General features: G+C 47.0%; 102 protein-coding genes, 6 tRNA genes, 1 other RNA gene and 2 riboswitches (2 of these 111 cut by a window edge). Of the genes, 28 read left to right on the top strand and 81 right to left on the bottom strand.

Annotated elements, in window-relative coordinates:
- The 22 genes from carA to hisS form a co-directional block, all read right to left on the bottom strand.
- Nucleotides 1–873 carry the 5' portion of a glutamine-hydrolyzing carbamoyl-phosphate synthase small subunit gene (gene carA, locus ACN08X_RS03160; protein WP_419101673.1) on the bottom strand. The gene continues 288 nt to the left of window position 1, outside the view, so only the first 873 of its 1161 coding nucleotides appear in the window; its start codon is at nt 871–873; its stop codon lies beyond the left edge, outside the window.
- 43 nt (nt 874–916) lie between these two features.
- Nucleotides 917–1447 carry a hypothetical protein gene (locus tag ACN08X_RS03155; protein ID WP_419107865.1) on the bottom strand — a complete coding sequence of 177 codons (531 nt, stop codon included), beginning with the start codon at nt 1445–1447 and terminating at the stop codon, nt 917–919.
- Nucleotides 1448–1450: 3 nt separating this feature from the next.
- A complete protein-coding gene (locus ACN08X_RS03150) occupies nt 1451–2776 on the bottom strand; it encodes a dihydroorotase (RefSeq protein WP_419107864.1) in 1326 nt (441 codons plus the stop codon).
- 9 nt (nt 2777–2785) lie between these two features.
- The gene (locus ACN08X_RS03145; protein WP_419107863.1) at nt 2786–3787 is read right to left on the bottom strand and encodes an aspartate carbamoyltransferase catalytic subunit; all 1002 of its coding nucleotides are present in this window, start codon (nt 3785–3787) and stop codon (nt 2786–2788) included.
- Between the two features lie 6 nt (nt 3788–3793).
- A complete protein-coding gene (gene pyrR, locus ACN08X_RS03140) occupies nt 3794–4369 on the bottom strand; it encodes a bifunctional pyr operon transcriptional regulator/uracil phosphoribosyltransferase PyrR (RefSeq protein WP_419107862.1) in 576 nt (191 codons plus the stop codon).
- A 217-nt stretch (nt 4370–4586) separates the two neighbouring features.
- Nucleotides 4587–4997, bottom strand: a complete 411-nt coding sequence (nusB, locus tag ACN08X_RS03135; RefSeq protein ID WP_419101668.1) for a transcription antitermination factor NusB — start codon at nt 4995–4997, stop codon at nt 4587–4589.
- Between the two features lie 20 nt (nt 4998–5017).
- A complete protein-coding gene (gene efp / locus ACN08X_RS03130; protein ID WP_419101667.1) occupies nt 5018–5581 on the bottom strand; it encodes an elongation factor P in 564 nt (187 codons plus the stop codon).
- A 167-nt stretch (nt 5582–5748) separates the two neighbouring features.
- Complete coding sequence (gene aroB / locus ACN08X_RS03125) at nt 5749–6852, bottom strand: 3-dehydroquinate synthase (RefSeq protein WP_419101666.1); 1104 nt, start codon at nt 6850–6852, stop codon at nt 5749–5751.
- The gene (locus tag ACN08X_RS03120) at nt 6849–7472 is read right to left on the bottom strand and encodes a shikimate kinase (RefSeq protein WP_419107861.1); all 624 of its coding nucleotides are present in this window, start codon (nt 7470–7472) and stop codon (nt 6849–6851) included. Before ACN08X_RS03120 ends, aroB begins: the two co-directional genes overlap by 4 nt.
- Before the next feature lie 6 nt (nt 7473–7478).
- Entirely contained in the window at nt 7479–8693 is a 1215-nt protein-coding gene (aroC, locus tag ACN08X_RS03115; protein ID WP_419101664.1) for a chorismate synthase, read from the bottom strand.
- Between the two features lie 114 nt (nt 8694–8807).
- Nucleotides 8808–9725, bottom strand: coding sequence for a shikimate dehydrogenase family protein (locus ACN08X_RS03110; protein WP_419107860.1), 918 nt, complete (start codon nt 9723–9725; stop codon nt 8808–8810).
- Between the two features lie 13 nt (nt 9726–9738).
- On the bottom strand, nt 9739–10962 hold the full coding sequence (gene mltG, locus ACN08X_RS03105) for an endolytic transglycosylase MltG (protein WP_419101662.1): 1224 nt from the start codon (nt 10960–10962) through the stop codon (nt 9739–9741).
- Entirely contained in the window at nt 10952–11506 is a 555-nt protein-coding gene (ruvX, locus tag ACN08X_RS03100) for a Holliday junction resolvase RuvX (RefSeq protein ID WP_419106532.1), read from the bottom strand. The genes mltG and ruvX overlap by 11 nt, the downstream gene beginning before the upstream one ends.
- A gap of 3 nt (nt 11507–11509) precedes the next feature.
- Nucleotides 11510–14194, bottom strand: coding sequence for an alanine--tRNA ligase (gene alaS / locus ACN08X_RS03095; protein ID WP_419107859.1), 2685 nt, complete (start codon nt 14192–14194; stop codon nt 11510–11512).
- 75 nt (nt 14195–14269) lie between these two features.
- The gene (locus ACN08X_RS03090; protein WP_419107858.1) at nt 14270–14731 is read right to left on the bottom strand and encodes a peptide chain release factor 4; all 462 of its coding nucleotides are present in this window, start codon (nt 14729–14731) and stop codon (nt 14270–14272) included.
- The gene (locus tag ACN08X_RS03085) at nt 14731–15114 is read right to left on the bottom strand and encodes a DUF948 domain-containing protein (protein ID WP_419101658.1); all 384 of its coding nucleotides are present in this window, start codon (nt 15112–15114) and stop codon (nt 14731–14733) included. Before ACN08X_RS03085 ends, ACN08X_RS03090 begins: the two co-directional genes overlap by 1 nt.
- 251 nt (nt 15115–15365) lie before the next feature.
- Entirely contained in the window at nt 15366–15998 is a 633-nt protein-coding gene (rpsD, locus tag ACN08X_RS03080; protein WP_419107857.1) for a 30S ribosomal protein S4, read from the bottom strand.
- Nucleotides 15999–16251: 253 nt separating this feature from the next.
- Nucleotides 16252–17694 (bottom strand): replication-associated recombination protein A, encoded by a 1443-nt coding sequence (locus tag ACN08X_RS03075; RefSeq protein WP_419107856.1) that lies wholly within the window; start codon nt 17692–17694, stop codon nt 16252–16254.
- Nucleotides 17695–17733: 39 nt separating this feature from the next.
- Complete coding sequence (dtd, locus tag ACN08X_RS03070; protein WP_419107855.1) at nt 17734–18168, bottom strand: D-aminoacyl-tRNA deacylase; 435 nt, start codon at nt 18166–18168, stop codon at nt 17734–17736.
- Between the two features lie 92 nt (nt 18169–18260).
- Nucleotides 18261–19022: a siderophore-interacting protein gene (locus ACN08X_RS03065; protein WP_419101654.1), complete on the bottom strand. Its 762-nt coding sequence runs from the start codon at nt 19020–19022 to the stop codon at nt 18261–18263.
- Between the two features lie 179 nt (nt 19023–19201).
- Nucleotides 19202–20971: an aspartate--tRNA ligase gene (aspS, locus tag ACN08X_RS03060; protein ID WP_419107930.1), complete on the bottom strand. Its 1770-nt coding sequence runs from the start codon at nt 20969–20971 to the stop codon at nt 19202–19204.
- Between the two features lie 158 nt (nt 20972–21129).
- Nucleotides 21130–22494, bottom strand: coding sequence for a histidine--tRNA ligase (gene hisS, locus ACN08X_RS03055; RefSeq protein ID WP_419101308.1), 1365 nt, complete (start codon nt 22492–22494; stop codon nt 21130–21132).
- A gap of 303 nt (nt 22495–22797) precedes the next feature.
- Here hisS and ACN08X_RS03050 point away from each other — a divergent pair, with 303 nt between their 5' ends.
- Both ACN08X_RS03050 and ACN08X_RS03045 read left to right on the top strand, forming a co-directional pair.
- Nucleotides 22798–24084, top strand: coding sequence for a DUF349 domain-containing protein (locus tag ACN08X_RS03050; RefSeq protein WP_419101309.1), 1287 nt, complete (start codon nt 22798–22800; stop codon nt 24082–24084).
- Nucleotides 24085–24769: 685 nt separating this feature from the next.
- A complete protein-coding gene (locus ACN08X_RS03045) occupies nt 24770–25144 on the top strand; it encodes a hypothetical protein (protein ID WP_419107854.1) in 375 nt (124 codons plus the stop codon).
- Here the strand turns inward: ACN08X_RS03045 and ACN08X_RS03040 are convergent.
- The 3 genes from ACN08X_RS03040 to secD all read right to left on the bottom strand — a co-directional run bounded on the left by ACN08X_RS03040 (nt 25141) and on the right by secD (nt 30470).
- Nucleotides 25141–27462 carry a RelA/SpoT family protein gene (locus ACN08X_RS03040; protein WP_419101635.1) on the bottom strand — a complete coding sequence of 774 codons (2322 nt, stop codon included), beginning with the start codon at nt 27460–27462 and terminating at the stop codon, nt 25141–25143. The genes ACN08X_RS03045 and ACN08X_RS03040 overlap by 4 nt on opposite strands.
- Before the next feature lie 231 nt (nt 27463–27693).
- Nucleotides 27694–28770 carry a protein translocase subunit SecF gene (gene secF, locus ACN08X_RS03035; protein WP_419101311.1) on the bottom strand — a complete coding sequence of 359 codons (1077 nt, stop codon included), beginning with the start codon at nt 28768–28770 and terminating at the stop codon, nt 27694–27696.
- 2 nt (nt 28771–28772) lie between these two features.
- A complete protein-coding gene (gene secD, locus ACN08X_RS03030) occupies nt 28773–30470 on the bottom strand; it encodes a protein translocase subunit SecD (protein ID WP_419101312.1) in 1698 nt (565 codons plus the stop codon).
- Between the two features lie 458 nt (nt 30471–30928).
- On the opposite strand from secD, the gene ACN08X_RS03025 reads away from it, so the two are divergent.
- On the top strand, nt 30929–31144 hold the full coding sequence (locus ACN08X_RS03025; RefSeq protein WP_419107853.1) for a hypothetical protein: 216 nt from the start codon (nt 30929–30931) through the stop codon (nt 31142–31144).
- Between the two features lie 137 nt (nt 31145–31281).
- The gene (locus ACN08X_RS03020) at nt 31282–31428 is read left to right on the top strand and encodes a hypothetical protein (protein WP_419103735.1); all 147 of its coding nucleotides are present in this window, start codon (nt 31282–31284) and stop codon (nt 31426–31428) included.
- 55 nt (nt 31429–31483) lie between these two features.
- Here the strand turns inward: ACN08X_RS03020 and ACN08X_RS03015 are convergent, their stop codons facing one another.
- From ACN08X_RS03015 to thiO, 11 genes are all read right to left on the bottom strand, one after another.
- Nucleotides 31484–31576, bottom strand: a complete 93-nt coding sequence (locus ACN08X_RS03015) for a LysM peptidoglycan-binding domain-containing protein (RefSeq protein ID WP_419105888.1) — start codon at nt 31574–31576, stop codon at nt 31484–31486.
- A gap of 9 nt (nt 31577–31585) precedes the next feature.
- A complete protein-coding gene (gene ruvB / locus ACN08X_RS03010) occupies nt 31586–32548 on the bottom strand; it encodes a Holliday junction branch migration DNA helicase RuvB (RefSeq protein WP_419107929.1) in 963 nt (320 codons plus the stop codon).
- Nucleotides 32549–32668: 120 nt separating this feature from the next.
- Nucleotides 32669–33289: a Holliday junction branch migration protein RuvA gene (gene ruvA / locus ACN08X_RS03005; protein WP_419101316.1), complete on the bottom strand. Its 621-nt coding sequence runs from the start codon at nt 33287–33289 to the stop codon at nt 32669–32671.
- A 27-nt stretch (nt 33290–33316) separates the two neighbouring features.
- Nucleotides 33317–34000, bottom strand: coding sequence for a crossover junction endodeoxyribonuclease RuvC (gene ruvC, locus ACN08X_RS03000; protein WP_419107852.1), 684 nt, complete (start codon nt 33998–34000; stop codon nt 33317–33319).
- 16 nt (nt 34001–34016) lie between these two features.
- The gene (locus ACN08X_RS02995; RefSeq protein ID WP_419101318.1) at nt 34017–34775 is read right to left on the bottom strand and encodes a YebC/PmpR family DNA-binding transcriptional regulator; all 759 of its coding nucleotides are present in this window, start codon (nt 34773–34775) and stop codon (nt 34017–34019) included.
- Between the two features lie 98 nt (nt 34776–34873).
- Nucleotides 34874–35596, bottom strand: a complete 723-nt coding sequence (locus ACN08X_RS02990; RefSeq protein WP_419107851.1) for a type 1 glutamine amidotransferase — start codon at nt 35594–35596, stop codon at nt 34874–34876.
- Nucleotides 35596–36885, bottom strand: coding sequence for a MurT ligase domain-containing protein (locus ACN08X_RS02985; RefSeq protein WP_419106032.1), 1290 nt, complete (start codon nt 36883–36885; stop codon nt 35596–35598). Before ACN08X_RS02985 ends, ACN08X_RS02990 begins: the two co-directional genes overlap by 1 nt.
- On the bottom strand, nt 36882–38195 hold the full coding sequence (locus ACN08X_RS02980) for a ThiF family adenylyltransferase (RefSeq protein ID WP_419107850.1): 1314 nt from the start codon (nt 38193–38195) through the stop codon (nt 36882–36884). Before ACN08X_RS02980 ends, ACN08X_RS02985 begins: the two co-directional genes overlap by 4 nt.
- A complete protein-coding gene (locus ACN08X_RS02975; RefSeq protein ID WP_419101321.1) occupies nt 38095–38907 on the bottom strand; it encodes a thiazole synthase in 813 nt (270 codons plus the stop codon). The genes ACN08X_RS02980 and ACN08X_RS02975 overlap by 101 nt, the downstream gene beginning before the upstream one ends.
- A 39-nt stretch (nt 38908–38946) precedes the next feature.
- A complete protein-coding gene (gene thiS / locus ACN08X_RS02970) occupies nt 38947–39189 on the bottom strand; it encodes a sulfur carrier protein ThiS (protein WP_419101322.1) in 243 nt (80 codons plus the stop codon).
- A 31-nt stretch (nt 39190–39220) separates the two neighbouring features.
- Entirely contained in the window at nt 39221–40480 is a 1260-nt protein-coding gene (gene thiO, locus ACN08X_RS02965) for a glycine oxidase ThiO (RefSeq protein ID WP_419107849.1), read from the bottom strand.
- A riboswitch (TPP riboswitch) is annotated at nt 40474–40611 on the bottom strand. (Overlaps the previous gene by 7 nt.)
- A 44-nt stretch (nt 40612–40655) precedes the next feature.
- Between thiO and thiE the strand changes: the two genes are divergently transcribed.
- The gene (gene thiE / locus ACN08X_RS02960) at nt 40656–41360 is read left to right on the top strand and encodes a thiamine phosphate synthase (protein ID WP_419107848.1); all 705 of its coding nucleotides are present in this window, start codon (nt 40656–40658) and stop codon (nt 41358–41360) included.
- 6 nt (nt 41361–41366) lie between these two features.
- Here thiE and ACN08X_RS02955 read toward each other — a convergent pair whose 3' ends face one another.
- The 3 genes from ACN08X_RS02955 to thrS all read right to left on the bottom strand — a co-directional run bounded on the left by ACN08X_RS02955 (nt 41367) and on the right by thrS (nt 46307).
- Nucleotides 41367–41930, bottom strand: a complete 564-nt coding sequence (locus tag ACN08X_RS02955) for an HIT family protein (RefSeq protein WP_419101325.1) — start codon at nt 41928–41930, stop codon at nt 41367–41369.
- 140 nt (nt 41931–42070) lie between these two features.
- Nucleotides 42071–44128, bottom strand: a complete 2058-nt coding sequence (locus ACN08X_RS02950; protein ID WP_419107847.1) for a M3 family metallopeptidase — start codon at nt 44126–44128, stop codon at nt 42071–42073.
- 148 nt (nt 44129–44276) lie between these two features.
- The gene (thrS, locus tag ACN08X_RS02945) at nt 44277–46307 is read right to left on the bottom strand and encodes a threonine--tRNA ligase (RefSeq protein ID WP_419107846.1); all 2031 of its coding nucleotides are present in this window, start codon (nt 46305–46307) and stop codon (nt 44277–44279) included.
- A gap of 239 nt (nt 46308–46546) precedes the next feature.
- Here thrS and ACN08X_RS02940 point away from each other — a divergent pair, with 239 nt between their 5' ends.
- The 3 genes from ACN08X_RS02940 (at nt 46547) to ACN08X_RS02930 (ending at nt 47864) form a co-directional block, all read left to right on the top strand.
- Complete coding sequence (locus ACN08X_RS02940; RefSeq protein WP_419101328.1) at nt 46547–46852, top strand: ArsR/SmtB family transcription factor; 306 nt, start codon at nt 46547–46549, stop codon at nt 46850–46852.
- Nucleotides 46849–47172, top strand: coding sequence for a hypothetical protein (locus ACN08X_RS02935; RefSeq protein ID WP_419107845.1), 324 nt, complete (start codon nt 46849–46851; stop codon nt 47170–47172). Before ACN08X_RS02940 ends, ACN08X_RS02935 begins: the two co-directional genes overlap by 4 nt.
- A gap of 170 nt (nt 47173–47342) precedes the next feature.
- Nucleotides 47343–47864, top strand: coding sequence for a GNAT family N-acetyltransferase (locus tag ACN08X_RS02930; RefSeq protein WP_419107844.1), 522 nt, complete (start codon nt 47343–47345; stop codon nt 47862–47864).
- A gap of 32 nt (nt 47865–47896) precedes the next feature.
- Here ACN08X_RS02930 and ACN08X_RS02925 read toward each other — a convergent pair whose 3' ends face one another.
- The 18 genes from ACN08X_RS02925 to ACN08X_RS02840 all read right to left on the bottom strand — a co-directional run bounded on the left by ACN08X_RS02925 (nt 47897) and on the right by ACN08X_RS02840 (nt 67591).
- Nucleotides 47897–48607, bottom strand: coding sequence for a lipoyl protein ligase domain-containing protein (locus ACN08X_RS02925; RefSeq protein WP_419107843.1), 711 nt, complete (start codon nt 48605–48607; stop codon nt 47897–47899).
- Nucleotides 48608–48791: 184 nt separating this feature from the next.
- Entirely contained in the window at nt 48792–49790 is a 999-nt protein-coding gene (nrdF, locus tag ACN08X_RS02920) for a class 1b ribonucleoside-diphosphate reductase subunit beta (RefSeq protein WP_419101638.1), read from the bottom strand.
- Nucleotides 49791–49896: 106 nt separating this feature from the next.
- Entirely contained in the window at nt 49897–52050 is a 2154-nt protein-coding gene (nrdE, locus tag ACN08X_RS02915; protein ID WP_419101639.1) for a class 1b ribonucleoside-diphosphate reductase subunit alpha, read from the bottom strand.
- Entirely contained in the window at nt 52047–52514 is a 468-nt protein-coding gene (gene nrdI / locus ACN08X_RS02910) for a class Ib ribonucleoside-diphosphate reductase assembly flavoprotein NrdI (protein ID WP_419101332.1), read from the bottom strand. Before nrdI ends, nrdE begins: the two co-directional genes overlap by 4 nt.
- Nucleotides 52515–52585: 71 nt before the next feature.
- Nucleotides 52586–52810, bottom strand: a complete 225-nt coding sequence (gene nrdH / locus ACN08X_RS02905) for a glutaredoxin-like protein NrdH (protein WP_419101333.1) — start codon at nt 52808–52810, stop codon at nt 52586–52588.
- A 550-nt stretch (nt 52811–53360) separates the two neighbouring features.
- Nucleotides 53361–54449 carry an App1 family protein gene (locus ACN08X_RS02900; RefSeq protein WP_419107842.1) on the bottom strand — a complete coding sequence of 363 codons (1089 nt, stop codon included), beginning with the start codon at nt 54447–54449 and terminating at the stop codon, nt 53361–53363.
- Nucleotides 54450–54532: 83 nt separating this feature from the next.
- The gene (locus ACN08X_RS02895) at nt 54533–54979 is read right to left on the bottom strand and encodes a hypothetical protein (protein ID WP_419107841.1); all 447 of its coding nucleotides are present in this window, start codon (nt 54977–54979) and stop codon (nt 54533–54535) included.
- A gap of 128 nt (nt 54980–55107) precedes the next feature.
- The gene (locus ACN08X_RS02890) at nt 55108–56421 is read right to left on the bottom strand and encodes a hypothetical protein (RefSeq protein WP_419107840.1); all 1314 of its coding nucleotides are present in this window, start codon (nt 56419–56421) and stop codon (nt 55108–55110) included.
- Between the two features lie 322 nt (nt 56422–56743).
- Nucleotides 56744–56816 (bottom strand) — tRNA-Ala (locus ACN08X_RS02885).
- A 185-nt stretch (nt 56817–57001) separates the two neighbouring features.
- Nucleotides 57002–57433 (bottom strand): ribosome silencing factor, encoded by a 432-nt coding sequence (gene rsfS, locus ACN08X_RS02880; RefSeq protein ID WP_419107839.1) that lies wholly within the window; start codon nt 57431–57433, stop codon nt 57002–57004.
- Nucleotides 57434–57497: 64 nt separating this feature from the next.
- Nucleotides 57498–58733: a hypothetical protein gene (locus tag ACN08X_RS02875; protein ID WP_419107838.1), complete on the bottom strand. Its 1236-nt coding sequence runs from the start codon at nt 58731–58733 to the stop codon at nt 57498–57500.
- Nucleotides 58734–58973: 240 nt separating this feature from the next.
- On the bottom strand, nt 58974–59612 hold the full coding sequence (gene nadD, locus ACN08X_RS02870; RefSeq protein ID WP_419101640.1) for a nicotinate-nucleotide adenylyltransferase: 639 nt from the start codon (nt 59610–59612) through the stop codon (nt 58974–58976).
- Nucleotides 59613–59732: 120 nt separating this feature from the next.
- Nucleotides 59733–59966, bottom strand: coding sequence for a hypothetical protein (locus tag ACN08X_RS02865; protein ID WP_419101338.1), 234 nt, complete (start codon nt 59964–59966; stop codon nt 59733–59735).
- Nucleotides 59967–60136: 170 nt separating this feature from the next.
- Entirely contained in the window at nt 60137–61690 is a 1554-nt protein-coding gene (obgE, locus tag ACN08X_RS02860; RefSeq protein ID WP_419107837.1) for a GTPase ObgE, read from the bottom strand.
- Nucleotides 61691–61861: 171 nt separating this feature from the next.
- Complete coding sequence (gene rpmA, locus ACN08X_RS02855) at nt 61862–62119, bottom strand: 50S ribosomal protein L27 (protein ID WP_419101340.1); 258 nt, start codon at nt 62117–62119, stop codon at nt 61862–61864.
- Nucleotides 62120–62170: 51 nt separating this feature from the next.
- Nucleotides 62171–62482 carry a 50S ribosomal protein L21 gene (gene rplU, locus ACN08X_RS02850; protein ID WP_419101641.1) on the bottom strand — a complete coding sequence of 104 codons (312 nt, stop codon included), beginning with the start codon at nt 62480–62482 and terminating at the stop codon, nt 62171–62173.
- A 236-nt stretch (nt 62483–62718) separates the two neighbouring features.
- Entirely contained in the window at nt 62719–64320 is a 1602-nt protein-coding gene (locus tag ACN08X_RS02845) for a bifunctional hydroxymethylpyrimidine kinase/phosphomethylpyrimidine kinase (RefSeq protein ID WP_419107836.1), read from the bottom strand.
- A riboswitch (TPP riboswitch) is annotated at nt 64314–64408 on the bottom strand. Its footprint overlaps the gene before it by 7 nt.
- A gap of 171 nt (nt 64409–64579) precedes the next feature.
- Nucleotides 64580–67591, bottom strand: coding sequence for an Rne/Rng family ribonuclease (locus ACN08X_RS02840; protein WP_419107835.1), 3012 nt, complete (start codon nt 67589–67591; stop codon nt 64580–64582).
- A 462-nt stretch (nt 67592–68053) separates the two neighbouring features.
- Between ACN08X_RS02840 and ACN08X_RS02835 the strand changes: the two genes are divergently transcribed.
- Nucleotides 68054–68698 carry a vitamin K epoxide reductase family protein gene (locus ACN08X_RS02835; protein WP_419107834.1) on the top strand — a complete coding sequence of 215 codons (645 nt, stop codon included), beginning with the start codon at nt 68054–68056 and terminating at the stop codon, nt 68696–68698.
- 92 nt (nt 68699–68790) lie between these two features.
- Here the strand turns inward: ACN08X_RS02835 and ndk are convergent, their stop codons facing one another.
- The 5 genes from ndk to ACN08X_RS02810 all read right to left on the bottom strand — a co-directional run bounded on the left by ndk (nt 68791) and on the right by ACN08X_RS02810 (nt 75778).
- A complete protein-coding gene (ndk, locus tag ACN08X_RS02830; protein WP_419107832.1) occupies nt 68791–69207 on the bottom strand; it encodes a nucleoside-diphosphate kinase in 417 nt (138 codons plus the stop codon).
- Between the two features lie 51 nt (nt 69208–69258).
- Nucleotides 69259–69699, bottom strand: coding sequence for a DUF4233 domain-containing protein (locus tag ACN08X_RS02825; RefSeq protein ID WP_419107831.1), 441 nt, complete (start codon nt 69697–69699; stop codon nt 69259–69261).
- Nucleotides 69699–71123, bottom strand: a complete 1425-nt coding sequence (locus ACN08X_RS02820) for a bifunctional folylpolyglutamate synthase/dihydrofolate synthase (RefSeq protein WP_419107928.1) — start codon at nt 71121–71123, stop codon at nt 69699–69701. Before ACN08X_RS02820 ends, ACN08X_RS02825 begins: the two co-directional genes overlap by 1 nt.
- A 13-nt stretch (nt 71124–71136) precedes the next feature.
- Nucleotides 71137–74427, bottom strand: a complete 3291-nt coding sequence (gene ileS / locus ACN08X_RS02815) for an isoleucine--tRNA ligase (protein ID WP_419107830.1) — start codon at nt 74425–74427, stop codon at nt 71137–71139.
- A gap of 550 nt (nt 74428–74977) precedes the next feature.
- Nucleotides 74978–75778, bottom strand: coding sequence for an SDR family oxidoreductase (locus ACN08X_RS02810; RefSeq protein ID WP_419107829.1), 801 nt, complete (start codon nt 75776–75778; stop codon nt 74978–74980).
- 145 nt (nt 75779–75923) lie between these two features.
- On the opposite strand from ACN08X_RS02810, the gene valS reads away from it, so the two are divergent.
- Nucleotides 75924–78551 carry a valine--tRNA ligase gene (valS, locus tag ACN08X_RS02805; RefSeq protein ID WP_419107828.1) on the top strand — a complete coding sequence of 876 codons (2628 nt, stop codon included), beginning with the start codon at nt 75924–75926 and terminating at the stop codon, nt 78549–78551.
- A gap of 123 nt (nt 78552–78674) precedes the next feature.
- Nucleotides 78675–80078, top strand: a complete 1404-nt coding sequence (locus ACN08X_RS02800; protein ID WP_419107827.1) for an LssY C-terminal domain-containing protein — start codon at nt 78675–78677, stop codon at nt 80076–80078.
- Nucleotides 80079–80145: 67 nt separating this feature from the next.
- On the opposite strand, the gene ACN08X_RS02795 is transcribed toward ACN08X_RS02800, so the two are convergent.
- The 6 genes from ACN08X_RS02795 to ACN08X_RS02770 all read right to left on the bottom strand — a co-directional run bounded on the left by ACN08X_RS02795 (nt 80146) and on the right by ACN08X_RS02770 (nt 85461).
- Entirely contained in the window at nt 80146–80772 is a 627-nt protein-coding gene (locus tag ACN08X_RS02795; protein WP_419101350.1) for a DsbA family protein, read from the bottom strand.
- An 81-nt stretch (nt 80773–80853) separates the two neighbouring features.
- The gene (gene clpX / locus ACN08X_RS02790; RefSeq protein ID WP_419101351.1) at nt 80854–82143 is read right to left on the bottom strand and encodes an ATP-dependent Clp protease ATP-binding subunit ClpX; all 1290 of its coding nucleotides are present in this window, start codon (nt 82141–82143) and stop codon (nt 80854–80856) included.
- Between the two features lie 245 nt (nt 82144–82388).
- The gene (locus tag ACN08X_RS02785; RefSeq protein WP_419101352.1) at nt 82389–83066 is read right to left on the bottom strand and encodes an ATP-dependent Clp protease proteolytic subunit; all 678 of its coding nucleotides are present in this window, start codon (nt 83064–83066) and stop codon (nt 82389–82391) included.
- A 32-nt stretch (nt 83067–83098) separates the two neighbouring features.
- Nucleotides 83099–83731: an ATP-dependent Clp protease proteolytic subunit gene (locus tag ACN08X_RS02780; RefSeq protein WP_419101353.1), complete on the bottom strand. Its 633-nt coding sequence runs from the start codon at nt 83729–83731 to the stop codon at nt 83099–83101.
- A gap of 228 nt (nt 83732–83959) precedes the next feature.
- Nucleotides 83960–85258: a trigger factor gene (tig, locus tag ACN08X_RS02775; protein ID WP_419105909.1), complete on the bottom strand. Its 1299-nt coding sequence runs from the start codon at nt 85256–85258 to the stop codon at nt 83960–83962.
- 128 nt (nt 85259–85386) lie between these two features.
- Nucleotides 85387–85461 (bottom strand) — tRNA-Pro (locus tag ACN08X_RS02770).
- A 274-nt stretch (nt 85462–85735) separates the two neighbouring features.
- On the opposite strand from ACN08X_RS02770, the gene ACN08X_RS02765 reads away from it, so the two are divergent.
- Nucleotides 85736–85809 (top strand) — tRNA-Gly (locus ACN08X_RS02765).
- A gap of 134 nt (nt 85810–85943) precedes the next feature.
- Here ACN08X_RS02765 and ACN08X_RS02760 read toward each other — a convergent pair.
- The 3 genes from ACN08X_RS02760 to ACN08X_RS02750 all read right to left on the bottom strand — a co-directional run bounded on the left by ACN08X_RS02760 (nt 85944) and on the right by ACN08X_RS02750 (nt 88129).
- Nucleotides 85944–86621, bottom strand: coding sequence for a TenA family protein (locus ACN08X_RS02760; RefSeq protein ID WP_419101355.1), 678 nt, complete (start codon nt 86619–86621; stop codon nt 85944–85946).
- A 102-nt stretch (nt 86622–86723) separates the two neighbouring features.
- Nucleotides 86724–87614, bottom strand: coding sequence for an Fpg/Nei family DNA glycosylase (locus ACN08X_RS02755; protein ID WP_419105911.1), 891 nt, complete (start codon nt 87612–87614; stop codon nt 86724–86726).
- Between the two features lie 26 nt (nt 87615–87640).
- Nucleotides 87641–88129 carry a ribose-5-phosphate isomerase gene (locus ACN08X_RS02750; protein WP_419101357.1) on the bottom strand — a complete coding sequence of 163 codons (489 nt, stop codon included), beginning with the start codon at nt 88127–88129 and terminating at the stop codon, nt 87641–87643.
- A 237-nt stretch (nt 88130–88366) separates the two neighbouring features.
- Here ACN08X_RS02750 and pepN point away from each other — a divergent pair, with 237 nt between their 5' ends.
- Together pepN and ACN08X_RS02740 are read left to right on the top strand one after the other, a co-directional pair.
- Complete coding sequence (pepN, locus tag ACN08X_RS02745; protein ID WP_419107826.1) at nt 88367–90913, top strand: aminopeptidase N; 2547 nt, start codon at nt 88367–88369, stop codon at nt 90911–90913.
- Between the two features lie 138 nt (nt 90914–91051).
- Nucleotides 91052–91450, top strand: coding sequence for a globin (locus tag ACN08X_RS02740; protein ID WP_419107825.1), 399 nt, complete (start codon nt 91052–91054; stop codon nt 91448–91450).
- Nucleotides 91451–91642: 192 nt separating this feature from the next.
- Here ACN08X_RS02740 and ACN08X_RS02735 read toward each other — a convergent pair whose 3' ends face one another.
- The 3 genes from ACN08X_RS02735 to ACN08X_RS02725 all read right to left on the bottom strand — a co-directional run bounded on the left by ACN08X_RS02735 (nt 91643) and on the right by ACN08X_RS02725 (nt 94779).
- Entirely contained in the window at nt 91643–92365 is a 723-nt protein-coding gene (locus tag ACN08X_RS02735; protein WP_419107824.1) for a transcriptional regulator, read from the bottom strand.
- 251 nt (nt 92366–92616) lie between these two features.
- Nucleotides 92617–94296, bottom strand: a complete 1680-nt coding sequence (gene ettA / locus ACN08X_RS02730; protein WP_419107823.1) for an energy-dependent translational throttle protein EttA — start codon at nt 94294–94296, stop codon at nt 92617–92619.
- Nucleotides 94297–94470: 174 nt separating this feature from the next.
- A complete protein-coding gene (locus tag ACN08X_RS02725) occupies nt 94471–94779 on the bottom strand; it encodes an antibiotic biosynthesis monooxygenase family protein (RefSeq protein ID WP_419101362.1) in 309 nt (102 codons plus the stop codon).
- Between the two features lie 148 nt (nt 94780–94927).
- Here ACN08X_RS02725 and ACN08X_RS02720 point away from each other — a divergent pair.
- Nucleotides 94928–95000: transfer RNA gene (locus ACN08X_RS02720), tRNA-Arg, on the top strand.
- Nucleotides 95001–95070: 70 nt separating this feature from the next.
- On the opposite strand, the gene mptB is transcribed toward ACN08X_RS02720, so the two are convergent.
- Nucleotides 95071–96636 carry a polyprenol phosphomannose-dependent alpha 1,6 mannosyltransferase MptB gene (mptB, locus tag ACN08X_RS02715; RefSeq protein WP_419101363.1) on the bottom strand — a complete coding sequence of 522 codons (1566 nt, stop codon included), beginning with the start codon at nt 96634–96636 and terminating at the stop codon, nt 95071–95073.
- A gap of 152 nt (nt 96637–96788) precedes the next feature.
- Here mptB and orn point away from each other — a divergent pair, with 152 nt between their 5' ends.
- From orn to def, 3 genes are all read left to right on the top strand, one after another.
- Nucleotides 96789–97409 (top strand): oligoribonuclease, encoded by a 621-nt coding sequence (gene orn, locus ACN08X_RS02710; RefSeq protein WP_419107822.1) that lies wholly within the window; start codon nt 96789–96791, stop codon nt 97407–97409.
- A gap of 102 nt (nt 97410–97511) precedes the next feature.
- Nucleotides 97512–97587, top strand: a tRNA-His gene (locus ACN08X_RS02705).
- 84 nt (nt 97588–97671) lie between these two features.
- Nucleotides 97672–98244, top strand: a complete 573-nt coding sequence (def, locus tag ACN08X_RS02700) for a peptide deformylase (RefSeq protein ID WP_419107821.1) — start codon at nt 97672–97674, stop codon at nt 98242–98244.
- A 30-nt stretch (nt 98245–98274) separates the two neighbouring features.
- On the opposite strand, the gene rnpB is transcribed toward def, so the two are convergent.
- Nucleotides 98275–98634, bottom strand: an RNA gene (rnpB, locus tag ACN08X_RS02695) — RNase P RNA component class A.
- Between the two features lie 30 nt (nt 98635–98664).
- Here rnpB and ACN08X_RS02690 point away from each other — a divergent pair.
- Both ACN08X_RS02690 and ACN08X_RS02685 read left to right on the top strand, forming a co-directional pair.
- Complete coding sequence (locus ACN08X_RS02690; protein ID WP_419107820.1) at nt 98665–99429, top strand: YaaA family protein; 765 nt, start codon at nt 98665–98667, stop codon at nt 99427–99429.
- Nucleotides 99430–99568: 139 nt separating this feature from the next.
- Entirely contained in the window at nt 99569–101833 is a 2265-nt protein-coding gene (locus ACN08X_RS02685) for an HtaA domain-containing protein (RefSeq protein ID WP_419107819.1), read from the top strand.
- Between the two features lie 93 nt (nt 101834–101926).
- On the opposite strand, the gene ACN08X_RS02680 is transcribed toward ACN08X_RS02685, so the two are convergent.
- Nucleotides 101927–102823 (bottom strand): Nif3-like dinuclear metal center hexameric protein, encoded by an 897-nt coding sequence (locus ACN08X_RS02680; protein ID WP_419107818.1) that lies wholly within the window; start codon nt 102821–102823, stop codon nt 101927–101929.
- A 134-nt stretch (nt 102824–102957) separates the two neighbouring features.
- Between ACN08X_RS02680 and msrA the strand changes: the two genes are divergently transcribed.
- The 3 genes from msrA to epsC all read left to right on the top strand — a co-directional run bounded on the left by msrA (nt 102958) and on the right by epsC (nt 105279).
- Nucleotides 102958–103485 (top strand): peptide-methionine (S)-S-oxide reductase MsrA, encoded by a 528-nt coding sequence (gene msrA, locus ACN08X_RS02675; RefSeq protein WP_419105920.1) that lies wholly within the window; start codon nt 102958–102960, stop codon nt 103483–103485.
- A gap of 100 nt (nt 103486–103585) precedes the next feature.
- Entirely contained in the window at nt 103586–104521 is a 936-nt protein-coding gene (gene cysK / locus ACN08X_RS02670; protein WP_419105921.1) for a cysteine synthase A, read from the top strand.
- Nucleotides 104522–104694: 173 nt separating this feature from the next.
- A complete protein-coding gene (epsC, locus tag ACN08X_RS02665; RefSeq protein WP_419101371.1) occupies nt 104695–105279 on the top strand; it encodes a serine O-acetyltransferase EpsC in 585 nt (194 codons plus the stop codon).
- Nucleotides 105280–105404: 125 nt separating this feature from the next.
- Here epsC and gndA read toward each other — a convergent pair whose 3' ends face one another.
- The 3 genes from gndA to ACN08X_RS02650 all read right to left on the bottom strand — a co-directional run bounded on the left by gndA (nt 105405) and on the right by ACN08X_RS02650 (nt 107933).
- Nucleotides 105405–106886, bottom strand: coding sequence for an NADP-dependent phosphogluconate dehydrogenase (gene gndA / locus ACN08X_RS02660; protein ID WP_419101372.1), 1482 nt, complete (start codon nt 106884–106886; stop codon nt 105405–105407).
- A gap of 351 nt (nt 106887–107237) precedes the next feature.
- Nucleotides 107238–107310, bottom strand: a tRNA-Val gene (locus ACN08X_RS02655).
- 206 nt (nt 107311–107516) lie between these two features.
- On the bottom strand, nt 107517–107933 hold the full coding sequence (locus ACN08X_RS02650; RefSeq protein WP_419101373.1) for a DUF3052 domain-containing protein: 417 nt from the start codon (nt 107931–107933) through the stop codon (nt 107517–107519).
- 366 nt (nt 107934–108299) lie between these two features.
- Between ACN08X_RS02650 and aceE the strand changes: the two genes are divergently transcribed.
- From aceE to fabF, 5 genes are all read left to right on the top strand, one after another.
- Nucleotides 108300–111032 carry a pyruvate dehydrogenase (acetyl-transferring), homodimeric type gene (gene aceE, locus ACN08X_RS02645; RefSeq protein WP_419107817.1) on the top strand — a complete coding sequence of 911 codons (2733 nt, stop codon included), beginning with the start codon at nt 108300–108302 and terminating at the stop codon, nt 111030–111032.
- Nucleotides 111033–111361: 329 nt separating this feature from the next.
- Entirely contained in the window at nt 111362–112279 is a 918-nt protein-coding gene (locus ACN08X_RS02640; RefSeq protein WP_419105923.1) for an ACP S-malonyltransferase, read from the top strand.
- A 24-nt stretch (nt 112280–112303) separates the two neighbouring features.
- Complete coding sequence (locus ACN08X_RS02635; protein WP_419107816.1) at nt 112304–113329, top strand: beta-ketoacyl-ACP synthase III; 1026 nt, start codon at nt 112304–112306, stop codon at nt 113327–113329.
- Between the two features lie 117 nt (nt 113330–113446).
- Nucleotides 113447–113689 carry an acyl carrier protein gene (locus ACN08X_RS02630; RefSeq protein WP_419107815.1) on the top strand — a complete coding sequence of 81 codons (243 nt, stop codon included), beginning with the start codon at nt 113447–113449 and terminating at the stop codon, nt 113687–113689.
- A 97-nt stretch (nt 113690–113786) separates the two neighbouring features.
- Entirely contained in the window at nt 113787–115058 is a 1272-nt protein-coding gene (gene fabF, locus ACN08X_RS02625; RefSeq protein ID WP_419107927.1) for a beta-ketoacyl-ACP synthase II, read from the top strand.
- Nucleotides 115059–115146: 88 nt separating this feature from the next.
- Here the strand turns inward: fabF and ACN08X_RS02620 are convergent, their stop codons facing one another.
- Nucleotides 115147–115343 carry the final stretch of a DUF3145 family protein gene (locus tag ACN08X_RS02620; RefSeq protein WP_419105925.1) on the bottom strand. It continues 307 nt past the right edge of the window, so 197 of the gene's 504 nt are visible here — the last part of the coding sequence; its start codon lies beyond the right edge, outside the window; the stop codon is at nt 115147–115149.

Here is a 115343-nt window from a genome sequence, read left to right as displayed (position 1 = left end):
AATCCCACGATGCCCAAAAGGCAACTTATATGTACCAAAACCTAAGGCACGACCTAACAATTGGTTACCAAAGCAAATACCAAAGAACGGAATAGAAGAACGAAGAACCTGTTGTAGAAGTTCAACCTGCTGGTTGGCAGTAGCGGGGTCTCCTGGGCCATTTGAGAAGAACACGCCGTCAGGTTTGACCGCCTGAATATCCTCAAAACTTGATGCGGCAGGTAAAACATGAACACGAACACCACGACGTGCGAACTGTTCGGGAGTCATCGATTTAATACCTAAGTCAAGAGCTGCTAACACCCCTTGAATGGGGCCGTCCCACCCGAAGTCTTGTGGCTCAACGGTATACGCCTGTTCAGAAGAAACGCTTTCAGCAAGCTGTCGTCCCTGCATCGGCTCAGACTCTTGCACCATCGTCAACAGCTCAGATACCGGACGTTGTGCGTACTCCCCCGAAAAAATACCAGCACGCATTGCCCCAGCAGAACGTAAATGACGGGTGAGGGCACGAGTATCAATACCTTCAATGCCGACAATTCCCTGCGCTGAAAGGTAATCGTCAAGAGAACCTTCACTACGCCAATTTGAAGGACGTCGAGCAGCATCTCGTACAACGTATCCGGCAACCCAAACCTGACGCGATTCCGCATCCACAGCGTTAACACCAGTATTTCCAATATGAGGAGCAGTCTGCACCACAATTTGACCAGCGTAAGAAGGGTCAGTGAGAGTTTCTTGATAACCGGTCATACCGGTAGAAAAGACGGCCTCACCGAGAGTCTTCCCAACCGTTCCATACGCCTGTCCACGGTAAACATTGCCATCTTCTAATACGAGAAGAGCCGGTTGGTGATGAGTTAGATTAGACATCAACTAACTTCCTTATATAGTGTTTTGCGATAATTCGCATCAATCATTGAGGGCTAAGAGCTGGAAGAGAATCCTTCGCCTGAGGTGCTCTTAGAAGAATTTCTTTTTGAATACTTTCTTGTTCTTGCGGGTGCAATAGCCTAAACCCCGTATCGACAGCAGTGCTATTGAACATCCACGAGATGATGAGAAGACCATCTTTTTCCACAAACTTTCCGTTAATGCCTGACTCTTGGCGTACTGCAATAACATCGCGATAAGGAATCCATAGGTGTTGTGCACCTTCTCGGGATAAGACAAGTCCTTCATCAAAAATGAATAACTCAGCTCGGGATTTAACACCTAAAGTGTGCACTGCAACGCGGGCTAACCAATCCCCTAATAGCGTTGTAACAATATACGTCCCAGAAACAACCGCATCAGGCGGTAACTCATCATAGCGTTCTGGTACCGGCGCTAAAGGGCCTAGCTCACCTTGACGTCTTTTACGTGCCGACCAGCCACGCCACATCAAAAGGCAAGCTAAGACAACAACACCGATACATACGAGCGTGGGGAAAAAATATTTTGACATTGTTTAGAGGCTATTCCCCTCGGCCGGTTGCACACGAGGTGTTGCTAATGCTCCGTCCAAAACCGTAGGGTGACCGGCAAAGAAGGTTGCACGAACAGCGCCGGGCAGTTCTAAGCCTCTATACGGGTTATTTTTGCCCCGTGTTGCTTGCTCTGCCGGATTAATCACGCGTGTTGCTTGAGGATCGTAGAGCACAATATGCGCCGGTTCACCTACCGCGATAGGCCGCCCCTGCTCTACTGCGCGACCAATATGTGCCGGACGGAAACTCATAATTTCTGCAACACGTTCCCAGTCAATAAGACCAGTATCAACAAGCGTTTTCTGAACAATTGACAATGCTTGTTCTAAGCCCGTCATACCATTGGCAGCACAAGCCCATTCGCAATCTTTAGACTCTATTGGGTGTGGTGCATGATCTGTGCCAATAATATCAATCGTTCCATCTGCAACCGCCTGACGAAGAGCCATAACGTCTTCTTCGGTTCGCAAAGGAGGATTCACTTTATACACGGGGTCATAGCTCCGAACAAGTTCTTCTGTCAAAAGCAAATGATGAGGTGTCGCTTCAGCCGTCACCTGAACACCGCGAGATTTAGCCCAACGTACAATTTCTACTGCACCGCGTGTTGAAAGGTGACAGATATGAACACGAGAGTTCACGTGTTCAGCTAGAAGAACATCCCGCGCGATAATGGATTCTTCAGCTACAGCAGGCCATCCTGCTAAACCAAGTTCTGCTGAAACTTTGCCCTCATTCATTTGTGCGCCTTCAGTTAGTCGAGGCTCCTGAGCATGTTGGGCAATGACACCATCGAAAGTTTTGACATATTCTAATGCTCGACGCATCAGTGCAGGATCCCAAACGCACATCCCATCGTCTGAGAAAACTCGAACTTGTGCACGAGAATCTGCCATCGCGCCAATAGCGGAAAGACGCTCCCCTTGGAGCCCTATAGTTACAGCGCCAACAGGGTAAACCTGCGCCCAACCTGCTTTTTTACCAAGCTCATATACTTGTTCAACGACTCCTGCAGTATCGGCTACTGGTTGTGAATTTGCCATAGCAAAAACCGCTGTATAACCGCCTAAAGCTGCCGCTTGAGTTCCAGACTCAACCGTTTCAGAATCTTCTTGTCCAGGTTCTCTCAAATGGGTGTGCAAATCGACAAGACCAGGCAAAGCAATGAGACCTTGTGCCTTAATTATTTGAGCGTCATCAGCGGTTAAAGCTGTGCCTATCTGCACAATTTTTCCTGCGTCAATGAGGATATCTGCTGTATCTTGACCAAGAATAGAAACATTTTTAATGAGATATTTTTCTGTCATGTTCTCTCGCTATGGGTGAATCTGTGTGTTATTTGAAGAGTAAAGTTCGCTGCCGTCTTGGCCAGTCATTAGCATATAGAGCACCGCCATGCGCACAGAGACTCCGTTATTGACCTGGCGAAGAACCCACGATTGTGAAGAATCTGCTGCAAGAGAACTAATCTCAAGCCCGCGGTTCATTGGGCCCGGATGTAGAACGGCTGTCTGTTCTCCCGAACGTTCTAAAGCTTTGAAACGTTCAGGGGTAAGCCCCCATAATCGGGCGTATTCTTCAACGCTAGGGAAGAACGCAGCATTCATACGTTCTTTTTGAATACGAAGTAGCATTACCGCATCAACACCATGCGCTAAGGCCTGATCAAAGTTGTAGTACACCTGAACTGGCCAATGATCAATATCATGAGGTAAAAGAGTAGGCGGTGCTATAAAAATAACCTCTGCTCCTAATGTGTGTAGAAGCCAGAGGTTTGAACGAGCAACACGAGAGTGAAGGATATCGCCAACAATAGCGACACGCATTCCCTCAAGTGCAGCACCTCGAGTGGGGATACCTGATAGCTGATACTGAAACTGTCGAAGTGTCATCGCATCAAGAAGGGCTTGTGTTGGGTGAGCGTGTGTGCCGTCGCCAGCGTTGAGAACTGGTACATCTGTCCAACCTGCTTCCGCCAAACGCTGAGGTGCCCCTGATGCGCTATGACGAATCACAAACGCATCAGCATTAATTGCGGCTAATGTCTGAGCAGTGTCTTTAAGGGATTCACCTTTAGAGACAGAAGAACCTTTAGCAGCAAAATTAATGATGTCTGCGCCGAGACGTTTTTCGGCTGTTTCGAAAGAAAGCCGAGTGCGAGTAGAGTCCTCAAAAAAGAGGTTCACCACAGTACGTCCTTGTAAAACAGGAAATTTTTTCACCTCCTGACGACCAATTTCTGCCATATAATCGGCGGTATCGAGAATACTAATCGCCTCTTCGCGAGTTAATTCTTTGGTGTCTAATAAATGACGCATGGTTTCTTATTCTCCGCTGTTAGGGTGCAAAATCTCAACACGGTCGGTGCAACCATCAATTTCTTCGAGATACACACGAACGACTTCTTCAGACGAGGTTGGTAAATTTTTGCCAACATGATCTGCACGAATAGGTAGCTCACGGTGTCCCCTATCCACCAGAACAGCTAGACGCACACATGCCGGACGCCCGTAGTCTTTGAGAGCGTCTAGACCTGCTCGAATAGTTCTACCGGAGTATAAGACGTCGTCAACTAGGACAAGATTCTTTCCATCAATACCAGATTCGGGTAGGACCGTCGGTAAAGGAGTCTTCTCAGGTTTTGAATTGAGATCATCTCGGTATTTTGTAATATCTAATTGACCGAGGCATAGCTGAGGATTAAAAGACGAATCAGTGCGCGCAATCTTTTCTGCTAAGCGTTGCGCTAATGGTGCGCCCTTGCGCTGAATCCCCACAAGGACAAGATTTTCTGCACCACGATTTCCTTCAAGGATTTCGTGAGCAATACGTGTCAAGGCACGGTTAATATCGGCTTCGTTAAGAATGGTACGACCCATCACTGGGTAGAATTCACTCATCTGCCGGCCTCCTTCCCCGCCTCACGGGACGGACTTAAAGGTTGCTTGCTTTATGGAGCAATCTATCATGTTTTATCTTGGCAAAGCTGCAAGAAGAGATGTTTTGAGAAAAGTTTTTGAGAAAAACGATGAAGTTATCCGGTAAATCAGCACGTCACCACGCATAAAACGGTGGGGTGGCCACATAGTGTAGCCACCCCACCGTTGAAAGATACTTTTATGCAAGAAGCGTAGGTTTAACTTGACGCAACCGCTCCAAAAGACCATTGATGAATTTAGGTGAATCGTTAGTCGAAAGCACCCGAGCCAGTCCCGTTGCTTCTGAAATAGCAACAAGATCTGGAACCTCATCATTATAGATAAGTTCCCATGCGCCGATACGCAAAAGAATACGATCTACGCTAGGCATACGGTCCATGGTCCAGTCCTGAGAGTACGTTTCGATATACTCACGAATCTCTTCGTCATGTTCTTGTACACCGCGCACAATCTGCTCAGAGTACGTAGAAATCTGCGCGGAAGTATGTAAACGACGACGAGTCAATACGTCTAGAATCTCATCATCTCGTTGCTCAGCTTCAAAAAGAACTTCAACTGCTCTCAATCGAGCTTTAGTTCGTGAATTCACGTATTTTATGCCCTGTTCTTCTAGTCGTTTACACGACCAAGATACTCACCAGTACGAGTATCAACCTTAACTTTAGTACCAGTCTCTAAGAAGAGTGGAACCTGAATCTGAGCACCAGTCTCAACTGTTGCAGGTTTCGTTCCACCTGTAGAACGGTCACCTTGAAGGCCCGGCTCAGTGTACGTAATCTCAAGAACAACAGATGCAGGAAGCTCAATGTATAGTGGCTCACCCTCATGCATCGCGATAGTAGCAACCTGAGACTCAAGAAGATAATTTGCTGCGTCACCAACAACAACCTGAGGAACGTTAATCTGATCGTAAGTTTTTACGTCCATGAAAACGTAATCATCACCGTCTTGATAGAGATACTGATAATCAGAACGATCAACAGTAGCAGTATCGACCTTTGCGCCAGCGTTAAACGTACGATCGACAACTTTGCCGGAGGTTACATTACGCAACTTGGTACGAACGAACGCTCCACCTTTTCCTGGCTTGACGTGCTGGAATTCGATAACCGACCAGAGGTTACCATCAATCTTGAGTACAACGCCGTTCTTAATGTCAGCGGTAGTAGCCAACCGACTCTCCTTCAAATATATGGGAATTATCAATAATCAAACGATTCTTAGCCATTGTAACGCTTCAACGAGATAAAGACAGCTGTATTGGACGAAGAAACATAAAATAGATGCTCCCCTGTGCCAGAACACACAGCCTTCATCATATAGATGAGGGTCCATAAAGCCTACGAGGTAGAAGAAATCTCTTGATACGTCGCAAACAATAATGAATCGTCAGGAACCTCATAAATACGAGGTGAACCATACCCCTCAAGAAGGACGAAACGAAGCAAATTTCCGCGCGCCTTTTTGTCACGACGCATCGACTCAATCAGCTGTTGCCAACGGTCCCCACGATAACTCACCGGAAGACCCACCGACTGACAAATGCGACGAGTACGCTCTACCACTGACTCATCAACATACCCTGCAGCCAAAGATAACTCAGCAGCAAAAACCATGCCTACCGCAACTGCCGCACCATGACGCCACTGATAACGTTCAACCCGCTCAATAGCATGCCCAAAAGTATGCCCATAATTCAGGAATTCTCGAAGACCAGACTCCTTTAAATCCTCAGAAACAATACGAGCTTTGACACGAATAGAACGTTCAATAAGATCACGAATCACTACAGACTGAGAATCCCGTAAAGCATCAGGATTGCCTTCAACAATATCGAGAATCTCAGGATCAGCAATAAACCCACATTTAATGACCTCTGCTAAACCCGTCAATAATTCGTGAACGGGCAAAGTCCGTAACGTTCCTAACTCGCATAAAACAGCTGCCGGAGGATAGAACGTACCGACCAGATTTTTTCCCTCAGCCGTGTTAATAGCTGTTTTTCCCCCGATGGCAGCATCTACCATACCTAATAAAGTCGTAGGGATATGAACAACCTTCACACCACGCAACCAAGTGGAGGCCACAAAACCTGCCACATCGCTGACTGCTCCGCCACCAATAGAGATAATTGCATCAGAACGAGTAAAATCATTCTTCCCTAGCACCTGCCAGCAGAAACCTGCTACTTGAAGATGTTTTCCCTCTTCTGCATCAGGAATCTCCGCACTAAAAGAGTCGTAACCAGCTGAACGTAAATCTTCCATGACCAGTTCACCGGTAGAACGCAAAGCCCTCGGATAAATCATCAACACACGACGAGTTTGAGCACCTAGAATAGTAGGAAGCTGGGATAAAAGGTGATGTCCTACAAAAACATCATAGTTTTCTTGCGGGCTATCTCCCGTCACCGAAATAACGGTTGGTTCCATATTATTGCTCATGCTGTTGCTCCCCCACGAGTACATAAAATAAATTGTTGGACTTCTGCAGCAATCTCTGAAGCAGGACGAGACCCCCGAACATCTAACGTATAGCTTGCTAACTGCTCATAACGTTCTTTACGTAATTGAAAAATCTCATTCCACCGCTGGATAGGATCCCCCTGTAAAAGAGGTCGTGTCTTATTCCCTAAGATTCGTGGGCGAACAGTGTCAGCATCGACTTTCAGATAAATGACACATTCATTTTTGAGTTTCTGTGCAACCTGATCACTCATTGGAGCGCCCCCGCCTAACGAAAAAATACTATTGCGATATTGCGGAGACTCAAGAACCTGAAAAATTGTTTCACTCTCAACTTTACGAAAATATTCTTCACCCAAAGTGTCAAATATCTCTGGTATTGAACCATATTGTTCCGTAATTAGCTGATCGGCATCCAAAAACTGATACCCATAAAAACGGGCGCAATGCATCCCTATATAAGACTTGCCAGCAGCCATCGGTCCAATAAAAACCACCGGACGACGACGATCTAAGAACTCTTCTTGAACTTCACGTACATGCTGAGGATCTGGCGATGAAATACTTACACGTTCTCGAGGAAGATGCTGAGATGACATGAGCGTCTAGCTATCCCAACCAGCAACATTAGACTCCCAGCTCAAAGACTCCGGAATAGCAGCAAGATAAGCATCCATATTCCGTCGAGTCTCAGGAACAGAGTCCCCACCAAATTTCTCTAAAGCAGCTTCAGCAAGAACTAGCGCAACCATCGCCTCCGCAACAACACCAGCGGCGGGTACCGCACATACATCTGAGCGTTGATGATGAGCTTTGGCCACTTCACCAGTAGAAGTATCAATAGTTTTCAAAGCCTTAGGCACGGTGGCAATTGGCTTCATTGCAGCACGAACTCGCAGAAGATCTCCGATGCTCATGCCCCCTTCAATACCTCCGGCACGATTCGAATCACGAGTAACACCATGAGTGTTCACACTTATCTCGTCATGTGCTCGAGTTCCTGGACGAGAAGCAGTTAAGAACCCATCTCCCACTTCAACACCCTTAATGGCTTGAATACCCATTAACGCTGCAGCAAGACGCGCATCAAGACGACGATCCCAATGAACATAAGAACCAAGCCCTGGAGGAAGACCATACGCAAGCACCTCAACGACACCGCCAAGAGTCTCACCATCTTTATGAGCGGTATCGACGGCCTGAACCATTGCCACAGAAGTGGCTGAATCAAAGCAACGTAATGGGTCAGCGTCAAGTGTCGCGACATCAGATGGACGCGGACGAGGTGCTTCCTCCGGAGTGCACACATCAGCAATTGCCGTCGTATGGCTTACGAGCTGTATGCCTAAAGCTTTAAGAAGCTGAGAAGCAACAACACCAAGAGCAACACGTGTTGCGGTTTCACGTGCAGAAGCCCTTTCTAAAACAGGGCGTGCTTCGTCAAAATGATATTTCTGCATCCCCGTAAAATCGGCATGCCCAGGTCGAGGGCGAGTCAACGGTGCGTTGCGGGCACGCCCTTCAAGTACCTCAGGATTTACGGGGTCAGCGCTCATGACATCAACCCATTTGGGCCATTCTGTATTCGCAATTTCTAAGGCAACAGGACCACCCAGTGTTTTACCATGACGGACACCGCCTAAAATGCGAACCTGATCCTCTTCAAACTTCATACGTGCCCCACGCCCATAACCTAGACGACGTCGAGCTAAAGCATCACGTACCATCTGCGAGGTAAGTTCTACACCTGCGGGCACGCCCTCAATAATACCGACAAGAGCTTCACCGTGAGATTCACCGGCTGTGAGCCAACGCAACATGCTCTGACTTCCTTTACATATGTAGTGTGATAACCAAAAGTTCTTCTCTAGACACTAGAGTACCCAGAAAATAAACCGAATAAAATTTTTGATGTCTTCACATGAAAAATTGTGTTAACGGCACGAGCCAAGATGTTCAATAGAATAAACGTTCACGGGTAACTGTTTTCGCGGTAACAAACCAATAGCAGCACACATTGCATTCATCATCTCAAGCTGTTCAGGCAACGTGTCTTCTAAAGAATGTCCCGTAAAAAGCTTCACTTGGTCGATGGCCTGATACATCAGCATATCTAAACCAGAGACGATGACGCCACCAGCTTTCTCCCAATACGAAGCAATAGTAGAAGGCCACGGATTGTAACTGACGTCTAAAAGAACACCGCTAAGAGAAGACTTCAAGGCGGGGGCAAATTGGTCGGCCACACCAGCAGGCAAAGTAGAGATAACAGCCTCATACATCGGATGCCGTGAAGCAAAATCCTCAAAATGGCAAACGTTAAGACGTATTCCCAGCTTCTGCGCTAAACGAAGGACTGTCGAGGCTCTCTGCACAGAACGTACATAAAGATCTACGTCAATAGAACCTAAAAATGCTAATGCCATCAGCGCAGAAGTAGCGGTTCCTCCCCCACCAAGAATAGCTCTGGGCGAGTTCGTTGATTCACGAACACCAGCATAATCAAGCGCATTGACGATTCCAGAAACATCCGTATTATGACCAATAGACTGTCGAGAAGAGCCCTCACCGTGCCAATACACAGTATTAACAACGCCGAGAATCTTCGCAAAATCAGTAAGCTCATGAAGACTTTCAACGACAGCATTCTTAAGTGGCATTGTCACAGAATAGCCAACCACATTTTCGGTTAGATCAGGTAAAAACCGTTCTGGAAGTTCTTCAATGGATGTTCTCCAACGAAAATAATCAATCTCATATCCCAGATGCTCATATGCAACCTGATGAAGGCTCGGAGAAAGCGAATGTTCAATAGGATCACCTAAAACAAAAGCTTTCTTCCGAGCATTCATTAAACCACCTATCTTAGGTGCATTTACCAGCATGATTACGACACCATCTATCGTATTCTTCAACGTTCTTAAGATGTTCACTGTAGGTCTTAGCAAACTTCGTTTCACCAGTATCAAGATTGACAGTCACCCAGAAATAGTAGTCATTCTTGTCGGGGTTTGCGGCGGCGTCGATAGCGTTAGTGCCTGGTGAACCAATAGGTCCCGCAGGAAGTCCCTTATAATAGAACGTATTATATTTATTTGACGGATCTTGCTTCTGCTCATTTGTAATATGAACGGTCTTCTTTCCTAAACCATAAGCAACTGTAGCGTCAGACTGAATGTACCCGCTAGTTTCCCCATCAGGGTGGTTAATACGGTTTTCAATCGCCCCAGCAATAGCTTTGTAATCGGGGGTAACACCTTCAGCCTCAACAATAGAAGCTACCGTCAAAACATAGAAGGCTTTCTCATCGCTCTTAACACCAGCATCAGATAACGCTTTCTTCGTCTCATTGACAATACTCTGCATAATATCTTTGATATCTGTTCCCTGATCAAAACGATATTCACCAGGATGCATCCAACCTTCTAGAGAAGGGAAATTAGCAGGAACACCAAGACTTTGAGGATTCTTATTAAATTTGTCGAGCTCATCTCGAGAAACACCAGTAGCTTGAGCAATGATATCCAGAGACTCTCCAATACGAAGAGTCTGAGCTAAAGCAATATACACCTGATTTGTCTCATGCAAACGTAAAAGAATGTCTAGCGCAGATTGGCTACTCATCTCTTCTTGAAGGTTATACTCACCAGGCTGAATATACTTCTTCTCCCCCATATCGCTATAGACGGAAAGGAAACGATCTGCATCCGCAATAACGCCCATCTTTTCTAGCTGGTTTGCAACACCAATGGTGGAAGCACCCGGAGCAACTGTGAAGCTCACGCTTGTCCCATTACCACTACCACTAAAATCTTTGCGTTTAAACCACCCTAGCTGAGGGCTAATAATTGCAATAATCATGACTACCGCAATAGTAAAAACAAGCCCCGCGCTGAGCATAGTATTACGCCTACGGAGACGAATTTTACGTCGTTGTTCAGGAGTGAGCAGATCATGCTCAACAACTAAACCGAGGATACCCTCACGTTCATCTTCTTCAGAGGGACTCAAAATCATCTTGAGGTTCTCTGGCTCATCACGGTGAACTGAACGTTTCGGCGATCGGCTCGAGTTCGTTTTATTGCTCACTCAAGTTCTCCATATCGTTTTTCGTCTGTGCTATTGAGGAAATTTCCTTAACACATTCTATTGTCTGAGGCTCCACTAAAAAACCAGCAACATGGTTGCCTGCTTTTAGCGTGTCTAGGCAATACTGCAAAATATTGACTGCAGCTACCTGATCCACCATTGTCTTAAAATCTCGTGAAGATACTCCAGCCTCATGCAAAGTACGATGAGCACTAACCGTCGTTAAACGCTCATCCACTAACCATACGGGGATGGAGTACCCTTCTGCTATAAGCTCAGTGACCAAATCTTGAGCATAAGAACGAGCCATAAGCGTTGACGATGATTCTCCACCGCTCATGGTCTTAGGTAAACCCACGAAAATTTCTGTTACTTCGTGGACTTTCACCAGGGTGCGCAGGACTCTACGATCAGAGTTCTTTTTAAGGTCTCGACGTAAAGTCTTGAGCGGTGTCGCTAGAATTCCATCTCTATCGCAGAGGGAGAGTCCGACGCGAGCATTACCCACGTCGACTCCCATGCGCACTCCTGGTGTAAAAGTCATATGTTAAGCACTGACTTTCGCAAGTTCAGAACGAATAGCTGTGAGTGCATCATCAACCTTAGTTGGGTCTTGTCCGCCACCTTGAGCCATGTCGTCTTTACCGCCACCGCCACCGCCGAGGACACCTGCAGCAACACGAACCAAAGCTCCAGCTTTAACGCCGTGTTCACGAGCACCTTCGTTAGTTGCTACGAGAACAACCGGGCGACCATTATTAACAGCTGTTACTGCAACAACAGCAGGCTCTGAGCCTAGACGTTGACGCAAATCCATTGCAAGATTACGTAACTCATTTACTGATAGTTCACCAGCATTATGAACAAGAGCTCGGACTTGTCCGATGAGTTCTGCTGAGGCAACAAGTTTTCCGGCTTCAGCTTGAAGTTTTTCAATACGAAGTTTCTCGAGCTCTTTTTCCACGTTCTTAAGCTTTGTCAGGGTCTGAGAAAGACGTTCTGGAAGTTCAGCAGAAGATTGTACTTTCATCATGCCTGTCAGCTGGTTAACAAGAGTACGTTCTGTTGCCAAATGGTTAAAGGAGCTATATCCGACAAGCGCTTCAACACGACGGTTACCAGAACCAACAGACTGTTCTGAAAGCAATGTCAAAGAACCAATCTCTGCAGAGGATGATACGTGGGTTCCTCCACAAAGTTCACGGGAGAAATCTCCACCAATTTCAACAACACGTACGGTGTCACCGTATTTTTCTCCAAAGAGACTCATCGCACCGAGTTTCTTTGCCTCATCTAGCGGCATCTCTTGTGTAACAGTCTGCAAATTATCACGAATTGCGGTGTTAGCAACTTCTTCAATTTCACGTTGTACAGATTCGGAGAGCCCTTCGCCCCATGCGAAATCAAAACGCAAATAGTCTTCTTTATTGAACGATCCACGTTGAGTTGCTTCATGACCTAATACTTGGTGTAGCGCTGCATGCACAATATGCGTACCAGAGTGAGCTTTTTCGCCATCACGACGACGACGTTCGTTAACCTGTGCAACTACTTCAGCACCGGCAAGAGCCTCTCCCTCGCGGACTACGCCGCGGTGCACACTCAAACCTTTAACAGGTTGTTGCACGTCTTCAACGTCAATCACAAAACCGTTACCGCTGATATATCCAGTATCAGCCGCCTGACCACCAGCTTCAGCGTAGAAAGGAGTTTCGTCCAAAACAACTTCTATACGGTCCCCTGCATGAGCAACCGGAACAGTCATGCCATTGACCAAAATAGCACGTAGAACAGTTGGTGTTTTAAGTTCTTCATAACCAGTGAAGACAGAGCCACGTTCATTAGCAAGCTCACGCAATGCAGAAAGATCTGCGAAAGCGCCTTTTTTCGCTTTCGCGTCTTTTTGTGCACGAGTACGTTGCTCTTCCATGAGCTCGCGGAAAGCTTTTTCGTCGACTTTCACGCCGGCTTCTTCAGCCATCTCCAACGTCAAGTCAATGGGGAAACCATAGGTATCGTGCAAAGTGAAAGCTTCAGTACCAGAGACGATAGAGCTACCTTTTTTAGCTTCCTTAACGGCTTCTTCGAGGCGCTCAGTACCGGATTCGATAGTTCTTAAGAATGCCTTTTCTTCTGCATACGCAATACGTGAAATACGTTCGAAGTCTTCAACAACAATCGGGAACGCTCCACCCATGGCATCACGAGAAGCAGGGAACAATACGGGCAGGCATGGCTCAGTTACCCCTAACAATCGCATCGCTCGAATAGCGCGACGCATCAGACGGCGAAGAATGTATCCGCGACCTTCGTTAGAGGGGGTCACACCGTCAGCAATGAGCATCAGTGAAGAACGGATATGGTCTGCGACAACACGCATACGTACATCGTCTTCGTAGCCTTCATCTTGAGCTGTTTCAGAGCCGTGATAAGTCTTACCAGATAGTTTTGCAGCTGCATCAAGTACGGGACGAACCTGATCTGTCTCATAGAAGTTTTCAACACCCTGCAATAGCATTGCAAGACGCTCTACGCCTAGTCCGGTATCGATATTCTTCTCAGGCAAGTCTCCAAGAATCTCAAAGCTATCTTTTCCGGTACCTTCACCACGCTGGTATTGCATGAACACAAGGTTCCAGATTTCAATATAGCGGTCATCATCAACAGCTGGACCGCCATCTTTACCATAGGCAGGTCCACGATCATAGAAAATCTCAGAGTCAGGGCCCGCAGGACCAGGCTGACCAGTAGACCAATAGTTTTCTTTCATGCCCATGCGCTGAACACGTTCAGCAGGTAAACCGACGGTCTTCGTCCATAGCTCGTAGGCTTCATCATCGCCTTCGTAAACGGTGACCCAAAGACGTTCTGGCTCAAGTCCAAAACCGCCCTGATCAACAGATGTTGTCAGTAGCTCCCATGCCCAAGGGATTACCTCTTTTTTGAAGTAATCACCGAAAGAAAAGTTGCCAGCCATCTGGAAGAACGTTCCGTGGCGAGCTGTTTTACCTACTTCTTCGATGTCAAGGGTGCGAATACATTTCTGCACGGAAGTTGCTCGGCGATAAGGAGGAACTTCACGGCCCAAGAAATAAGGAATAAAAGGAACCATACCGGCGATGGTAAACATTGCACCTGGCTCGTTGGAAACAAGCGAGGCGGAGGGAACGACTGTGTGACCGCGTTCTTTAAAGAATTCAAGCCATCGCTTTGATATTTCCTGTGAAAGCATGAAGCTATATTCCTAACCTATGATGATGAATAAATGTTCTAAAAATATATAAAAGGCTACTACACCCAATATGCTCTAAGTCTCGCTAGAAGAATGACCTTCGAAAAAATCTTCACCTAACTGACGGTCACGGTAGACCCTGCGTTCCGTGCCGGAGAATGAAGAACTCGTAGAATGTGGTATTAGTTCAGTGTTATCAGAATTCTCTGCTACCGCCCAAGAATCTAAGGAGCCTGGACGAGCCTCATTCTTTTGTTCCTGAAACTTTTGTTTCAGCTGAGCTTCGTGCTCTTCCATCCCACTTTTTACTTGAGCAGCAAATTGAGTTGCTTTTAGGGCGACTTTTTGAAGAGGCTGACCCCACGGAGAATCAAAGAATCGGGCCACTTGAGCTTTCCGTCCAGAAACTGAAGATAACTCTGATGAAGTTCGGCGAATCAACGCTTGGCTCACATCTGTTGTTTGATTAATACGTTGTGCCAGATACCCAGCAACTGCACCACCAGCTAGTAGAGCTGCACTCTTCCAGAACCCCATTATGGACGCTCCTTAGGTGTTGCAGATGCGGTACCTTGCTTATCTGCTCGCATAGCTTTACGTACACCGTAGGAAAAGGAAGCAACCTTAATAAGAGGTTGCCCAACAGTTGAGGTAACTAATGAGGAAAGAGCAGATACGTTTGCTGAGGCATCAGAAACGTTATTCGTAATATCGTCCACTTTTTCTAATTGGGTATTGGTGGTTGTAACAGTTTTTGTCACTTCTCTAATTAAGGGGGTTGTTTCCCCGTTGAGAGAACGAATCGTTACTACCAGTTCGTCAAACACTTTTCCCAATTTAATAATAGGTAAGGCTAGAAGCGCTACAAGTATTGCAAATACTGCCGCAGCAATAAGCCCGGCAATGTCTCCACCGCTCATAGATCCTTCTTTCCTAGTGTGTACAGTCTGCGCCTCAATATCAGAAATTAAGAACACGAATTGATAACAATACTACTGCATGGAATAAGATACAGACGATTTATTTTCAGGTTATCGTGTTTTCTCATCTTTTTAGGAGCACACGTTAACTTCAGAAAACGACGATTACATCAAAAACTGACGTATTTAAAACGGACAACCCGTGCCCTCTTCCAATGATGGAAGAAGCACGGGCTGAACGAACGTATGTTCTATGCCAAACGTGAGTAGTATTCAACGACAAGCTGCTCTTCGCAGATAACCGGAATCTCTTCGCGCTTAGGCAAACGATCGAGTTTAGCGTGGAGCTTCTCAATCTCAACGTTGAGGTACGCCGGAGTATCAGGCAGAACATCTTTATGTGCACCGGTAGCAGCTACCTGGAAAGGAGCCATCTTCTCAGATTTAGGGTGAACGTGGATGAGCTGACCTGGCTTCACGCGGAAGGAAGGACGGTCAACACGAACGCCGTCAACCATAATGTGACGGTGAACAACAAGCTGACGTGCCTGAGCAATGGTGCGTGCAAAACCGGAACGCAAAACAAGTGCGTCAAGGCGAGTTTCAAGAATCTCAACCATGTTCTTACCGGTCTGACCTTCAACGCGCTTAGCTTCGAGGTATACGCGACGCATCTGAGCTTCGCGGATGTTGTACTGAGCGCGTAGACGCTGCTTCTCGCGAAGGTGGATTGCATAGTTGGAGTCAGCCTTACGACGGTTACGACCATGCTGACCAGGGCTGTAAGGACGACGTTCGAAGTACTTTTCTGCCTTAGGAGTCAGCGCAATACCAAGAGCACGAGAATGACGCACGGTACGGCGGGTGCGGTTATTTTTAGCCACAATTTACCTTTCATAGCGGTTGGTAGCACACAAAACAGCTAGTGTGCCGACCATTTATTCTGATGGATTGGCCTCCAAAATATCCGCACACGATTTTGTGCGGTGGAGAGTGTGAAGCAGCCGCACTTCAGACACTGCAACCTATTTGGTGATCACATCGAAATGTGCGTTTTAGATAGGCTTGCCAACCACGGTTCTACCTTACCGTACATGTCTATGAACGCCTACACATCTTAGGTGTATTTTCTCACACCTATTTTTCATGGTTTTTTCGTGAGGATTCACGAACTGAAGACCCCCGCAAAATTTTTGCAATAGCTCTCAAACGACTAGCAATATTCTTTTCTGCGCCGTACTCTGTGGGGTGATAATATTTTCTGCCTAATAAATCATCCGGTAAATATTGTTGTTCAGCCACACCAAAAGGAACATGATGGGGATAAATATAATCACGACCGTGCCCCATTTGAGCTGCACCAGGATAATGACTATCACGAAGATGTAAAGGAACAGCACCACCTTTACCAGCTTTTACATCTGTTAAGGCTTGAGAAATACTCGCAATGACAGCATTAGATTTAGGCGCCGTTGCAAGGTGAATGGTTGCTTGAGCAAGGTTAAGACGAGCCTCTGGCATACCCACAAGCTGAACAGCTTGCGCAGCATTAATAGCTGTTGTTAGCGCTGTCGGGTCAGCCATACCGATATCTTCACTAGCATGCACAACTAAACGGCGAGCAATAAAACGAGGGTCTTCCCCAGCGGTGAGCATCCTTGCAAGATAATGTAATGCAGCATCAACGTCTGAACCGCGAATAGACTTGATAAAAGCGCTAATAACGTCATAGTGCTGGTCACCGTTACGGTCATATCGGATAGAGGCTTGATTCAGTGCTTCTTCAGCGTGTTCTAAAGAAACGACGAGAAGGCCCAAGTTTTCAGATTCTTCTATAGATTCTTGTTTCGGTAGTTTTTCTTGCCCATAGGCAGCCGCTACAGCTGCTTCTAAAGCGGTTAACGCTTTACGAGCATCACCTTTTGATAAGGCCACAAAATGTTCTAGTGCAGGTTCTGATATATGGACTTTCCCACCAAAACCACGAGAATCTTCAACTGCTCGAACTAATAGCTGACGAATATCCTCATCCTGTAAAGACTCTAAAGTTAGCACTAAAGATCGTGACACTAATGGAGAAATAATAGAAAAGGAAGGGTTCTCTGTTGTTGCCGCAACAAGAACAACCCAACGGTTTTCAACTCCGGGAAGTAAAGCATCCTGTTGCGCTTTAGAGAAACGATGAATCTCGTCTAAGAACAATACAGTAGTTGTTCCATACATATCACGATCGAGTAAGGCCTGTTCCATCACCTGACGGACATCTTTAACTCCAGCCGTTATCGCAGAAAGTTCTACGAATTTTCGTCCACTACCACCAGCAATAACATGCGCTAAAGTAGTTTTTCCTGTGCCTGGAGGACCCCATAAAATCACGGATTGTGGGCCAGCTGGACCAGCCGATTCTCCAGCTAAAATTCTTAAAGGAGCACCCTGATGAAGAAGCTGTTTCTGCCCGATGACTTCATCTAAGGTGCGCGGACGCATCCGCACCGCTAAAGGAGCCTGAGTAAAAGATCGAATTGGTTCAGAGGACGGTTCTTCGTTATCGTTATCAAGGGTAAAAAGAGAATCTGTCACGTTGCTATCCTACCCTTGTCCTTCGTCGCACAAAGAATTTTATAGCTCATCACTATCAAGAATGATTGTTACTGGCCCATTGTTAATGAGACTAACTTGCATATCAGCACCAAAAATTCCTTCAGAGACTTCCGCTCCTAAATCTTTGAGATGTTGGACGTAGCTATTAAATAGAGGTTCTGCAATTTCTTGACCAGCAGCAGCTGACCAAGAGGGACGTCGCCCACGACGAGAATCCGCATATAAGGTAAATTGGGACACCGCTAAAATGGGTGCACCGATATCTGAGCAGCTTTTCTCACCCTCAAGAAGACGCAATTTCCATGTTTTCTCCGCAAGTTTTTTGACAATCTCAGGGGTATCCGTGTGTGTTATGCCAACTAACGCTAATAGTCCAGGACGGCTAATAGCACCAACTTGTTCTCCACCTACACAGACCTTAGCTTGTTGTACCCGTTGAATAACGACTTTCATAAAAACCTATTTCTTCTAGCGCCTAATATTGAACAGCGCATTTTCCGTTCTCTTTTCTTGAGGCTACCGCTTTTTTAAAAACATCTTAAACATTAGTTTTCTACTTCTCGAATATCTCGAGTAGTGCCCATCGCACGACCTTTAACCCAATAGGCGTGAGAATGCATAAAAGTTTTAGAAACAGAAGCCTCTTTAAGAAGATATCTTCGGGTGGGCAAAAGAACTTTAGCCTCACAAACAAGATGAGGGAACCAACCTTGCCAATCCCAGCTTTTCGTCTTCTCCAGCATTGCCTCTGGAGTAGGTTCAATCCAATGTACCGTGATATTTTCTCCGGAGCATAACGGGATACTTTCATCACTTTCATGCCAGCGAGATAACCAAATCTGTATGGGGAAACGTCCCTCTAAACGTTCAACTACAGCATTGATATAAGGGATACCTGCAGCGTCAGCGATAAACACAAAACCTTGAGGCGTCTCAGAGGGTACCTCAAAAGGATGAGAACCATAATAAGAGAACTCAAAAGTATCCCCAACTTGTGCGTGAGTAGCCCAATAACTACCTGGGCCATACGGAGTGTGTAAAAGGAAAAAGAGGGTGAACTCCCCTGTTTGCTCATCAACGTTAGTAACCGTGTACCCGCGCATCTCTTCTTTATGGGGATTCTCTAAAGAAGGAAACCAACAGCGAAGGTACTCCCCCTGTGCAGGACGGACTTCATGAACAAAATCTGGAGAGCTCACTCTTAGAGCGAGCATACTAGGGCTATGCTGCCAGATACGACGTACCGTACATGAATAATCTCCTGCACGTAGAACTTTTAGAAGTACACCACATATACCGCGCCCCATGAGATACCCCTTCTTCTCATCATCAACGAAAGCTAATGAGTCCAGTATGCCAGAGAACAAGAATAAAAGTTAGGTCAACCTTATTTTGTGTACGAGACACAAAAACATGAGGGGGGTGGGGCACACCATAGTTTGGTGTGCCCCACCCCCCCCTCATAAAGATGAAAAATGCTTAAAGACTATTTTTCATCTTTTTTAGGTTTTGCATCAACACCAGCTTCTTTACGTTGCTGTGCAGTAATTGGTGCAGGAGCCGCTGTTAGCGGGTCAAAACCGTTACCAGTCTTCGGGAAAGCAATAACATCACGAATAGAATCGGTACCACCCAAAAGCTGCAGCACACGATCCCAACCGAAAGCGATACCACCCATCGGAGGCGCACCGAATGAGAACGCATCAAGAAGGAATCCAAACTTTTCGCGAGCTTCTTCTTCCCCAATGCCCATCACAGCGAAGACACGTTCTTGAACGTCGCGCTGGTGAATACGGATAGATCCACCACCAATTTCATTACCGTTACATACGATGTCGTATGCGTACGCGAGAGCTTCACCAGGATTTTGGTCAAAGTTCTCTAAGAACTCCGGTTTAGGTGAAGTAAACGCGTGGTGTACTGCAGTCCATGAGGAGTTCCCCAGCGCTACGTCACCGGAGGCGGTAGCATCAGCTGCTGATTCAAACATGGGTGCATCAACAACCCAGACAAAAGACCATTCTCCGTCTTTAATAAGGCCGGTCCGATGCCCAATTTCGACACGTGCCGCGCCAAGCAGAGCACGAGAGGCTTTAGCTTCACCTGCAGCGAAGAAGATACAATCGCCAGGTTTCGCGCCAGTAGCTTCTGCTAGACCAGCACGCTCCACTTCAGTGATGTTCTTTGCAACAGGGCCCGTAAGTTCACCGTCTTCTTGAATTAGGACATAAGCTAGTCCCTTTGCGCCACGTTGTTTAGCCCACTCTTGCCATGCGTCAAGAGTGCGGCGAGGCTGAGAGGCACCACCAGGCATAACAACAGCACCAACATAAGGAGCTTTAAAGACTCGGAAAGTCGTGTCTTTAAAGTAGTCTGTTAGTTCTGTTAGTTCCAGACCGAAACGTAAGTCGGGTTTATCTGAACCGTATTTTTCCATAGCGTCTTTGAACGTAATACGTTCAATAGGACGTGGAACTTTGACGTCAATGAGGTTCCATACGGCTTCAACGATGCGTTCACCAAGATCAATAATATCTTCTTGGTCAACGAAAGATGCCTCAATATCAAGCTGAGTGAACTCCGGCTGACGGTCTGCACGGAAATCCTCGTCACGGTAACAACGAGCAATTTGGTAGTACTTTTCAATACCGCCGACTTGCAAGAGCTGCTTAAAAAGTTGGGGAGATTGGGGAAGCGCATACCAAGATCCAGGTGCTAGGCGGGCTGGAACGAGGAAGTCTCGGGCACCTTCTGGTGTGGAACGAGTCAGAGTGGGAGTCTCAACTTCAGTGAATCCATCTTCTGCAAGAACATTACGTGCAACACGGTTTGCTTCAGAGCGTAGGCGCATCAAGCGTGCTGGCTCGGGGCGACGCAGGTCAAGATAACGGTATTTAAGGCGAGCTTCTTCACCAACTTCTACGTGTTCGTCGATTTGGAAGGGTAACGGCGCAGCAGTATTGAGAACTTCGGTTTCTTTAACTTCAACTTCAATCTCGCCGGTAGTTAGCTGAGGGTTCTCGTTACCTTCTGGACGTCGGGTTACTTCGCCAACAACTTTAAGAACATACTCGTTACGGAGGTGTTCAAAGTCCTGTTCATCGTGGAAAACGCACTGTGTAACGCCCTCACGGTCGCGTAAATCAACGAATGCGACACCGCCGTGGTCGCGACGGCGTGCTACCCATCCGGTTAGGGTGACGGTTTGTCCAATGTGTTCGGCGGTTAACTCGCCGAGAGTATGTGTGCGTAGCACTCGATTCCTTTCCACGGGGTATCACCTAATATTCAGGTGATATGTTCACGAAGATGTGATAGTCATTCTAGTCGTAATCTTAATATTCCTCAGCGAATGAAGAACTGAAAAATATTCAAAAAGTTATTTCTATAGAAAACTTATAGGACGTACTGTATTTAAGCGTTTTCTGTGGCAATTACGCGTACTTTAAGGTCTTCATCCGCAGGGCTCCATTGCAGGGGATCTGCTGAAACTTGTTCTCCAGAGCGAATATCTTTCACTTCATGAGTCAGTTCACCATGTTCGGATTCATATGTGAACCAGACGAACGGGATGCCACGTTTTTCTGCGTATTTAATCTGTTTACCAAATTTGGTTGCTTGTGCAGAAACTTCGCAAGCAATGCCTCTTGAGCGTAGCGCCACAGCAACATCTTGAGCTTCAGACCACATCTCTTCATGGGTGAGAGCAACGAACACAGCAGAAGGAACTTTACGGGTTGGTTCTGCCATTTTCTCTGCGATGATACGTGAGACAAGGCGTGTAACACCAATAGAAAGTCCTACTCCAGGGAAGGTTCTCTTGCCGTTAGAAGCTAGCGATTCGTAACGCCCTCCAGAACAAATTGAACCGAGCTTTTCGTGCCCAACAAGAACTGTCTCATAAACAGTTCCGGTGTAATAGTCCAGACCGCGAGCAATCGATAAGTCTGCTATCACGCGGCCAGGGGCACGTTTTGTCGCTTCTCCAACAACTTGCGCTAATTCAGTAAGACCTTCTTCGAGAAGCTCATGGTCGACACCTAAAGCGCGCACTTGTTCAACGAATGATGTGTCTTCTGCGCTGATTTGAGCTAATGCTAAGGCAGCTTGTGCTTGTTCGTCGCTAGCGCCAAGCTCATCTTTGAGCAGCTGCGCTACTGCATCTGCACCAATTTTTTCGAGCTTGTCGATAGAGCGGAGCACCCCTGCTGTGTCGTCAAGTCCGATACCACGATAGAAGCCTTCAGATAGTTTTCGGTTGTTGACTCTGAGCTTAAAGTCTCCGATATTCAGCTGCGATAGGGCGTCAACGACGACTAAAGCGAGTTCTACGTCGTAGCGGAAAGGTAGGGTACCGTCGCCTACAACGTCTACGTCAGCTTGGGTGAATTCACGGAAACGACCGTCTTGTGGTCGTTCTCCTCGCCATACTTTCTGCATCTGGTAGCGCATAAAAGGAAAGTTGAGGTATCCGGCGTTCTCTACAACGTAACGAGCAAAAGGAACGGTGAGGTCAAAGTGAAGAGCTAGTTTCTCTTTATCTTTTTTTGTGCCGTTATTTGAAGCGTCATCTTCAAGAAGTCGAGAGATACCATAAACTTCTTTGTCGATTTCACCTTTACGTAGTAGCTGCTCCACGGTTTCTACCGAACGAGTTTCAATAGGCGAGAATCCATGAAGCTCGAAAGTGGCACGGAGAGTATCCAATACGTGATTCTCTACCAGGCGTTCTTCCGGAAGAAATTCGGGAAAACCAGATAGCGAAGCCTTGCGAGCCATGTGTTACTCCTATATATACGAGAAGATGAAGTCGGTGGTATTTGTTAGTTCTTCATTCTAGGGTACTCGGTTGTTTGCTATCCCCCAACATCAACAGGAGCCATCTGCCTAAAATGTAGTTTGAAACTCATTCTCATAGAGGTTTTTTCACGTGTTGCGTTGCTAGTTTTTAAAGCTGAAGGTATTCTAGAGAGGTACGCATTCGCGGTGATGTGCGCCTCTGATACGCAGAGGAACTAGCCGGAGAATGCGGCTTTTGTTTGTTTAACGCGCTTGTGCGCCTCATGTGAAAGAGTTATAGCGGTGACCACACAATCCGACGACAACACCCCAGTAGACCTCGATAAAGCACGCCAGTTTGGCCGAGTATCCGATGATGGACACGTTTTTGTCATTGTCGAGGGAGAAGAATACGCTGTCGGCCAGCTTCCAGAAGCTACCCCCGACGAAGCCCTCGCATACTTTGCTCGCAAGTTTGAAAATATCCAAGCTCAGATTTCACTTCTTGAAGCACGTGTTGAGCATGGTGCGGCTGTTTCTGATTTGCAGAAATCTGTAGAGCAGCTCGGCGCTCAGGTTGCTGTTCGCAACATGGTTGGCGATTATGCAGACTTGCAGCAGCGCCTTATTGCTATTACCGGAAAAATTGCTGAACGTGCAGTTATTGAAAAAGAAGAACAGGCAGCGGCACGCGAAGCTGCTCTTCAGGCTCGTGAAGAAATTGTGAGCGAAGCAGAGTCTATTGCTTCTCAAGATATTGAGAAGACCCATTGGAAGAACTCTCATGCTCGCATGAACGAACTATTTGATGCGTGGAAAACTACTCAGCGCACTCACCATCTACCCAAGAGTGTAGAAGATAGCTTGTGGACTCGTTTCCGTTCTGCTCGTACAACTTTTGACAAGCATCGTCGCGCACATTTTTCCTCTCTCGATGAGGCGAATGCTAAAGCTAAACGTATTAAAGAAGCGCTCATCGCAGAGGCAGAAGAACTTTCTACTTCTACCGATTGGGCAGCTACTGCAACAAAGTACCGTGACCTCATGGACCGTTGGAAGAGCTCCCCGCGTGCTTCTCGCCGTGAAGATGACGCTCTTTGGACTCGTTTCCGTGCCGCACAAGATCGTTTCTTTGAAGCTCGTAAAGTAGCTCATGCAGAACTAGATAAAGAGTTTGAAGCTAACCTTGAAGTCAAGGAGAAACTTCTAGAAGAAGCACGAGCCATTTTACCAGTCACTGATGTGAAAGCTGCAAAAGCTCAGTTCGAAGCTATTGCAGACCGTTGGGATGCAGCTGGTCGTGTGCCTCGCCATGCAGTACGTCGCATTGAAGGTGAACTTAAAAAGGTTCAGGACGCTATCTACAATGCGGAACATGCTAAGTGGTCTAAGAGCGACCCTGAGAAGAAAGCCCGTGCAAACTCCATGCTTGCTCAGCTAGAGGATTCTATCGCAGGTCTTGAAGAAGATCTTAAGAAAGCAGAAGCAACGGGTAATGCTCAGAAGATTAAGAAAGCTCAAGAAGCTCTCGACGCGCGTCGTACATGGTTGAGCACGTTACAGGCATCTTCTGCAGATTTTAACGCCTAAAAAATAGTTTTCTGTACGAGAGTAACGGGCACACAACACCTCCGAAAACCCATACCGAAAACATGCACCGAAAAGGCTCCCCAGTAAACATACAAGGGGAGCCTTTTCGCGCGTGTTATCAAATGACACTATTAAATATCATTTATATGGTCTTATGGGCGATGGTGGGGTCTAGTCGTCACGTGTAGGCCCCACCATTACCCATAGGTAGAAAAGAAGATATCCACAGATCTTTTTCTACTCATAGTTTCGCTCAGAACCACCACATAATAAGTGTATGAGCAAATCACCGACCTCTTCTCAATCTTCTGTTTCCCTTCTTCAATCATTGCCCTGCCCCTTGTTCGTCGAGAAACACCCACGACATGTTTTAGGAATAGAACATCAACAAGGTCTTAGATCTCCAACAACACCTATAGTTTGTTCTTCGCTAAGTTCTGAGCAACAAATGAAATTATATTGTTCTCAACTTCTCAATAAAGATACGTTTAACGGCACTCTGCAAGAGCTAAGGGTTTTCGCTCAGGAACATCGCTATCAGGAATTACTCCCCCATATTTACGCTCCTTCAGCTTTACGTCTCACCCCTTTATTGAGAGTTAGCGCGCTGAGCTTAAAAATCCCCCATCGATATTTTGCAAGAGGCAGAATATCTCGTTATAGTGCAGCTTGGGTATGGGGTTGTGTGACCTCTCCTTGTCATGATATCTATATAGATTTTGATTGTCGTTCAAGAATCAATACTCGTAAAGCTCAAGAAGAGAACATTATCACTCATCAAAACCAGTTCTCGACCACCGACTACTTGGCTTTAGGACAAGTGCATGTCACTACCCCACTACGAACTGCACTAGATTTAACGATTCATCACCACGACGAGCCCATTGCCCGTCGCAGCGTTGAACAATTCTTATCTGCACCATCTTTTTCAGGGTGCACAGTCGAAGCCATGCACACGTACCTTGAGCATAAGAAATATCTTCCTCACCGTCGAAAAGCTCAACAGGCTCTTCAACAAATATCCCAGAACATCCCGACCTCACATCCTATGAAAGTTTAACTGGTAGAAGATTTTTCGTGTACGGGCTTTGCTCCTGTGAGACGATACACCTTATAGACTCCTTCAACATTCTTAAGAACATTAAGAACATGATCCAACATATACCGGTCACGTACTTCCACCGAAAAACGGTTAATAGCGAAGCGATCTTCACTTGTCATCACTCGAGCATGACAAATATTAATATGGTTCTCACCGATGGCTCTGGTCAGATCCATCAACAAGGATTTACGGTCTATCGATTCAACCTGAATATTGACCCGATAGACAGCCTGAGAACTTGACGCCCACTGAACCTCAGTTACTCGTGGTTCGTCCCCCATATTGCGCATATTAGGGCAGTCTGTTCGGTGAACCGATATTCCGCTAGTACGCGTGACGACACCAAGAATTTCATCCGGTGGGACAGGGTTACAGCACTTAGAAATTTTCGTCAAAATACCATCTGCACCGGGAACAACGATTCCGTTATCGCTGACTGTGCGACGAGAAGAGAACATATCTTCATCAAAATCGGATGGCAATACCTCAAGGTTATCGTCCTCATCGCCATAGTAGATATTTACGAGGTTTGAGATGACATCTTGAGCTTTGATATTTCCTTCGCCAATGGCATGGTACAAAGAAGCACCATCATTTTGGTGGAAAGTATGGGCTACTTGCATCAATAAATCTGCAGTCAGCATCTTTTGCAGAGGCAACTCATGCTGACGCATTGCCTTAGTTAATGCGTCGCGGCCTTTATCAATAGCTTCTAATCGACGACCTTTAGCAAAATACTGACGAATTTTTTGGCGAGCTTTAGAAGAACGCACAAATTTTAGCCAGTCTTCACTGGGTTCTTGCTGAGGGCTCTTTGACGTACGAATCTCGACAACATCGCCAGAGTTTAATCCCGTATATAAGGAAGCTATCTTTCCGTTCACGATAGCGCCAACAGTTTTCTCGCCAACCTCAGAATGGATAGCATAGGCGAAATCTACCGGTGTGGCTCCAACAGGTAAGATAATGCCGTCACCATTAGGGGTCATCACCACAATCTCGTCAGTCTCTAAGTGATAAGCTAACTCTTCAAAGAACGCTACAGGCTCTGGTGTTGAATTCGATATCTCTGCGATATTTTGTAAAATTCCAGCATTAAAAGTAGAAGATTTATTCTCTGATTTTTTACGACCAGAAGCATCAATTTTTCCAAGATCTTCACCACGAGAAGCAGCCTTATATCTCCAGTGTGCAGCAACACCATACTCTGCTTCTTCATGCATCTTATAGGTTCGTATTTGAACCTCGAGAGGAAGATTTCCTGGACCAACAAATGTTAGATGTATCGATTGATAATGATTATTTTTAGGAGATTTAATATAGTCCTTAAAGCGTCCCTGATCCGAGGTCCATAAGGACATTACGTGCCCTAATACGCCATAACAAGTGTCTTCATCATCGACAAGGATACGAACAGCTAAGATGTCATGAATTTCGTCAAAACTCTTATTCTTCGACTTCATTTTCTGATGAATAGAATAATAATGCTTAGGACGCCCATGAACAGTAGCTTTAATACCAACTTTGGCAAGACGCTGTTCAATCGTCGTTTTGGCTTCATCCAAATATTTTTCGAGTCTAGGTGTACGGTCCCCCACCATGCGCACAATTTCACGATAAATCTCTGGAGACATCGCAGCAAAAGAAAGATCTTCTAGCTCCCATTTAAGAGCACTCAAACCAAGCCGGTGCGCTAAAGGAGCATAGATTTTTAGAGTCTCTTCAGCTTTTTTAGCTGCAGAGCCAGAAGGAACAAAACGCCACGTACGAGCATTATGCAACCTATCAGCAAGTTTGATCAATAAGACGCGAATATCTTTACTCATAGAAAGCACTAATTTACGAATCGTCTCTATCGAGGCGTATTCCCCGTAAGTTACTTTGTCTAATTTCGTGACGCCATCAACAAGATAAGCAACTTCTTCCCCAAAGTCTTCGATGAGTTGTTCTTGCGTATACGGAGTATCTTCTACGGTGTCGTGTAGTAGCCCAGCCACAAGAACAGGACCAGTGGCTCCCATCTCAGCAAGAATTGTGGTGACGGCAACAGGGTGAGTAATGTAGGGGTCACCGCTTTTACGTTTTTGCCCTTGGTGATATTTATCGGCAACGGTAAAGGCCCGTTGTATTACATCAAGATCCTCTTCGGGATGAAATTTTTTAACAGTGCGAATCACTGGAGCAAGTACTGGTGAATAACGTGTAGGACTTGTTCGTGAAGTCTGAACAGAACGTCCGAAAACATGACGAGTAGGAATACGCTCTGAGGCAGACATCACCCGATGTGATCCTCCAAGAGTCGTAGGAAGAAGGTTACCAACAACCTTTTGTGAAACAATATCTTGTGCTGTGTGTGCTGAATCCGCCATAGTGTTCATCCTTCCAAGGCTAGTATGGCTATTTTAGCCTTATATTGTTCGCACTATAACAAAAATAAAAAATCGGTAGCTATTTCTTTTCATAGCTACCGATTTTTAACAAAAATTATAGTTATTGTCTAATCAACGTTAACGATCCAATGAAATCGTGTTGACTTCAATGCGTATTTCGTTGAGAGAACTCTGCTCAGAAGTCTCAGAAGCATCTTCTGGTTCAATAACTTTTCCAGAACGAATATCTTCTACCATCTGTGTATGCTCACGAATTTCTTTCTCACCTAGACGCAACGCCGCATACATTGGTGCAGAAACATAGAGTGTTCCAATCGTTCCCACAATAATGCCGACGAATAAAGCTAACGAGAGGTCTTGCAGAGTTCCAGCACCAAGCATGAACGCACCAATGAAAAGAATTGCACCAACGGGTAATGCGCCCACAACAGAAGTATTAATGGAACGAACGAGAGTTTGGTTCGTTGCAAGGTTAATCTGTTCACCGTAGGTGAGGTCACGGCGTTTTTCAATGCCTTCGGTATTCTCACGAATCTTATCGAAAACTACCACAGAGTCATAGAGTGAGTAGCTCAAAATGGTTAAGAAACCGATGATTGCGCTAGGAGTCACTTCAAAGCCTACTAAAGCGTAAATTCCGATTGTCACGATTACGGTGAAAAGCAATCCCGCAATAGCAGATAGAGACATCTTCCACGTACGGAAGTATAAAGCCATACCGATAAGAGCAAGAAGGACGAACGCGACAAGTCCGTAAAGTGCTTGTCTGGTCACATCGGCGCCCCACCTTGGCCCGACAAAGGACGAGGTGACGTCGTCTGCAGAAACACCGTACCCCTCTTGAAGGGCAGTTTTTACCGCAAGAGTCTCTTCATCGTTAAGCTGGCTCATTTGCGCCCTGATAGTTTTCGCAGCGATATGAGTCACTCGAACGTCAGAGGCTTCAGGGGCGTGCTCTGCAATAATTTTTTGCCCTACCGAAATATCGGTATTTGAAGTATCAGAAATCGTAAACTCTGAACCGCCTCGGAACTCAATACCTAGATTGAACCCTCCTTTGACGACGGGAATGAGAAGGGACAAAACAACGAGAACCATTGCAATGCTTAACCACAATCTACGTTTTCCAACAAACTGGTATGAACGCTGTCCAGAATGTAAATCGTTACCAAAACGAGCAAGTGCGTTAGCCACAATTACCCCTCCTTCTGTGTGCTCTGAGAAGCCTCTACTTCTTGAGCGTTTTCTTGGGCGCGAGCAGCAGCTCGACGACGTTCAGCGATACTCATATGCTCAGATTCTTCTGCAGTGCGCAAACGACCAGCGCCTCGATATAACGGTGTAGCACCAAGGGCAACAGGATCTAGGCCAGAGAATCGTCCGCCCTCACCAAAGTATCTGGTGCGAGCAAGAAGCGTCAGAACAGGATGTGTAAAGAGGAACACAACGATGAGGTCGGCGATAGCGGTCAAACCTAAGGTGAAAGCAAATCCACGAACCGAGCCGACGGAGAAGATGTACAACACTACTGCTGCAAGGAGGTTGACTGCTTTAGAAGCAAGAATCGTGTGTTGAGCACGACGCCAGCCATGATCTACTGCAGCGGGGATAGTGCGACCCCCACGAATTTCATCACGGATACGTTCAAAGTACACGATGAAGGAGTCAGCAGTCTGCCCAACAGCGACGATTAAACCAGCAATACCGGCAAGGGAAAGACGATAGTTAATAGACCACCCAAGCAAAATAATTGCCAGATAAGAGATAACACCAGCAACAATCAGCGATGCAATTGTGACAAATCCTAGTAAGCGGTATTGGAAAAGTGAATAGACGAAGACCAATAGCAAACCGATGACACCAGCAAGTAGTCCCATCTTGAGCTGGTCAGAACCTAATGTTGCAGAAATCTGCTGTTCGGATTGAATGGTAAAGCTAATAGGTAGAGCCCCGTATTTGAGCTGCTGGGCAAGAGACTGTGCACTTTCTTCTGTGAAGTTACCGGTGATTTGCGGGTTACCGTCGGCAATCACTGCTTGAGCTACTGGTGAAGAAAGAACTGCGCCGTCGAGCATAATCGCAAAACGGGCACGTGGGTCTTGCTGGTTTTTTCCGTAGATTCCATAAAGACGAGTAGTGATGTCTTTAAACTTTTCGCGGGCCTTTTCATCAAAGTTGATGTTAACGCCCCATTGTCCCGTTGATACACCATTACTATTGGTCACTTGAGATGCTGTCGCATTCGCAATATCTGAACCGCTCAATTCGACAGGTCCAAGAATATATTTTTCATGCCCAGATACTGCACAAGCCACAATAGCTTGGTGAGGGTCTTGGTGTTCGGCGTTAGGACTTTTCCCGCTTGTGCAGTCAGTTGCTTCATATTCACGCCAGAGTTCTGGGGTGACCCACCGTATATCGGAACCGTCTGTTGCTTCGCCTTCGGGGTGGGGAAGTTTATCGTCAGCGAGTTTCTTCTCGTCTGTAACAGGCTCTGGAGAAGTCGAGTAAATTACTGCACGAAAATCCATTTGTGCAGAGGCTTGGATGAGCTCACGTGTTTTCTGATCAATGGTTCCTGGTACTGAAACAACAACATTACGCCCAGATTGGGTCGTCACTTCTGCTTCGGACACACCGGATCCGTCAACACGTTGACGGATAATTTCAACAGCTTGTTCTAGTTGTTCAGCAGAAACTGTTTGGTCTTGTGCCCCGTTGACTTTAGGCGCAAGAATCATTTGTGTTCCACCAGAGAGGTCTAAAGCAAATTTAGCTCGCCATGACCCTCCGTAGGATGTGCTAGCAAAGATTCCAGCACATAAAGCCACGACTATCACAGCCATGGCAATCAGCGCTCTACTCGCTTTAGCTCGTTGGCTTCGCTTAGCCATACCGCCCCTTTACTCTCCCGACCTACATGCGTTAACTTCTTGATACTCAGCAAACGATGTGCTCAACATATTTATTCGTATTTGGTAGAACTTTTCTTCTGATGGTGAGTATCTACAATGTTCGATAACTGTGCATGTCATCACTGAAACCAAGAGGTATTTATCAGAAAATACTTCTTGGCAGAAAAGTTTCCACGCTCTATCGTAGTTCACGAACGAATAATCCGCATAGGTTGATGAGTCTACAGGGCATAAATTCAGACATATTTATGAAGATATGGCACCATTCATCATTTGTAACTACTGGTGGATACAAACATATAGGAGCAAGGATGACAATATATCAACGCTTACCACAGTAGAGTGATGACTACATGATGACCACTACGACAGTGATCAAGGCACCCATACTCGTAGAAAATCAGCCATACTGTAGCTCATGATATTTTGGAGGAATCATGGAAAATCACGAAGGTAATAACATACCAGTTCTGTGGCAAATGTCCGATATTGCTGATTATGCAGGTTTTACTCGTAAGAATGTGAGTGTTCATATGAAGGCTCGCCCGTTAAAAGCTGATTTCGTGTTACCTAACGGTAAAGCACTTTATTTGCCTGAAAATGCGAAAGAGTGGATTGATTCTCAGCCAAAACGTGGGAGCTATCGGCGATAATATTTTTTATTGTCCCTTTTACCATCAAGAAGACTAAATAGAAAAGTAGGTAACAAAAACCCTCCCGCTCCTGAATAACCGAACTAATCAGGGGCGGGAGGGCGTTACCCCCGACTCTATCACAAAGGAAAAACATCATGACAGATAAACAAAAAATTGCATTATTTGCAACCATCGGCGCAGTAGCATTTCTCATCCCAGCCGTACTAGGTCACCCCTGGTATTTCCTCCTATCAGCCGTCATGGGAGGGGTCGCCTACACCGCCCTAAAAACCAACAAATAAAAAAGAGGCGGGGCTGAGCACCACACAAAAGTGATGCTCAGCCCCGCCTTATATATTAGCCAAGCTGAATAACAATAACCTGACCAACATCAATAACATCAGGATTAGCAATACCGTTAAGCTCAGTAAGGCAATTGGGTAAAACCACATATTTATCTTATGAGAGTTGTTCTGGAGGTTCTATCCCCAGATGCTCCCAAGCAGCTGAAAGCGCTACTCTGCCTCGGGGTGTACGACCAATCATCCCCTCACGGACAAGATAAGGTTCTGCGACCGTCTCTACTGTTTCAACTTCTTCGCCTACGGCAATAGCAAGAGTTGACAGCCCAACAGGACCACCACCAAACTTATGAATAAGAGATTCAAGGACGGAACGATCTAAGCGGTCAAGCCCCCGCGAGTCTACTTCATACATGTCAAGAGCTCGTCCAGCTTCTACGGCGCTGATATGAGGGATGTCGTGCACTAATGCCCAGTCTCGTACACGACGCAAAAGACGATTAGCGATACGAGGAGTGCCACGAGAACGTCCTGCAATTTCCGCAAAACCTTCAGCGCTAATATTCATATCCATAAGTCCAGCGGAACGGCGCAACACTTTTTCCAGTTCTTCTGTTGAGTAATACTCTAAGTGTCCGGTAAAACCGAATCTGTCTCGTAGAGGCCCCGGCAAAAGACCAGCCCGAGTAGTTGCCCCCACTAACGTAAACGGTGGAAGTTCCAGAGGAATAGACGTAGCGCCAGCACCTTTCCCGACCACAATATCCACACGAAAATCTTCCATCGCCATATACAGCATTTCTTCTGCTGGACGAGACATACGGTGTATCTCATCTAAGAATAAAACTTCACCGGGAGTCAAAGAAGAAAGAATAGCAGCCAAATCTCCGGAATGTTGGATGGCTGGCCCTGAGGTAATACGCAAGGGCGCGTCCATTTCTGCGGCAATAATCATCGACAAGGTTGTCTTTCCTAAACCGGGAGGTCCAGATAACAGCACATGGTCTGCTGACTTACCGCGCAGTTTTGATGCTTTGAGAAGTAGTGAGAGCTGCTGTCGGACACGTTGCTGACCTACAAAATCATCTAATGATTGGGGACGCAAAGCGGCTTCAATCATTTTTTCTTCAGGTTCTTCTTCTAACCCGACGAGCCGTTGCTCTCGATATTCAGGTTCTGTTGCGCGATGGTTCACCAAAGTATCCGTTCTTCATTCTTGAGGCGATAATGTTCGTGAGTGCTAATGACGGGTGCTGTGTTGTTGCCCTAATGTTGCGAGGACTTCTTTGAGGGCTTGTGGCACAGATAGCTTCTCAGGATGTGCACTCTTTTTTAGATACGACTCCACCGAACGTTCTGCGTCTTTTTCGCTCCACCCTAATCCTATGAGCGCTTCGAGAACGGGAGATTTCCATGCTATGCCAGTGTTAAGCGGTAGCTGATCGGTGTCGGAGTTCGCGTTGAGAATCAGCTTTCCGGCAAGTTCTAAAACAATTCTTCGAGCAGTTTTAGGGCCGACACCAGGAACTTTAGTGAACGCTTTATCGTCTCCTGTGGCAATAGCTCGTTCAATATCTTGGGCCGTATGCACCGACAATGCTGCTAAGGCGATACGCGGACCGATACCAGAAACTGATAGTAAAAGGTCAAAGGCTTCACGCTCAGCCGGTTCTAAGAAGCCGTAAAGAGTCATGGAATCTTCACGAACGATAAAGCTTGTTAAAAGAGTAGTTGTCTCCCCTTGCGAAAGCTGAGAGAGTGTTCGAGCTGGGGTATGTACCATCAGCCCCCAACCATTGACGTCAAGGATGAGGCTATTGAGGGAAATCTGAGTCACGGTTCCCGTGAGGGTGCTAATCATAATCTCTATCTTATTCGAATATATGTACTATTTCCATTGTCCTCGCCCACGACGAGCACTTTGAGCTTCTGCCGCTTTCCACGCTCTTTGGGCTGGGGTTAGCGTACCCATCTGAGGGCGAGGCCGCGAACCTTGATGAGTTTGCACACCAGCGCTCATATCAATACCAGAGCCGACCGTTGCACCACGCCACCCATGACAAATAGCAATAGCTAAAGCATCTGCGGCATCAGCAGGTTGAGGTAGCCTCTCTAATTTAAGGATACGCGTGACCATTCTTCCTACAGAAGCTTTATCTGCTTTACCGGAACCAGTTACAGCAGCTTTAACTTCTGAAGGAGTATGAAAATATACGGGAATGGAACGTGCAGCAGCGGCAGCAATCACAGCACCAGAAGCATGAGCCGTGCCAATCACCGTATTGACTTGCTCTTGCGCGAATACTCGTTCAATGGCTAAAGCATCTGGCTGATACACCTCTAGCCATTCTTCTGCTGCCTGAAAAACAGTGAAAATACGTTGGTCAAGTTTCTGGGCGGGGGCGCTTCCTGCCACACCAACTTTCACATAGCGGGCTTGGCGGTTAGCGGTCATGTCGATAACACCAAAACCGCACCGTGTCAGCCCTGGGTCTACTCCAAGAATACGGGCAGCGCCCGGAACTCGCGGAATATTCGCAAGTTTCGGGCGCTGTGTTGTGGATAGGGGCATTGTGCCTACTATCTCCTTAGTCTGCGTTAAGTTCTTCCATAACAGCTTCGTTAATATCGGCGTTAGAATAAACGTTCTGAACGTCGTCAAGTTCTTCAATAGCATCTGCTAGTTTAAGGAATTTGCGAGCACCTTCAGCGTCAATTTCGACATTCATGGTAGGACGGAAAACAGGGTCGTCATTGTTATATTCAAGTTCTGCTTCAGTCAGTGCTTGGCGGATGGCTGGAAGATCAGTTGCTTCTGATACGACAGTAAAAATATCGCCTTCATCAATAACTTCTTCAGCTCCAGCATCAAGTACTGCCATGAGGACGTCGTCTTCGGTAAGACCTTCGGTTTTGGTCACTTCGGCAACGCCTTTGCGTTCAAAGAGGAACGCTACAGATCCCTGATCGGCCATAGTGCCACCGTTGCGAGTAACGGCAGTACGAACTTCTGCTGCTGCACGGTTACGGTTATCGGTCAAACATTCAATATAAAGAGCTGTTCCTTGAGGTCCGCGGGCTTCATACATGATTTCGGTGTAGTCGATGGTTTCACCGGTGAGACCAGCACCACGTTTGATAGCACGGTCAATGTTGTCGTTAGGGACAGAGTTTTTCTTAGCTTTAGAAACAGCGAGGTCTAGTGCAGGGTTACCGGATACGTCTGCTCCACCCATACGAGCTGCAACTTCAATAGCTTTGATAAATTTGGCAAATGCTTTTGCACGTTTAGCGTCGATAGCTGCTTTTTTGTGCTTGGTTGTTGCCCATTTGGAGTGACCTGACATACGTTGTCTCCTTTTGTTGCTGTGCGCTGATGTGGCTCATCAGCGCAGGTTCTCTTTAGATACTAGGTTCTATTGTAAACAGTTTCAATGACACCGCATTAACGGGGTCGATTCATGGCGCTTTCACGTGCACGGTCAATAGTCGTGTCATCTATTGTTTGAGGAATAAATTCCCCATATTTTTTCTTGGCAGCTTCTGCAATTAAGAAGTCAGAGACGGCAGGGTTCTTCGGCAAGAGTGAGCCGTGTAGATAGGTGCCGATGACATTGTATTTGCGAGCGCCTTCGGTGGTGTCGGTGGTGTTGTTTCCTTCGCCTTTGGTGACGGTGGCTAGGGGGCGGGTGCCGTCGGAGAGTGTGGTGATTCCGGAGTGGTTTTCGTATCCGATGAGTGTTCCGAATTCTTCGGATTCTTCGACGATATTTCCAATCAGTCGTTCTTCTCCGCCGATTGTGATGGCGTCAAAGATGCCGATGCCTTGGAGTGTTTCTCCTTGGTTGGTGCGGAATTCTTGTCCGAAGAGTTGGTAGAGTCCGCAGATGACGAGCATGGGTTTGCCGTTTTCTGCGAGTTCTTTGAGTTTGGGGGCGATGGCGTGAAGGTCCTCTTGGATGATGCTTTGTCCGGAGTCTTGTCCGCCTCCGCCGAGGATGATGTCGGGGTTTTCGGGGAAGGTGTCGGAGGGGTTGTAGTCGATGATTTCGGGGGTGTATCCGTGGGCTTTTGCTCTACGTGCTAGGGCGAGGGTGTTGCCCCAGTCTCCATAGATGTTCATATCTTGTGGGTAGAGTTGGACGATGGTGAGTGTTTTGTTGCTCATTAGGAGATGTCCTCTACGTTGGTGATTTTGGAGAGTTCTTTGCGGATGGCAAGCATTGCGGTGTAGGTGCAGAAGATGCGCATGGGTTTGCCGTGGGAGTTTTTGATGAAGTGTTCTAGTGCTTCGGTGAGGTTTTCTTCGACGTGTTCGGTGGTGATTTCGTCGTGTTCTAGGCGTAGTGCCATATCCCATGCGCGGGTTCCGGAGACGGTATTGACTCCAGTTTTTTGTAAAGTATGGAAGTCTACGTCCCAGAGCCATGAGACGTCTCTGCCGTCTGCGTATTGGTCGTTGATGGTAATCATGGTTGCGTAGTCTTGTGCGTCTGCGCTGGCGAGGGAGAGTCTAAATCCTGAGGGGTTTTTGACGAGTAGTAGTTGTAGTGTTTGGCCGTTGATGGTGAGGGTTTCGCCTCGTCCAAAAGCGGGTGTGATGTGTTGGAGTTCTTCGATGAGTTTTTCTTCGTTGAGGTTTTCTCCCATGACCGCTTGGGTGAGTGCCATTGCTGCGGCGGCGTTGTAGATGTTGTAGACGCCGTAGAGGTTGATTTTTCCTTGTGCGGTGTGTCCGTTGAGGGTGAATGTTGCGTTGGTTCCGTTGAAGTCGTTGAGGGTGACGGTGGCTTCTGGGAGGTTTTCTTTAGTGCTGGTGCGTTGTTGCGAGCGCATTTCGTCGTCGGAGGGGAACATGGTTCGGAGTTTTTGGCTGAGTCCGAAATAGTTGGTGTGTGTTCCTGTTTTAATGTGTTCTGCGATGCTGAGGATGCGTGGGTCTTCTCGGTTGAGTACGACGGTGTTGGTGGTTGCTTCTGCTACGGTGGTGAGCATTTTTCGGGTGGTGTCGATTTCACCGAAGCGGTCGAGTTGGTCGCGTAGGACGTTGAGTAGTAGTGCGTAGTGTGGTTTGACTTTTTTGACGAAGTGTACGGCGTGGGCTTCGTCGAGTTCGAGGACGGCGATGTCTGCGTCGAGTTTTCCGGTGAGGCTCATTTCTGCGAGGAGTGAGGCGGCAACTCCTCGAACGAAGTTTGATCCTGTTTTGTTGGTGAAGACTTTGAGCCCTTGGGCTTGGAGTAGTTGGACCACCATTTTTGTGGTGGTGGTTTTTCCGTTGGTTCCAGAGACGACGACTACGCCGTGAGGTAGTTTTGCGAGTTCTTCGGGGACGAAGTTGGGGTGTAGTTTTTCCATGACGAGTCCGGGGAATGCGGATCCGCCTCCGCGGAGTTTGGTGGCGTAGCGTACGCCTTGGCCGATGAGTCGTGTTATGGGTCTAGACATGTTTTTTATTTTATAGGTGTTTGGTTGAATCCTCCGGTAAGGGATAGGGCTGTTATGTGTGGTTGTTGTTTTTTGAGGGTGTGGACGATGAGTGCTGAGCGTTTTCCGCTGGCGCAGTAGAACACTGGTGTGGTGTTGTTTTTGAGGTGTTTGGTGAGGGTGTTGTTGATGTTTTCTAGGGGGTTTGGAGTGTTGTTGATGAGGGTGAGGAGTTCTTGGTGTGGGATGTGTGCGTGGTCTTGGTAGTGTCCGTTGTTACGTTCGTGGTGTTCGCGTACGTCGATGAGTGTGTAGTGTTCGGGGTGTTGGTTGATTTCGTGGAGTGTGATTTCGGGGACGTTGAGGGGTTGTGGTGTTGATTGTTGTATTTGTTGGAGTGTTTCGGTCAGTGGTGTGGGTGTGCGGTGTGGGTCGGGTGTGATGTTGAGGGTTTTGGTGGTGTGTGTTCGGCTGTTGTACATCCAGAGTTTTCCTAGGAGTGGTTCGGGTACTCCGGTAATGAGTTTGATGGCTTCGGTGGCCATGATGGAGCCGATGGTTCCGCAGAGGGATCCGAGTACTCCTGATTGTGCGCAGGTAGGGATGGAGTCTGCTGCTGGTATTTGTGGGTAGAGGTCTCGGAGGGTGGTTCCTTGGGTGTGTTGGGTGGTGTTGAGGTGTTTGGGGTGTGCCCAGAAGAGTGAGATTTGTGCGGTGTATTGGGAGATACTCCCCCAAATGAGTGGTTTGTTGAGGTGTTCGCAGATGTCGTTGGTGAGGTATTTGGTGGCAAAGTTGTCGGATCCGTCGATGATGAGGTCGTAGTTTTTGATGATGTATTCGGCGTTGTCTGCGTTGAGTTTTTCGTGGTAGGTGTGGACGTTGGTGTGTGGGTTGAGTTCGTGGATGCGTTGTTGTGCGGAGTGTGTTTTGGGCGTGTTGATGGTGTTGTTGTTGTGGATGATTTGGCGTTGGAGGTTGCTGTATTCGACGGTGTCGTGGTCGATGATGCCGAGGGTTCCGACTCCTGCTGCGCTGAGGTAGAGCAGTAGGGGTGAGCCGAGTCCTCCGGCTCCGATGCTGAGGACTTTTGCGTTGGCGAGTCGTCGTTGTCCTTCTTCTCCGATACCGGGCAGGGTGAAGTGTCGCCCGTAGCGGAGTTGTTCTTGTGTGCTGAGTTGTTTTTTTGGTGTGGTCAGTGGTGCCAGTGGCATGGTTGGGGTGCTTTCTTCGTTGAGGTTAGGTGGTGAGGTCTTCTTGGGTGGGTGCTCCGGTGAGGATTCGTCCTTCGGTTGGTGATGAGGCCTGCGCGTGGGTTCGGGTGGGGATGCGTCCAGCATGGTAGGCGTGGTATCCGGCGTGTACTGCGTATTTCATGGCTTCTGCCATTGCTACGGGGTTTTGGGCTCGGGTGACGGCTGAGGCGAGGAGGACAGCATCGCAGCCTAGTTCCATTGCTTGTGTTGCTTGGCTGGCTGTTCCGATGCCGGCGTCGATGATGACGGGAACGTCTAGTTCGCTGGTGATGAGTTGGATGTTGTGTGGGTTGAGTATTCCTAGTCCTGTGCCGATGGGTGCGCCGAGGGGCATGACGGCGCTGGCGCCTGCATTTTGTAGGTGTCGTGCGGTGATGGGGTCGTCGTTGGTGTAGGCGAATACGGTAAAGCCTCGTTCGGCGAGTGTTTCGGTGGCTTCGATGAGTTCGTAGGTGTCGGGTAGGAGTGTTGTTTCGTCTGCGATGACTTCTAACTTAATCCAGTGTGTTTGGAGTGCTTCTCGGGCAAGTTCTGCGGTTAGTAGTGCGTCTTTTGCGGTGTAGCAGCCTGCGGTGTTCGGCAGAATTTTGATGTTGTTGCGTTTCAGAATGGAGTAGAGAGATTCTTTTCCGCTGGGGTTGTATCGTCGCATGGCGACGGTGGTCAGTTCTGTTCCTGAGCTGAGGAGTGCTTCTTCGAGGTGTTGTAGTGAGGTGATTCCTCCGGTGCCCATGATGAGTCGTGAGTTGAGGTCTACTCCGTCGATGTTCAGTGGTGGAATGTTTGTTGGTGTCATGTTCTTTTTATCTCGAGTTTGTTGTTTGTGCTGGTGGTGTTATCCGCCTTGTACGGCGGTGATGATTTCTAGCCTGTCATGGTGGTTTGCGGTGGTGTGTGCCCATTGGTTGCGTGGTAGTACGGTGTCGTTGAGTGCTACGGCGATGCCAAGGGGTGTTCCGTCTTGGGCGTTTCCTTGGTCGTTGAGGGCGGTGTTGATGGTGTCTTCGACGAGTTTTTTGATGGTTTGTGGTGTCGTATAGGTGTGTTCTGCACCGTTAATTGTGAGGGTGATGTTCATTGGGGTTTTCCTCTGTTGGTTTAGGGTTTTGTTAGGTTGGCGTGAAGCGTTGTGGACGGCAAGCGTAGAGGTCTTTTCTGTCGTCTTCGGTGAGGGTTTCGGTGATGAGGTGTTCTACGAGTTCTGCTGCTCGTGTTGAAAGCAGTATTCCGTGACGGAAGTAGCCGTTTGAGAGGATGAGGTTTTTGAGTGCTTTACCGTGGTGTTCGATTGTGCCGATGAGGGGCAGGTCGTCGGGTGTTCCGGGGCGTGCTCGTGAGATTATTTCGTAGAGTTCGAGTTCTGTGATGGCGGGGATAAGTTCTCTTGCATCACGTAGTAGTTGGTATATTCCGCCAGCGTTGATACCGGGCATATGGTCTTCACGTGATGTTGCACCGATAACGACGGTGTTGTCTTCACGGGGAACGATGTAAACAGGTTGGGAACGGACGATACCGCGAATTGTTGAGGTGATGAAGGGGCGCTGGTTTTCAGGTACGCGGAGACGAAGCACATCACCGTAGACGGGCCGTAAAGGGAGTTCTTTGAGCGCCGGTATGCCTTGAAGTTCTAAGGTTCCGAGGCCGTTAGCGACGATGATATATGTTGCGTGGAGTTCTCCGGTGTGCTGTTGCCCTGTCGTGGGGTTTTGGTATTCCCAGTAGATGCTGCGGGCGTGTGTTTGGTCTGCGTCGAGAAGAATTTTTTGGGCTCTCACAGGGTAGAGCTGTTCGTGTAAGAGGTGTATGAGCCCTTGGCAGTACCAGCGCGGGTTAATCTGGTGGTCGCCGGCTATTTCCACGACTCCTGCAAGACGCGATGAGAGGCTTGGTTCTTGAGAACGAGCTTTTCGGATGGATATTTTTTGGGTTTCTAAACCTAGCTCTTGTTGATATTGTTGGAGGTCTTCTAGAGCATTTTTATCAGCATGATCGTAGGCGCATACGAGGGTTTTTGTTTCTTGTCTACCGACATGAATACCGGATTCTTCTTGAATATGTTGTGCAAATGATGGGTATAGTTGCGCTGCCCGTTTCATCAGTTGAACTAATGGTTCTTGGCGAAATTGTGTTTCAGATGCTGGGGCAAGCATTCCGGCGGCTGCTCGTGTTGCTTCTGAAGCGGGTTGTGGGTCTAAGATAGCAACGCTATACCCTATTTTTTGGAGACGGTACGCGGTCGATAATCCGATAATTCCTGCACCGATGACTGCAATATCTACTGTTGAGGGTGGTTCTTTGGATAGTTCGGGTATATATTGATGAATAGTTGAATCTTCATCGTGCGGGTTAAACAACGTCGCACCCATGACGAACACTTCCTTCCGGCGGCATAACCCGCATCAAGTAAGACGGTCGGCTCTCTTAGCCCTCTCAGCGTCGTGAAGATATATCTACTGTGATATGGTGCGATATATCTGACGCTCCCGTAGGTCACTCTAAGTATAAGCCTCAATCTTTTTGATACAAGGAGACCTCAAAACTATGTCCGTTTATGAACAACAGCCTTTCGCCACTTCTTTCGTGGATTCTTCTTCAACGCTTCGTCGCGAGCGCCTTGAAAAGCTTCAAAAAGCACGCTTGTACTTGTGTACGGATGCGCGTTTATCTCGTGGAGATTTAGAGTCTTTTCTGGATGAAGCCTATAGTGGCGGTGTCGATATTATTCAGCTGCGTGATAAGAAGATTTCTGTGCAACAGGAGCTAGCAGCTTTAGAGGTTCTCAAAAAGGTGGCACGTCGTCACGATAAGCTTTTTGCGGTCAATGACCGTGCTGATGTTGCTGCTCTTATGGGTGCTGATATTTTTCATCGAGGTCAAGACGATCTTTCTGCGGTGCAGGCGCGCAGGTTGTTAGGTGCCGATGTTCTTGTAGGTGCTTCAACACATGGGGTGTCTCAGGGGCAGGAGGCTGCTGTCGATAAAAATATTGATTATTTTGCGTGTGGGCCGGTGTGGCCGACGCCGACGAAGCCGGGGCGTGCAGCAACAGGCGTGGAGTATCTTGAGCAGGTTGCTCAGTTTGCCGGTCAGAAACCGTGGTTTGCTATTGGTGGCGTTAACGTGGATACGGTGTCAGAGGTTTGTCAGGCAGGTGCCTCACGTATTGTTGTGGTGCGTGCTTTAACCGAAGCTGCTGATGTTCGTAGCGCAGCAAAACAGCTGAAGGGTGCGTTAGAAGTTGTTTAGCCTTCTCTAAAGAGTTTTGGCTGTCGTTGAAAGGTATTCTTCCCACCCTTGTTTTACGAGAGTGTGTATCTGTCCTAGTGTCTGTGACATGGTTTTTGTGTGGGCGATAATCGGTAAGAAATTGGTGTCGCCGGACCATCGTGGGAGGATATGCTGGTGTAGGTGATCGGCTATTCCGGCTCCCCCAATTTTGCCTTGGTTCATCCCAATGTTGAATCCGTCTGTTTTGCTGACTTGACGTAGCACACGCATCGCTTGTTGGGTGAGAATCCCTATTTCGGTTAGTTCTTCGACGGTTGCGTCATCGTAATATGGGATATGCCGGTAGGGCAGAATCAGCAGGTGCCCTGGGTTATATGGGTAGAGGTTTAAGATGGCGTATGCGTATTTACCTCGATGAACAATCAGAGATTCTTCGTCGGAGCGTTCGGGAGCACTACAAAAGGGGCACGTCTGTTCTTGGTAGTCTTTTTGCCCTCCGCTGACGTATGCCTTACGGTGAGGTGTCCAAAGCCGTTGGAAAGCATCTGGGACTTGTGGCAGTTCAAAGCTATCGGTGGTGTACTCCATGGTCTTTAGTGTACCTGTAGGCTCATACGCTCTATGTGAATGTTGCTAAAAGATTCTTGTGGATGCTACCGGATAAGTCTTTTCCGGTAGCATCCACACAGATTATACGAGTGTGATACTCCTAGCAGAATAGGTTCTAACTATTCTTCAAGTAGTCCACGTCGACGTAATAATGGTTCAATTCGTGGGTCTCGTCCTCGTAACTGTCGGAAGGACTCTGCCGGGTCTTGGCTATTTCCTGTTGCGAGAATAGCGTTTTTGAAGGTTTCACCGTTGTGGCGGGTTGCTCCCCCGGATTCTTCAAACCAATCAACAGTTTCTGCGTCCATCATCTCGGAGTAGATGTAAGCATAGTATCCGGCGGCGTATCCTCCACCAAAGATGTGTTTGAACATTCCGGTAAGGTAGCGCGGAGATACTGGGTATTGGTCGAAGCCATAACGTTTGAGCACTTCATCTTCAAAGGCTTTAGCATCTTCACAACTGTCGATGAGCCCGTCTTCAATGCTGCGGGTGTGCCATGCCATATCGAGGAGGGCGGCTCCTAGATATTCGCTGGTGGCAAATCCTTCTCCCCACTGTTCGCTAGCGCGTAGCGCATCAATATGTTCTTGTGGGAGTGTTTCTCCTGTATCAATATGGCGTGCGTAGTTCCCTACTACTGCTGGGTGGAACATCCACATCTCATTAACTTGTGAGGGATATTCAACAAAGTCACGGGGAACGTTCGTACCAGCAACAGAAGGATACTTAGCGGTACTTAACAAGGAATGTAGTGCGTGGCCAAATTCGTGGAAAAGTGTCCGTACATTATCAAGGGTTAATAATGCCGGCGTACCTTCAGCAGGTTCTGCAATGTTGAGGGTGTTGAGCACTACTGGCACTTGTTGGATGCGTTCATCACGTGGTACGAGGTCGTTCATCCATGCTCCACCTTGTTTGGTGGCGCGAGCATACGGGTCAAGAGCAAAAATACCGATAAGAGTGCCGTTCTCGTCTTTGACGTCCCACACCCGCATATCAGGGTAATAACTCGATAGTTCGGGGTGTTCGGTGAAGCTGATTCCGTAAAGAGTTTCGGCGGCGTAGAAGACGCCTCGTTCTACTACAGAGTTAAGCTCAAAGTAGGGTCGTAGAGCTTGTATATCGACACGATATTTTTCTTCTGCCACACGTTTGAGGTAGTAAGGTACGTCAGCAGCATGGATGTCTTCAACAGGCACTCCCGCAACTTCTGCCATGGTTTCTAGTTCTTTACGGAAGTTTGCTAATGCTTGTGGCAACATTTTTTCAAGCATCGCTAATGCTTCATCAGATTTTTGTGCCACAGCTCGGCGAATGGTCAGTTCTGCGTGGTTCTTTGCTCCGAAGAGTGCTGCTCGTTGCGCTCGCAGGTATGACATTTTTGCGCCAGTTTGGATGGTTTGTGGTGTATCTGCGCTACCGGCATCGCGAGTGTGTGCTCGTCCACGGTTGATGGAGTTTGCATAATATTTTTCGCGGGTCGCGGGGTTCTCTAGTGATTCAAGAAGTGCCGGTGCTGCAAAGAGATCTTGAGGTAGAAGGAACGCTCCTTCGTGTCCGTTCTTTGCGGCGTTGAGGGCAAGACGTTCTCGGGTGCTTTCGTCGAGTCCTGCAAGTTCTTCTTCGTCGTGAATGAGAAGTGCTGCTTGTTGCGCTCCGGTCAGCAGTGCTTTAGAGAATTCTGCACTCAGTTTTGCTAGTTCGGCGTCGAGTGCTGCGAGCTGTTGTTGTGCATCTTTGCTGAGGTATGCTCCTGCGTCGGTGAATGTTTCTTTCCAGAGCTTGAGCACTCGTTGTTGTGCCGAGGTGAGGTTTTGCTCTTCGACGTTGGCGATGCGAGTAGCAAGAGGCTCGTTATTCGCCATGGCGGTTGTGTGTTCGGCGAGTTTGGGTTCCCAGTATTCGCTGAGTTCTAGTATTTCTGGTGTTCCCATAGAGGACAGGTACGTGTAGTAGATGCCTGTTGCTCGTGAGAATTCTCGGTAGCTGTCTTCTAACGGTTCAATAGTATTTGCAAAGGTTGGGGTTTCGCTATTTGCACAGATGTTGTTCCACGCAAGTTTTTGAGCCTGTACGGCTTCTTCTAACGCTTGGTGTATGTCATAGCTGGTGGTGGAGGCTAGTTGTGGGTATCCCCCGATATCTGATGATGCTTGCAATAGTTTATGTGTCATAGTTCTCTATTTTAGCGGTGGTTTTTTCCTCCTGTCTGCTGTGTTAAAGCAAACTGTCGCTATTGTAAAGTTTTTCCTTGTCGGAAGGATTCTTTACAAGAGCGACAGTTTCAACACATGAGATGTCTTGGCTGTATAGGTTTTTCTTCTATTCTGCCGGTGTTTCAGTTGTTGCGCGAGGGTCTTCGTTCACACGGTTCTTGATGTGTTCAACAATGCGTTGGATAGCTTCTGCTACGGGCACACCATTTTCTTGGGAGCCATCACGGTAGCGGAACGACACTGCCCCATTTTCTGCGTCTTCTCCACCAGCAATGAGAATAAAGGGTACTTTCTCTTTGGAGGCGGTACGGATCTTCTTGGGGAATCGATCTGTTCCGTAGTCGACTTCTACGCGAACCCCTTCAGCTCGAAGCTTGGTAGCAATATCTGCCATGTAATCGTTAAAGGCTTCTGCCACTGGCACAGCAATAACTTGTACGGGCGATAGCCATGCGGGGAATGCACCTGCATAGTGTTCGGTGAGTACGCCAAGGAAACGTTCAAAAGATCCAAACTTTGCAGAGTGAATCATGACAGGTTCTTGACGTGTTCCGTCTGAGGCTTGGTATTCTAACCCGAATCGTTGTGGCTGGTTGAAGTCATATTGAACAGTAGACATCTGCCAGGTACGGCCGATGGCGTCTTTCGCTTGTACGGAGATTTTAGGTCCGTAGAATGCTGCTCCACCTGGATCTGGTACAAGTTCTAGACCGGTTTCGGAGGCGACTTGTTCAAGGACTGCTGTTGCTTGTTCCCATTGTTCGTCGGTGCCGATAAATTTGTCTTTTTTATCGCCTTCTGTGTCTCGGGTAGACAATTCGAGGTAGAAGTCTGTCATACCGAAATCTTCTAGCAGGCTGAGCATAAATTTGAGCAGATGACGAATCTCATCGGGTGCTTGTTCTTTAGTGACGTAGCTGTGTGAGTCGTCTTGGGTAATCATACGAACTCGGGTGAGTCCTTGTAGTACACCTGATTTTTCGTCACGGTAGACGGTTCCAAATTCGAATAGTCGTAATGGTAGCTCTCGGTAGGAGCGTCCTCGTGATCGGAAAATCTCATTGTGCATGGGGCAGTTCATGGCCTTGAGACGGTAGTTTCCGTTATCGAGTTCCATGGAGGGGAACATACCGTCTGAGTAGTATGGCAGGTGCCCAGAGGTGTAGAACAGGTCTTCTTTGGAGATATGAGGGGTGCTGACGTATTGGAAGCCTTCTTGGATGTGGCGTGTGCGTACGTAGTCTTCCATCTCACGTTTGATAATGCCACCTTTGGGGTGGATGACGGGTAGACCGGGGCCGATGTTTTTAGGGAAGGAGAAGAGGTCTAGTTCTTCTCCTAGTCGTCGGTGGTCGCGTCGTTCAGCTTCTGCGATACGTTCTTTGTAGGCTACAAGCTCTTCTTTGCTAGGCCATGCAGTTCCGTAAATGCGTTGGAGCATGGGGTTTTTTTCAGAACCGCGCCAGTAGGCTCCACCTGCACGCATGAGGGCGTACCCGTTTCCGATAAGTTTTGTGTTGGGTAGGTGCGGGCCACGGCAGAGGTCACGCCATACGGTTTCCCCAGTTTTGGGGTGAACGTTGTCGTAGATGGTGATATCGCCGGCGCCGACTTCTACGGAGGCGCCTTCTGCTGCGTCAGCCCCAGAACCGGGACCTTGGCTGAGGCTCAGCAATTCGAGCTTGTAGGGTTCTTGCGCCATTTCTTGCGTTGCTTGTTCTTGGGTCACAACGCGGCGTACAAATTTTTGTCCTGATTTGATGATTTTGATCATCAATTTCTCAATTTTTTTGAGGTCTTCAGGGGTGAAGGGGTCTTCAACGTCAAAGTCGAAGTAAAAGCCGTCGGTAATATATGGTCCGATGCCGAGTTTTGCGTCTTTTCGGTACTCTTGGACTGCTTGAGCCATGACGTGCGCGGCGGAGTGACGGAGGACTTCTAGACCTTCTTGTTCGTGGATGCTGACGGGGACGATAGAGTCGCCCTCGTGTAGGGGTGTTGAGAGGTCTACGAGTTTGTCGTTAATACGGGCAACGACAATATCACGGTCTTCGGTGAAGAGTTCGGCGGCTGTAGTGCCGTCTTCAATGGTGCGTTTTTCTCCGGCAACGTCTACAGAAATATGTGCGACAGACATCTGTCTCCTTGTTTGTGTGTTGTGCACGCCCGTACTAGGGGCATGCTCGGTATCTACTGTGCGCGGTACAAGAGCGCACATTGTCTTTAGTGTACATGCGTTTTTTAGTGTTGTTATAGCTCTTAGTTCATGTGATAAGGCTAGTGTCTTGTGGAGTGTCTAACATTTATAAAAATTTTTTTATACATTATCGAACAACCCCTTGACCCACAAAGAAATCTTTATATAAAATTTCTTTTATGGATAGCGAGAAGACGTGGGAAACAGAGTACAGTGGCTCCGTTGCACTCTTTGCAGCGTTAGCACACCCTTTGCGTTTAGCTTTGACACATCATCTATCCAAAGGGTCACACACCGTCAGCGAACTCTTCACCTGTATGGGAGTCTCGCAACCTCTCGTCTCCCACCACCTCAAAATCCTCAAAGAAGCTGGAGTTATTACCAGCACACAGACAGGACGTAGCATCATGTACGAAGTAGCGGACCATCACGTCACGCACATCATTAACGATGTCTACGAACACACCAAGGAGAATAACTCATGAGCACCGCAACTTTACACCGCGAATCAGAAGCACATGCACACACCCACGGACCAAACTGTGGCCACCTCGCAGTCATCCACCACGACCACGTAGACTACATCCACGGCGACCATGTACACCGTGAACACGATGGACACTACGACGAATGCGTTACCTGCGAATGTGGCGACTGCAACGACAGCTGTGCAACCTGCGAATGCGACAACTGCAACTGCCCCACATGCAACCACGCAGCATGTGAATGTGGCGACTGCTCAGATGCTTGCGTCAACTGCGTCTGCGAAAACTGCCAGTGCGCAACATGCAACCACGCAGCATAAACATATAGCTAACACACATGCTAAAACGTGGTGGGTGATAAGGACTTAGTCCTTATCACCCACCACGTTTTAGAATCACGAAGACACCACCGATGGGCTATTCCGCTTAAGAGAAATATCCGTTAGATTGTTTACATACATGACGTTGCCCACAACATTTAGGACTTGCCATGGAAAAGTACATCACCCTCATCACCAACACCATCACTCCACTGTGCAAATCACCTCAGCGTCTCAACCTACGCCCTACCAGCCAAGAAGATTATGAAGCCATTGCGCGTCTCCTCTTTAGCGCATACGATGAATCAACTTTCCCCACCCAAGAAAACGCCCAACACTACGTAGAAACGATACTCAACGGAACACACGGAGAGTTCTACCCCGAAGCCTCCCCCATCCTCATCGACGATAACGGTCGAGCAGTTGCTGTTCTCCTCAGCCTCAAAAACCGTCTAGACCACAACGGTCCAGAAAACACCCCTACGCTACTAGAACTTATTACTGCACCTTCACGACGCCGTGAAGGAATTGCCGAAGAACTCATTACCTATGCACTTGATGTGATGCACACGCAACATCATGAGGCTGCAAGCACCCACATCAACGAAACAAATGCTGCAGCGCTTGCTCTCTACCTCACCCTTGGATGGCAACGCTGGACACCTCAGGACGACACATTCCTACCCGCATAAGGCAAACGCATTCTATGAATTACCCCATAATCTTATAGCCTACGGGATTCAATAATGCTTTCTGTCCAGAACTTCTCATACCCTTCAAGGACAGCGTCCTCAACATCTTCAACCTTGATTTGAGGAATAACATCGCTCAACGCCCCGACAGTATTCGGCTCTAAAGGTATCGCTAAATGCCGGTAGACTTCTGCGGTAACTTTTCTCAACGGAGCAGAATCTTCTACCACGATCCCTGTGCTAAACCACCATGCGCCAGAAACAACGCGCTGAGCTGTGCCAACAATTTTGAGACGCTCTCCTTCTCCAGCATGGATAAACACTGAATATTCTCCAGGGCAATACTCCCCCGGCAACTCACCCACTTCTGCACAAAAACCTAACGAAGAAAGTATTTGAACAAAAAATTGTGCAAAAAACTCAAAACGACGATTGTTCCCACTAATAGCATCAGCAGAGGGCGCAAAATGGTCAATCACTAAAGAACCCGCATGATAAGCAGCAGCATGACCGCCCACAGGTCGCACCTGCGGTAAAAACCCTAAACGGCGAGAGGCTTCAGCTGCATCCTCAAAAGAAGGATTATGTTTGTCTCGTCGCCCAAACGCCATATTTGGTGCAGGACGATAGAGGCGAAGTGTCTGTTCATCTTCTCCGCACGCAACACGTCGTAAGAACTCCACGGACTCTGAGAACGGATGAATATGTTCTCCAGGGCGTTCAGTATCAAGAATAATACGCACAGCACAGACCTCTTAACCTCATATCAACAATATATTTATCTCTATCATCGCTGATAAAACGCATGGTGTCTTCGGGCAAGACACAAGATATCCGATGTCTTCTGCAGATTAAGAAAAGTGGTGTGCTTTCCTCCCGTTCAGATAGAAAGCACACCACCATGAGTTTTAACCTCTTCAAACTGGTTTAGAAATCCCAGTCATCGTCCTCAGTGTTAACAGCTTTACCAATAACATATGAAGAGCCAGACCCAGAAAAGAAGTCATGGTTTTCATCAGCGTTAGGAGACAGCGCCGAAAGGATAGCAGGGGAAACATTTGTTACCGATGCAGGGAACATTGCTTCGTACCCAAGGTTCATCAACGCTTTATTAGCGTTATAGTGCAAGAATTTCTTAACATCTTCGCTCAAGCCCACAGAATCGTAGAGAGAATGAGTGTATTGAACTTCGTTCTCGTACAGTTCATAGAGCAAGTCAAAGGTGTAGTCCTTGAGTTCTTGCTGACGCTCAGGAGTTTCTTTTTCTAGACCGCGCTGGAACTTGTAGCCAATATAGTATCCGTGGACGGCTTCATCACGGATAATCAGACGAATCAAATCAGCAGTGTTCGTGAGCTTCGCGTGGGAAGACCAGTACATCGGAAGGTAGAAACCAGAGTAGAACAAGAAAGATTCTAGCAATGTAGAAGCAACTTTCTTCTTCAAGGGGTCTTCACCTTGATAGTAGTCCATCACAATATTTGCTTTTTTCTGCAAGTGTTCGTTCTCTGCAGACCAGCGGAACACCTCGTCAATCTGTTTAGTTGAGGCAAGCGTCGAGAAGATTGAAGAATATGATTTCGCGTGGACTGATTCCATGAACGCAATGTTGGTGTACACCGCTTCTTCGTGGGAAGTCACAGCATCAGGTAGCAAAGAAACTGCACCAACAGTACCTTGAATGGTATCGAGCAAAGTCAAGCCTGTGAAGACTCGCATGGTGAGTTGTTGTTCTTCAGGAGTGAGCGTCTTCCACGACTGAACGTCGTTAGAAAGTGGAACTTTCTCAGGCAACCAGAAATTAGCGGTTAGGCGATCCCACACTTCAAGATCTTTTTCGTCTTCAATACGGTTCCAGTTAATAGCTTCAACGTGGTGAATCAGTTTCACCTTTTCGCTCATCATCATTGTGTTCTCCTTATCGATGAACTGTTCTTCACAATCTCATGTGATGTATGTGTTGTTGCTCTGGTGTGGGGCAGTTCGAGTGCTACTACCCCACACCATCATAGTTTATGCGCGCACAGCGACATTAGAGCATGCAGGAAACGCAACCTTCAACTTCTGTTCCTTCAAGAGCCATCTGTCGGATACGTGAGTAGTAGATCGTCTTGATGCCTTTACGCCATGCGTAGATTTGTGCCTTGTTCACGTCACGAGTGGTAGCTGTATCACGGAAGAACAGCGTTAGTGAAAGGCCTTGATCGACGTGTTGTGTTGCCACAGCATAGGTGTCAATAATCTTTTCGTACCCAATCTCGTATGCGTCCTCATAGTATTCGATGTTCTCGTTTGAAAGGTAAGGAGCTGGGTAATAGACGCGCCCAAGCTTACCTTCTTTACGAATCTCGATTTTTGAGGCGATTGGGTGGATGGAAGATGTTGAACCGTTGATATATGAGATAGAACCTGTAGGCGGAACAGCCTGAAGATTCTGGTTGTACATACCGTATTGTGCAACATCAGCTGCAAGAGCTTTCCAGTCCTCTTGGGTGGGGATGCTGTGTCCTGCAAAAAGTTCACGCACGCGTTCAGTTGCAGGTTCCCATTCTTGTTGGATGTACTTCTGGAAGAACTCTCCGCTAGCATATTTTGATTTCTCAAAGCCAACGAAGGTTTCTTGGCGTTCACGCGCAATTTCCATTGAGGCTCGAATCGCGTGGTATGTGACCGTATAGAAGTAGATATTGGTGAAGTCTAGAGCTTCTTCTGAACCATATTTGATGCGTTCACGGCCAAGATAACCGTGCAAGTTCATCTGGCCAAGTCCCACGGCATGGCTCATCGAGTTACCGCGTTCGATAGAGGGCACGGAACGAATATCTGAAAGGTCAGATACTGCGGTAAGAGAACGAATTGCCGCGTTAACGGTTGATCCGATGTCTTTGCCGTCCATCGTCAACGCAATGTTGAGAGAGCCAAGGTTACAAGAGATGTCTTTACCAATGGTCTCGTATCCTAGGTCAGCATTGTAATAGGACGGTTCTGATACCTGAAGAATCTCTGAGCAGAGGTTTGACATGATGACTTTACCGTCAATGGGATTTGCACGGTTAACGGTGTCTTCATACATGACATAGGGGTATCCGGATTCGAACTGTACTTCTGCGAGAGTTTGGAAGAATTCACGGGCGTTAATCTTGGTTTTCTTAATGCGGGCGTCATCGACCATCTCGTAGTACTTTTCGGTGACAGAAATATCAGAAAGTGGTTTGCCGTATACTCGTTCAACGTCGTACGGAGAGAAGAGGTACATGTCCTCGTTCTTCTTTGCCAGCTCAAAAGTGATATCGGGGATAACAACACCGAGAGAGAGCGTCTTAATACGAATTTTTTCGTCCGCGTTTTCACGCTTGGTGTCAAGGAACGAGTAGATGTCGGGGTGGTGAGCGTGCAGGTATACTGCACCAGCACCTTGACGAGCACCTAGCTGGTTTGCGTAGGAGAAAGAATCCTCAAGAAGTTTCATCACGGGGATGACACCAGAGGACTGGTTCTCAATCTTTTTGATAGGTGCACCAGCTTCACGAAGGTTTGTCAAGGCGAAAGCAACACCGCCGCCACGTTTAGATAGTTGCAAAGCGGAGTTGATGGAACGTCCGATGGATTCCATATTGTCTTCAACACGAAGGAGGAAGCAAGAGACGAGCTCGCCACGCTGTTTTTTACCTGCGTTTAAGAAGGTTGGGGTTGCTGGTTGGAATCGTCCGGAGATGATTTCTTCAACAATTTTGACGGCTAGTTCTTCGTTACCTTCAGCAAGGAGCAATGAGACCATGACAACGCGGTCTTCGAAGCGTTCTAGGTAGCGCTGACCGTCAAAGGTTTTGAGAGCGTATGAGGTATAAAACTTGAATGCACCCAAAAAGGTAGGAAACCGAAACTTTTTGGAGTACGCCAATTTAGAAAGAGATTTAATGAACTCGAAGTCATACATCTCAAAGATGCGTTCTTCATAGTATTGGTGTTTGACGAGGTAGTCCATTTTTTCTTCCAAGTCGTGGAAGAAAACGGTGTTGTTATTGACGTGCTGGAGAAAGTATTGGCGTGCGGCTTGACGATCAGCGTCAAACTGAATTTGTCCGTCTTCATCATAAAGGTTGAGAAGAGCGTTGAGTTCGTGATATCCAAGTCCGCGGAACTTTTCTGGCACGGTGGGATCTTCGTGTCCAGGTTCGTGGCTCATGCCGGGCACAGGGAGTTTTGAATCCAAAATTTTTCCAATCCTTCTTGAACGTTAGTGACGTCTTCGGGTGTTCCCATCAGCTCAAATTTGTAGAGGACAGGAACCTGACATTTTGCTGACACAATATCTGCGGCGACGCAGTAGAGTGAACCAAAGTTGGTGTTTCCCGCTCCTATGACTCCGCGCATTAGGGCACGGTTTTCTGGAACGTTAAGAAACTTTGTGGCTTGCGGTGGAACAGAGCCTGATCCGCCGGGTCTGCCGTAGCTCGGAACGCAGAGTACGTATGGTTCGTGTACTCGTGGTGTCTCTTCGCTAGTTTTTAGAGGTAAGCGTATAGCTCGAACCCCTGTTTTGAGAATAAATTTATGAGTATTTTCAGAAACCGATGAGAAGTAAACAACCAGAGGGCTACCAGATGTGGTGGTCACGGTGGAGTCTGCTTCGCGTGTTTGTTGTTCCATGAGAAGCTCCAACCTTATCTATGCGGTTTAGGGTGCGGTGATGAGCCAGAGGTGATGCGAGGTTCAAAGGTTTATGCGCTCAAGGAGCTGATGAGATCTGGGCGGAAGCCTGACCAGTGTTGGTCTCCAGCAATAACGACGGGGGCTTGGAGATAACCGAGTTTTTTGATGTCTTCGAGCGCTTGCTCGTTTTCGGTGATGTCTACGATGTTGTACTCGATACCGTTTTTCTCTAGTGCACGATATGTCATATTGCACTGCATACAAGCCGGTTTAGTGTACACCGTTACTGACATTGTTATCTCCTTGGTATCACCAGCAGGTGGCGATAGGTTCTCGTCGTAGGGCTATAGATTATGGGTTCGTTGTGGTGAGCTCTTTGAAGACTAGTGTTTATCAAGTCGGTGAGCAACGAACGGATTAATACTACATCTAGTGTGCGAGGACTTCTAGATACCCTAGATAGTGTGGTCTACTCGCCATTTCTCTTAATCCACAGCATTTTTCGCTTATTTATAGGGCTTATGGCAGTTATCCACAATTCCATTTAAACACCTGTCTAGACACCCTCCTTTTGGAGGTCTCTAACACACCGGCAAAAAGGTGTCACCAATGCGCCCCGTGTTCTCAACGGAGGAGATTCAACCCAAACCTGAACTTTGCTGTTACCGGCACTTCTGAGAGAAATTTTTAACGCTTTTTTGCTCTTGGTGTGTCGCCTAGGATGAAATATCACATCCCCCGTTGAGGGGTCAAGCAGCCTTTTACAGGAGCTTCTTAACCCCTCTTGTAGAACCTTCAAACACGACTCAACGCCCCAAATACTAGGTAGCTCGAATTGCACCTCTAGTCTTTGAGAAGCCCTCTATTTTGCAATTCACGAATAAGGCTCGCTCCGTCATTAGCTTCAGACCAACTCTTACCTTTAGTAATTTCTTGAGCGCGACTATCCCCCCATACCCGCCCAGAAGCTAAGACAGACTCACCAATCGTCAAATTACGAATCAAGATAGCGGCAACATTCTGAGGGTAACGCACCGCAAACCCGCTATAGATCTCAGGATCTCTTTGCCCATCATCCCCAATAAGAATCCACTTCATCTCAGGGAATTCTGCAGCAAGACGCTTAAGCGAATCCACCTTATGTTCTGTACCGGAACGGAACCAATATTCAGGGGTCGGGCCCCAGTCAGTTAGCAGAAATGTTCCTTTAGGGTAAGCGTTACGGGACAGGAAACGTTGTAATGTAGGCGTAATATTCCACGCCCCCGTTGATAGGTACATAAACGGGGCATGAGGATGTTCACGGTGGATACGATCTAAAAGAACAGACATACCGGGAGTTGGAATACGAGCGTGCTCATTCAAAACAAAAGAGTTCCACGCAGCTAGGAGCGGACGAGGAAGAGCTGTCACCATGACAGTGTCGTCGACATCGCAAATAACACCAATTTTTTGGTCTGGTGGAACAACATACACAGTTGTTTCTGCGCTCTCTCCCCCAAGAACTGACATAATCACCTGATGTAAACCAGGTTCTAGAGAGATTTCTAGTTGTGCGTCTAGTACACCGCCACGGTCTGTTCGCAATAAGAATGTCTGTGAACCAATCTGAACCGACACTTCAGCATGAGCAATCGCTATTGCGGTGAAAGAACGCCAACCACGGATTTTTTGTTCGGGCGCATCATCATGCCCTGCATCAAAAAACTTTTCGAAGAGATCAGTTTTATAGAGTGCTCGCCCTAGGACACGAACCCAGCGTGTTGTGCCATAGCCAACGCTAGGAACAAAAACAGGTTCTTTATCTGCTCTGCGCGCTCGTTTTTCTCTCCATTGGTGGATATAACCCGCCATACGATATCCCAGATGAGCAGCACCATCAGCTGCTTCACTCGCCATCTGACGTAGGTCTTGAGTGCCTAATGAATCCATACCTCTAGTTTTTCACATTAACGAAACAATGGTGTGAAGATTCGTCTTATAACGAACCTTCACACCATTAAAAAGTTTTTCTTTTAGTGCATTGTCAAAACACAGTGGGCAGCACCTTCACCTTCTGCTTCAGCAGATTCTACAGGCTCAAAAATTCCCATCGATTTGATAGCGCACCGAACAGTCTCTTCAGGTGTTTTAGCATAAACAGATACCGCAATAACATGACCTGATAAGTCATGAATGTCGTCTGCGTTAACTCGGTAGAAAGTTGGCTCTGCGCCAAAAGAATGTTCGTTACCAGAGAATTCTTTCTGATCGATAAAGAAACGCGCTGTACCAGGTTGTGGCTTTTCACCGATTTCTGCATTGCCAGTGACCACTTCTGTCTCAATAACCACGAAGTCACGATTTTCTTCGAAACCTGAGGTCTTTTCGATGGTAAGACCAGGAACTGATCCTTCAGCGCAACCACTAAGTAGAGCCGTTGCGACCAATGCAATTGAAGCGAAAACTGATTTATTAGCCATACCCAAAAATATAGCGTGTTCCGAGTAAAATACGGGGTATATTTCAGGTATTTTGCGACAGTTCGTCAATAAATTTTACTTTTCCCACGTCAAAATACTTGTTTTTACACTAAAAATATAACCAAATGCTAGTAAGAAGTAACCCATTTGCAAGTCAAAGTAGCTGACCACTCTTTTGGTACACCTTGAGGGGTAATTGGAACTTTCACTGTCTCAAGTTTAGCATTTGCACATTCCTTACGAACCTCTTGTACCGTTTCACTCCAAGAAGGACCTCGAGTAGACCACTCATCACCTCGTGAATCCACTAAAGATCCGACAACCAGCAAGCCACAAAATACTATTTTTGATATTTTCTGGTACAGCCCTTCTTCCGCCCAACTCAATAGAATTAAAATAGAAGCAGGAACGAATATTGAAGCAATTAATGAATAACGAGAGGCTTTTGCTACTCCATTGTTCACAGAAATAATATCTAAAGTTGCAAAATTCATTGTTGCCGTTAGAAATAGAATTCCCGCAGAAAACAACAGGAAAGACATAATTTTTGTTGGCAGGGGAGCCTGTTTATAACAAGTCCAAACCGTGTAGACGAAGATAGTTACTGTAGCTAGAGAAGTAAGGAAAGCCCCAACTAATAGCACCGAAAGTTGAGCAGCTGATTCTCCAGTTAAAGGAACTGTCATTCCACGTACAACTAGAGCATTTAGAAAAGTTATAGGAGCCGACAATAAGTCTAGTATCACTGAAGTCCTAGCATGCGGTTCTAGTAACATAATATGAATCAAGATTATAGGGAAGAATACTAGCGGAACTATTTTTGCCCTAGCAGGAAGAACAATAAGACGCCAAAGAGCGATAGGAAGCAAAGCAATGGTTAGGGGGTCTGAAAGGGCTCCACCAATCATGAGAAATAATGCTAATAGAATTCCAGGTATCGTTGTAAAACTTCCCAATAGTGCTGCCGTGGCTCCTACGTCTAAAAACCACCTAAGATTTGTAATATTACCAAGAACTTCTTGCTGTCCAGATCCACCAAATATAACTAAAGCTGCGGCTGCAATTGCCCACCAAACATTTTTTACATAAGGGTTCAAAAGCATCAGTAAGAGGAAGAAGAGAGCAACACGTATAGCAGCAACCGAGAGCGCTGTACAATGTGAGAAGTATTCAGGGTTGTTCAAACTACAAATGTTAGCAATCCCTCGCGGGTAAACATGGAGGTATCCTGTATAAACGTTAAACAAATCACCTCCATTTTTTAGGGATTCGCTAAGGAAGATGCTTCCATCTTCTTTATGTAAATGGTCGATATAGACACCTTGAAGTCGAGGGGTAAGCAACCAAAAGAATCCAATGAGAGCAATAACAAAACTCCAAATTCTATATTTTCCTCTTGGAAGACAACTAGAAAGCTGAGGGTGTTTTAATAACGGAATCAAAGTCTCCCCTAAAATAACTTCTAAAATGCGAATCAGTACTGAATATAGACGGGTTATCTAAATAAATTTAGACTTACATTAAGTGTATTTTATATAATATATATGCTACAGAATAAAAACATTCCAATTTATATTTATTACCATATAAAACAACGTTTCGATAGCTCAACAACACTTTACATACACAAATAATAAATTTTAAAACTAAGCCTTGTGCGGGTAACTACTTACCTCGCAGCAAATAACACCCATAAATTAAATAGACTTCCCAAAATATTTTATACGCGCTTCAATAAACTGATGTAGCTAAATCATAAACTAGTGGAGATAAGGGGACTCGAACCCCTGACCCCTTGCATGCCATGCAAGTGCGCTACCAGCTGCGCCATATCCCCATATATATTTTTCTTGTACCAAAGTACTCATCTATCATACACGACAAAAAAGATAGGAGGCAAATATCTTGAGAAGATTTTTGCTATGATTCTTTGTCTCCAAAGACCCTCTTACAGAAGCTAAACTACCTCAAACTGTATGCTTGCTCTACGTTTAGCCTCTGCAAGAAAGATGACATCAAGCTTTAGAGCTCATCCTCACGAATCATTTGCTGATCTTTTTCTTGGTCGACCTCTTCTAACGCTGGCGCTTCGCTTTCTAACCCAAGGGGAATACGCGGAGCGTCAGACCACAAACGATCAAGAGCATAGAAAGCACGGTCTTCTTCATGCTGAACATGAATCACGATATCTTCAAAATCTAGAAGAACCCAACGCCTACCAGAACGGCCTTCACGCCGAGTGGGCTTCATGTCCATCTTTTCACGAAGGTCATCTTCCACTGCATCAACAATGGCGTTCACAAGGCGCTCATTATGCGCAGAAACAACAAGGAACCCATCAATAAGGCCCATTCTCTCGGCAGTATCTACAGCAAAGAGGTTTGTCCCTTGTTTGTCCTCAGCAGCTTGAGCCGCAATTTTCAATGCTTCGACGGATCGAGGGGAAGCAGTCATCGTGTCCTTTCATGACACTTCATATCCACTAAAACCGAGGATACGAATCATCTAAGAATAAAAATTACTGAAAGAATACAAACCATACAGCAATAACAGCCACAAGAACAAGAGCCAGCACAATAAAGAGCCAAATCTTAGAAGAAGACTCTACTTCACTCTCTGCATTCTCAGGTGCTGAATAATCCACATTCTCGGAATCTTCTACATTTACTGGCGAGGAAGCGTCATGATGATGTTCCGCACTTGAAGCAGCAAGCTGTTCACGAATACTCAATGTCTCTTGCTCTACAACAGAACTCTGACTAAGAGCTTCTTGCCCTTTAGCTGTTTTCTGAGCGATAGAGGCAACGTCGTCAGCAAAGTTTGTTGGTTCAGAGGAAGTATCTTTCCTTGCAATAGGAAGGACTCCCACAAAACTTTCCTCTTCCTCAGACTCTACAGTATCTTCTAGAGTCAAGGCTGTTTCTTCAGCCCCAGCAGAATCTACGGAAGCTTCCTGCGCAGAAGACGAAAGAGTACCTTCCCACGGAATAGAAGTATTAGAATCTTCTGTCTGCTGCACAAGAGAATCCTCTTCCCCAGCAGAAGAGACATCTTCTGACAGATGATAGTCACAAGATTCTAAATCTAAGCCGTGTGCATCTACCGCTGCCACCGGCTTGGGCAGGATTGGCTCTTCACGGTATTCTTCTACTTCATCTTCAGATGTTGATTCAGATAAAGCGTCTGAAAGAGAAGGCTCGTCAACATCCGCCACTAACGCATCAGTTGTTTTGGAGTCATCAAAATCTTCTACGCTGACGAGTTCATCATCAAAAGAATAGTCACTTGCAGAAACAGCATGCGTAGAAGCATCAGGGGTATCTTCTTGCTCGCCTTCTGATGGCAAGGAAGAAACCTCTTCACCGGGAGTAGCTGCTATCACGCCAACATCTGCACGCGTATCATTCTCGCCAGTGAACTGTTCGCCGTTTAAATCATCATGAGCGCGAATGTCACCTTGTTCAGCTAACGCAGAAAAGCGTTGTTGAACAGACAAAGCCTCATCACTAATCGATGTTTCAGGTGAGCTAACCTTGGTAGCTGGCATGTATGCAACAGGTTCTTCAGGCAATTCAGTTCCGTCGCGTAAAGCACGCAAATATGCTGCGGCATCAATGCGATAACGCGCAAGACGACGTGGCCCCATAGGGCGAGTAGGAGGCGGAACCTCAATTCCGTCTTCGGTCACAAAGGATTCGAAGAGGTAAGAGTCCTCGACTGAATCTTTCTGTTCCTCAGCGTTATGTTCTGTCACTGATTCCCCTCAAACTATTAGCATCAAATAGATAATATTCTTTTGAAGATTTTACCAACTACTATAGTGCAGCACGATCTTTATCTCATTATATGTTCATAAGAAAAGAACAGCTGCTACTTCTGTGTTGGTGTCTTGTTTATTCTCTTGCGCAATACTGAACAGTAAAAGATACCAACATTTTAGAAAACCTATGGTGAAGACCAATTCTCTGCACGATAACGCATGAGCAGAATTCTTTTACGGTTCTAACGTATTCTTTTCATCCAAAGATTTTCCATCATATAGATGATGTTTATCGATATATCGCACAACACCGTCAGGAACCAGATACCAAATAGGTGCTTGCGCCATCGCCCTATCCCTAATATCCGTTGAAGAAATGGCCAATGCAGGAACTTCCATCAACGCATAGTTTTGTTGATCAACCTTTGGTTTTTCTAGCTCATGACCAGGACGGGTCACCCCCACAAAATACGCAAGATCCCATAACTTATCTGCGTCTTTCCACGTCAAAAGTTGGTTCATAGCATCAGCACCAGTGATAAAGAACAAATCACAATCAGGACGTTGTGCTCGTAGCTCCGTCAACGTATCAATCGTATACGTTGGGCCAGCTCTATCTATATCAATCCGACTCACCGTAAACATAGGGTTAGAGGCAGTCGCAATCACCGTCATTAAATAGCGGTCTTCGGGAGGAGTTACCGTCCGCTGCTTACTTTTCTGAAGAGGTAACCCCGTCGGAACGAAAGTGACTTCATCTAAATCTAAACGAGCAGCAACCTCACTAGCTGCCACCAAGTGACCATGATGAATGGGATCAAAAGTGCCACCCATAACCCCCAGCCGAGTACGGCCGGGGACACGAAAATGCATATTTTTTGGGGCTGGTTGACCAGCATTTTCCTGCTGCACAGGACTCCTTGAAATGAAAGCTATGCTTCATCAGCTCGAAAGCTACACCAAGTTATAGCTCATGAGCCAAAGACGCAAAGACTAGTGACCATGCTTTGCGTGATAATCAGCAAGTGCTTCAACTTCATCGCTACCAATATGGTTAGGAGCATGTTCAGGACGAACAAGACCACGACCACTAAAAGAAATGCAAATAAAGAACATTACGGTAAAGGCAATCACAGCTAATGCTAGATACACATAGGTTGGGATGCCATATACAAGATGTTCAGCGTGTTCGCCGTGTTCACTCGCTAAAATTAGTGCCTCACGCATATTCGAAGTTCCTTCCATCAAAGTATTATTGTGCGGTGCAGGCTCAAAGCCCACTCATATGCTACCTGTTATCTCACTCTTAATGTGAGATAACACCAATGAGAAAATAGAATCTTAGCAATTATGCGCTCTGCGAAGACACTCTTATACGACAAAGAAAGCCCAGAAAATTAGCTATTTTTTTTCTTAGCATCAACAGATTCTGTCCAAACCCCCGCTGCTCTTTCAGCCTCAAGCTCTGCACGAGCAGCAGCCTTAGCGTCCATACGTTCTTTGTACTCAGCTCGTTTCTCAGCACGGGTCGGACGAACAATTTCTTCAAGACGCACATCGGTTCCACGAGGAGAGGTCAGAAGTTCTGCACCGCCAACCATCGTAGGTTCCCAGTCAAAGATAACAGAATCGTTTGATTCTCCAATCACAACAGCATCTCCAGCGCGAGCACCCTGTTTGAAGAGTTCTTCCTCAATACCCAGACGAGCAAAACGATCAGCAAGGTAGCCGACAGCTTCATCATTATTAAAGTCTGTCTGTAAAATCCATTTTTCAGGTTTCTTACCAATCACACGGAACAATGGCTCAAGGTTTCGTTCTTCGCGACGAATTATGAATTCTTGCTGTTTACGATGGCGGAATCCTTTAGGACGAATCACCGCGATATCTTCACCAGCTTGTTCTTTTTCTGCAGCTCTTTGGTCTCTATCTTCTTGAACAATTTTTGCCATCGCAAAAGTCAGTTGACGTAGCCCCTCATGCGAGGCAGTAGAAATCTCAAATACTTCGTAGCCGCGCTCTTCAAATTCAGGACGAACAAAATCAGCCAATTCACGAGCTTCAGGCACATCAATTTTATTCAACACAACGATTTGAGGGCGTTCGTGCAAAGGAACTGTCACACCAGCGGTCGGATCAACTTCGTAGTTTTCAAGTTCACCGCAAATAATGTCAAAGTCAGAGATAGGGTCACGGCCCGGCTCTAAAGTGGCGCAGTCGATGACGTGAACAAGAGCAGAAGAACGTTCAACATGGCGCAGGAAACGATGTCCTAACCCTTTACCATCTGAAGCACCTTCAATGAGGCCAGGAACGTCCGCTACCGTATAGCGAACGTCACCAGCTTGTACTACACCGAGGTTAGGAATAAGGGTGGTAAAAGGGTAATCAGCAATTTTAGGGCGAGCAGCAGAGATAGCTGCAATCAGCGAAGATTTACCCGCTGATGGAAAACCGACAAGGGCAATATCTGCAATTGATTTGAGTTCGAGAACGATATCGCGTTCTTCACCGGGGATACCCAATAAAGCAAATCCTGGTGCTTTACGCTTTGCTGACGCTAAGGCAGCGTTCCCTAGTCCGCCTTGTCCCCCGCGGGCAGCAATAAATTCATCGCCAACGTGCAATAAGTCCGCAAGAACGTTGCCATCTTTATCTTTGACGACGGTTCCTTCAGGTACTGATAGTACGAGATTTTCCCCGTTAAACCCATGGTGCATATCGCCTCGTCCAATATCTCCATGAGGGGCACGCTGGTGTGGAGTATGGTGATATTCCAATAAAGTAGTGGACTGCCCGTCAACGGTGAGAATAACGTCTCCGCCGTTACCGCCGTTACCGCCGTTAGGCCCACCCAGTGGTTTGAACTTCTCGCGACGAACAGATACGCAACCGTTGCCACCATGGCCACCAGATACATGTAGTACAACGCGGTCAACAAATTCTGCCACGAAAAATTCTCCTTGTTTCGTTGAGACACTATTTCTCGTATATTTCGCCTATTGACAATAGTGTCTTGATATTTAACGCTATACCTCTGAAGGTTAACAGCTTACTATATGCAAAAGAGGGCAAACACAAGGTGTGCATGCCCTCTTCTATTCATTCTGTAATAGCTAAGATTACTCAGCTACTTCGAGAATGTTGACAACTTTACGGCCCTTACGGGTACCGAACTCAACCTGACCTGCTGCCAAAGCAAACAGAGTATCATCTCCGCCACGGCCAACATTGTTGCCGGGGTGGAAATGGGTGCCGCGCTGGCGGACGATAATCTCGCCTGCGTTGACGGTCTGACCGCCATAGCGCTTAACACCGAGGTACTGGGGGTTAGAGTCACGGCCGTTGCGGGTGGAGCTTGCGCCCTTCTTATGTGCCATCTGTGCCTACCTTAGGTAAAAGATTATGTGAAAATCCGGGACGTTGGGAACTTACGCGTTAATCGCAGTGATTTTAACGGTAGTAAGTTCTGCGCGGAAGCCCTGACGCTTCTTATAACCGGTCTTATTCTTGTACTTCTGAATAACGATTTTAGGACCGCGGAGGTCTTCAATCTTTTCAGCAGTTACCTTGGCGGAAGCCAGGGTCTTTGCATCTGCAGTGACCTTGTCCCCATCTACCAGCAGCAGTACAGGTAGCTCAATGGTGCTACCGGGCTCGCCAGCGACGCGGTCAAGGGTAACGAGGTCTCCTACGGAAACCTTTTCCTGGCGGCCGCCAGCGCGGACAATCGCGTATGCCACTTGGGAACTCACTTCTCTCGACGTCTTTATATTGAACAATTTTTCGAAAGAGCGCAGATCCTGGTACCAAAACATGTAGTGCAACAAGACTCTGAGAAGATTTCTCGTTGAATCTTGAGCTTTCTAAGGATTCGCGCTCATCGAGCATATCTAGTAGTTTCCTACCAGTGGTATCTCCCTCAGGTTCGAACGTGTAAAACGAACTTAAGAAGCACCGAAAGACAAGACTACGACAACTACCCCCGCAAGGGCAAGTGACACGCCGAAATTGGTTCTTCAAAGAAACGTAGCTCTAGCCAACAAGCCCTCAAAAACGCGTTTTTCATGCAGATAAGCTCGTAATCTGGCACTATTCTAGCTATTTTGTTGACGAACTTCACAGCCTGCTGAGCTGATGTCTGAAACTCCTCCGAAGAGTACGCTTCAAGCCATTCCCCGTAGGGGTGCTTTCCCTCATACTCCTGATAAGCAGTATATAAGTTTTTCCCAATCTCAGCGTATAACCAATAGCACGGTAGAACAGCAGCCGCACCAACACCATAACTTTCACCAGTACGCGCTAGAAGAAAATCGGTATAAGCCTCTGTCGTCGCACTTGGGATACCCGTAACATACGCAGAATCACTAAAACGGCTCACCCAGCGACGATGCAATTCAGATTCAACTTCAACAGCCTCCACCGCCCCATGAGCAAAGAACATCCGTGATTCAGTATCTGACGCAGCGATACCAACCTGACCTAACGCCCGAGAATATTCCTTAAGATATAAACCATCTTGGTCTAAATAATAAATAAAAGCGTCCTGAGATAAAGACCCATTACCAAGACCTTCAACAAAAGGACAGCTGTTAACCTGTTCTCTGATAGAGGTACTTAACTCCCATACATATTCAGAAAAGCTCTCACGCAACCGAACCATATCGACCTCCTGTGCATGCAGAAGGTACCTATCAAGGTCGCTTAGTCGCGCACTTTGTTCAGAGATTACAGAATGAACATGATAAAAATGGTCAATCGGCCCGTTGCCGCCACCAACATCAAGTTTTTCGCCATTTTTAATAGCCCCAGTAATCCACCGCTTGACGCGTTCCAAGGCCGTTTGCCAACATCCTGTACGCGCAAGCTCGGTAGCCAAAGCAGCAGAGAAAGAACAACCAGTACCGTGTGTCGTGCGAACCTGCACACGTTCAGAGGATCCAACCCATACTGGTTCACTATGACCTGGCATCATCAGCGCATCAGAAGTCCACTCCCCTGAACAATGGCCACCTTTAACAAGAACTGCAACCTCATGACGATCAGCTAGGCGCTGCCCCTGAGAACATAGCACTTCCCATTGCTCCGTAGCGTCTTCACCTAAAAGGACAGCCATCTCATGTGCATTAGGAGTGATGACATCAGCATAAGAAAATAATGAAGAAAGCTCTGATACGGATTCTTCTTCTGCTAGAGAATCTCCACTTGTAGCTACCATGACAGGATCTAATACCACAATAGGAGGACGATATTTCTGTAACCATGAACGAACCGCAGTAATAACCTCAGAAGTTCCCAACATGCCAATCTTGACAGCATCGATATCAATATCAGCGCTAATTGCTTCTAACTGTTCGGATAGAAACTGTGCAGGAGGGAAAAAGGCCTGTTGCACACCACGAGTATTTTGAGCAGTCAACGCAGTAATAGCGCTCATACCATACCCGCCATGGGCTGCAATAGATTTTAAATCGGCTTGGATACCCGCCCCACCGCCAGAATCAGAACCGGCAATGGTAAGCACCCGTGGATACTCACGTTTTTGGGTAGAAAGACTATGTGATGTTAAAGTGTCGCCCATAAAATCGACATCCCTTCGCTTGTACTAACAAGAGCAGGTTCTGCGGGTTTTTCTCAGCTCTCAACAGAGAGCACCCCGTGTCCTGATATTCACGCACCTATAGTAAAAGTGCTTAAACCTAGCCTAGAAAAAATAGCTTCTACCAGCTAGAGTTTTCAGCGAAGACAACGATTATGACTCTTCTTTACAAGCAGATAAAACAAAGGTGGTGCGCTCCATCTGAAGCACACCACCTCTTTAGCGTTTTAAAACGATAGGATTATTGTCCCTCACGCTTAATCTGGTCAGCTGAAACACCAACACCAAGCATTACCGTATGCTCTTCGTGCGATGAAGTCGTTGAAACTTCGGTGACAGAAGCAACAACACTTTTAGCTGCATGCCCTTCTGAGAGTTCTTGACGCATAACCGCAGAACCTACACCAGCACTTACCACACGACGAGAACGACGCTTCTTGCGAGGTGCTGGCATATTCTCAGCAGATTGTTCAGAAACTTTGCCCTCTTGAGCAGTTCCTTCCTCAACAGACTGTTGGCGACCAGGTTGGGCAACACCAGTGACTCGAGGCTCCTGAACCTCTTGTGCTTTAGCCCCCGTAGATACGCTCACTGCCACCGATGCTCCAGCAGAAGATACCGGTGCAGAAGCACGACGAGAACGACGACGCTTCACCGGAGCATCGTCTTTCTGAGCAGAGTCTTGCTCTTCTTTACGTTGCACGTCTCGTCCAGCTTTTTGTGCCGCACGAGCTCGCGCCTCCCCCGCCTGAATGGCAGCTAAACGCTCTGAGTTTTGAGTAAAACGGGAAGAAACGTCTTCATCATTGTCAGACTCATTGATATCAGTGGAATTAGGCTGTTGCCCCTCTTTAGAGTCAAAGATTTGTTCCAAAGACTCCAAGGTGAAGGAGGAATCTTCCGGTGAAGACTCCTGTTCTTCTACATGATCATGCGCATGAGGAAGTTCAACGACTTCCCCACCGATAGTCAGCACCAACTCTGATGAGTCCTCTAACGGTTCGGTATTCTTCGTATCCTCATCACGGCGTGAGGCTTTACGACGTTTCCGTTTACGATGATTCTTAGGTTCGAAGGATTCTTCAGAAGAGTCATTTTCATGTGTTGCAGCAGCAATAGAAGCAACTGCGGCGCGACGAGACTCTTCACGATGTTCCTGTTCAAGGTTGGACTCTTCTGCAGGAGTCTCAACATGAGATTCGCGGATACGCGCAGACTTCTGATGACGAGCACGGCGACGATCTTCACGATCGGTACGTTCATAACGATGAATATAGTCTGATGCGCCGCCGGAGCGTCCTTTAAGAGGTTGGTCATGAACAAGTAGTCCGCGTCCAGAGCAGTGCTCGCAAGCTTCTGAGAACACTTCAAGTAGCCCAGTTCCCATACGTTTACGTGTCATCTGTACCAGACCCAAAGATGTCACTTCAGCAACTTGGTGTTTGGTGCGGTCACGGCCAAGGCACTCTACCAGACGACGCAAAACCAATTCGCGATTTGATTCTAGAACCATGTCGATGAAGTCAATGACGATGATTCCGCCGATATCACGCAAACGTAGCTGACGAACAATCTCTTCAGCTGCTTCAAGGTTATTTTTCGTAACGGTTTCTTCGAGGTTTCCGCCAGAGCCGATGAACTTTCCGGTGTTAACGTCAACAACCGTCATCGCTTCGGTCCGATCGATGACCAAAGAACCGCCAGAAGGCAAGAAAACTTTACGATCGAGAGCTTTATGAAGTTGTTCTTCAATACGGTAGTGCTCAAAAACGTCTTCTTCGTTATCCCAGCGTTGTAGACGGTCTACGAGATCCGGTGCCATATAAGTTAAGTAAGCTTCAATAGAGTCCCACGCAGAGTCTCCTTGAACAACCATGGCACTAAAATCTTCGTTGAAGACATCACGAACGGTCTTAATGGTCAAATCTGGCTCTTGATACAACATCTCAGGAGCCAAGGTTTTGGGCGCTTCAGCAAGGTTCTTGATATCTTCCCATTGAGCACGCAGACGATTAATATCGTGTGTGAGCTCATCTTCAGAAGCTCCTTCAGCAGCAGTGCGCACGATAACGCCGGCACCTTCGGGGAGTTTATCCTTGAGAATTTTCTTAAGACGAGCGCGTTCGGTATCGGGCAGTTTACGGGAAATGCCGGTCATAGAACCGCCAGGAACATATACCAAGAAACGTCCTGGTAACGATACCTGGCTCGTCAAACGAGCGCCCTTATGGCCTACAGGGTCTTTGGTGACCTGTACAAGTACGGAATCACCTGATTTGAGGGCATTTTCGATTTTTCGTGGAGTGCCTTCTAATCCGGAGACATCCCAGTTAACTTCGCCGGCGTAGAGTACTGCATTTCGTCCACGTCCGATGTCGATGAAGGCTGCTTCCATGGAAGGAAGAACATTCTGAACCTTACCAAGGTAGACGTTACCGATGAGAGAATCTTGTTGAGTTTTTGAGACAAAATGCTCTGCTAGTACACCGTCTTCGAGAACACCAATTTGGATTCGGTCATCTTTTTGGCGGACAATCATCTGGCGTTCAACAGATTCACGGCGCGCGAGGAATTCTGCTTCGGTGATACCGCGTTGACGACGTCCTGAATGGCGTGATTCACGGCGACGAATCTTCTTAGCTTCAAGGCGAGTAGAGCCACGGACTCCGGTGACACGGTTGGTGGTGTGTGAGTCTGATAGGCGTGGAGTGCGTACCTTGGTGACGGTGTTTTCAGGATCGCCTTCAGTACCACCTTCAATTTCGATATCTTGCTCTCCACGGCGGCGACGACGCCGCCGCCGCGAAGTAACTTCGTCGTCGTCAAGATTAATTTCTGCGAGTCGACGTTGACGGCGTTCTGCTTCAAGCGCTTCACGGCGAGCTTCACGTTCTGCACGCGTCTTTTCCGCAATTTCTTCAAGATTTGGTGAGAAGAACAGCAGATTTGAGGTTGAAGCTGCAGCAGTAAGGTTTTTGAGTTCTTCTGCGAGAATTTCTTTTTGTGTTTTAGGTTGAGATTTTTCTTCTGGCTCAGCTTCTGTTTCAGAAGAATCTTCTGCTTCAGAATTCTCAAGTTCTGAGGTGTGTTCTTCCTCAGTCTTGGGAGTTTGCGTTTCAGTTTCAGAGGTTTCTTCTGCTACTGGAGTTTCTTCTAAATCCAGTGTTAACGAGTTATCCTCTGACACGGTTTGTGATGATGAGTCCGCTTCGGTTTCATTCACCTCAACATCATTTTTGATGTTTTCACTCATAGTATGTACATTCTCCTGCATAAGGAACTAACCGCATTTAGTTCTTACGCTTCAGGTGAGAAAATCTCACAAAAGCTTATTCTTACTCAGCTCATTTCAAACGTTATAGCAACGCTATTATTCGTTATGTGATACAAGGTCTAGCGTGTCATATCTTCACCTTAGAACACGTCTGAAGGCATATTACAGGTTTTCACGCTATGAGCTGAGCCAGTAGTTTCCCCGAGTCTGTGCGTTGTGCACTGAACTTTTAAGCGTTATGTCTAAAACTGATTAACGCAGTGTCGGTACCACCTACTGGATAGCTACTTCTGTATGCGGGCAGAAGACTACCACTGCTCATTCTCTCATATACTTCCTAAAATAAGTGCCCTTAAAGCATTCTTTCGAGAAAAGAAAAGCCAATATCTAGATTCACACAGTAGGATAGTTAACGTTTTGTACCCCCATGTGGAGACTCCCATGACCTATACCTCAGAAGAAAACATGATCGATAACGGCTCTTTAACAATGAACGCCACAGAACAGGCAAATTTTGACCGTAGACTTGCCTTTTTGATGCTGATTGCCGGTGCAGCTGCTTTTATATCTTCATGCATGCTTGTTTTCGAACGTCTACAAATTTATATCGACGCTTCACATGTTTCTTCCTGCGATGTTAACGCGCTACTCAATTGCGGCACGGTCATGCGCACACCCTATGCTGAGGCTTTTGGGTTTCCTAATCCATTTATTGGGTTAGTCGGTTATGCCATTGTTCTTACTATTAGCACCGCTATTTTGGCAGGTGCCCGTTTTCATCGCTGGTACTGGTTAGCCATGAATATCGGGCATTTATTAGCAACGTTCTTCGTCTTTTGGCTCTGGTATAACACCACGTTCAAAATCAATGCTCTGTGTCTTTTCTGTATGTTTGTGTGGGTTGCCCAAATAATCATGACAGGTAGAGTTACTGCACGAAACGTTATTGCGGGGGTTATACCAGCTCCTTCTCATTTGCGTGAGAGCGTCGCTGGATGGTCTTGGTTTGCTATCATTTTAGTTTTTGTTCTCATCTTCGGAATCATTTTTATCCGATTCTCCGACATTATTCTTGGAATGTTCTAAAACGTTACCAATACCGATATACAAGAGCGGGTGGGGACAACCAAAATTTTGGTTGTCCCCACCCGCTCTAAGGTTATTAGCACGATACTGGCTTAGGAATTAAACCAGATAGCAATCTCACGCTCAGCAGATGCCACAGAGTCAGAACCATGAATTAAATTCTGTTGCACAGAGGTACTCCACGCCCGCCCATAATCTCCACGAATCGTTCCGGCAGGGGCACTCACGGGGTTAGACGGTCCCATGATAGTTCGGATAGCTTCTACAACCTCATCACCTTCAAAAACAGCTGCTACCACAGGCCCAGAGAGCATAAACTCTAGAAGCGCCGGATAAAACGGTTTTTCAAGGTGTTCACTATAGTGCTGTGCCAAAAGACTTTCAGTAGGCATGAGCATTTTCATCTGAGCTAGAGTGTATCCTTTTCGCTCAATACGATGAAGAATCTCACCGACCAGTTGACGTTTAACACCGTCAGGTTTAATCAGAATCAGAGTACGTTCGCTCATGAACAGAACCTTCCTTGTGAAGCAACATCTTGCAACCTAGTGTAACAGGGGTTACAGGTTTTTCTGCTGCTTCTCCCATTCAAGCTGTTCACGTTCACGCTCTTTATTCTCACGGTCAAGACGCTCCCCCGTACGTACCGCATACCAATACGCAGCCGTAAAGCACAACCCGATAAATATCAAAGACGGCAAAGCCACACCAGCAAGAATCAACAAACCTTGCAAAGCCCAACCAAAGGTATAGCCCCACGGTTTACATAAAAACGCTGGCGCAGCTAAAAATGCGCCAATCAAAGCAAGACCTAGCACCCAGATTATGATTTTATAGATGAGAGGGCTATTAAAATTTAGTCCAAAAATCGCCAACGTCGCAAAGAACGCCACAAAAGCTTCCAGTGTTAGCACCGTAGAAGAAAACATCACTTTAATAGAGCTTGGTTTCTTTACCTGCCTTGGTCGCCACTGGCGTTGAGCCTTTGTCAAACGAACCATTATGATCCTTCCCCATCAGGTAACCATGACGAACGCACCTGACCGATAACGGTAATTGAACCGGTAATAAGAATCGCTGAAGAATGCTCCTCATGCTCTAGACTCTGGTCCACCGCGGCACTCAAAGCATCGTCAAGGCACTCGTATGTCTGCACATCATATTCTGATAGACCAGCGTCAAGAGCCATATCTTTAAGGGTTTCTACGTCAATGGCCCGAGCAGATTCAGATGCGGTGAGGTATAGCTTCGTCTGGAAATCAGCAGAATCAAAGTATTCTTCACGAATCGCTTCAAAAATACCTACTGCGTCTTTTTCTCGTAAAATGCCGATGACAATACCCAAAGAACCGACAGCAAAAGATTCTTTAAAAGCGTGGGCAGAAGCCCGAATACCATGAGGGTTATGAGCTGCATCAAGAATAATCGTTGGAACAGTTTTAAGAACCTCCAGACGTCCAGGAGAAGTCAACTCCTCCCATCCTTGTCGAATCAGCTCAACGTTAAGAGGCTTTTCAGCTCCTCCCAAAAATGCCTCAACAGCTGCAATAGCTACCGCAGCATTCTGGCTTTGGTGCTCGCCAAAAAGAGGAACGGGAACATCCGTATACGTATCTGCTAATCCACGGATATCTACCATTTGCCCACCAACACCAGGGCGACGAGCAAGAACACCGAATTCTACTCCCTCAAAACGATAGCCAGCAGAAACTTCTTGAGCACGTTCTAAGAGAACCTGAGCAGCTTCGGGGTCTTGCACAGCGCTAATGAGCGTACCTTGTTCTTTGATAATGCCGGCTTTTTCAGCAGCAATATCAGCCAATGTTGACCCCAAAATATCAGTATGGTCATAGGAGATAGGTGTTACGACAGAAACTTGAGCTTGCGCAACATTCGTAGCATCCCAAACCCCACCAATACCTACTTCAAGGACAACCACGTCCACCGGCTCATCAGCAAAAATAGCGAAAGCAAGAATAGTCAACGCCTCAAAATAGGTGATACGAGGTTCACCAGCAGCACTCAACTGGGTGTCAATCATATCCAGATACGGGCGAATTTCTTGCCAGATACGCACAAAAGTTTCATCTGATACCGGACGGCCGTCGATACTAATACGTTCTGTTACTTTGCTCAAATGCGGGCTAGTGTATCGCCCTGTTCGTAAATCATGAGCAATTAACAAACGCTCAATCATCCGAGCTGTCGATGTTTTGCCGTTCGTGCCGGTGATATGAATAACCGGAGCCGCCTGATGAGGCGCACCCAAAATATCTAGGGCGTCCTGAACGGCGTTCAACCTTGGTGCCATCGCATTTTCGGGGGCTCGAGAGAGTAACTCTTGATAAACGTCCTCAACGCCGTAGCTACCTTCATCAGAAGTAGCTACGGCGTTTGAGGTGTTCAACAAGGATTGAGAATCCATGTTTTCTGACAAATTAGGCCTTCTTCACGGTAATAGAAAGTTCTGAAGCGTCCTGATAGTGTACCGAAGTTGCAAGGGTCTCACCAGCAACTAGCTGTTCAAAGCTCTGAATAGCTTGGCGAGTTCTCTCGGGTGCGGCAACAGTTAGCTCGATACGGTCAGAAACTACGAGCTGGGCATCCTTACGAGCCTGCTGAATTGTACGAATCGCATCGCGAGCAATTCCTTCTGCTTCAAGCTCTGGAGTTAACTGAGTGTCGAGAACGAGGAAACCACCACCAGGAAGAACAGACACTGCTTGATGGGACTGCCCAGCCGTTTCATCCACAATAGTTTGCAACTCATACTCATGAGATTCTAGTGCGATAGACCCTCCAGCTACAGTGACTGTTCCGTCCTCTGCAACGGACCAGTCTCCGGTTTTAGCCGCCTTAATCGCTTGTTGCACATTCTTGCCAAGACGAGGCCCAGCTGCACGAGCGTTAACCTTAAGCTGCTGCGAAATACCAAAATCTGTTGGTTTCACATCAGCAGCATCAAGAAGTCGCACTTCTTTCAGGTTCAGTTCATCAGCAATGATGTTCTCATAGACACCAGATAGTGCTGCACCGTGAGTGACGGCAACAGTCATTGAGCGTAGAGGCTGACGAACACGTAGTTTATGAGTCTTACGGAGGGATGAACCTGCCGAGCAAATCGAACGAGTCGTCTCCATGAGACGAATCAGATCGCTTTCGTCAGTGAATAATTCTGCCTCTGGCCAGTCGGTGAGGTGCACAGAGCGTTCCCCAGTGAGCCCACGGTAAATTTCTTCACTAACAAGTGGCAATAAAGGAGCAGCCGTTTTCACCACAGTGGTTAGTGCCGTGTAGAGCACGTCAAAAGCAACGGTATCTTCTTCAAAGAAACGTTCGCGTGAACGGCGCACATACCAGTTGGTGAGAGTGTCCGTGTAGTGGCGTAACGCTTCAGTTGCACCGCTTACATCATAAGAATCCATCGCCTCGGTGACGGTTGTGATAAGTTCACGAGTTTTACCGAGGATGAAGCGATCCATCACATGTTCAGAGGTATAGCGTAGCTGCGCCTGATATCCGGCACCTTGGTGAGCGGCGTTCGTATATAGAGCAAAGAAGTGGTAGACGTTCCACAACGGAAGCATCACCTGACGTACACCTTCGCGGATGCCTTCTTCTGTCACAATAAGGTTTCCGCCACGCAAAATAGGTGAAGAAACTAGGAACCAGCGCATTGCGTCAGAACCATCACGGTCCAGAACTTCAGAGACATCTGGGTAGTTTCGTAGAGACTTCGACATTTTTTGTCCGTCTGAGCCAAGCACAATGCCATGAGAGATGACATTCGTGAATGCGGGACGGTCAAAAAGCGCTGTAGCGAGAATGTGAAGGGTGTAGAACCAGCCACGAGTCTGACCGATGTACTCTACGATGAAGTCAGCGGGGTTATGGCTGTCAAACCATTCTTTATTTTCAAAGGGATAGTGTACCTGCGCATAAGGCATAGAACCCGAATCGAACCATACGTCAAGGACATCCTCTACACGACGCATCGTTGACTTTCCGGTGGGATCATCGGGGTTGGGACGAGTCAATTCGTCAATGTATGGGCGGTGTAGGTCTGGTTCGCCATTTTTGTTCAGAGGCAGACGTCCAAAGTCAGCTTCGAGTTCAGCTAATGAACCGTACACGTCCATACGAGGATAATTTGGGTCGTCTGAAACCCACACGGGAATGGGTGAACCCCAGAAACGGTTTCGGGAGATGGACCAGTCACGAGCGTTCTCTACCCATTTTCCGAATTGTCCGTCTTTAACATTTTCAGGAATCCAGTTAATCTGCTGGTTCAGTTCACTCATGCGATCTTTGAAGTCAGTGACTTTGACATACCATGAGGTGATAGCACGGTAGACCAACGGTGTGCGGCAACGCCAGCAGTGGGGGTAGGAGTGCACATAGGATTTTTCACGCAATAAAGTACCTTGCGCTTTGAGCGCGTTGATGATGGTACGGTTCGCCTCAAAAATTTGTACGCCAGCGATTTCGGCAAGATCATTCTGCCCGCTCGGAGTTTTTTCGCCAAAGAGAGGTAAGAACTTTGCGCCCTCATCAATAGAGAGGATGACGTGAATACCGTATTCTTCACAGACTTTTTGGTCATCTTCACCGTAGGCGGGTGCTTGGTGAACAAGGCCGGTACCATCGCTTGTGGTGACGTATTCAGCGACGAGAATTTGCCACGCTTTATGGGTGTTCCATTTTTCGGTATCGGTGAAATAGTCCCATAGTGGCTCGTATCGTAGACCTTCTAAATCACGACCTTGGTAGCGGCTAATAATAGCTTCTTGTGCCTCTTGAGCCTCATCGTAGCCGAGATCTTTGCTGTAGTTGTTGAGCAAGTCTTCGGCGATAAGGAAACGACGTTCTGAGTAGTTACCGGCGCCAGCGACCACCACATAGGTGATTTCAGGACCAACTGCGAGCGCTTGGTTCGTTGGTAGGGTCCATGGTGTGGTTGTCCATGCCATGGCTTCTACCCCAGCGAGTTCTTGTGCGATGGTAGGGTTCTTCGCTAGTGAGGTGTCGTTGGTAATGGTGAACGCTACGGTAACAGATGGGTCTTGACGGTCTTTGTAGACGTCGTCGTCCATGCGGAGTTCGTGGTTGGATAGCGGTGTTTCGTCTTTCCAGCAATACGGCAGGACGCGGAAGCCTTGGTAGGTGAGGCCTTTGTCGTAAAGTTGTTTGAAGGCCCAAATCACCGATTCCATGTATTCGATGTTGAGGGTCTTGTAGTCGTTTTCGAAGTCTACCCAGCGGGCTTGACGGGTGACGTAGTTTTGCCATTCATTGGTGTATTTGAGCACGGAGCTTCGTGCGGCGTCGTTGAAGCTGTCAATTCCCATGTCGAGAATTTCTTGTTTATCGGTCATTCCCAACTGTTTCATTGCTTCAAGCTCGGCGGGAAGTCCGTGGGTGTCCCAGCCAAATCTGCGTTCAACTTTGTGGCCTCGTTGGGTTTGGTAGCGGGCTACAAGGTCTTTGACGTATCCGGTGAGCAGGTGTCCGTAGTGTGGTAGTCCGTTGGCGAAGGGAGGTCCGTCGTAGAAGACGAACTCGTTGGAGCCGTTTTCTCCTGCTTCACGGTATTTGACTGATTCGGCGAAGGTTCCGTCGTTTTTCCAGTATTCGAGGATGGATTCTTCAAGTGCGGGAAATGAGGGAGAAGCTTCGACGTTTTGTGCGCCGGATGCGCTAACGCGTGGGTAGATGTTGTTCGTGGTCACGAATGATCCCTTAAGTTTTGTCAGTTTATGGGTCGTGCAAGGACGCCGTTCAAGGTCTCTTGATATGGCGCGGTACCACCTTGCTTACTGATTTTACTTAACGTGCATTGTCTCCCCAACAGTCTACTGTTGGGGAGACAATGCAGTCGAGCGTTTATCAGTCGCTTCGTGACTGCTGTGACGGGCTTACCCGTCCGGTTCTACTAGGGCTGTATCTATTCCGCAGTCTATCCTCGTCGCAACGATATAGTGGTTAGGTGCAGGTACGGCCTGTTCTTCCGGATTGCTCGCCGGTGATGGCCGGGTCTTTGCAACTACCTTAATTTTAGGCAGGTTTTGGGAGTCTGTCTAACAGGGTGTTTTCTGAAGTGTTCACCTTTCTGGAGGTTATCCACAGCTAAATAGTGTTTTTGAGGTCTTTTAACCCCATATCTTGTGTCAAAGCTATGTTCGAACGCTACATAATGGTGGTTATGGAGTTTTTGGTGGCGAGCAGACTCACCCAAATTACAATTTTTGTTCTGGCGCGTTGAGCACTTTCTTGAGAAGTTTAAGAAAGATGACGAATCACTTTATATTGTGCAGCTTGAGCTACTGGGCGCATCACCACTCGGTCTAGATTGATATGGTGCGGAACGTTGACAGCAAAAGTTACGGTTTGTGCAACGTCTGCTGCGGTCAGAGGATTCTCGACACCTTCATAGACTTTTTGGGCAGCTTCAGCAGAGCCTAAACGCTTAGCAGAGAACTCTTCGGTGCGAACCATTCCTGGGCTAATTTCAATGACTCGGATATTGTGTTCTGCTTCTTCTAGACGGAGCGCTTCGGTCAGTCCACGTTGCCCAAATTTTGCGGCGTTATATCCGCCGCCACCTTCATATCCAGCTTCAGCAGCAGTAGATGTGAGGTTGAGGATGGTTCCTTCTTCAGACTGACGCAGTGCTGGTAAAAACGCTTGAATCATGTTTAAAGTACCCAAGACGTTCAGTCGATACATAAAGGCCCAGTCTTCGGGGTTGCCCTCAGCGACGGAGTCGACTCCTACAGCACCACCAGAAATGTTGACGAGGGCGTGTAGCTTTCCGTCAGTTTGTTCAAGGACCTGTGTGCGAACAGTCTGAACGGCTTCACTATCGGTAATATCTAGTGGGGTGGGGATGGCTCCAGTGCGTTGAGCGAGTTCTTCAAGACGTTCAACACGACGTGCGACGGCATATACTGTCCATCCGCTAGCGCACATCTGTTCGACGGTGGCTCTACCAATACCGGAGGAAGCGCCGGTAACAACAGCAATTTTCCCGTGACGGGCTTGAGCATCAAAAGGATTTTGAGGAATATAAGTCTCTACCATATTTCCAACTTACCGACAGATAGCTCATCTTCGGAAGTTATTCCTTAAAAATGACAGAGTATTTTTTCATTTTTTGGGGGTTCACCTGCCGATATCACCTCAGATTTCCCCCAGAACAGAACCAGAGCATGAGAGAATTACCAGCATGGCTGAAAATAACCAGGGCACAGACACGCCCGTAACAATTAATGTTCCTGACCGTCCCGGCTTAGAAGGTCTCGAAAAGAAACTTTCTGAACGTTGGGCTAACGAAAAAACGTATGCTTTCAACCGTGAGACAACACGCGAAGAAGTATATTCTATTGACACCCCACCACCGACCGCATCGGGTTCTTTGCATGTGGGGCATATGTTCTCTTATACCCAGACTGACGTTATTGCCCGCTATCAGCGCATGCGTGGAAAAAATGTTTTTTACCCATTGGGTTGGGACGATAATGGTCTGCCAACTGAACGTCGCGTACAAAACTATTATGGTGTTCTTTGCGACCCAGCTATCCCCTACGACTCAGAGTTTGTAGCACCGGAAAAACCCGCAAAAAATCAGCGTGACTGGCCACGTATTTCGCGCCAAAACTTTATTGAATTATGTGAGACTCTAGCTACTGAAGACGAAAAGGTCTTTGAGCAGCTTTTCACCACATTGGGGCTTTCTGTTGATTGGTCTCATACGTATCGAACTATTGATGCTCATTCACGTAAGGTCTCTCAGCTTGCGTTTCTTAACGACCTCAAAAATGGCGATGCCTATATGGCAGAGGCACCTACGATGTGGGATGTCACGTTCCGCACGGCAGTTGCACAGGCAGAGTTAGAAGATAAAGAACGTGAAGGTGCATATCATCGTATTTCTTTCCACCGCCCCAATGGTGAAAAAGTGTGGATTGAAACGACCCGCCCCGAATTGTTGCCTTCCTGTGTAGCTCTTGTAGCTCACCCTGATGATGAACGGTACCAAGAACTTTTCGGTACTACTGTTACTTCACCGCTATTTGGTGTCAGTGTGGAGGTTAAGGCTCACCCGTTGGCTCAGCCCGATAAAGGTGCGGGTATCGCAATGGTTTGCACATTTGGCGACACCACAGACGTCACATGGTGGCGTGAACTACAGCTTCCTACTCGTGCTCTGATTGGTCGTGACGGACGTTTCAGCCGTGACACCCCCGAGTGGATTACTGACGAGCAAGGACGAGCTAACTACGAACGTATGGCTGGTGCCACCGTTTTCACTGCACAGAAAACTGTTGTTGAGATGCTTGTTGAAGCTCAAGAGATGGATGGCGAGCCACGAAAGATTACTCACCCCGTTAAGTTCTACGAAAAGGGCGATAAGCCTCTTGAAATTGTGGCAAGCCGTCAATGGTATATCCGCAATGGTGGACGTGACGTATCACGTAGAGAAGAACTACTCGAACGTGGCCGTGCGATGACGTGGTACCCCTCGTTCATGCGTTCACGGTATGAGAATTGGGTGGAGGGTCTTAACGGCGACTGGTTGATTTCTCGCCAACGATTCTTCGGTGTGCCGTTCCCTATCTGGTACACGCTTGATAAAGATGGCGAACCAAACTACGACGAGCCCATTATTCCTGATGAGCAGATGCTTCCGGTGGATCCGGCAGCAGAGCCTGCCCCTGGGTTCACCGAAGATCAGCGCGGTGTACCCGGCGGATTCGTTGCAGACCCCGATGTTCTTGACACCTGGGCTACATCATCACTGACTCCACAGATTGCTACCGGATGGGCAGTAGATGAACAGCTTCATCAGGTAACGTTCCCGATGGATTTGCGCCCCCAAGGGCATGACATTATTCGTACATGGTTATTCTCCACGGTGGTCCGTTCGCATTCTTTGGAGAACTCTGTTCCATGGGCAAATACTGCTCTATCAGGGTGGATTCTTGACCCAGACCGTAAGAAGATGTCTAAGTCTAAGGGCAATGTTGTTGTCCCCAATGAAGTCCTCGAAAAGTACGGTTCCGATGCGGTGCGTTATTGGGCTGCTTCTGCTCGTCTTGGTGCAGATACCGCCTATGACGAAGGACAAATGAAAATCGGTCGTCGTCTTGCCATCAAACTGTTGAACGCTTCAAAGTTCGTGCTCGGTCTTGGCGCTACACAAGATTCTGTATTGACTACTGCAGAACAAACAAGTGTTCTGACCAACGCTTTGGATCGTTCTCTTCTGGCAAAACTTGCACAGGTAGTAGAAGAAGCCACTCTTGCTTTTGAAAAGTACGAGTATGCTCGTGCTCTACAATTATGCGAGACGTTCTTCTGGTCTTTCACCGATGATTTTGTAGAACTTATTAAAGATCGTGCCTATGGTTCTCGTGGTGAAGAAGAACAAGCTTCTGTCCTAGCGGCTTTGGCAACAACTCTTGACGCACTATTGCGTCTTTTTGCACCGTTCTTACCCTTTGCTACTGATGAGGTGTGGAGCTGGTGGCGTTCAGGTTCAGTTCACCGTGCTTCATGGCCAACATCTGAAGGTTATAAAGCGGTGCTCGAGAACGCAGATGTTCAGGTTCTGCCTACCGTAGGTCTAGCCTTAGGTGGTCTACGCAAGGCAAAGTCTGAAGCTCAAGTTAAACAGCGTACCGAAGTGGCTACCGCAACTATTTCTGCATCGCAAGAAGTTCTAGAACAGGTTAAAGCTGGTGTCGAAGATCTTAAGGCTGCTGGAAATGTGCGAGAGCTTCAATTTGTTGTCGCCGACGTCGAGCTCGCCGTCTCAAAAGTTAAGCTTCTTACAGAAGAGACCGAAGCTTAAAATATCTCTCACGTTACCGCACCTATCCGGTTAACGAGAAGATGGGGAGAACACCGCGTTTTAGCAGGTGGTGTTCTCCCCATCTTTGTTTTCTTAGTTCTTTTCAAAATTTTGGATTTTCTTATGTCGGATTTTTCTCCTCGCCCTTTTGATGCGCAGTACCCCAAATATCGTGGAGATCCCAATAACGTCAGCAAACAACGCTATTTTATGATGAATATGGGAAAGCGAGTTCTGGAAGGGTGGGCCGATAAACTTTATTTTGTGTTTGCTGGAATCGCCTCTATCTGGCTTGCGGTGGTAGCGCTGATTGATTCGTGGTATCACAGCTGGTGGGGTATTCTCATCGCCTTTGGTTTTTGGTTCTTCTCTGCTTATCTCACGTTGCCTCGTTTTCATCGCATCATGACAGACCTGTATGTTCCCGACTATTTTATTGGACGAACTCGCACAGGTGATGGTCTTCTCGGAGACCCCGTCAATATCGGACTCCGTGGAACAGCAGACGAGATTCATACTGCGATGAAAAAAGCAGGATGGGTCAAAGCAGACCCCGTTACGTTGGCATCCTCATGGCGTATTATCGTCAATACGCTCAGGAAGCGTCCTTACCCGACGGCTCCGGTTTCGCCTCTTTATTTATTTCATCGTTCTGAGAATTTTGCCTATCAGCAAGAGGTAGATGGCTCCCCTAGCAAACGTCACCATGTTCGTTTTTGGAAAGCACCTGAAGGCTGGAAATTGCCAGGTGGCGAACCCGTTGATTGGCTTGCTGCAGCAACTTTTGACAGAGCAGTAGGACTCTCCCTATTCACTTTTCAAATTACTCATAAGATTGACGCTGAGACAGATAAAGAACGTGACTATGTCGTTGAAACAGTGTTGTACTGTAATCAGAAGGCACGCTCTGATCTTATCGAGGATTTCTCTTCTGGGTATCATTCCCGTAACGGTGGCGGAGACACCATTCTTACCGATGGGGATTTGCCTATCCTCGATTTGACGTCGGTATGCAATCGTCAAGATGAAAGTCACAACGCCCAACGATATGAGCGCCTGCATCGTCGTAGGCCTTGGGAATTAGTAGAACAAGCGCCGTTGAGTGTGTGGCTTGCTTCTGCTTTTACATCTTTAGTGATTCTTCTGCAAGCATTCTTGAGCGTTACACATTTAGGTGTTCTGATTACCCCGAAAGATTCCTTTGAAGTAGATGTTCAAAGGTTCTGGCAGATATACATTGCGCCGGTTGTTATTGTTGTTATCTTATGCATCACAATTATTCAGATTTTCCTCGTGGTATGGACGATTCGAGGAAGTCAGTTAGCACGTAAAATTCTCCTCGCATTATTGTGTTTTTCTTTTATCTCTAATGCGTTGAGTCTTGTTTTTGGTACGGAACAAGATATTAGTACTACCTATACCATCTATGTGCTCATGGCATCTCAAGTGTATGCACTCTTAGAGTTCACCTCCGATGGTGCAGTAAACTATACCTTCAATATCACTCGGCAGAAATCTCGTCGTTAAGACAAAAGTGAGGGGTTGGGGCACAATATCTTTTGTGCCCCAACCCCTCACCTTGAGGAAAGTCGTGTTACTGGTTATTGAAAATTGGCCCGACAGTGCGAGGGCGCTTCAACTCAAAGAAACCTGGATAAGAAGCTAAGGTGAGGGCAGCGTCAAAAAGCTTTCCTGCTTCTTCTCCAGTAGGTGCGGGGCTGATCACTGGCCCAAAGAAGGTTACTCCGTTAATGCTCATCAGAGGAACACCGATGTCGTCTCCCCCAGCATGTTCTAGCCCACGACGAGTAGAAGAACGCATCTGCTCATCGTATTCGTCATGATGGGCGTACTGCGCGTAGTCTTCGGGTAAACCGACAACGGCTAAAGCAGCAACAATAGCTTCTTCGTAGCGGGTACCGCCATGGTTCTGTTGGTGATGGATTTGTTCACCTAAAGCGGTGTATAGTGCATCAACTTCTTTTTGAGAGTAGTTTTCAGCGACTGCAGTGACAACTCGAGCTGGGCCCCATACTTGTTGCATGTGTTCATGGTATTTTTCGGGAAGTTCACGTCCCTCATTTAATACTGAGAGAGAAAAAGGGTTCCATACGATGTCGATGTCACGAACCTTTTCGACTTCTTTAATCCAGCGTGAAGTAATCCAGCACCAAGGGCATGTTGGGTCAAACCAAAATTCTACGGATGCTTTATCTGCCATGATGACTCCTTAATGTTGAGAGATAAGGTTTAGTCCTTATACTGTAGTCTTCTCGTTTTAAGAGAAAAATTGTTTGAACTCTTAGGCTGATTTTTGAGAGTTATCTCCTGCACCAAGCACTATTATCGGTTCTTTATCCCCTTGAACGACTTCAGCATCAATAATGACTATCGATACGTCCTGACGTGATGGAATATCGAACATGACAGGAAGTAAGAGTTCTTCCATAATTGCGCGTAGCCCACGTGCACCGGTCTCACGCTCAATTGCTAATCGTGCAATAGCCGATAGTGCAGAATCCTCAAAAACAAGTTCCACACCGTCCATGGCAAACATTCGCTTGTATTGTTTAACTAAAGCATTTTTAGGTTCTATTAGGATTCTTGTCAGGTCTTCTTCGTTCAAGGTGTTTAAGGTAGCAAGAACTGGTAGACGACCAATGAATTCAGGGATTAGACCAAATTTGAGAAGGTCTTCTGGCATCAGTTTTTGGAGTAAGTCGGTGTCCTGCCCAGCATTATCGATGCGTGCACCAAAGCCGATGCCTTTTCGTCCAACACGTCCGCTAACAATCTCTTCAAGCCCAGCAAATGCGCCAGCAACAATAAACAAGATATTTGTTGTGTCAATGTGCATAAAGTCTTGCTGAGGGTGTTTACGTCCTCCTTGTGGAGAAACTGCTGCTACCGTTCCTTCAAGGATTTTCAGTAACGCCTGCTGAACTCCTTCTCCAGAAACGTCTCGAGTAATTGACGGGTTATCAGCTTTTCGTGAGATTTTATCGATTTCGTCAATATAGACGATACCCTTTTGTGCTTTTGTGATGTCTCCATCGGCGGCTTGGATGAGTTTAAGCAAAATGTTCTCGACGTCTTCGCCGACGTATCCAGCTTCGGTAAGGGATGTTGCATCAGCAACAGCAAAAGGAACGTTCAGTTTCTTCGCGAGGGTCTGAGCAAGATAAGTTTTTCCAGAACCGGTAGATCCCACCAGAAGAATATTGGATTTAGCGATATCAACGTCTTCCCCATCGGTTGCAAGAAGTGTGTTTGCTTCGGTAACGGGGTTTTCCATCATACGGATACGTTTGTAATGATTGTAGACTGCAACAGCGAGGACTCGTTTAGCAGCTTCTTGTCCAACAACATATTCTTGAAGATGATCAAAAATTTCTCGTGGCGTGGGTAGCTCCAGCGGTTCGTTATCTTTGCGAGTTTCTGATAATTCTTCCTCAAGGATTTCATTACACAGCTCGATACATTCATCGCAAATGTAAATATTTGGCCCCATGATGAGTTTGCGAACCTGTTTTTGGTTTTTGCCACAGAAGGAGCATTTGAGAAGGTTGGTTGCCTCGCCGATTCTCGCCACGCTGCTGTTCCTTTCCGTCGGATTCTGTCAGTCTCTAGGCTACCTTGATTCTCTCAGAGTCCAAATTACACACAGTTTTAAGTCTTAACTACGGTTGTATTACAGAGTCTTGACTTCTATCATAACGACGCTTGAGGTGTTTGACGTAAGACTATACTATTGTTTTCTTTTTTATTGTGAATAAAGAAGTGAGCCCCTTGAACACTCATATCAGGTTGAGGGTTCAAGGGGCTCAGCACAACTTGTTAGCTGTAGTCTTCTGCAGTATTAAATTTTGGTTTTACGGCTTTACGTGATTCAAGTACTTGATCGACGAGACCGTATTCAAGGGCAGCTTGCGCTGTCATGATGTTGTCTCGTTCAATGGAACGATCTACTTCTTCGGGGTCTTTATCACAGTGTAGTGCGAGAGTGTCTGCAAGCCATTGGCGCATACGCATTACTTCGTTAGCGTGAATTTCGATGTCTGAGGCCTGTCCACCTTGTTGTCCACCTAGCGCTGGCTGGTGAATCAGCACACGAGCGTTAGGAAGAGCTAGACGTTTTCCGGGTGTTCCAGCAGCTAGGAGCACAGCTGCTGCAGAAGCTGCTTGACCTAGGCAAACAGTTTGCACCTCAGGGCGAATGTACTGCATGGTGTCGTAGATTGCTGTCATTGCGGTGAAAGATCCACCGGGAGAATTGATGTACAGGGTGATGTCACGGTCTGGGTCTTGGGATTCGAGTACGAGCAGCTGAGCCATAATGTCATCGGCTGAAGCATCATCGACTTGGGTTCCAAGGAAGATAATACGGTCTTCAAAGAGCTTAGCGTAAGGATCTTGACGCTTGTACCCGTAGGGCGTGCGCTCTTCAAAATTTGGCAGGACGTAACGGTTGCTAGGCATGACGTGAGCAGGCATTGATGTGGGATTATAATTCATTTTCTTCTCCTCAAAATTTTGTTGATACACAATTATTTTTGTGCTGAGACCTGTGTTCCTGCGCTGGTAGCAATATGGTCAAAGAAACCGTAGGCAAGACCTTCTTCTGCGGTAAACCAGTTGTCGCGGTCATTATCTTTGAGGATAGTTTCCAAAGTTTGTCCAGTGCGCTCTGCAGTAATCTGCGATAGGCGTTTTTTCATGTCCAAGATAAGTTCTGCTTGAATGCGAATGTCTGAGGCGGTACCTCCTAGACCGCCGGAAGGCTGGTGCATGAGGATTCGAGCGTTAGGAGTTGCATAGCGTTTTCCTGGTGCTCCTGCGGTCAGGAGGAACTGCCCCATAGATGCAGCCATACCTGTTACAACAGTTACGACGTCGTTAGGGATTAGTTGCATGGTGTCATAGATTGCCATACCTGCAGTAACAGAGCCGCCGGGTGAGTTGATGTATAGATAGATGTCGGCTTCAGGGTCTTCTGCAGAGAGTAGAAGCATTTGAGAGCAGATGCGGTTTGCGTTGGAGTCACGAACTTCAGATCCAAGCCAGATAATACGTTCTTTGAGCAGACGGTTATATACGTAGTCGTCTTGTCCCCCTGCGGGAGTTTCGGCATGTGAAGTAATGCCAGCAGAGAACGACGGCAGAGGCAAAATATGAGACATAAGTTCTTTTTCCTTACTCGCTGATACCGAATGCGTCCGGTTCATTGAAAATATCGGTTACTTAGAAGATTAGCGAACTTTTCATCACTTCGGGTGTGAGTTCACGTTCAACGAAACATCTCGTGTCATGCCTGAACTGTTCATACTAATGTTTTGGTGGTGGTGTTTAGAGAATACGCTTGTGGGGCACCCTCCCGAAAGAGAATGCCCCACAAGCGTATGAGAAGATTATTCTGCGTCTTTCGCAGTTCCTAGGTAGGAAGACAAGTCAACGACGTTACCCTTGGTATCTTTAACTTCTGCTTTTTCAAGTACAGAAGCAAGAGCCTTGGAACGACGTACTTCGCCAACCATAAGACCAGCTTGACCAGAGCCTTCTAGCATCTGAGCGAACTGGTTTGGATCCATGCCGTATTGAGAGGACATGGTAATGATGTAGTCGATGATTTCGGACTGTTCAACACCGATTTCTTCAGCCTCAGCAATAGCATCGAGAACCATTTCGTTCTTGAATGCTTCGGTTGCGTTCTTGCGGATTTCTTCACGGTGTTCTTCGTTATCGTGGTCAGCTTCAGTACCAGCAGATTTGAAGTGCTGTTCTAGCTGATCTTCGATGACCTTCTCAGGGACAGGAACTTCCGTTAGTTCGACAAGTTGAGCGAGAACTTTGTCGCGAGCTTGCGCGCCTTGTTCTGCAACCTTAGAGTCGAGGGCCTGCTTCTTGAGGTCTTCTTTGAGTTCTTCAATGGTGTCGAATTCTGAGGCTAGCTGAGCGAATTCGTCATCTGCTTCTGGAAGTTCACGTTCCTTGACTGCGGTTAGCTCAACTTTGACAACAGCGTCTTTACCCGCGTGCTCACCACCAGCAAGTTTGGTCTCGAAGGTTGCGTCCTCGCCAGCAGAAAGTGCAGTGAGAGCTTCGTCTAGACCTTCAAGCATGGTTCCTGCACCAACCTGGTAAGAGAGGTCGTTTGCAGCGTCTACTTCTTCGCCGTCGATAGAGGCAGTAAGGTTGATGGTGACAAAGTCTTTGTCTGCAGCGGGGCGGTCGACAACTTTGAGGGTGCCAAAGCGTGCGCGAAGATCGTCAAGAGCTTTCTGCTCATCTTCTGCAGAAACAGTTGCTTCTTCAACTTCTACGCTTAGACCAGAGTAGTCAGGAAGTTCAATTTCAGGGCGAACGGTGACCTGAATGGAAAGTTTCACATCGTTTTCGCGCGCAGATTCCTCTGGTTTGCTGATGATTTCCAATTCTGGCTGAGCAAGAGGGATAAGACCGTTCTCAGCGAGTGCTTTCTGGTAAAACTCATTGAGTCCTTCGTTGAGAGCGTTCTCTACAACAAAGTCGAATCCAGCGCGCTGTTCAATAAGCGCACGAGGAGTTTTGCCCTTGCGGAAGCCGGGAACCTGGATCTGCTGAGCCAGAGACTTGTAGGTACGGTCAAGATAAGTCTTGAACTCTGCGAAAGGAACCTCGACCTCAATTTTTGCGAGGGTCGGGTTGATCTTCTCGACGGCAGTTTTCACGTCCGCTGATCTCCTGAATATTTAGTCGGTTATCCGCAAGTATTGTTGACTCGCAGATTCTTGTAATGGTTCTTATGATAAAGCAAAACCCGTCGAAAGAATACTTCGACGGGTTCTGCTAACTCATGTCGGGGTGACAGGATTCGAACCTGCGATCTCCTGCTCCCAAAGCAGGCGCGTTAGCCAAGCTACGCCACACCCCGTTCAGCACAAGGCGTTATCCAGTGTATAACAGTTTTTTAATCCTCGCTACTCGAAAAACTTTTTTAAGCAGTTTTTAACCCCCAAAAACACCAAAAATAACTCCCGAAGACCATCATTTCCACTAGTAAAAAGCACTTTTCTACCTCGTGAAAAAATCTCAAAAAAAATTTTCTACAACCCCTCAAAGACCCTCTTTGAGAAAAGAATCAAAAAAAAATTCCCTTTTCGAGTTGACAGGGCATCAAAACTAGTGTTTACTAGATTGAGTCCCACGGGGATGTAGCTTAATGGTAAAGCCTCAGTCTTCCAAACTGATTACGCGGGTTCGATTCCCGTCATCCCCTCCATATAAAATATCCTGAAGCGATAAAGCTTCAGGATATTTTTTTATGCACGGAAACCTTTATACTCTCAAGCAATCATAAAATCCCCTACACAACGCTCATAAAAGCGCTATGCAGAGGACCAAATCAACCCATCTTTACCGATAGTTTTCATCAAAAAATTCGTATTCACGATCAACAGCTTCACACCACCGAGCAATAATCTTCTCGTCAGCGCCACCACGTAATTGAAGAACACGCTCTAACTCATCCACCAAAAATTGTGCCCACTGCGCAAAATCTTCACCACGATGCAGCTCTATCCAGCCACGATGCAAACGACGTTCAGGCTCTGGAAGCCCAAGAGAACCCCAATCTAAATATAAAGCTTCAGCAATCACCAACATCACCAATAAATGCGCATAATCCTGCGACGCAACCGCAGAATACATAAGCTTCTCAAAAGCACTCGTATTCTCCGTCAGCAGTGGAGCAATACGATCTTGCTCAGAAACACCCAACTCATCAAAAGAATCCTCAAAATAAGTATTTTCAGATTCTGCCAAAAAACCTAGCTGACGAGCAAAACGCAATTTTACGGAAGCCTCATCCGCGCACGCTACGCACTCCCCCAGCATCGACAAAAAAGCATCAAAGAATTGATAGTCCTGAACAAGGTAATTTCGCAAGACCTGATCTTCAATAGTCCCCGCAAACAACTCATGGACGAAACGATGTTCAACCGTTTCCTTCCAACGTTGCGAAGTCATATCTAAAAGCTTTTGGACGTTTGCCCCACAAGTAAATGATGATGTTACGGGAACGCGACAAGACATAAATCCACCTTTATTGCCAGTAGGTACCAATACCGAAAGTATAGATTCCCTCCAACCCATAAAGAATGATCTAGGACACATAGGGGATATATGTCAAAACTATTACACCGCCAAAGAACACTGACATTGAGGACACCAATACAACTTACGCCCAGCAAGTTCTTTCATCGCGATAGAAGAGGAACACAACAAACAATTCTGCCCCTGCCTCTGATACACATAATATGCAGCGTTCGGCCACGCATCTTCTAACGGAATACCAGCACGATGCTCATCACGAGTTGTCACAATCTTCCCCAAACGAACACCGACACGAAGAAGATCTGAAAGATCCTCCCATAACAATAAGGCTTCGTCTAAGGAAAGGTCTCGAGCAGGGCGCATCGGGTCAATCCCCTGCCGAAACAGCGATTCCGCTCTAAAAATATTTCCGACGCCCGAAATAATTTTCTGGTCCATCAGCACTACCGCAATAGGGCGGGAGGTGCGTTTCAAAGACCCATAAAACGTCTCGACAGAACTGTCCTGAGAAAGAGGGTCTTGCCCTAACTCAGCACGAACGTTCGCTACTTGTTCAGGAGTCAGCACTCTGCACGTCATAGCACCAACAAGATCAGCCCAACAAGTATCAGCAATAATCCGTGCCCGAGTTGTAGGAGCAACCTCCGCAGGGGCCGTAGCAACCAAACGTTGCCCAGTCTGTTCTATCTCTTGAGCTTTACGCGGAGCACCAATAGCAGTAGAGCCTATAAAATGTTCACCACCAAAAGTCCAAGCACCATAGATTCCCAAATGGACGTTGAGTGTTAAGTCATGATCAAAACATATAAAAAGATGTTTCCCATGAGCATAAGCACCGGTGATAGTCTGCCCATCAAGCAACTGGGCACCATCACTAAAACGCCCCTGAGGACTAGTAACAGCAACAACTTTCCCCGAAAATAGCTCCGTAAATTGATGGGCAAGACGATGAATCGAATGACCTTCTGGCATAATAATCGTGCTAATTTCTCAAAACGCTAGGAGTTAATTTCTCGACCAGTAATAGCACCAGTAGCCTCGTACTCTGCCATCTGGTCGATACGGCGTTGATGACGTTCTTCACCAGTCCAAGCAGTCGTCAAGAAAACGCGAATAATTTCCCATGCTTCCTCAAGGCTGTGTTGACGCCCGCCAATAGCCACCACCTGAGCATTATTATGCTCACGAGCCAAAGCAGCAGTATCGTGGTTCCACGCCAAAGCGGCACGGATACCAGTTACTTTATTTGCTGCCATCTGTTCGCCATTTCCCGAGCCGCCCAAAACAATCCCTAAAGAATCCAGCCCCTCTTCTCTATCTTTCCGAACACCAAGAGCCGCATTAATACAGAAACTTGGATAATCATCTAGCGGATCATATTCGCTTGGACCGTGATCAATAACCTCATATCCGTTCTCTGTTAGCTTCTGAACAAAATACTGACTCATCTCTAAACCAGCATGGTCAGTCGCAATATGTACGCGCATAGTAAAACTCCTTGAAAGCGATAACGCCAGCAGAGACGAGGAGTTCTTCTGCTGTCGTGCAGTAGTTATTCAGGCAGCGCCTATTTCATCTTTGTGAACTAGGGCATTAGACTTTGAGAGGAGAGCTTCTAGCTCATAGTTCTGCTAGGTCTTATCTAATGATTCTAGTAACGATTGAGGAGTAGCGCATTCTACGCGTCTGCGTTGCACCCGTATTTTTGAAAAAGAGAGGGCTATATGCCGGGAATGAACCTTACACGCGCTGAGGCAATTGAACGCGCAAACGTTGTCACTCACGTTGATTCTTATACCATCACTGTGGATTTGACCCAAGGCGAAAGAATTTTTACTACCCACGCAACCATCGTTTTTGATGCAGTAGCTGGCGCCTCAACTTTTATTGATGCCATTACCGACACCGTTCGTTCCATTAACCTCAATGGTGTTGACCTTCCAGTAGACCTCGCTGATGGCGTGCGTATTCAGCTACCAGAACTAGCAGAAAAAAATACCCTCATCATTGATGCAGATTTCCTCTACACCAACACCGGTGAAGGGCTGCACCGATTCGTCGACCCCGCTGACCAAGAAGTTTACCTCTATTCCCAATTTGAGGTTCCAGATTCCCGCCGAGTCTACCCTGTCTTTGAACAACCAGACCTCAAAGCATCCTTCGTTTTTTCGGTCAAAGCTCCTCAACACTGGACTGTTATCTCGAACCAGCCTGAGACTTCTGTTCATGAACAATCAGACAGCACACTCTGGAGTTTCAAGCCCACACCTCGTATCTCCTCATATATCACCGCAATTGTTGCTGGCCCCTATGAAAAGGTCACAAGTTCTTTGGTCAATTCCGAAGGACGAACCATTGCATTAGGTGCTTTTGCCCGTAAATCTCTCATGCCGTATCTAGATGCCGAAGACATCTTCACATTGACGCGTCAAGGATTCGAGTTTTACGAAAAGATATTCGACACACCCTATCCTTTCGAAAAGTATGACCAGCTATTCGTGCCAGAATTCAACGCTGGCGCCATGGAGAATGCTGGTGCAGTCACCTTCTTAGAGAACTATATTTTCCGTTCAAAACCCACTGAAGCTCTTATCGAACGTCGTGCTATTACTATTCTTCACGAACTAGCACACATGTGGTTTGGCGATCTTGTCACCATGAAATGGTGGAATGACCTCTGGCTCAACGAATCTTTCGCTGAGTTTATGTGCACTCTCGCAGCAGCGGAAAATACTCGTTTCTCCTCTCAAGCGTGGGCAACCTTCGCCGCATCAGGAAAAACTTGGGCATACCGTCAAGACCAGCTTTCATCGACACACCCCATTGTTGCGCCTATTCGTGACCTCAACGATGTGCAAGTGAACTTCGACGGTATCACCTACGCCAAAGGTGCTTCTGTTTTACGTCAACTTGTTGCATGGGTTGGACAAGAGAACTTTATGTCCGCGCTCACCCAATATTTTGCAAAACATTCTTGGGGTAATACCGTCCTCGATGATTTACTCGTTGAGTTAGAGGCTACCTCCGGACGTGACGTTCGCTCATGGTCTGCACTATGGTTAGAAACCGCTGGTGTTAATACGCTAACTAGCGAAGTTGAAGAAGATGAAAACGGTAACATCTCATCGTTGAAGATTCGTCAAAGCTATGCGGAAGGGTATGAGACACTACGTCCGCATCGTCTTGTCGTCGGGTTCTATTCTTTGCGTGAAGGAAAACTAACACGTACCAAGCGTATTGAGTTAGACGTTAATGGTGAACTTACAGACGTGGCTGAAGCCTCCGGCGTTGAACGACCTGATTTGATTCTTCTCAATGATGAAGATTTAGCTTATGCAAAGATTCGTCTAGACGAACGCTCTTTGCAAACAGCTATTGACCATCTTGGTGATATCGACTCCCCCACTGCCCGCAGCGTTGTATGGGGCTCATTGTGGGATACAACTCGTGATGCGCAAATGCCGGCACACCATTTTGTTGAGCTTGTTCTCAATAACATTGGTGCAGAAACAAACTCGACATCAATGCGTGTTCAGTTGCTTAACCTCGAGAACACGCTCTCATTTTATGTTGCTCGCTCTCATGCACATGATTTACGTATCCGTGTTGCAGATCGTCTATGGGACATCACACAGAAAGCCCAACCTCATTCTGACCAGCAACTACAGCTTGTGCGCGCTTTTGCGCGTCTTGCAAAGTCAGATGAACAGCTCGATTGTGTTCAGTCGTTGATGGACGGTTCAATAGTTCTTGAAGGTATCGTCGTAGACACCGACTTGCGATGGTCTTTCATTCAGTCTCTAGCTGCCGGTGGGCGATACAGTGCAGAAGAAATTGCGCAAGCTCTCGAACAAGACCGCACATCAAATGGTCAGCAGGCTGCTGCTACTGCTGAAGCGTCTATTCCTACAGCTGAAGCTAAAGCTAAGATGTGGCATGACATCGTAGAAACCGGTGAGCTCTCGAATATTGTTCAGCGCTCTGCTATTGCAGGATTCTTTACCGGTGCGGACGAACAGCTCATGGAACCCTATGTTGAACGCTATTTTGAGGCTATTGAGCAGGTTTGGCGTTCTCGCAGTCATGAAATTTCTCAGCAAATTATTGGTGGACTATTCCCCCAGAATTATTCTGCACAATTGCTTGAACGTACCGAACAGTATTTAGCATCGTTACCAGAAGATGCGGGTTCTTTACACCGTCAAGTTGCAGAATGTCGAGATTCTATGGTTCGAGCGTTGAAAGTCCAAGAAGCAGACGCTCGTTCATAAACTCAACAGCTTTCTGATCAAAAGCTTGGTCAACAAAAGACCCCTTAACGATGATTGGTGCTTCTCTTAGCATTAGTACATTGGTTGAGGGGTCTTTTGATGTTTCAACGGTTCTTTTCTCTTGGTAGGCTAGTGAACGTGAGTTCCCTTAATCATCCAGCAGAACAACAGTCTTTTTATCATCAAGTTGGAGGCGCCCCAACTTTTGAAAAGCTCTGTTCAGAGTTCTATCAACGCGTTGCTTCAGATCCTGATTTTCGAGCCATGTATCCGGAAGAAGACCTTGCGCCAGCGGAGCGTCGGCTACGAATGTTTTTAGAACAGTATTGGGGTGGTCCGACTACCTATCAGCAAGAACGGGGTCATCCACGTTTAAGAATGAGGCATTTCCCTTTTGCTATTGGAGCCAAAGAACGAGACACTTGGTTGCAGTATATGCGGGAGTCGGTCAAGACGCTTGGGCTATCTCCTCTTCACGAAACAGTGATGCTTGACTATTTAGAACGTGCAGCCCATGCAATGCAAAACCGTGCTTAGCTCCCCCCCCCACGTGTTTTCTGGAGGTGCATCACCGAGGTAGAAAATATTTTTTATGTTTTGCTTTTTCAGAGGGTTCTAGGGTTCTAGGGTTCTAGGGTTCTAGGGTTCTAGGGTTCTAGGGTTCTAGGGTTCTAGGGTTCTAGGGTTCTAGGGTTCTAGGGTTCTAGGGTTCTAGGGTTCTCAAGAAGTTTATTCTGAACTTGCAGATTTTTTACACAAGACATGTCCCATGGGGCACGATAGTCTAATCCACCCCTCAGAATGGTAGATATAGACTGGCATATGCGCCACGGGTGGCAAAAATCCTAGTACTTCTGCAGCAAAAGCAATACCACTAGGAAGCGTATAGTTTTCTGGAGTGTAGCGGTATTCTTGATTCTCTATTGCTTCCCACGGCATAGGAGATGACCAAATACGAGAACGGACGGTTGCTAGAACAGCGTGTCCGGGGTTAGTCGGAAGAGCACTATCTACAGCATTCATTCCGTCAAGAGCTATTTTTTTGAGCTCTCCTACTGTGGTTCGACCGATTTTCGCCCAGTCACTAAAAGGCGGCAGCTGACCGCTCCATGATGCTGTTGTAACCACCGGTGGGATGAAAAGATAATTTTTCTGTTGATCAATACGAGCAAGCCGATCAAGTACCGCGCTGATTTCTACCGTTGTATCTAGTGTTTGGGCAGAAGCAATGTTGAGTGCTCTTAGCCCAAGGATGGTAGGTGTGGTATCGATGAGTGTTTCAGGTGCCAACGCACAGACATAGGCGCCGACAGACATGCCACGAGTAATGAGCCGTACTGAGGCTTGTGCATCTAAAGATTTTGCGCGGGCGAGATAGGTTTTGAAGTCTTTAATTTGGTTAACATCTACCAGCTGAAGGTACGAAGCATTTTCTGCTGTTTTGTTAAGCATTCTTCGGTTCTACCTCTTTATCATATGTTGTAGGTTCTAGGGTTTACCCTATACCGTAGTTTTAGCGCAATCCTTATCTATAAGAATATCGTGTACAGAGGATAAAGAACGAGAGTGTAGATAAGTTCTCTCAGCTTTTCTTCAGAAGAACTCTTCAAGAAAGAGGGGTGTCACAACACTATTTAGTGTTGTGACACCCCTCTTCTACAGTTCAGAGTCCATTGCTCGTTGTCTCAGAGCAGATGATGAACTTATCGAGTCAATTTACGGTGAATGACACGGTGCGGTTTTGCCGCTTCAGGGCCGAGACGTTCAACTTTATTAGCTTCATAAGACTCGAAGTTACCTTCGTACCAATACCAGTTATCTGGGTTTTCGTCGGTACCTTCCCACGCAAGGATATGGGTTGCAACGCGGTCGAGGAACCAACGGTCGTGGGATACGACAACGGCACAACCGGGGAATTCAAGCAACGCATTTTCAAGGGATGCAAGAGTTTCTACGTCAAGGTCGTTTGTTGGTTCGTCCAAGAGCAGAAGGTTTCCACCTTGTTTGAGGGTCAATGCTAGGTTGAGACGATTACGCTCACCACCAGAGAGCACTCCAGCTTTCTTTTGCTGGTCGGAGCCTTTGAATCCGAAGGCCGAGACATACGCGCGTGAGGGCATCTCTACTTGACCTACTTGAATGTAGTCTAGTCCGTCAGAGACAACTTCCCAGAGCGTTTTTTCAGGGTCGATGTTCGCACGGTTCTGATCAACGTATGAGATTTTGACGGTTTCACCAATTTTGAGTTCTCCACCGTCTAGTTCTTCAAGTCCAACAATTGTTTTGAAGAGGGTCGATTTACCCACACCGTTTGGCCCGATGACGCCGACGATACCGTTACGCGGCAGGCTGAAAGACAGTCCGTTAATCAAAGAACGTCCATCAAACCCTTTTTGAAGGTTTTCAGCTTCAATGACGACGTTACCTAGGCGTGGACCTGGAGGAATCTGAATTTCTTCGAAATCAAGCTTACGAGTTTTCTCCGCTTCAGCTGCCATTTCTTCATAGCGTGCAAGACGAGCTTTAGATTTTGCTTGACGGCCTTTAGTATTCGAGCGGACCCAGTCGAGCTCATCGTTAAGACGCTTTGCCAATTTTGCGTCTTTTTTGCCTTGAACTTCTAGGCGGGCGCGTTTCTTCTCGAGGTAGGTTGAGTAATTGCCCTCATACGGGTAGAGGTTTCCACGGTCAACTTCAGCGATCCACTCCGCAACGTGGTCGAGGAAGTAACGGTCGTGCGTTACAGCAATAACAGCACCTTCGTAGGATTGTAGGTGTTGTTCGAGCCAGAGCACAGATTCTGCGTCAAGGTGGTTCGTGGGCTCATCGAGGAGAAGGAGGTCTGGTTTTTCTAATAGCAATTTGCAAAGTGCAACGCGTCGTCGTTCACCACCGGAGAGTTTTGTTACTGGTGAATCTGCTGGTGGGCAGCGGAGAGCGTCCATCGCTTGTTCAAGTTGGGAGTCGAGGTCCCATGCGTTGGCTGCATCAATAGCTTCTTGCAGTTTGCCCATTTCTTCCATGAGCGAGTCGAAGTCTGCATCGGGATTTGCCATTTCTTCTGAGATGGCGTTGTATCGGTCAAGTTTTTCTTTAATCTCGCCGACGCCTTCTTCGACGTTACCTAGGACGGTTTTCTCTTCGTTTAGTGGTGGCTCCTGTAGAAGGATTCCTACAGTATATTCGGGGGAAAGACGGGCTTCACCGTTAGATGGAGTGTCTAGTCCTGCCATAATTTTGAGGATGGTTGATTTTCCGGCACCGTTTGGGCCGACCATACCGATTTTAGCGCCTGGGAAAAATGACATAGAAACGTCATTGAGGATGACTTTGTCGCCCACTGTTTTGCGGGCTTTGCTCATCGTGTAAATAAATTCTGCCATGGTCTCTAGGCTACCGTATTCGGGTTTTTCTTGCTGTTCTTTAGTGTCAGTGTGTGGAATGTTCTTGGGTGTTTTGTTCTATCAGCTTATGTTGAGTGTGGTGTGAGACGTTGATGAGAGAACTGCCCCAGATAGACGGTTCGCTATCTGGGGCAGTTTTGGTCGATATTATTTTTAGTATCCGGACTCTTCAAGCTCTGGTAAGTCAACTACTTCAAAGCTGAGCGTTCCTTCAGCTCGTGAAACAGTGGTATTTGGGTCTCGTGGGGAGCGTTTTGCTGCCCATGCTTGGAAACTTTCTTCATCCGCCCAGCGGGTAATGACGAAGTAGTGTTCTTGTCCTTCTCCAGTTGGACGTAACAGCTCGAAACCTTCAAAACCTGGTTCTTGATCGACAGAGTGTTTGCGTTGGGCAAATCGTTTTTCGAGTTCAGCAAAGTTGCCGTCTTTCACAGCAAGCTTGTTAATTTTAAGGATGGTCATGATAGCTCTCTTTCTTCGTTGTTGAGCTATTTCCAGTATATGCTTGGTGACAGATATTACCTATAGATTTTTCGCATTATAGGTACTTTCTTTTTGCTCCTCTACGAATCTGGATGTATCATACAGAAAGGTTATTTTTGACCTTATTGCCTCAGTAGCTCAGTGGATAGAGCAGGAGCCTTCTAATCTCTTGGTCGGGGGTTCGACTCCCTCCTGGGGCACCCAGCAAAAGAGGCCTTGCAACGCTATATAGCGTTGCAAGGCCTCTTTTCTTTTGAATGCAATACCTATTTAGACCACCATTAGGTAGGTAGCAGGTTGGCGTCTTTCCCGTAGAATTTGACGTGTTGCAGCGTCGATAAAGACTAAATAACAGGCATACCCGAAGGAAACAATGACGGCGAGAAGTCGCCCCATGTTGGTGTCAAAATCTTTGAGATAGGGTGATACGTCTAGCTGGTCACTTACCGCATAAATCATGAAAAATAGTGTGGTAATGAAGTAGAAGTCCAACTCCCAGTTGTTTTTGATGCCGGTGACAGCAAAGAACGGTATCACCCATAGTAAGTACCACGATTGGATCATAGGAGAGAAGACAACAACAAGTCCTAGAGATAGCCCTGCTCGTCGAACAACTTCAGGCCATGATTTACAGAACATGATAGCGACAGCACTTCCCATACCGATATATTTGCTGATACTGCCAATAGTGTCTTTGACGAAGTCTGCAGTTTCTGACGATGAGAAAAAAGCAACAATAGATGAACCCACTACCATAAGGAAGCCCATCGGCGAATACCAAATGTATTGACCTCCGGTCGTCGAGAGTGCACCAATCCACCCGAACCCGAAACCGCTGAGTAGCCCCATCACGGTCAGTTCTGTAAGGGAGATGACACCAACATAGAACCACGTAATGAAGATTCTTCTCCACGAGGCATCTTCTCCGGCCCAAAGCAGCCCGATAAACGGTAGGAGCACGAGAGCAATGGGTTTGATAGCAACAGCTAAAGTCACCAATGTTGCCCCGAGAATACCGCCTCGATAGTTACGGTTTTTTGTAGCGTAGTAAAATCCGGCTAGGGCGATACCTGTCATGAGAGCGTCGTTGTGCGCGGCGGTTACGAATTGAGCAATAAAGAGCGGGTTTGTGACAACAAGCCATAATGCACGTGTGTGATTGATATCGTGAAGAACTGCAATTTTAGGTACATAATAGGCAATTAACGCAACTCCGAAAAGTGCAATGAGCCTAAACAAGATAATGCCTAGGTCAATATTTGATCCAGCAATTCTGACAACAAATTCTTCAATCCACAAAAAGAGCGTCCCATAAGGTGGTGGCGATTGCGCCCAGAGGGGATCTGCCCCGTATTGGAAGAAATTGTTGATGGTCGAGACGCCGTTTTCGTAGGGGTTTAGCCCGGCAAGCATGACTCGTCCTTGCGCAAAGTAGGAGAAAACGTCTCGACTGAAGAGTGGGAATGCAAATAGTTGTGGCGTTGTCCAGCAGATAATGGCTCTCCACGTCCATTGGCTGGCGTCACCGTCCCAAACTCCAAGCTTTTGAGAAAGCCTGAGCCATTCCCTGCACATCATCATTCCACCGACTGCTAATAGCAAGATACAGGTGACAATGCCTGCAACGTTATATCGCAAGGCAATAATCAGCGGCTCTCTGTTCAGAGGTGATGCGTCACTAATCCAGCCAACACCAAAGGAACCTATTGTCATAAGCATGGAGCCTATGGTTCCCATGATGATCGTGCGCATTGGGTTTTTATAGACGTAACGTTTTCCGAGATTGCGCCGATACTGACTAGATGCGCGAGAAGGTTTTTCTACTGTTTGATTCATAGGGTTCCTGATAAGGGGTGCCGGTTATTGACGTTAATTTTACCTGTTATTTGTTTTTTGGCAGTATGGGCTACGAGATGCGTCAGCTAATTCTTGAGAAGTTTTTAGTTAAGGTTTTCTTTTTCTTCGTTCTTGAGAGTAGATTAGAGTTTGTGTCTATTTCTAATGAACGAATTGTATGGATTGATTGTGAGATGACAGGACTGTCGTTGCAGCAGGATGCTCTCATTGAGGTAGCGGTTATTGTTACTGATGCTGAGCTGAATATTGTTGATGACGGGTTAGATGTTGTCATTAAGCCTGAACCAGAAGCACTTGAGCAGATGGATGATTTTGTGCGGAATATGCACGAAAATTCTGGTCTGCTTAAGGAGCTTAGTTCTGGTCTTTCATTGAGTGAAGCTCAAGCTCAGGTGCTTGAGTACATTAAAAGATTTGTTCCGGTTGCAGGCAAAGCTCAGCTAGGTGGCAATTCTGTGGGAACAGATAAGGCTTTTTTGACCCGCGATATGCCAGAGGTCATTGAGCATCTTCATTATCGGGTGATTGACGTATCTACGATTAAGGAACTTGCTCGCAGGTGGTTCCCTGCTGCTGCGTATAGTGCTCCACAGAAGACGGGGAATCATCGCGCGTTGGGCGATATTAGGGATTCTATTAACGAGTTAAGGTACTATCGCCGAACAGTTTTTGTTCCAGCTCCGGGCCCTGATTCCGTGGAATCCGCCAAAATTGCTCAAGAGTTTTCTTCGCAAACCCCTAAACAGTGTTAAGCATCACACTGTTTCAGTTTTGGTTTTATCGTATTAGTCGGTAAGCTATTACCTGTTGCTAAAACAAAGTCCTCACAGAGTATTTTGACTTAGTAATTTATGGTGGTCGTAGCTCAGTTGGCAGAGCGCCTGGTTGTGGTCCAGGAGGTCGCGGGTTCAACCCCCGTCGATCACCCCAGAGAAAGGGTCGTTATGGCATTAGCCGTAACGACCCTTTTACTATATGTCGCTATTTTCTAGGATTCCACATTAAGGAGTTTTGATGACAACCCTTCCCATTGTTATTCATGGAAACCCTGTTCTACACCGAAGAGCAGAGCCTGTCACAGCATTCGACGACACCTTAGCCGAGCTGATTGACAACATGTATGAGACTCAAGAACTTTCTCACGGTGTTGGGCTCGCTGCCCCGCAGGTTGGCGTAGGACTCAGACTTTTTACTTATAAGTTTGATAATGACGACGGAGTCCCTCCCCTAGGTGTTGTTATCAATCCGGTACTAACTCTTGGAAAAATTTCCTCTGCTGACCCTGACCCTGACGAGGAAGAAGAAGGCTGCCTATCATTTCCTGGATATGGATTCCCTCTCAAAAGAGCAGAATGGGTAGGGGTTCGAGGTCTTGACGCCCAAGGTCAGCCCCTTGAGTTTGAAGCAACTGGCTGGTTTGCCCGGGTGATGCAACACGAAACAGACCATCTAGATGGCAAACTATATGTCAATCGTCTTAATAAGAAGTGGACAGCAAAAGCTAAAAAAGTTATTAAACGTGAAGGGTGGACTGTGGAGGGGAATTCATGGCTACCAGGGGTTGACCCAGATCCTTTTGGCCATTAAAAGTGGAAATCCAACCATCTGAGAGGGGTACGAACGGGACGCTCGATAAGCCGGGTTTTGTACTTAATACATCCTGTGTTAAGCGGCAATTATCCATCTAGACCTAGAATTGCTTCTAGGCTCAAGCAGCTTACCCGAGCACTTCAGCGCACTACTTACTACGTGCTCTATTTAGCCTTGCTCCGAATGGGGTTTACCAAGCTGTTATAGTCACCTATAACACTGGTGGTCTCTTACACCACCTTTTCACCCTGACCTAGAGTTCTAGGCGGTCTATTTTCTGTGGCACTTTCCTGCAAGTTACCTTGAGTCGACGTTATCGACCATTCTGTGCTATGGAGCCCGGACTTTCCTCGTGGTGGTTTACCACGCAATTGCCTGAACGTCCCGTTCGTACCTTGATTCTACTACACTTAAAGCATGCTTATTTTATTTCCTCCTTCAGAAGGCAAAACAGCTCAAAATACAGATCGAACTGTCGATTTAGCGGATTTGAGTTTTCCTGAGCTCACTCAGTCACGTGAGGAGTTGATGCAGCAGCTCCAGATAGTCAGCGATTCTGAGGATGCTTTGGCTCAGCTTAAGGTAGGGGCATCCTTGGCTCAAGAAGTAGAGCGCAACACACGATTATGGCGAGAGCCTGCAGCTCAAGCGTCTGAAGTTTATAGTGGCGTATTATTTGAAGCTTTTAATTTTTCTTCTCTAGATGAGCAAGCTCAAGAACGCGCTATCAATTCTGTGGTGATTATTTCTGCTCTTTGGGGAGCTGTCCGTTTCTCGGACGTTATTCCTGCATATAGGTTGTCTATGGGTGTAAAGCTTGGTGAGATTGGAGATCTTGCAAAGTATTGGAAAGGTGAACTTCCAACAGTCTTGAACCGTCACTATGACGGCGAGTTGGTTATCGATTGTCGATCTGCAGCATATGTGAAGGCTTATCCTACGCCGGTAGAGCGGACTTTAAGCGTTCGTGTTGAGAAAGTTCTTGAAGGCAATGAACGTAAGGTTGTCTCCCACATGGCTAAGCATTATCGAGGTGAGCTAGGACGATACCTTGTCCAGAAAGGCTTAACTGAGATTAATGTCCTAGACGAGCTGATAAATGAATTGTCCAAGGACTGGGAAATTGAGTTTTCCCCTGCCACAGCAAAGTCTGCAGGTATTCTCACTCTCGTAGTTCGCTAGTTTTCATGGGATAAAACACACCAAAAGAACATATCTGTTTTTACCGGACAATTTTAGTTCGAAACTATAGAATCTAAGCTTTAGTTAAGTGTAAGATAAGGCTGTCCTTATCCTACACATTTCTAAAGGTAGATCCATTTTGCCTCACTCATTCTCTTTTAAGAACTTTCAGCGCAGAGCTTGTGCGCTGAGCCTTGCTGGAGCTCTTCTTGTCCCCGCGGCTGCGGTAGCATTCGCACAAGAAAACGCCCCCGCAACAGCAGTTATCGCCAGTGACGCCCAAGTTCAGCAACTTGGTGCGATGCACTGGGGAATCCGTCCTTCATTTATCTCTTATGTTGGAGGACACTACAGCATCAGCGACGATGTTACTGAAGAAAACGGAATCTACAACTTCCCATTTAACGAAGTTGAAGAAAAAGATGGTGTAACAACCATTACTGGTTCTGGTCAGGTTCGTTTCGCATCTCATTGTTCAGATACTGACAATGTAGATACCTGCGAATTGGATCTTTCTCTTTCTGAGCCTCAGATTGTGCTCAACCCAGAAGGAACTTCTACACTCAGCTTTGTCGTGCGTACCCGCAATTATCAGTCCAAGCAAATTGAGGGCCCTTCTCGCATTGTTATGGCAGACCTCAAACTGGATGGCGCAACACAGTCTGAAAATGATGGTGTTGTCGTTTGGGATAATATCGCAACGGAACTTACTGAAGAAGGTGCTCACGCATTCTCCAACTTCTACAACGCGGGCACCGCTTTGGCTCCGTTGAGTTTTTCTTATCAGGGAAAGACTGTCAAAGTTGCAGAATCAGACTACTCTATTGGCAAGAGCTGGAATACTGGCCTAGATTACAGTGACGTTCACAAAGCTTCACGCATTGGCAAGTACGTCGTCCATGGATACGCAGAGTATTGGGGAGATTCCGCTCCTAAATTCACGGTTCTTGATACCGAAACTATGGAGCCAGTATCTTCAATTGAGGTTCCAACTGTTAAATCTTTGCCGTTCACCACTGATGCAAATCGTGGAATCTTCTATGTAGTTAACTCCGAAACTCGCGCAGTAGACAAATTCGTTGTTAATGAGTCCGGCACACTCGTAAATGATGGTGTTGTTGATGGACTTGTTGCCCCTGAAAATGAGCGTGTCTCTGCTTTGGGTTACAATCCTTTCAACGATAGTTTAGCTTTGCTCACTGTTGATGATGAAGGTAGCGGAACCATCCAGTTTGTGGATACCTCTGGCACTGTTTCTTCTCACAAGTTGCCTGACCCTTACGAGGTTTCTCCTGCACTTAAAGGTGTAAAGGCATATTCTGTCAAAGATTATTACGGTGATAAGTGGACTAATAATTCACGCATTCTTGAGCCTCTAGCTGATGGTTCCTTCGTTTTTTCACCTTCCACCAGTCTTTACGAAGAAACAGGTAATGAGTACATTCTTCGTGGACACATTTTGCAGTTCTCTAATACAGATACCCCTGTATATGAGATAGCAGAAGCACAGCCTGCAGAAGGTCTTGGAGCGAGCATGCGCAACGTTCGAACTTCTGATGATGGAAAAACTATTTTCCGTTGGAATGGTTTCTGGGGAAGTTCTTCTCGTTGGCAAGTACTCGGTTATGAAAATGGCCAGTTCTCTGTTATTAAACCAACTGAGGTTCCTCCTGTAGATATCTCTTCCATCGCGTCAGTATTCTCTGACGGCGATCGTGTTGCTGTCTTGGACGGAACTCATAGCAAGGTTGTTTGGTTTGATAGCAATTATGAGCCTGTTATGGAGTTAAGCGTTCCTAATATGGAGCGCACTGCTCAGGATAATCCTCTTACTGTAGTCATGGAAAATGGCGACATTATTATGCCAACTGTTGTGCGTAATAGTGATTATGATGATGAGCAGTTCTTGACTCGTCTTGTCAAGAATCAAGAAGCCGTAACACCTACTGAGCCAACTCAGCCAGCTGAACCAACTGAACCTGCTGAACCTACTGAACCTACTGAGCCTGCTGAACCTGCTGAACCTACTGAGCCTGCTGAACCAACTCAGCCTGCAGAGCCAACTGAGCCAGCTGAACCAACTCAGCCAGCTGAACCAACTGAGCCAGCTGAACCAACTCAGCCTGCAGAACCAACTCAGCCAGCTGAACCAACTGAGCCAACTCAGCCAGCTGAACCAACTGAGCCAACTCAGCCAGCTGAACCAACTGAGCCAACTCAGCCAGCTGAACCAACTGAGCCAACTCAGCCAGCAGAGCCAGTTCATAGCCATGAAGCAGTTCAACAGAAGAAAAAACTTGCTTACACTGGCTCCCACGTAACAGGTCTTGCCCTGTCAGCGCTCTTTATGACTGCTGCAGGTGGCATACTCGTTGCCCGTTCACGCCGTCAAACTCGTTCATAAAATCCTAAGCGAGTAAGACAAAACGAAGAGGCCTTGTTGTAAACATGAATGTTTACAACAAGGCCTCTTCAGTGTATTCCCTACAGAATTCTGCTAAAAAGTGCTTGCAGAACCAGCAACATTACCGGTAGAAACCACAAAATCCCATGGATCAGTATTTAGCTCAGAAACGTAGAAAGAAATATCGTATCCCTGTTTAGATAATCTCTGTTGTAGAACTCTTCCAACCCCCTCTAACCAAAGACTTTCACTAGCATAATGAGAACAATCAATCAGGTAGGGTGAACCACCCGCCAAGGAAGCGCCTTCACGGAACTCTGAGGCAGGATGATGTCTTAAATCAGCAGTAATATACACATCCGCGCCCTGCTTGCGAACCTCACCGAGCAGAGAGTCACCAGCACCTGTACACAGTGCAATCTTCTGAACATACGCTGTTCTAGGCCCCGCTACACGCAATCCCCCAGCCGTCGCAGGAAGAAAGTCAGCAATACGATGGGATAAATCTTCTAAAGTCATAGGTTCTGGTAGCTCACCGATACGACCAATGCCTACGCAATGCTCTTGCCCATCAATCTCAACATATTGAGAGTCACTGAGCACTTGTGCCTGCTCAATGCCAAGAAGCTTCATGAAAACATCATTCGTGCCCAACGGTGAAGAATCAACATTCGTATGAGCACCCAATAAAGCACATTGTCCCTCGATAAGAGTCTGTAAAACTTCTCCTTTATACGTATCATCCGCTATAAAATGCACAGGCCGCAATAGCAAAGGATGATGAGTAATCAATACATCTGTTCCACGTTGCACAGCTTCACGCGCCACAGCAACAGTAGCGTCTACAGCAAACCCAATAGAACGCACAGGCTGTTTCATTCTTCCCGAGATAAGACCGCTAGCATCCCAACTTTCAGATAGATGAGGAGGAAACATCTCATGAAAAGTTCGAACCACATGTTCTAGCGAAGGTATTTTTTGCTCTGTCATACTCTTATCGTCTCATGAGTTCTAGGCATCAACATATACCAAAACCAACCAAAAGATACAGAACTTTAGCTCTCATCTCAGCAGTACACTAGATGTAACAGTAAAAAAATATTGAGACCAATAAGGTGGTAACGGTGCAGACTCTCGTTCTTGGCGGAGGTTGTTTCTGGTGTTTAGAAGCAGTTTTAAGAAATTTCCGAGGAATTACCGATTGCGTTGTTGGATATACAGGAGGAATATTATCTTCCCCCACATATCCTCAAATATGTGACGGGAATACCGGGCATATTGAAGTAGTCAAAGTATATTTTGACCCTCAGATAATTCCAGCAGATATTATCCTTGATATTTTCATGGCTTCTCATAATCCAACCAGTTGGGATCAGCAAGGTGCAGATGTTGGTTCACAATACCGTTCTGCGCTGTTTTATTCGACAGATGAAGAACATCAGCTCATAACTCAGGCTATCCAACGAGCACAAAACCTATGGGATTCACCTATCGTCACAGTTGTTGAACCGTTGGGAGCCTTTTGGGAGGCAGAAGAGTACCATCAAAATTATTATGCGAAGAACCCAGAACAAGGGTATTGCTCAGCCGTTATTAATCCAAAAGTGTCTAAAGCTCGACAGGCATTTTCCTCATATCTCAAAGACCAATAATAACGTTACGATATGTTTCAGAGTTGATATAAATCTATGAGTCACCCCGTAAAGTGATACATACGTGATAGAACTTCTCAAGAAAATCAGAAGAGGACCTATGTCGAAGATATACCAGAACGTTACAGAAATTATTGGTGGCACTCCACTCATCAAACTTAACCGTCTTGATGCAGATTTGCCAGGCAATGTTGCTGTCAAGCTCGAATTCTACAACCCCGCAAATTCCGTAAAAGATCGTATCGGTAAGGCAATTATTGATGCCGCAGAAAAATCAGGGAAGTTACAACCTGGCGGAACTATTGTTGAAGGTACTTCTGGAAACACCGGTATTGCTCTGGCAATGGTTGGTGCAGCTCGTGGATATAAAGTTATCCTCACAATGCCAGAAACAATGTCTAATGAACGCCGCGTTATGCTTCGTGCCTACGGTGCAGAAATTATTCTAACTCCCGGGGCCGATGGTATGCGTGGAGCAGTAGAAAAAGCCCAAGAAATTGTTGAACAAACAGAGAACGCAATTCTTGCTTCACAGTTCTCAAATAGCGCTAATCCTGAAATTCATTACAACACTACTGGTCCTGAGATTTGGGAAGATACAGCAGGAAAAGTCGATATCTTTGTTGCTGGAGTTGGCACGGGAGGAACGGTCTCTGGTACAGGGAAGTTTCTTAAAGAAAAAAACCCTCATATTCAGGTTATAGCCGTTGAGCCAGAAGATTCTGCACTATTATCCGGTGGTACCGCTGGACCTCATAAGATTCAAGGTCTTGGAGCAAACTTTGTTCCTGATACTCTAGACCGCGATATTTATGATCGTGTCATTCCAGTAAGCACCCAAAATGCAGTCTCTACGTCACGAGCTCTTGGAACTCAAGAAGGCATTCTTGGAGGTATCTCTGCCGGTGCAGCGGTATGGGCGGCTCTTGAAGAAGCAAAGAAATCTGAAAACCAAGATAAGCTTATCGTTGCGATAGTCCCAGACTTTGGTGAACGCTATATCTCCACCATCTTATATGAGGACATTCGTAGCTAATATAAGGCTCCTCTAAAATAGCCTATCTGCAGGGAATCATATGTTTAGCGGTTCCCTCAGATAGGCTATTTTTTTGTGGAACATCCTAAAAATATTAGTCTTAGGGAATAACCTGTTATAGTACAACAGTTGTACTGAACGTACATATTTCAGCATTTCCAGAAAGACGTTCATTGAGCTTCATCAAACGGCTACAAGAAGATATACAAACCGTGCGCACGCATGACCCTGCCGCACGCAATACCTTAGACATTATCCTTAACTATTCAGGGATGCACGCAGTGTGGTTTTATCGTATTGCTCATCGTCTCTGGCAAAAAGAACACACTAAGTTAGTAGCTCGTACACTCTCCCAGTTTGCGCGGTTTCTCACGGGCGTTGAAATCCATCCTGGAGCCAAAATTGGGCGTCGTTTCTTCATTGATCACGGCATGGGTATCGTTATTGGAGAAACAACTGAAATTGGTGATGACGTCATGCTTTATCACCAAGTGACTTTGGGTGGGCGGTCTTTAGAAAAGACAAAACGTCACCCTACTATTGGTCATAGGGTCACTATTGGGGCAGGTGCAAAAGTTCTTGGGCCGATTTATATCGGTGATGATTCTGCGATTGGAGGCAATGCAGTAGTTGTCCATGATCACCCCGCAGATTCCATCATTACAGGTATTCCAGCACGTTCTAAGCCTCGTACTCCAGAGAAGAAAAAACCACTCGTTGATCCTGTAGAGTATATTGACCCAGCCATGTGGATATAAATACTTGTTATAGAAAAAATCGAGTTTAAATATCTAAGGTTCCGCACCATGTTAGTGGTGCGGAACCTTAGATATTTTATGAGGCGATAGGCCTCAATCATGATGAAGCAGCAATATACCTACTACTAGTGGGTGTGTGAATCCGCTGCATTAATCTCAGAACGGTCACCGCTCCATAGAGTGTGCCACATTCCTTCGCTGTCTACTCGTGCGTAGGTGTGTGCGCCGAAGAAATCTCGTTGCCCTTGAATGAGAGCTGCCGGTAGGCGGTCTCGTCGTAGCCCGTCGTAGTATGACAGTGATGAGGCAAAGACAGGAACAGGGATACCTAATGCTGTTGCTTGAGAAACAACGCGACGCCATGAAGGGAGTAAGGATTCCATCAGAGATTTGAATCCTGGCGCTAGAAGCATGTTAACAGGCTGTTGCTCCTGAGAGTAAGCTTGCATAATCTCGCCGAGTAGCTCTGCACGGATAATACAGCCGGCACGCCACAAACTAGCGATTTTATCGAGTTGAAGATTCCAACCGTATTCTTTTCCGGCAGCAACAATCTGGTCTAAGCCTTGAGCATATGATACAAGTTTTGATGCGAAGAGCGCTCTGCGCACATCCTCGATGAACGCGGGGTCTCCGGCAGGAATCTCCGTCGTGTTGATGAGTCCTGCTGGTAATTCTTTTTGAGCTTCTTTGCGAGCCTGGGTATTGGAAGAAGAAAGTGCGCGCGCAAAAACAGATTCTGCGATGCCGGTAACGGGTGAGCCAAGGTCTAGAGCAGCTTGAACAGTCCAACGTCCTGTTCCCTTCTGACCAGCTTCATCAACAATAACGTCAACTAGAGGTTTACCTGTCTTAGCATCAACCTGAGCTAGAACTTCAGATGTAATTTCGATGAGATAAGAGTTCAATTCAGTGTTATTCCACGACTTGAAGATCTCTGCTTGTTCAGCAGGTTCTACCCCCGCCACTGAACGAAGAAGATCGTAGGCCTCTCCGATAACCTGCATATCGGCATATTCGATACCGTTATGAACCATTTTCACAAAGTGGCCGGCGCCGTCGGTAGAAATCCAAGAACAGCAAGGTGTTCCATCCGGAGCTTTAGCTGCGATACTTTCGAGCAAGGGGCCAACAGATTCATAAGATTTAGCAGAGCCACCAGGCATAATAGAAGGCCCCAGAAGAGCTCCTTCTTCACCGCCAGAGACACCAACGCCAACAAAGTGCAGACCTTGTTCGGCAAGTTCTCGTTCACGACGCATGGTGTCAGGGAAATGAGAGTTACCGCCGTCAATAATAATGTCGTCTTTATCTAGAAGTGGAACAAGTTGAGCGATCACCGCATCAACAGGAGCACCTGCTTTAACCATGATGAGGATGCGACGCGGAGATTCCAAGGAGTCAACAAGTTCTTGCAAGGTTTCTGTTCTGATGAATGAACCCTCGTCACCATGTTCTTGAAGAAGTGCGTCAGTTTTTTCAACAGAGCGGTTGTGCAAAGCCACAGTATATCCGTGACGAGCAAGGTTTCGAGCAAGGTTTGCGCCCATCACAGCAAGACCTGTGACGCCGATTTGTGCCTTCTGTGCAGCATTTTTTTCAGTCATAGCTTAACTCTAAGCTCTCGACGGTACAGATGGGTACTTATTGACTTCACTTTTTTGCAAGCGAACATTGTTACCCCTATGTCAGCACTCTACATGCACAAATTTTTGAGAGTGTTATCACTCTATCCGGTCGGTCAGCAATACCCAGAAGGATAAGACGCACCAAAGGGCGGAGAATACTGCAAACATTGACCACATGGCCGTGTATGTATCTTGAGTAAGAAAGTATAGGGAGATGAGAAGCCAGACGAGGCTCATGATAACGGCACTGAGGTGCCGTGGTTTATAGGAGTTCACAGTATGTTCCTTAAGATACAAAAAGACCCTGCTATGAGCAGGGTCTTGATTTTGTGGGTCCTACCGGGATCGAACCGATGACATCCACGGTGTAAACGTGGCGCTCTACCAGCTGAGCTAAAGACCCTTATCACTGCGATTCTTTATCTCTCGCGGCGACATATAAAACTATACACAGAAAGATTCTCAGGGTGCAACTCAAAACATCATGTTCTAGCTCACATTTACCCAAGTGTCCTTAAAACATTGCTACAACAAGCCAAAACAATCAATTTTTTACACAAAAGCGAGGTAGGCGCTTCCTTCGCACACTACCTCGCTCACCATATAAAACTAACGTTGCCTCGCAACCAAACGCGTAGCAATCCAGTCAGGACCAACCGTAATACTAGACGTCGGATACAATCCAGCAGTGCCACTCAAAGACCGAATATCCGCAGGATTGAGATGCCCTTCCCTACCAGGCTTAAGAGTGAGAAGCCAAATAACTCCCCCCTCATCTAGGTTCACTAACGTATCAACGAGAGCATCACTTAAAAAAGCGTCGTATTCTTGACGCCACCAAAGAAGAACTCCGTCAACAACGTCTTGATCATCCTCGTCAAGAAGATCCGAGCCAATATGATCCATCAACGCATCCCGTAGATCAAAGTCCACGTCATCGTCATACCCAAATTCTTGGATGAGATCCCCATCCTTGAAACCAAGTTGGACAACTGCTTGTTCCGCAGCGGTCTTGGTCTCGCTCACTGACATCCTCCTGAAAATAAACCGGACATATATCCGTCATACACTTATCAGAATCAGCTCAATATATGTCGAAACATATACCGCTAATTCCTAAACACAACTGAACACGGCAACGAACAAATAAGCAACTAAACACGCTAATTTTCGCCACATTTCTTAGAATCAAGCAACGATGTGACTCAAACTACCCAGCGTTTTAGTGGAAGTATCCCCCCACAATGGCTAAAAAACGGTGCAGGTGTGACAACATAGAAGAAGAAAGTATCAGACCTTCGAGAACTCGATAGTCTGTACCGAGGAAGGCACGAACTGCACTAACAGTTCACACGCCACACCCTATAAACATCAACAAAGAGAGGTTGACTAGTGGGACCCTCCAATACAAACGACCATGTCTTAAGCGCACTCACCAATAGCTTCAAAGACACCGACACCGAAGAGACAGCCGAGTGGCTAGAATCTTTCGACGAACTGGTAGAAACCCAAGGCACTGAACGTGCACAGTTCATCGTTCGCTCTCTATTGCAGCGAGCAGGCAGCCGCAGCGTCGAGGTGCCAATGGTCACTACTACTGACTACATCAACACCATCCCCGTTGACCAAGAGCCTGAATACCCTGGCGACGAGCAGATGGAACGCCGATACCGCGCATACCTACGCTGGAACGCAGCAATCATGGTTCAGCGCGCACAAAAATCAACCATCGGCGTTGGTGGACACATTTCATCCTATGCCGGCATCGCGACACTCTACGAAGTTGGTCTCAACAACTTCTTCCGAGGCCCAGAACACCCCGGCGGAGGCGACCAAATCTTCTGGCAGGGACACTCATCCCCCGGTAACTACGCGCGAGCATTCCTCGAAGGACGCATCACTGAAGAGCACCTCGACGGATTCCGCCAAGAAAAAACCAAGGGCGACAAAGGTATCCCTTCATACCCGCACCCCCGTTGCATGCCAGAATTCTGGCAGTTCCCAACCGTTTCACTCGGCCTAGGCCCCATCAACGCTATCTGGCAGGCACAGTTCAACCACTACCTCCACGACCGCGGTATCAAAGACACCTCAGAACAGCATGTCTGGGCATTCCTCGGTGACGGCGAACTCGACGAAGTCGAATCGCGCGGCGCACTACAGGTTGCAGCAAACAACAAGTTGGATAACCTCACCTTCGTTGTCAACTGTAACCTCCAGCGTCTTGACGGCCCTGTACGCGGTAACGGAAAGATCATCCAAGAGCTTGAATCCTTCTTCCGTGGCGCAGGCTGGCACGTCATCAAAGTTATTTGGGGTCGTGAATGGGATTCGCTCCTCCAAAAAGATAAGAGTGGCGAACTCGTTCGCATTATGAACGAAACCCTCGACGGCGACTACCAGACCTACAAGGCAGAAGACGGCGGATTCGTTCGTGAGCACTTCTTCGGCAAGACACCCGAAACCAAAGAACTCGTTGCTGATATGACCGACGACGAAATCTGGGCACTCAAGCGAGGCGCACACGATTATCAGAAGGTCTACTCCGCATACAAGGCTGCTTTGGAGACCAAGGGTAAGCCCACCGTCATTTTGGCTCAGGGCATTAAGGGATACGGTCTCGGCACTCACTTTGAAGGCCGTAACGCAACCCACCAGATGAAGAAACTCACTATGGAAGACCTCAAAGCTTTCCGTGACCACCTTCGCATCCCCATCTCTGATGAAGAACTTGAAAAAGATCTTTACAACCCTCCTTACTACCACCCTGGTATGGATGCCCCCGAAATTCAGTACATGCTCAAGCGCCGCCAAGAACTAGGCGGTTTCTTGCCAGCACGTCGCCAGATTCAGCCAGAAATTGAACTCCCTGGTGAAAAGGCATACAAGGGCGCTAAGAAGGGCTCCGGTAAGCAGATGGCTGCTTCCACCATGGCTTTTGTTCGCTTGATGAAAGACCTCATGCGTGAAAAAGACTTTGGTAAGCGCATCGTGCCGATTGTTCCCGATGAGGCACGTACCTTCGGCATGGATTCTTTCTTCCCCTCTGCAAAGATTTACAACCCCTTGGGTCAGAACTATCTTGCAGTAGACCGTGAGCTCATGCTTGCATACAAGGAATCTCCTGCCGGTCAGATTCAGCACGTTGGTATTAACGAAGCTGGCGGTGTCGCTGCGTTGACAGCGGCAGGCTCCTCATATGACACCCATGGTGTTCCTATGGTTCCGATTTACATCTACTACTCGATGTTCGGTTTCCAGCGCACTGGTGACGCATTCTGGGCAGCAGCTGACCAGCTTGTTCGTGGCTTTATCGTCGGCGGTACGGCAGGTCGTACTACCCTTACCGGTGAGGGCCTACAGCACATGGACGGGCAGTCACCCATCTTGGCGTCACAGAACCCATCTGTGATTCATTATGATCCAGCATATGGCTACGAAATTGCACACATCGTTGAGCGCGGTATCGAGCATATGTACGGTCAAAAAGATGAAGACCATGACGTCATGTACTACCTCACTGTCTACAACGAACCCATTATTCAGCCTGCAGAACCTGAGAATGTTGACGTTGAAGGCATTATCGGTGGTATCTACCGAGTCAAAGAAAGCCAGCTTGAAGGACCTCGAGCTCAGCTACTAGCTTCTGGTGTTGGCGTTCCTTGGGCGATGAAAGCATCTGAGCTTTTGGCTGAAGACTGGGGAGTTTCTGCAGACGTTTGGTCTGTCACTTCTTGGACTAACCTCCGCCGTGACGGTATTGAAGCTGAGCGTGAAGCTTTCCTCAGCGGAAAAGAACCTCGCGTACCATTCGTTGCGCAGCAGCTTGATGGTGCGACTGGTCCTATTGTTGCAGTGTCTGACTACAACTCTGATTTGATGGATGGCATTCGCCAGTATGTTCCTAACGATTTCGCAACCCTAGGAACAGACGGCTTCGGTTTCTCTGATACCCGTGCTGGTGCACGTCGTTTCTTCAACGTTGACGCAGAGTCCATCGTTGTACGCACCTTGCAGATGCTTGCAAAGCGCGGAGAAGTTCCTGCAGAAGCTCCAGCTCAAGCGTTCGCTAAGTATCAGCTTGATGTCAATGCTCCTGCAACACTGGCGCAAAACGCTGAGTAATAGTGACATGTGCTAAAGGGTCATTCCTTTAATACATGAACATTCATCAAGGCGGGCTGTTCTCTCCGATTAGGGAAGAGAACAGCCCGCCTTGTCTTGTTCGTTGACTTTGACGTTGCATTGTACAGAGTTTTTGATGATAACTTTTCAAAGGCTTTAGTTGAACGGAGAGTCTAAAGAACTTAAAAAATATCCATCAGAATACGAAATATCTTGCTCTTATACAGGTAATAGGCACTCTTTTATTCGCATAACATAGGTAGGATTTTGGTGAGAGCGTGTTGAACGTTTTCTCGTATCAACACAGATTTTTAGAGGAGAGGGACTCCATGATTGCAGTTCTCTGCCCTGGACAGGGCTCACAAAAACCAGGTTTTCTTCAACCATGGCTAGAACTTCCTGGAGTGCAAGCCCATCTTCAGAAGCTTTCTGATGCAGCAGAACTCGACCTCATCCATTACGGAACGGTCGCTGACGAACAAACCATTAAAGATACTGCTATCGCCCAGCCTCTTATTGTTGCTGCTGGCATTATTGCTGGCACACGTTACCTAGAAGCCACATCTAACCTTCAAAAAAATATAGTTTTTGCAGGTCACTCCGTTGGAGAGATTACAGCTGCAACCCTCAGCGGCGTTCTAACAGAAGACGAAGCAATGGCCTTTACTCGAGTACGAGCACACGGCATGGCGCAGGCTGCCTCCGAAGAAAAAACAGGTATGGCAGCAGTTCTTGGGTCAGATGAGAAAAGCATCACTGAAGCCATTCAGGAAGCATCATTATATGTTGCTAACATGAACGGTGCCGGACAAATTGTTGCTGCTGGTGCTGAAGAAAATCTCCAGAATCTAGCGCACAACCCTCCAGCTAAAACCCGTGTTATTGCCCTTAAAGTAGCTGGAGCTTTTCACACCCCCTATATGGAGCCAGCACAAACACCGCTTAACGAATACGCGCAGACTATTAGCCCGTCAGCCCCACAAGGAATCCTTATCTCAAATTACGATGGGTCAACCTTAGACACCGGAACAGAATGTATAGAGCGTCTTGTCAGACAGGTAACAGCTCCTGTTCGATGGGACTTGTGCATGGAATCTCTGAAAAAGCATGGTGTGCACACAGCTGTTGAGCTATCTCCGGCAGGAACACTTCTTGGCTTAGTTCGTAGAGCTATTCCTCAGGTTTCTCGCGTAACGTTGAACACCCCAGAAGAATTAAAACTACTAGTAGAGGCTTCACAGGCCTAAAACAGCGTAGGTGCAAAAACTTTTATGACAACTCTTAACCAATACCAGCCACAACAATTTTCACGAATTCTTGGCTATGGAGCTTTTCGCCCTGACCTGTCAGTGCCTAATAGTGAGCTAGTTGAAGCCATCGACTCTTCAGATGAATGGATTAAACAGCGCACCGGCATCTGCACACGACAACGAGCAAGTGAATCCATTTCTGTACAAGATATGGCTTGCGGTGCAGCAGCTGATGCTCTTGAGAACTCTCACGTAGAAGGAGAGGAAATTGATGCTGTTATTGTTTCGACAATTTCGCATCCTTACGCGACCCCATCATTAGCTACCCTTGTTGCCGATAGCATTGGGTCAAAAGCCCCCGCCTATGATATTTCAGCTGCTTGTGCAGGATTCTGTTATGGCATTGCTCAGGCTGACTCATTAGTTCGCTCAGGTATGGCAAGGAATGTTCTCGTCGTTGGTGTTGAGAAACTTACCGATTTTATTGATAACACAGACAGGTCTATCTCCTTCCTTCTAGGAGACGGCGCAGGTGCAGCCGTTGTTGGACATAGCGATATTGCCGGAATTGCTCCTACTATTTGGGGTTCAGATGGTTCCCGATGGGGAACTGTAGGGATGACGCATTCTCTTCTAGAGTTACGTAATCGAGATTTCCTTAAAAACCCCGTACAAGAGGGAGAAAAAATTTGGCCAACCCTCCGACAAGACGGCCCTTCTGTATTTAGGTGGGCTGTGTGGGAGATGGCAAAAGTTGCTCAAGAAGCGGTCAAAGCCGCAGGAATTAATCCAGAAGATTTAGGCGCTCTCATTGCTCACCAAGCCAATGAACGTATCCTCGATCAGCTAGCAAAAACTCTTAAACTTCCTGAAAACGTCATTGTTGCTAAGGACATTGTAGAAGCGGGAAATACTTCTGCTGCTTCAGTTCCGTTAGCGGCTCATCGATTACTCAAGGAACGTCCAGAGCTCTCTGGTACATTTGCTTTACAGATTGGTTTTGGAGCAGGCTTAGCATTTGCAGCTCAGGTTGTTGTCCTCCCCTAATCCCCTAGTTTTCGGATGTGCTACGGTGCAGACGATGTTAGTCCCTCCATCAGGGAGAAAAACTGCATTCATGGTTCAATAATCATGATTGCCTACTAATAAGTAAAAGGAGCCACCATGGCTAACATAGAAGAGATCCTTGCAGGTCTTGCAGAAATTGTTAACGAAGAAACCGGTGTTGAGGTTGCTGATGTACAGCGCGAAAAGTCCTTCACTGAAGATCTCGACATCGATTCCATCTCTATGATGACCATCGTTGTCAACGCTGAAGAAAAATTCGGCGTTACTATCCCCGATGAAGAAGTACAGAACCTCGTCACTGTAGGCGACGCTGTTGATTTCATCGCGAACGCAAGCTAACTAGCTCATGTCAAAAGATGGACGCGGTTCCTCCTTGGTTGATGTTCCGCGTCCGTCTTTTTCTATGAACTATCCAATTCTAGAAGAAAGTATGCACATGTCTCGAAAAATCGTGGTCACCGGTTTAGGTGCAACCACTCCCATCGGCGGAGATGTTAGCACCACTTGGAACAACGCCCTTAACGGGGTTTCGGGGATTAAACAACTTGATAAAGATTGGGTAGAACGTTACGAGCTGCCTGTCTATATTGCTGGGCAAGCAGCTACTGCTCCCCTAGATTCAGGCCGCTTGACGAAGGTTGAAGCAAAACGTCAAGATCCCTCTGCACAATTTGCTCTTGTTGCAGCTCGAGAGGCTTGGGAAGACGCAGGTTTTAGCGCAGATAACGCAGAAGATGCTCAGGGACTTACCCCTGAGCGCGTTGGAGTTGCTTTCGGAACTGGAATTGGCGGAGTGTGGACTCTTCTAGATTCTTGGGACACACTCCGAGAAAAAGGCCCTCGTCGGGTGTTGCCGCTTACTGTTCCTATGCTCATGCCTAATAGTTGTGCGGCAGCTGTTTCTATGGCGCTCAATGCGCGTGCAGCAGCACAAACGGTGGTTTCTGCGTGTGCTTCTTCAACTGAAGCGATGAGTCTTGCTGTTGAGATGATTCGTAGTGGAAAAGCTGATGTCGTTATCGCAGGTGGCGCCGAAGCAGCCATTCATCCACTTCCTTTAGCTGCTTTCGCTAAGATGCAGGCCCTGTCAACTCGCAATGATGATCCGGTCTCTGCTTCACGTCCCTATGATGTGGATCGTGATGGTTTTGTCATGAGCGAAGGTGGTGCAGCTTTGATTCTTGAGTCAGAAGAACACGCTCGAGCTCGTGGAGCACGTATTTATGCAGAATTAGCGGGAACGGGTGTTTCTGCTGATTCGTATCATATTACTTCTCCCGATCCGGAAGCTCTCGGAGCAGTCCGTGCATTGAATCAGGCTTTAGCTGACGGCAATATTGATGCTGAACAAGTAGTTCATGTTAATGCTCATGCGACGTCCACCCCTGTAGGAGACGTTCCTGAGTCCTCCGCTTTGCACCAAGTTTTTGGTGACCACACGAAACATATTGCAGTTTCTGCAACAAAATCAATGACCGGTCATCTTCTTGGGGCAGCTGGTGCTTTAGAAGCTGTTTTGACAGTATTAGCTGTTTTTCATCGCAAAGCACCATGCACTATTAATCTTGAGCATCAAGACCCTCAAATTGATTTAGATGTCGTTACGGAAGCACGTGATTTACCAGCTGGAAAGATTACTGCCCTGTCTAATTCTTTCGGTTTTGGTGGGCATAACGCGGTAGTTGCGTTCCGTTCTATTGAAGAATAAAGCCTTGTCCTGATAAAAATACGCCGGTTTTTAGCTTCACCTCATCACAGATAAGAAGCTAAAAGCCGGCGTATTTTTTGAAAAGGAACTATAGGTTAACGTGACGTTCTAACAGGACGGGAGGTTGCCGTTCTAAGTTATTTTCTCGAAGTGGTTCAAGCTCATTATTCCAAGGTTCACCAAGTGCCTGAGAAAAAAGCTGTAAGAGTTCGTGTGGCTCCCCACCACTTTGTTCGTAGATGGAACGTACACGGTCTTCACTCATCAGAAAATTTCCGGCAGTGT

The organism is Rothia sp. P6271 (assembly GCF_048512995.1).
GTDB lineage: Bacteria > Actinomycetota > Actinomycetes > Actinomycetales > Micrococcaceae > Rothia.
The sequence above is the reverse complement of the archived record's forward strand: the minus strand, read 5'-3'. Positions and strand labels throughout refer to the sequence as shown.

What these genes read in the sequence shown, in the direction of transcription:
- ruvA (WP_419101316.1), bottom strand. Translation starts at nt 33,289, where the DNA reads ATGATTAGCACCCTCACGGGAACCGTGACTCAGATTTCCCTCAATAGC.
- ACN08X_RS02935 (WP_419107845.1), top strand. Translation starts at nt 46,849, where the DNA reads ATGAGCACCGCAACTTTACACCGCGAATCAGAAGCACATGCACACACC.
- ACN08X_RS03155 (WP_419107865.1), bottom strand. Translation starts at nt 1,447, where the DNA reads ATGTCAAAATATTTTTTCCCCACGCTCGTATGTATCGGTGTTGTTGTC.
- ACN08X_RS02810 (WP_419107829.1), bottom strand. Translation starts at nt 75,778, where the DNA reads ATGGTAGAGACTTATATTCCTCAAAATCCTTTTGATGCTCAAGCCCGT.
- thiO (WP_419107849.1), bottom strand. Translation starts at nt 40,480, where the DNA reads ATGGGTGCGACGTTGTTTAACCCGCACGATGAAGATTCAACTATTCAT.
- ACN08X_RS02930 (WP_419107844.1), top strand. Translation starts at nt 47,343, where the DNA reads ATGGAAAAGTACATCACCCTCATCACCAACACCATCACTCCACTGTGC.
- ACN08X_RS03145 (WP_419107863.1), bottom strand. Translation starts at nt 3,787, where the DNA reads ATGCGTCATTTATTAGACACCAAAGAATTAACTCGCGAAGAGGCGATT.
- mptB (WP_419101363.1), bottom strand. Translation starts at nt 96,636, where the DNA reads ATGAATCAAACAGTAGAAAAACCTTCTCGCGCATCTAGTCAGTATCGG.
- ACN08X_RS02735 (WP_419107824.1), bottom strand. Translation starts at nt 92,365, where the DNA reads ATGCTTAACAAAACAGCAGAAAATGCTTCGTACCTTCAGCTGGTAGAT.
- ACN08X_RS02755 (WP_419105911.1), bottom strand. Translation starts at nt 87,614, where the DNA reads ATGCCAGAAGGTCATTCGATTCATCGTCTTGCCCATCAATTTACGGAG.
- ACN08X_RS02680 (WP_419107818.1), bottom strand. Translation starts at nt 102,823, where the DNA reads ATGACAGAGCAAAAAATACCTTCGCTAGAACATGTGGTTCGAACTTTT.
- ACN08X_RS02950 (WP_419107847.1), bottom strand. Translation starts at nt 44,128, where the DNA reads ATGACACATAAACTATTGCAAGCATCATCAGATATCGGGGGATACCCA.
- ACN08X_RS02990 (WP_419107851.1), bottom strand. Translation starts at nt 35,596, where the DNA reads ATGAGCAACAAAACACTCACCATCGTCCAACTCTACCCACAAGATATG.
- ACN08X_RS03020 (WP_419103735.1), top strand. Translation starts at nt 31,282, where the DNA reads ATGACAGATAAACAAAAAATTGCATTATTTGCAACCATCGGCGCAGTA.
- ACN08X_RS02975 (WP_419101321.1), bottom strand. Translation starts at nt 38,907, where the DNA reads ATGACACCAACAAACATTCCACCACTGAACATCGACGGAGTAGACCTC.
- ACN08X_RS02635 (WP_419107816.1), top strand. Translation starts at nt 112,304, where the DNA reads ATGACAACTCTTAACCAATACCAGCCACAACAATTTTCACGAATTCTT.
- ACN08X_RS02900 (WP_419107842.1), bottom strand. Translation starts at nt 54,449, where the DNA reads ATGGATTCATTAGGCACTCAAGACCTACGTCAGATGGCGAGTGAAGCA.
- ACN08X_RS03150 (WP_419107864.1), bottom strand. Translation starts at nt 2,776, where the DNA reads ATGACAGAAAAATATCTCATTAAAAATGTTTCTATTCTTGGTCAAGAT.
- ACN08X_RS02995 (WP_419101318.1), bottom strand. Translation starts at nt 34,775, where the DNA reads ATGTCAGGTCACTCCAAATGGGCAACAACCAAGCACAAAAAAGCAGCT.
- ACN08X_RS02630 (WP_419107815.1), top strand. Translation starts at nt 113,447, where the DNA reads ATGGCTAACATAGAAGAGATCCTTGCAGGTCTTGCAGAAATTGTTAAC.
- ruvB (WP_419107929.1), bottom strand. Translation starts at nt 32,548, where the DNA reads ATGATTGAAGCCGCTTTGCGTCCCCAATCATTAGATGATTTTGTAGGT.
- nrdI (WP_419101332.1), bottom strand. Translation starts at nt 52,514, where the DNA reads ATGGAACAACAAACACGCGAAGCAGACTCCACCGTGACCACCACATCT.
- ACN08X_RS03110 (WP_419107860.1), bottom strand. Translation starts at nt 9,725, where the DNA reads ATGAATGCTCGGAAGAAAGCTTTTGTTTTAGGTGATCCTATTGAACAT.
- ACN08X_RS02800 (WP_419107827.1), top strand. Translation starts at nt 78,675, where the DNA reads ATGTCGGATTTTTCTCCTCGCCCTTTTGATGCGCAGTACCCCAAATAT.
- ettA (WP_419107823.1), bottom strand. Translation starts at nt 94,296, where the DNA reads ATGGCAGAATTTATTTACACGATGAGCAAAGCCCGCAAAACAGTGGGC.
- nadD (WP_419101640.1), bottom strand. Translation starts at nt 59,612, where the DNA reads ATGCATTTTCGTGTCCCCGGCCGTACTCGGCTGGGGGTTATGGGTGGC.
- hisS (WP_419101308.1), bottom strand. Translation starts at nt 22,494, where the DNA reads ATGGCTCGCAAGGCTTCGCTATCTGGTTTTCCCGAATTTCTTCCGGAA.
- ACN08X_RS02895 (WP_419107841.1), bottom strand. Translation starts at nt 54,979, where the DNA reads ATGGCTAATAAATCAGTTTTCGCTTCAATTGCATTGGTCGCAACGGCT.
- valS (WP_419107828.1), top strand. Translation starts at nt 75,924, where the DNA reads ATGGCTGAAAATAACCAGGGCACAGACACGCCCGTAACAATTAATGTT.
- thiS (WP_419101322.1), bottom strand. Translation starts at nt 39,189, where the DNA reads ATGAACATCACCCTCACAATTAACGGTGCAGAACACACCTATACGACA.
- ACN08X_RS03065 (WP_419101654.1), bottom strand. Translation starts at nt 19,022, where the DNA reads ATGGGGCGCGGTATATGTGGTGTACTTCTAAAAGTTCTACGTGCAGGA.
- thiE (WP_419107848.1), top strand. Translation starts at nt 40,656, where the DNA reads ATGTCCGTTTATGAACAACAGCCTTTCGCCACTTCTTTCGTGGATTCT.
- rpmA (WP_419101340.1), bottom strand. Translation starts at nt 62,119, where the DNA reads ATGGCACATAAGAAGGGCGCAAGCTCCACCCGCAACGGCCGTGACTCT.
- pyrR (WP_419107862.1), bottom strand. Translation starts at nt 4,369, where the DNA reads ATGAGTGAATTCTACCCAGTGATGGGTCGTACCATTCTTAACGAAGCC.
- ACN08X_RS02750 (WP_419101357.1), bottom strand. Translation starts at nt 88,129, where the DNA reads ATGCGCGTACATATTGCGACTGACCATGCTGGTTTAGAGATGAGTCAG.
- cysK (WP_419105921.1), top strand. Translation starts at nt 103,586, where the DNA reads ATGTCGAAGATATACCAGAACGTTACAGAAATTATTGGTGGCACTCCA.
- ACN08X_RS03090 (WP_419107858.1), bottom strand. Translation starts at nt 14,731, where the DNA reads ATGGGGTTCTGGAAGAGTGCAGCTCTACTAGCTGGTGGTGCAGTTGCT.
- ACN08X_RS02780 (WP_419101353.1), bottom strand. Translation starts at nt 83,731, where the DNA reads ATGTCTCATATTTTGCCTCTGCCGTCGTTCTCTGCTGGCATTACTTCA.
- ACN08X_RS02795 (WP_419101350.1), bottom strand. Translation starts at nt 80,772, where the DNA reads ATGGCAGATAAAGCATCCGTAGAATTTTGGTTTGACCCAACATGCCCT.
- aroC (WP_419101664.1), bottom strand. Translation starts at nt 8,693, where the DNA reads ATGTTGCGTTGGCTCACAGCCGGTGAATCTCACGGTGAAGCTCTTGTC.
- alaS (WP_419107859.1), bottom strand. Translation starts at nt 14,194, where the DNA reads ATGCTTTCACAGGAAATATCAAAGCGATGGCTTGAATTCTTTAAAGAA.
- nrdE (WP_419101639.1), bottom strand. Translation starts at nt 52,050, where the DNA reads ATGAGCCACGAACCTGGACACGAAGATCCCACCGTGCCAGAAAAGTTC.
- ACN08X_RS03040 (WP_419101635.1), bottom strand. Translation starts at nt 27,462, where the DNA reads ATGTCTGCCTCAGAGCGTATTCCTACTCGTCATGTTTTCGGACGTTCT.
- fabF (WP_419107927.1), top strand. Translation starts at nt 113,787, where the DNA reads ATGTCTCGAAAAATCGTGGTCACCGGTTTAGGTGCAACCACTCCCATC.
- ndk (WP_419107832.1), bottom strand. Translation starts at nt 69,207, where the DNA reads ATGAGCGAACGTACTCTGATTCTGATTAAACCTGACGGTGTTAAACGT.
- thrS (WP_419107846.1), bottom strand. Translation starts at nt 46,307, where the DNA reads ATGTCTGTCGCACATATTTCTGTAGACGTTGCCGGAGAAAAACGCACC.
- ACN08X_RS02785 (WP_419101352.1), bottom strand. Translation starts at nt 83,066, where the DNA reads ATGAATTATAATCCCACATCAATGCCTGCTCACGTCATGCCTAGCAAC.
- ACN08X_RS02760 (WP_419101355.1), bottom strand. Translation starts at nt 86,621, where the DNA reads ATGTCTTGTCGCGTTCCCGTAACATCATCATTTACTTGTGGGGCAAAC.
- ACN08X_RS03025 (WP_419107853.1), top strand. Translation starts at nt 30,929, where the DNA reads ATGGAAAATCACGAAGGTAATAACATACCAGTTCTGTGGCAAATGTCC.
- ACN08X_RS02955 (WP_419101325.1), bottom strand. Translation starts at nt 41,930, where the DNA reads ATGGAGTACACCACCGATAGCTTTGAACTGCCACAAGTCCCAGATGCT.
- ACN08X_RS02845 (WP_419107836.1), bottom strand. Translation starts at nt 64,320, where the DNA reads ATGGGCGACACTTTAACATCACATAGTCTTTCTACCCAAAAACGTGAG.
- ACN08X_RS02820 (WP_419107928.1), bottom strand. Translation starts at nt 71,123, where the DNA reads ATGGATTCTCAATCCTTGTTGAACACCTCAAACGCCGTAGCTACTTCT.
- ACN08X_RS02725 (WP_419101362.1), bottom strand. Translation starts at nt 94,779, where the DNA reads ATGACCATCCTTAAAATTAACAAGCTTGCTGTGAAAGACGGCAACTTT.
- dtd (WP_419107855.1), bottom strand. Translation starts at nt 18,168, where the DNA reads ATGAAAGTCGTTATTCAACGGGTACAACAAGCTAAGGTCTGTGTAGGT.
- ACN08X_RS02940 (WP_419101328.1), top strand. Translation starts at nt 46,547, where the DNA reads ATGGATAGCGAGAAGACGTGGGAAACAGAGTACAGTGGCTCCGTTGCA.
- ruvC (WP_419107852.1), bottom strand. Translation starts at nt 34,000, where the DNA reads ATGCCCCTATCCACAACACAGCGCCCGAAACTTGCGAATATTCCGCGA.
- aroB (WP_419101666.1), bottom strand. Translation starts at nt 6,852, where the DNA reads ATGAGCAATAATATGGAACCAACCGTTATTTCGGTGACGGGAGATAGC.
- ruvX (WP_419106532.1), bottom strand. Translation starts at nt 11,506, where the DNA reads ATGACTTTTACACCAGGAGTGCGCATGGGAGTCGACGTGGGTAATGCT.
- ACN08X_RS02640 (WP_419105923.1), top strand. Translation starts at nt 111,362, where the DNA reads ATGATTGCAGTTCTCTGCCCTGGACAGGGCTCACAAAAACCAGGTTTT.
- gndA (WP_419101372.1), bottom strand. Translation starts at nt 106,886, where the DNA reads ATGACTGAAAAAAATGCTGCACAGAAGGCACAAATCGGCGTCACAGGT.
- pepN (WP_419107826.1), top strand. Translation starts at nt 88,367, where the DNA reads ATGCCGGGAATGAACCTTACACGCGCTGAGGCAATTGAACGCGCAAAC.
- def (WP_419107821.1), top strand. Translation starts at nt 97,672, where the DNA reads ATGACAACCCTTCCCATTGTTATTCATGGAAACCCTGTTCTACACCGA.
- ACN08X_RS02840 (WP_419107835.1), bottom strand. Translation starts at nt 67,591, where the DNA reads ATGAGTGAAAACATCAAAAATGATGTTGAGGTGAATGAAACCGAAGCG.
- ACN08X_RS03085 (WP_419101658.1), bottom strand. Translation starts at nt 15,114, where the DNA reads ATGAGCGGTGGAGACATTGCCGGGCTTATTGCTGCGGCAGTATTTGCA.
- ACN08X_RS03120 (WP_419107861.1), bottom strand. Translation starts at nt 7,472, where the DNA reads ATGTCATCTCAGCATCTTCCTCGAGAACGTGTAAGTATTTCATCGCCA.
- ACN08X_RS02690 (WP_419107820.1), top strand. Translation starts at nt 98,665, where the DNA reads ATGCTTATTTTATTTCCTCCTTCAGAAGGCAAAACAGCTCAAAATACA.
- secD (WP_419101312.1), bottom strand. Translation starts at nt 30,470, where the DNA reads ATGGCTAAGCGAAGCCAACGAGCTAAAGCGAGTAGAGCGCTGATTGCC.
- ACN08X_RS02980 (WP_419107850.1), bottom strand. Translation starts at nt 38,195, where the DNA reads ATGCTGGACGCATCCCCACCCGAACCCACGCGCAGGCCTCATCACCAA.
- ACN08X_RS02865 (WP_419101338.1), bottom strand. Translation starts at nt 59,966, where the DNA reads ATGCGTGAGGCACTAATTTTAGCGAGTGAACACGGCGAACACGCTGAA.
- ACN08X_RS02835 (WP_419107834.1), top strand. Translation starts at nt 68,054, where the DNA reads ATGACCTATACCTCAGAAGAAAACATGATCGATAACGGCTCTTTAACA.
- nrdH (WP_419101333.1), bottom strand. Translation starts at nt 52,810, where the DNA reads ATGTCAGTAACGGTGTACACTAAACCGGCTTGTATGCAGTGCAATATG.
- ACN08X_RS02825 (WP_419107831.1), bottom strand. Translation starts at nt 69,699, where the DNA reads ATGGTTCGTTTGACAAAGGCTCAACGCCAGTGGCGACCAAGGCAGGTA.
- rsfS (WP_419107839.1), bottom strand. Translation starts at nt 57,433, where the DNA reads ATGACTGCTTCCCCTCGATCCGTCGAAGCATTGAAAATTGCGGCTCAA.